114 protein-coding genes (2 of these 114 running past the window's edge) are annotated in these 113,415 nt (G+C 59.2%); 54 read left to right on the plus strand and 60 right to left on the minus strand.

Annotated features, from left to right (window positions below):
- Positions 1-857 carry the end of an ABC transporter ATP-binding protein/permease gene (locus HQL44_01855; GenBank protein ID MBF0267313.1) on the plus strand. Its footprint begins 1,012 nt before the window's first position, so 857 of the gene's 1,869 nt are visible here — the last part of the coding sequence; the start codon falls outside the window, past its left edge; it ends in the stop codon at positions 855-857.
- Between the two features lie 169 nt (positions 858-1,026).
- Positions 1,027-3,111, plus strand: a complete 2,085-nt coding sequence (locus tag HQL44_01860; GenBank protein MBF0267314.1) for a PAS domain-containing protein — start codon at positions 1,027-1,029, stop codon at positions 3,109-3,111.
- A 6-nt stretch (positions 3,112-3,117) separates the two neighbouring features.
- On the opposite strand, the gene HQL44_01865 is transcribed toward HQL44_01860, so the two are convergent.
- From HQL44_01865 to HQL44_01885, 5 genes are all read right to left on the minus strand, one after another.
- Positions 3,118-4,248, minus strand: coding sequence for a PAS domain-containing protein (locus tag HQL44_01865; GenBank protein ID MBF0267315.1), 1,131 nt, complete (start codon positions 4,246-4,248; stop codon positions 3,118-3,120).
- 19 nt (positions 4,249-4,267) lie between these two features.
- A complete protein-coding gene (locus HQL44_01870) occupies positions 4,268-4,876 on the minus strand; it encodes a response regulator (protein MBF0267316.1) in 609 nt (202 codons plus the stop codon).
- 131 nt (positions 4,877-5,007) lie between these two features.
- Positions 5,008-5,943, minus strand: a complete 936-nt coding sequence (locus HQL44_01875) for an alpha/beta hydrolase (GenBank protein ID MBF0267317.1) — start codon at positions 5,941-5,943, stop codon at positions 5,008-5,010.
- 6 nt (positions 5,944-5,949) lie between these two features.
- Positions 5,950-7,512: an autotransporter domain-containing protein gene (locus HQL44_01880; GenBank protein ID MBF0267318.1), complete on the minus strand. Its 1,563-nt coding sequence runs from the start codon at positions 7,510-7,512 to the stop codon at positions 5,950-5,952.
- A gap of 77 nt (positions 7,513-7,589) precedes the next feature.
- Positions 7,590-7,856 carry a hypothetical protein gene (locus HQL44_01885; GenBank protein ID MBF0267319.1) on the minus strand — a complete coding sequence of 89 codons (267 nt, stop codon included), beginning with the start codon at positions 7,854-7,856 and terminating at the stop codon, positions 7,590-7,592.
- A gap of 152 nt (positions 7,857-8,008) precedes the next feature.
- Here HQL44_01885 and HQL44_01890 point away from each other — a divergent pair, with 152 nt between their 5' ends.
- Entirely contained in the window at positions 8,009-10,060 is a 2,052-nt protein-coding gene (locus tag HQL44_01890) for an O-antigen ligase family protein (protein MBF0267320.1), read from the plus strand.
- 35 nt (positions 10,061-10,095) lie between these two features.
- Here HQL44_01890 and HQL44_01895 read toward each other — a convergent pair whose 3' ends face one another.
- Entirely contained in the window at positions 10,096-10,530 is a 435-nt protein-coding gene (locus tag HQL44_01895; GenBank protein ID MBF0267321.1) for a hypothetical protein, read from the minus strand.
- Positions 10,531-10,634: 104 nt separating this feature from the next.
- A complete protein-coding gene (locus HQL44_01900) occupies positions 10,635-11,990 on the minus strand; it encodes a beta-glucosidase (GenBank protein MBF0267322.1) in 1,356 nt (451 codons plus the stop codon).
- Positions 11,991-12,102: 112 nt separating this feature from the next.
- On the opposite strand from HQL44_01900, the gene HQL44_01905 reads away from it, so the two are divergent.
- The 5 genes from HQL44_01905 (at position 12,103) to HQL44_01925 (ending at position 17,110) form a co-directional block, all read left to right on the plus strand.
- Positions 12,103-12,696 (plus strand): DUF1134 domain-containing protein, encoded by a 594-nt coding sequence (locus HQL44_01905; GenBank protein MBF0267323.1) that lies wholly within the window; start codon positions 12,103-12,105, stop codon positions 12,694-12,696.
- Between the two features lie 14 nt (positions 12,697-12,710).
- Positions 12,711-13,268: a UbiX family flavin prenyltransferase gene (locus HQL44_01910; GenBank protein ID MBF0267324.1), complete on the plus strand. Its 558-nt coding sequence runs from the start codon at positions 12,711-12,713 to the stop codon at positions 13,266-13,268.
- Positions 13,261-13,611 carry a hypothetical protein gene (locus tag HQL44_01915; protein ID MBF0267325.1) on the plus strand — a complete coding sequence of 117 codons (351 nt, stop codon included), beginning with the start codon at positions 13,261-13,263 and terminating at the stop codon, positions 13,609-13,611. The genes HQL44_01910 and HQL44_01915 overlap by 8 nt, the downstream gene beginning before the upstream one ends.
- Before the next feature lie 108 nt (positions 13,612-13,719).
- Positions 13,720-16,707, plus strand: a complete 2,988-nt coding sequence (locus tag HQL44_01920) for an HD domain-containing protein (GenBank protein MBF0267326.1) — start codon at positions 13,720-13,722, stop codon at positions 16,705-16,707.
- Between the two features lie 22 nt (positions 16,708-16,729).
- A complete protein-coding gene (locus HQL44_01925; protein MBF0267327.1) occupies positions 16,730-17,110 on the plus strand; it encodes a hemerythrin family protein in 381 nt (126 codons plus the stop codon).
- A 9-nt stretch (positions 17,111-17,119) separates the two neighbouring features.
- On the opposite strand, the gene HQL44_01930 is transcribed toward HQL44_01925, so the two are convergent.
- The 5 genes from HQL44_01930 to yajC form a co-directional block, all read right to left on the minus strand.
- Positions 17,120-17,323 (minus strand): heavy-metal-associated domain-containing protein, encoded by a 204-nt coding sequence (locus tag HQL44_01930; GenBank protein ID MBF0267328.1) that lies wholly within the window; start codon positions 17,321-17,323, stop codon positions 17,120-17,122.
- Positions 17,324-17,334: 11 nt separating this feature from the next.
- On the minus strand, positions 17,335-18,471 hold the full coding sequence (locus tag HQL44_01935) for a divergent polysaccharide deacetylase family protein (GenBank protein ID MBF0267329.1): 1,137 nt from the start codon (positions 18,469-18,471) through the stop codon (positions 17,335-17,337).
- A 65-nt stretch (positions 18,472-18,536) separates the two neighbouring features.
- A complete protein-coding gene (gene secF / locus HQL44_01940; GenBank protein MBF0267330.1) occupies positions 18,537-19,490 on the minus strand; it encodes a protein translocase subunit SecF in 954 nt (317 codons plus the stop codon).
- A gap of 13 nt (positions 19,491-19,503) precedes the next feature.
- A complete protein-coding gene (gene secD, locus HQL44_01945; GenBank protein MBF0267331.1) occupies positions 19,504-21,069 on the minus strand; it encodes a protein translocase subunit SecD in 1,566 nt (521 codons plus the stop codon).
- A gap of 22 nt (positions 21,070-21,091) precedes the next feature.
- Positions 21,092-21,511: a preprotein translocase subunit YajC gene (yajC, locus tag HQL44_01950; GenBank protein MBF0267332.1), complete on the minus strand. Its 420-nt coding sequence runs from the start codon at positions 21,509-21,511 to the stop codon at positions 21,092-21,094.
- Positions 21,512-21,611: 100 nt separating this feature from the next.
- On the opposite strand from yajC, the gene HQL44_01955 reads away from it, so the two are divergent.
- A complete protein-coding gene (locus HQL44_01955; GenBank protein MBF0267333.1) occupies positions 21,612-22,463 on the plus strand; it encodes an ATP-binding protein in 852 nt (283 codons plus the stop codon).
- Between the two features lie 5 nt (positions 22,464-22,468).
- Here HQL44_01955 and HQL44_01960 read toward each other — a convergent pair whose 3' ends face one another.
- The 11 genes from HQL44_01960 to HQL44_02010 all read right to left on the minus strand — a co-directional run bounded on the left by HQL44_01960 (position 22,469) and on the right by HQL44_02010 (position 29,739).
- Entirely contained in the window at positions 22,469-23,065 is a 597-nt protein-coding gene (locus HQL44_01960) for a peptidoglycan DD-metalloendopeptidase family protein (protein ID MBF0267334.1), read from the minus strand.
- A gap of 262 nt (positions 23,066-23,327) precedes the next feature.
- Complete coding sequence (locus tag HQL44_01965) at positions 23,328-23,687, minus strand: DUF86 domain-containing protein (GenBank protein MBF0267335.1); 360 nt, start codon at positions 23,685-23,687, stop codon at positions 23,328-23,330.
- The gene (locus tag HQL44_01970; protein MBF0267336.1) at positions 23,684-23,977 is read right to left on the minus strand and encodes a nucleotidyltransferase family protein; all 294 of its coding nucleotides are present in this window, start codon (positions 23,975-23,977) and stop codon (positions 23,684-23,686) included. The genes HQL44_01965 and HQL44_01970 overlap by 4 nt, the downstream gene beginning before the upstream one ends.
- Positions 23,978-24,023: 46 nt before the next feature.
- A complete protein-coding gene (locus tag HQL44_01975) occupies positions 24,024-24,281 on the minus strand; it encodes a hypothetical protein (GenBank protein MBF0267337.1) in 258 nt (85 codons plus the stop codon).
- Between the two features lie 62 nt (positions 24,282-24,343).
- Entirely contained in the window at positions 24,344-25,132 is a 789-nt protein-coding gene (locus HQL44_01980) for a hypothetical protein (protein MBF0267338.1), read from the minus strand.
- Positions 25,133-25,371: 239 nt separating this feature from the next.
- Complete coding sequence (locus HQL44_01985; protein MBF0267339.1) at positions 25,372-26,013, minus strand: protein-L-isoaspartate(D-aspartate) O-methyltransferase; 642 nt, start codon at positions 26,011-26,013, stop codon at positions 25,372-25,374.
- The gene (gene surE / locus HQL44_01990) at positions 26,013-26,795 is read right to left on the minus strand and encodes a 5'/3'-nucleotidase SurE (protein MBF0267340.1); all 783 of its coding nucleotides are present in this window, start codon (positions 26,793-26,795) and stop codon (positions 26,013-26,015) included. The genes HQL44_01985 and surE overlap by 1 nt, the downstream gene beginning before the upstream one ends.
- Positions 26,792-28,255 (minus strand): serine--tRNA ligase, encoded by a 1,464-nt coding sequence (gene serS / locus HQL44_01995; GenBank protein MBF0267341.1) that lies wholly within the window; start codon positions 28,253-28,255, stop codon positions 26,792-26,794. Before serS ends, surE begins: the two co-directional genes overlap by 4 nt.
- Before the next feature lie 9 nt (positions 28,256-28,264).
- Complete coding sequence (tatC, locus tag HQL44_02000; GenBank protein MBF0267342.1) at positions 28,265-29,056, minus strand: twin-arginine translocase subunit TatC; 792 nt, start codon at positions 29,054-29,056, stop codon at positions 28,265-28,267.
- Between the two features lie 26 nt (positions 29,057-29,082).
- Positions 29,083-29,472 carry a twin-arginine translocase subunit TatB gene (gene tatB, locus HQL44_02005; protein ID MBF0267343.1) on the minus strand — a complete coding sequence of 130 codons (390 nt, stop codon included), beginning with the start codon at positions 29,470-29,472 and terminating at the stop codon, positions 29,083-29,085.
- 30 nt (positions 29,473-29,502) lie between these two features.
- Positions 29,503-29,739, minus strand: a complete 237-nt coding sequence (locus tag HQL44_02010; protein ID MBF0267344.1) for a twin-arginine translocase TatA/TatE family subunit — start codon at positions 29,737-29,739, stop codon at positions 29,503-29,505.
- Positions 29,740-30,031: 292 nt separating this feature from the next.
- Between HQL44_02010 and HQL44_02015 the strand changes: the two genes are divergently transcribed.
- Positions 30,032-31,432 (plus strand): methyl-accepting chemotaxis protein, encoded by a 1,401-nt coding sequence (locus tag HQL44_02015; GenBank protein MBF0267345.1) that lies wholly within the window; start codon positions 30,032-30,034, stop codon positions 31,430-31,432.
- Here the strand turns inward: HQL44_02015 and HQL44_02020 are convergent.
- Entirely contained in the window at positions 31,380-32,084 is a 705-nt protein-coding gene (locus HQL44_02020) for a metalloregulator ArsR/SmtB family transcription factor (protein ID MBF0267346.1), read from the minus strand. The genes HQL44_02015 and HQL44_02020 overlap by 53 nt on opposite strands.
- 257 nt (positions 32,085-32,341) lie before the next feature.
- Between HQL44_02020 and HQL44_02025 the strand changes: the two genes are divergently transcribed.
- Genes HQL44_02025 through HQL44_02050 form a run of 6 tightly spaced genes read left to right on the plus strand, consistent with a single transcriptional unit; the run spans position 32,342 to position 36,605 of the window.
- Positions 32,342-33,136 carry a sulfite exporter TauE/SafE family protein gene (locus tag HQL44_02025; GenBank protein ID MBF0267347.1) on the plus strand — a complete coding sequence of 265 codons (795 nt, stop codon included), beginning with the start codon at positions 32,342-32,344 and terminating at the stop codon, positions 33,134-33,136.
- A gap of 2 nt (positions 33,137-33,138) precedes the next feature.
- Positions 33,139-33,435, plus strand: coding sequence for a hypothetical protein (locus HQL44_02030; protein ID MBF0267348.1), 297 nt, complete (start codon positions 33,139-33,141; stop codon positions 33,433-33,435).
- On the plus strand, positions 33,432-33,785 hold the full coding sequence (locus tag HQL44_02035; GenBank protein MBF0267349.1) for a DsrE family protein: 354 nt from the start codon (positions 33,432-33,434) through the stop codon (positions 33,783-33,785). The genes HQL44_02030 and HQL44_02035 overlap by 4 nt, the downstream gene beginning before the upstream one ends.
- On the plus strand, positions 33,785-34,918 hold the full coding sequence (locus HQL44_02040) for a cysteine desulfurase (GenBank protein MBF0267350.1): 1,134 nt from the start codon (positions 33,785-33,787) through the stop codon (positions 34,916-34,918). Before HQL44_02035 ends, HQL44_02040 begins: the two co-directional genes overlap by 1 nt.
- The gene (locus tag HQL44_02045) at positions 34,869-35,690 is read left to right on the plus strand and encodes a nucleoside phosphorylase (protein MBF0267351.1); all 822 of its coding nucleotides are present in this window, start codon (positions 34,869-34,871) and stop codon (positions 35,688-35,690) included. Before HQL44_02040 ends, HQL44_02045 begins: the two co-directional genes overlap by 50 nt.
- 24 nt (positions 35,691-35,714) lie before the next feature.
- The gene (locus HQL44_02050) at positions 35,715-36,605 is read left to right on the plus strand and encodes an alpha/beta fold hydrolase (GenBank protein MBF0267352.1); all 891 of its coding nucleotides are present in this window, start codon (positions 35,715-35,717) and stop codon (positions 36,603-36,605) included.
- Here HQL44_02050 and scpB read toward each other — a convergent pair.
- Genes scpB through HQL44_02090 form a run of 8 tightly spaced genes read right to left on the minus strand, consistent with a single transcriptional unit; the run spans position 36,602 to position 44,578 of the window.
- Positions 36,602-37,621, minus strand: coding sequence for an SMC-Scp complex subunit ScpB (gene scpB / locus HQL44_02055; protein ID MBF0267353.1), 1,020 nt, complete (start codon positions 37,619-37,621; stop codon positions 36,602-36,604). The two genes, HQL44_02050 and scpB, sit on opposite strands and share 4 nt — an antisense overlap.
- On the minus strand, positions 37,618-38,448 hold the full coding sequence (locus HQL44_02060; GenBank protein MBF0267354.1) for a segregation/condensation protein A: 831 nt from the start codon (positions 38,446-38,448) through the stop codon (positions 37,618-37,620). The genes scpB and HQL44_02060 overlap by 4 nt, the downstream gene beginning before the upstream one ends.
- Positions 38,445-39,155: a site-2 protease family protein gene (locus HQL44_02065; GenBank protein ID MBF0267355.1), complete on the minus strand. Its 711-nt coding sequence runs from the start codon at positions 39,153-39,155 to the stop codon at positions 38,445-38,447. The genes HQL44_02060 and HQL44_02065 overlap by 4 nt, the downstream gene beginning before the upstream one ends.
- A complete protein-coding gene (nagZ, locus tag HQL44_02070; GenBank protein ID MBF0267356.1) occupies positions 39,148-40,164 on the minus strand; it encodes a beta-N-acetylhexosaminidase in 1,017 nt (338 codons plus the stop codon). Before nagZ ends, HQL44_02065 begins: the two co-directional genes overlap by 8 nt.
- Complete coding sequence (locus tag HQL44_02075; GenBank protein ID MBF0267357.1) at positions 40,151-41,077, minus strand: SPOR domain-containing protein; 927 nt, start codon at positions 41,075-41,077, stop codon at positions 40,151-40,153. The genes nagZ and HQL44_02075 overlap by 14 nt, the downstream gene beginning before the upstream one ends.
- Positions 41,077-42,819 carry an arginine--tRNA ligase gene (locus tag HQL44_02080; protein MBF0267358.1) on the minus strand — a complete coding sequence of 581 codons (1,743 nt, stop codon included), beginning with the start codon at positions 42,817-42,819 and terminating at the stop codon, positions 41,077-41,079. The genes HQL44_02075 and HQL44_02080 overlap by 1 nt, the downstream gene beginning before the upstream one ends.
- Entirely contained in the window at positions 42,816-43,979 is a 1,164-nt protein-coding gene (locus HQL44_02085) for a deoxyguanosinetriphosphate triphosphohydrolase (GenBank protein ID MBF0267359.1), read from the minus strand. The genes HQL44_02080 and HQL44_02085 overlap by 4 nt, the downstream gene beginning before the upstream one ends.
- A 47-nt stretch (positions 43,980-44,026) precedes the next feature.
- Entirely contained in the window at positions 44,027-44,578 is a 552-nt protein-coding gene (locus HQL44_02090; protein MBF0267360.1) for an NUDIX hydrolase, read from the minus strand.
- A gap of 52 nt (positions 44,579-44,630) precedes the next feature.
- Here HQL44_02090 and HQL44_02095 point away from each other — a divergent pair, with 52 nt between their 5' ends.
- Positions 44,631-44,876 (plus strand): DUF1178 family protein, encoded by a 246-nt coding sequence (locus HQL44_02095; protein MBF0267361.1) that lies wholly within the window; start codon positions 44,631-44,633, stop codon positions 44,874-44,876.
- Positions 44,877-44,881: 5 nt separating this feature from the next.
- On the opposite strand, the gene HQL44_02100 is transcribed toward HQL44_02095, so the two are convergent.
- From HQL44_02100 to HQL44_02110, 3 genes are all read right to left on the minus strand, one after another.
- On the minus strand, positions 44,882-45,475 hold the full coding sequence (locus HQL44_02100) for an OmpA family protein (protein MBF0267362.1): 594 nt from the start codon (positions 45,473-45,475) through the stop codon (positions 44,882-44,884).
- The gene (locus tag HQL44_02105) at positions 45,468-45,932 is read right to left on the minus strand and encodes a FecR domain-containing protein (GenBank protein ID MBF0267363.1); all 465 of its coding nucleotides are present in this window, start codon (positions 45,930-45,932) and stop codon (positions 45,468-45,470) included. Before HQL44_02105 ends, HQL44_02100 begins: the two co-directional genes overlap by 8 nt.
- 210 nt (positions 45,933-46,142) lie before the next feature.
- Positions 46,143-47,438: a hypothetical protein gene (locus HQL44_02110; protein MBF0267364.1), complete on the minus strand. Its 1,296-nt coding sequence runs from the start codon at positions 47,436-47,438 to the stop codon at positions 46,143-46,145.
- 543 nt (positions 47,439-47,981) lie between these two features.
- Here HQL44_02110 and HQL44_02115 point away from each other — a divergent pair.
- The 4 genes from HQL44_02115 to HQL44_02130 all read left to right on the plus strand — a co-directional run bounded on the left by HQL44_02115 (position 47,982) and on the right by HQL44_02130 (position 52,142).
- Positions 47,982-48,320, plus strand: coding sequence for a P-II family nitrogen regulator (locus HQL44_02115; GenBank protein MBF0267365.1), 339 nt, complete (start codon positions 47,982-47,984; stop codon positions 48,318-48,320).
- 22 nt (positions 48,321-48,342) lie between these two features.
- On the plus strand, positions 48,343-49,707 hold the full coding sequence (locus tag HQL44_02120; GenBank protein ID MBF0267366.1) for an ammonium transporter: 1,365 nt from the start codon (positions 48,343-48,345) through the stop codon (positions 49,705-49,707).
- Positions 49,708-49,985: 278 nt separating this feature from the next.
- Complete coding sequence (locus HQL44_02125; protein ID MBF0267367.1) at positions 49,986-51,227, plus strand: GGDEF domain-containing protein; 1,242 nt, start codon at positions 49,986-49,988, stop codon at positions 51,225-51,227.
- An 18-nt stretch (positions 51,228-51,245) separates the two neighbouring features.
- A complete protein-coding gene (locus HQL44_02130; GenBank protein ID MBF0267368.1) occupies positions 51,246-52,142 on the plus strand; it encodes a hypothetical protein in 897 nt (298 codons plus the stop codon).
- A 30-nt stretch (positions 52,143-52,172) separates the two neighbouring features.
- Here the strand turns inward: HQL44_02130 and infA are convergent, their stop codons facing one another.
- The 4 genes from infA to HQL44_02150 form a co-directional block, all read right to left on the minus strand.
- Positions 52,173-52,448 carry a translation initiation factor IF-1 gene (gene infA / locus HQL44_02135; GenBank protein MBF0267369.1) on the minus strand — a complete coding sequence of 92 codons (276 nt, stop codon included), beginning with the start codon at positions 52,446-52,448 and terminating at the stop codon, positions 52,173-52,175.
- Between the two features lie 62 nt (positions 52,449-52,510).
- Entirely contained in the window at positions 52,511-52,717 is a 207-nt protein-coding gene (locus HQL44_02140) for a cold-shock protein (GenBank protein MBF0267370.1), read from the minus strand.
- 216 nt (positions 52,718-52,933) lie between these two features.
- Positions 52,934-54,118: an acyl-CoA dehydrogenase gene (locus tag HQL44_02145; protein ID MBF0267371.1), complete on the minus strand. Its 1,185-nt coding sequence runs from the start codon at positions 54,116-54,118 to the stop codon at positions 52,934-52,936.
- A gap of 13 nt (positions 54,119-54,131) precedes the next feature.
- Positions 54,132-54,533 (minus strand): RidA family protein, encoded by a 402-nt coding sequence (locus HQL44_02150; GenBank protein MBF0267372.1) that lies wholly within the window; start codon positions 54,531-54,533, stop codon positions 54,132-54,134.
- 147 nt (positions 54,534-54,680) lie between these two features.
- Here HQL44_02150 and had point away from each other — a divergent pair, with 147 nt between their 5' ends.
- The 8 genes from had to HQL44_02190 are packed head-to-tail and all read left to right on the plus strand — an operon-like array spanning position 54,681 to position 62,591.
- Positions 54,681-55,742 carry a 6-hydroxycyclohex-1-ene-1-carbonyl-CoA dehydrogenase gene (gene had / locus HQL44_02155; protein ID MBF0267373.1) on the plus strand — a complete coding sequence of 354 codons (1,062 nt, stop codon included), beginning with the start codon at positions 54,681-54,683 and terminating at the stop codon, positions 55,740-55,742.
- Between the two features lie 20 nt (positions 55,743-55,762).
- Complete coding sequence (oah, locus tag HQL44_02160) at positions 55,763-56,890, plus strand: 6-oxocyclohex-1-ene-1-carbonyl-CoA hydratase (protein ID MBF0267374.1); 1,128 nt, start codon at positions 55,763-55,765, stop codon at positions 56,888-56,890.
- Positions 56,891-56,894: 4 nt separating this feature from the next.
- The gene (locus tag HQL44_02165; protein ID MBF0267375.1) at positions 56,895-57,665 is read left to right on the plus strand and encodes a cyclohexa-1,5-dienecarbonyl-CoA hydratase; all 771 of its coding nucleotides are present in this window, start codon (positions 56,895-56,897) and stop codon (positions 57,663-57,665) included.
- A 2-nt stretch (positions 57,666-57,667) separates the two neighbouring features.
- Positions 57,668-58,828: a benzoyl-CoA reductase subunit C gene (gene bcrC / locus HQL44_02170; protein MBF0267376.1), complete on the plus strand. Its 1,161-nt coding sequence runs from the start codon at positions 57,668-57,670 to the stop codon at positions 58,826-58,828.
- Positions 58,829-58,838: 10 nt separating this feature from the next.
- Positions 58,839-60,128: a benzoyl-CoA reductase subunit B gene (gene bcrB, locus HQL44_02175; protein MBF0267377.1), complete on the plus strand. Its 1,290-nt coding sequence runs from the start codon at positions 58,839-58,841 to the stop codon at positions 60,126-60,128.
- A gap of 13 nt (positions 60,129-60,141) precedes the next feature.
- Positions 60,142-61,446, plus strand: a complete 1,305-nt coding sequence (bcrA, locus tag HQL44_02180) for a benzoyl-CoA reductase subunit A (GenBank protein ID MBF0267378.1) — start codon at positions 60,142-60,144, stop codon at positions 61,444-61,446.
- A 20-nt stretch (positions 61,447-61,466) separates the two neighbouring features.
- The gene (gene bcrD / locus HQL44_02185) at positions 61,467-62,315 is read left to right on the plus strand and encodes a benzoyl-CoA reductase subunit D (protein ID MBF0267379.1); all 849 of its coding nucleotides are present in this window, start codon (positions 61,467-61,469) and stop codon (positions 62,313-62,315) included.
- A 33-nt stretch (positions 62,316-62,348) separates the two neighbouring features.
- Entirely contained in the window at positions 62,349-62,591 is a 243-nt protein-coding gene (locus tag HQL44_02190) for a YfhL family 4Fe-4S dicluster ferredoxin (protein MBF0267380.1), read from the plus strand.
- Positions 62,592-62,602: 11 nt separating this feature from the next.
- Here HQL44_02190 and HQL44_02195 read toward each other — a convergent pair whose 3' ends face one another.
- The 3 genes from HQL44_02195 to HQL44_02205 form a co-directional block, all read right to left on the minus strand.
- Positions 62,603-64,207, minus strand: coding sequence for a diguanylate cyclase (locus tag HQL44_02195; GenBank protein MBF0267381.1), 1,605 nt, complete (start codon positions 64,205-64,207; stop codon positions 62,603-62,605).
- Between the two features lie 137 nt (positions 64,208-64,344).
- Entirely contained in the window at positions 64,345-64,869 is a 525-nt protein-coding gene (locus HQL44_02200; GenBank protein MBF0267382.1) for a GNAT family N-acetyltransferase, read from the minus strand.
- 19 nt (positions 64,870-64,888) lie between these two features.
- Entirely contained in the window at positions 64,889-65,350 is a 462-nt protein-coding gene (locus HQL44_02205; protein ID MBF0267383.1) for a GNAT family N-acetyltransferase, read from the minus strand.
- 125 nt (positions 65,351-65,475) lie between these two features.
- On the opposite strand from HQL44_02205, the gene HQL44_02210 reads away from it, so the two are divergent.
- Both HQL44_02210 and HQL44_02215 read left to right on the plus strand, forming a co-directional pair.
- Complete coding sequence (locus HQL44_02210) at positions 65,476-66,228, plus strand: SDR family oxidoreductase (GenBank protein MBF0267384.1); 753 nt, start codon at positions 65,476-65,478, stop codon at positions 66,226-66,228.
- Between the two features lie 68 nt (positions 66,229-66,296).
- Positions 66,297-67,376, plus strand: coding sequence for a hypothetical protein (locus HQL44_02215; GenBank protein ID MBF0267385.1), 1,080 nt, complete (start codon positions 66,297-66,299; stop codon positions 67,374-67,376).
- 15 nt (positions 67,377-67,391) lie between these two features.
- Here HQL44_02215 and HQL44_02220 read toward each other — a convergent pair whose 3' ends face one another.
- On the minus strand, positions 67,392-67,805 hold the full coding sequence (locus tag HQL44_02220) for an Rrf2 family transcriptional regulator (protein MBF0267386.1): 414 nt from the start codon (positions 67,803-67,805) through the stop codon (positions 67,392-67,394).
- Positions 67,802-68,269: a GNAT family N-acetyltransferase gene (locus HQL44_02225; GenBank protein MBF0267387.1), complete on the minus strand. Its 468-nt coding sequence runs from the start codon at positions 68,267-68,269 to the stop codon at positions 67,802-67,804. Before HQL44_02225 ends, HQL44_02220 begins: the two co-directional genes overlap by 4 nt.
- A gap of 145 nt (positions 68,270-68,414) precedes the next feature.
- Between HQL44_02225 and HQL44_02230 the strand changes: the two genes are divergently transcribed.
- The 8 genes from HQL44_02230 to HQL44_02265 all read left to right on the plus strand — a co-directional run bounded on the left by HQL44_02230 (position 68,415) and on the right by HQL44_02265 (position 76,575).
- On the plus strand, positions 68,415-69,986 hold the full coding sequence (locus HQL44_02230; GenBank protein ID MBF0267388.1) for a benzoate-CoA ligase family protein: 1,572 nt from the start codon (positions 68,415-68,417) through the stop codon (positions 69,984-69,986).
- Positions 69,986-70,909, plus strand: a complete 924-nt coding sequence (locus tag HQL44_02235) for a CoA transferase subunit A (GenBank protein ID MBF0267389.1) — start codon at positions 69,986-69,988, stop codon at positions 70,907-70,909. Before HQL44_02230 ends, HQL44_02235 begins: the two co-directional genes overlap by 1 nt.
- Positions 70,910-70,914: 5 nt before the next feature.
- Positions 70,915-71,679 carry a CoA-transferase gene (locus tag HQL44_02240; protein MBF0267390.1) on the plus strand — a complete coding sequence of 255 codons (765 nt, stop codon included), beginning with the start codon at positions 70,915-70,917 and terminating at the stop codon, positions 71,677-71,679.
- Positions 71,680-71,949: 270 nt separating this feature from the next.
- Entirely contained in the window at positions 71,950-73,152 is a 1,203-nt protein-coding gene (locus HQL44_02245) for an ABC transporter substrate-binding protein (protein MBF0267391.1), read from the plus strand.
- Positions 73,153-73,239: 87 nt separating this feature from the next.
- Entirely contained in the window at positions 73,240-74,106 is an 867-nt protein-coding gene (locus HQL44_02250; GenBank protein MBF0267392.1) for a branched-chain amino acid ABC transporter permease, read from the plus strand.
- A gap of 3 nt (positions 74,107-74,109) precedes the next feature.
- The gene (locus tag HQL44_02255; GenBank protein MBF0267393.1) at positions 74,110-75,099 is read left to right on the plus strand and encodes a branched-chain amino acid ABC transporter permease; all 990 of its coding nucleotides are present in this window, start codon (positions 74,110-74,112) and stop codon (positions 75,097-75,099) included.
- Positions 75,096-75,854: an ABC transporter ATP-binding protein gene (locus HQL44_02260; GenBank protein MBF0267394.1), complete on the plus strand. Its 759-nt coding sequence runs from the start codon at positions 75,096-75,098 to the stop codon at positions 75,852-75,854. The genes HQL44_02255 and HQL44_02260 overlap by 4 nt, the downstream gene beginning before the upstream one ends.
- A 1-nt stretch (position 75,855) precedes the next feature.
- Positions 75,856-76,575, plus strand: a complete 720-nt coding sequence (locus HQL44_02265; protein MBF0267395.1) for an ABC transporter ATP-binding protein — start codon at positions 75,856-75,858, stop codon at positions 76,573-76,575.
- A gap of 243 nt (positions 76,576-76,818) precedes the next feature.
- On the opposite strand, the gene HQL44_02270 is transcribed toward HQL44_02265, so the two are convergent.
- From HQL44_02270 to rmuC, 7 genes are all read right to left on the minus strand, one after another.
- On the minus strand, positions 76,819-78,657 hold the full coding sequence (locus HQL44_02270; protein ID MBF0267396.1) for a PAS domain S-box protein: 1,839 nt from the start codon (positions 78,655-78,657) through the stop codon (positions 76,819-76,821).
- Positions 78,658-78,663: 6 nt separating this feature from the next.
- Positions 78,664-79,668, minus strand: coding sequence for an NrtA/SsuA/CpmA family ABC transporter substrate-binding protein (locus tag HQL44_02275; protein MBF0267397.1), 1,005 nt, complete (start codon positions 79,666-79,668; stop codon positions 78,664-78,666).
- A 271-nt stretch (positions 79,669-79,939) separates the two neighbouring features.
- The gene (locus HQL44_02280) at positions 79,940-80,413 is read right to left on the minus strand and encodes a DUF4863 family protein (protein ID MBF0267398.1); all 474 of its coding nucleotides are present in this window, start codon (positions 80,411-80,413) and stop codon (positions 79,940-79,942) included.
- A gap of 7 nt (positions 80,414-80,420) precedes the next feature.
- The gene (locus HQL44_02285) at positions 80,421-84,857 is read right to left on the minus strand and encodes a PAS domain S-box protein (protein MBF0267399.1); all 4,437 of its coding nucleotides are present in this window, start codon (positions 84,855-84,857) and stop codon (positions 80,421-80,423) included.
- A gap of 153 nt (positions 84,858-85,010) precedes the next feature.
- Positions 85,011-86,288, minus strand: a complete 1,278-nt coding sequence (locus HQL44_02290; protein ID MBF0267400.1) for a diguanylate cyclase — start codon at positions 86,286-86,288, stop codon at positions 85,011-85,013.
- Positions 86,289-86,405: 117 nt separating this feature from the next.
- Complete coding sequence (locus HQL44_02295) at positions 86,406-87,971, minus strand: CBS domain-containing protein (GenBank protein ID MBF0267401.1); 1,566 nt, start codon at positions 87,969-87,971, stop codon at positions 86,406-86,408.
- Between the two features lie 27 nt (positions 87,972-87,998).
- Positions 87,999-89,075: a DNA recombination protein RmuC gene (rmuC, locus tag HQL44_02300; protein MBF0267402.1), complete on the minus strand. Its 1,077-nt coding sequence runs from the start codon at positions 89,073-89,075 to the stop codon at positions 87,999-88,001.
- Positions 89,076-89,158: 83 nt separating this feature from the next.
- On the opposite strand from rmuC, the gene HQL44_02305 reads away from it, so the two are divergent.
- The 4 genes from HQL44_02305 (at position 89,159) to HQL44_02320 (ending at position 91,628) form a co-directional block, all read left to right on the plus strand.
- Entirely contained in the window at positions 89,159-89,677 is a 519-nt protein-coding gene (locus tag HQL44_02305) for a peptide deformylase (protein ID MBF0267403.1), read from the plus strand.
- Positions 89,678-89,682: 5 nt separating this feature from the next.
- Entirely contained in the window at positions 89,683-90,600 is a 918-nt protein-coding gene (locus tag HQL44_02310) for a methionyl-tRNA formyltransferase (GenBank protein MBF0267404.1), read from the plus strand.
- The gene (gene truA / locus HQL44_02315) at positions 90,597-91,337 is read left to right on the plus strand and encodes a tRNA pseudouridine(38-40) synthase TruA (GenBank protein MBF0267405.1); all 741 of its coding nucleotides are present in this window, start codon (positions 90,597-90,599) and stop codon (positions 91,335-91,337) included. The genes HQL44_02310 and truA overlap by 4 nt, the downstream gene beginning before the upstream one ends.
- Before the next feature lie 84 nt (positions 91,338-91,421).
- Positions 91,422-91,628 (plus strand): cold-shock protein, encoded by a 207-nt coding sequence (locus HQL44_02320; GenBank protein ID MBF0267406.1) that lies wholly within the window; start codon positions 91,422-91,424, stop codon positions 91,626-91,628.
- A gap of 75 nt (positions 91,629-91,703) precedes the next feature.
- Here the strand turns inward: HQL44_02320 and secA are convergent, their stop codons facing one another.
- Positions 91,704-94,379 (minus strand): preprotein translocase subunit SecA, encoded by a 2,676-nt coding sequence (secA, locus tag HQL44_02325; GenBank protein ID MBF0267407.1) that lies wholly within the window; start codon positions 94,377-94,379, stop codon positions 91,704-91,706.
- Between the two features lie 194 nt (positions 94,380-94,573).
- Here secA and HQL44_02330 point away from each other — a divergent pair, with 194 nt between their 5' ends.
- From HQL44_02330 to HQL44_02340, 3 genes are read left to right on the plus strand one after another with little or no spacing between them, the layout of a single operon-like run.
- On the plus strand, positions 94,574-95,413 hold the full coding sequence (locus HQL44_02330) for a peptidylprolyl isomerase (GenBank protein MBF0267408.1): 840 nt from the start codon (positions 94,574-94,576) through the stop codon (positions 95,411-95,413).
- Between the two features lie 7 nt (positions 95,414-95,420).
- Positions 95,421-96,653: a bifunctional glutamate N-acetyltransferase/amino-acid acetyltransferase ArgJ gene (gene argJ, locus HQL44_02335; GenBank protein MBF0267409.1), complete on the plus strand. Its 1,233-nt coding sequence runs from the start codon at positions 95,421-95,423 to the stop codon at positions 96,651-96,653.
- Between the two features lie 47 nt (positions 96,654-96,700).
- Positions 96,701-97,663, plus strand: a complete 963-nt coding sequence (locus HQL44_02340) for a GNAT family N-acetyltransferase (protein ID MBF0267410.1) — start codon at positions 96,701-96,703, stop codon at positions 97,661-97,663.
- A 2-nt stretch (positions 97,664-97,665) separates the two neighbouring features.
- Here HQL44_02340 and HQL44_02345 read toward each other — a convergent pair whose 3' ends face one another.
- Together HQL44_02345 and HQL44_02350 are read right to left on the minus strand one after the other, a co-directional pair.
- Positions 97,666-100,185 carry a bacteriohemerythrin gene (locus HQL44_02345; GenBank protein ID MBF0267411.1) on the minus strand — a complete coding sequence of 840 codons (2,520 nt, stop codon included), beginning with the start codon at positions 100,183-100,185 and terminating at the stop codon, positions 97,666-97,668.
- 162 nt (positions 100,186-100,347) lie between these two features.
- Positions 100,348-102,066, minus strand: coding sequence for a peptidoglycan-binding protein (locus tag HQL44_02350; protein MBF0267412.1), 1,719 nt, complete (start codon positions 102,064-102,066; stop codon positions 100,348-100,350).
- Here HQL44_02350 and HQL44_02355 point away from each other — a divergent pair.
- The 3 genes from HQL44_02355 to HQL44_02365 all read left to right on the plus strand — a co-directional run bounded on the left by HQL44_02355 (position 102,065) and on the right by HQL44_02365 (position 104,861).
- Complete coding sequence (locus HQL44_02355) at positions 102,065-102,838, plus strand: competence/damage-inducible protein A (protein ID MBF0267413.1); 774 nt, start codon at positions 102,065-102,067, stop codon at positions 102,836-102,838. The genes HQL44_02350 and HQL44_02355 overlap by 2 nt on opposite strands.
- Complete coding sequence (locus HQL44_02360; GenBank protein ID MBF0267414.1) at positions 102,801-103,067, plus strand: hypothetical protein; 267 nt, start codon at positions 102,801-102,803, stop codon at positions 103,065-103,067. Before HQL44_02355 ends, HQL44_02360 begins: the two co-directional genes overlap by 38 nt.
- 75 nt (positions 103,068-103,142) lie before the next feature.
- Positions 103,143-104,861, plus strand: coding sequence for a hypothetical protein (locus HQL44_02365; GenBank protein ID MBF0267415.1), 1,719 nt, complete (start codon positions 103,143-103,145; stop codon positions 104,859-104,861).
- Here the strand turns inward: HQL44_02365 and HQL44_02370 are convergent.
- Entirely contained in the window at positions 104,836-105,744 is a 909-nt protein-coding gene (locus HQL44_02370) for a zinc ABC transporter substrate-binding protein (GenBank protein MBF0267416.1), read from the minus strand. The two genes, HQL44_02365 and HQL44_02370, sit on opposite strands and share 26 nt — an antisense overlap.
- Before the next feature lie 84 nt (positions 105,745-105,828).
- Between HQL44_02370 and HQL44_02375 the strand changes: the two genes are divergently transcribed.
- From HQL44_02375 to HQL44_02385, 3 genes are read left to right on the plus strand one after another with little or no spacing between them, the layout of a single operon-like run.
- Positions 105,829-106,329, plus strand: a complete 501-nt coding sequence (locus HQL44_02375) for a transcriptional repressor (protein MBF0267417.1) — start codon at positions 105,829-105,831, stop codon at positions 106,327-106,329.
- The gene (znuC, locus tag HQL44_02380) at positions 106,319-107,041 is read left to right on the plus strand and encodes a zinc ABC transporter ATP-binding protein ZnuC (GenBank protein ID MBF0267418.1); all 723 of its coding nucleotides are present in this window, start codon (positions 106,319-106,321) and stop codon (positions 107,039-107,041) included. Before HQL44_02375 ends, znuC begins: the two co-directional genes overlap by 11 nt.
- Complete coding sequence (locus HQL44_02385; protein ID MBF0267419.1) at positions 107,038-107,829, plus strand: metal ABC transporter permease; 792 nt, start codon at positions 107,038-107,040, stop codon at positions 107,827-107,829. Before znuC ends, HQL44_02385 begins: the two co-directional genes overlap by 4 nt.
- Before the next feature lie 77 nt (positions 107,830-107,906).
- Here the strand turns inward: HQL44_02385 and HQL44_02390 are convergent, their stop codons facing one another.
- On the minus strand, positions 107,907-108,398 hold the full coding sequence (locus HQL44_02390; protein ID MBF0267420.1) for a hypothetical protein: 492 nt from the start codon (positions 108,396-108,398) through the stop codon (positions 107,907-107,909).
- A gap of 88 nt (positions 108,399-108,486) precedes the next feature.
- Here HQL44_02390 and HQL44_02395 point away from each other — a divergent pair, with 88 nt between their 5' ends.
- Complete coding sequence (locus HQL44_02395; protein MBF0267421.1) at positions 108,487-108,774, plus strand: GIY-YIG nuclease family protein; 288 nt, start codon at positions 108,487-108,489, stop codon at positions 108,772-108,774.
- An 83-nt stretch (positions 108,775-108,857) separates the two neighbouring features.
- Here the strand turns inward: HQL44_02395 and metC are convergent, their stop codons facing one another.
- From metC to HQL44_02410, 3 genes are all read right to left on the minus strand, one after another.
- Positions 108,858-110,036 (minus strand): cystathionine beta-lyase, encoded by a 1,179-nt coding sequence (gene metC, locus HQL44_02400; protein ID MBF0267422.1) that lies wholly within the window; start codon positions 110,034-110,036, stop codon positions 108,858-108,860.
- Positions 110,036-110,914, minus strand: a complete 879-nt coding sequence (gene sseA, locus HQL44_02405) for a 3-mercaptopyruvate sulfurtransferase (protein MBF0267423.1) — start codon at positions 110,912-110,914, stop codon at positions 110,036-110,038. Before sseA ends, metC begins: the two co-directional genes overlap by 1 nt.
- A 123-nt stretch (positions 110,915-111,037) precedes the next feature.
- Positions 111,038-112,018 carry a cysteine synthase A gene (locus HQL44_02410; protein MBF0267424.1) on the minus strand — a complete coding sequence of 327 codons (981 nt, stop codon included), beginning with the start codon at positions 112,016-112,018 and terminating at the stop codon, positions 111,038-111,040.
- A gap of 301 nt (positions 112,019-112,319) precedes the next feature.
- On the opposite strand from HQL44_02410, the gene HQL44_02415 reads away from it, so the two are divergent.
- Positions 112,320-113,159, plus strand: coding sequence for a hypothetical protein (locus HQL44_02415; GenBank protein MBF0267425.1), 840 nt, complete (start codon positions 112,320-112,322; stop codon positions 113,157-113,159).
- Positions 113,160-113,289: 130 nt separating this feature from the next.
- On the opposite strand, the gene nudF is transcribed toward HQL44_02415, so the two are convergent.
- On the minus strand, positions 113,290-113,415 hold the 3' end of the coding sequence (gene nudF / locus HQL44_02420; GenBank protein MBF0267426.1) for an ADP-ribose diphosphatase. It continues 492 nt past the right edge of the window; only the last 126 of its 618 coding nucleotides appear in the window; its start codon lies off the right edge, out of view; it ends in the stop codon at positions 113,290-113,292.

The following is a 113,415-nucleotide window of genomic DNA, read 5'->3' on the forward strand; positions in this document are numbered from 1 at the left end:
GCGTTCTGATGCAGACGGCGCAGGCTTTCCAGCAGATGGTGGCCGCCCTGTCCTGGCCGATCGACAATTTCGCCAACATGGCCGCTTGGCGCGCCTCGGTGGAGCGCGTCCAGAATCTGCACCACGCGCTTGACCATCTGGCCGACCGCGTCGATGCGCCGGGATGGGAACGCATCGACGTCGCAAGCGGCGACTTGCCCGTCCTTTCCTTCAAGAATTTCGAACTTGCCAGCGCCGACGGCGACATGGTGATCAGCAAATTCACCGCGGACATCGCCCTGGGCGAGAAGATTCTCGTCGATGGCGAACCCGGCGCGTCGGTCAATCTGTTCAAGGCGGTGGCTGGTCTTTGGCCATGGGGGAGCGGAAAGATCGAACTGCCTAAGGACGGGCGCATTTTCATCATGTTGCAGCACCCATTCCTGCCCGAGGGCAAGCTGAAATCATGCATCTGCTATCCGGCGGAAGAGTTCACCTATGAAGAGGACGTCGCACGCCACGCCTTGGTTCGCGTCGGCCTGACACATTTGGTCGACCGTCTGGAAGAACATGACAAATGGGATCAGATTCTGTCGTCGGCAGAACAGCAAAGGCTGAGTTTCGCTAGGCTTCTCATCCAGCGCCCCGACTGGATTTTCATCCAGGAAGCCCTGGACGCCTTGGACCCGATCGGCGAGGCCGACATGATGGAACTGCTGAAATCGGAATTCGCCGGCTCCACCGTGATCACCATCGGCCACCATGCCGGGTCGGTCGGCTATTATCAGCGCGTGCTGACGCTTTACCGCAAAAACGGTTACGCCGTCATCGAGGATTCGAAAGACGAGCAATCCGGCCAGATCGACGAAAGACGGTAGATTCCGCGCAACCAAGCGGATCATTCAAAGAGAAGACGTCCAAAAAAACCCAATATTTCACAAGAGTAGATTAAAAATATATTTTCGACGGGCAGTTGAATTTAGGCTAAAATACCCCCACGATATCTAAGACCAATCGATCCGCCTAGAGAATCGAAACCCTAATCCTATGCTCAAGACGCCAAGCATTTCCTCCTACACTGCGCAGTGGCTTCTTCTGGGGGGCGCACTTTTTCTCCTGTGCTTGAATGGCGGCTACAACATTTTGCTCGACCACCATCATGTGACGGATTCCGAGCGCCAACGGCTTCAGACCCAAGCCCAGGTGATCCACAAGAACCTGGAACAGGAAATCAGGGCCACCAACGCCGCCCTTCAGGAACTCGTCAACGATCTCCCCCGCTGGCGCGGCAAGGACGGTTGGGGAGACGGCGCAACCGTGCGTCTTAGGGCGCTCGCCAACGCCATGCCCGGCATTCGAACCTTTTCCATCGTCGACAAGAACGGGATCGTGAGCGCCGCCAACCGACCGGAAATTTTGGGAGCGAACGTTTCCAGTCGCGATTACTTCAAGGATGCGCAGCGAGCGCCTTCCCCCGACATGCTGTATCTCTCGCCGCCCTTCACCAGCCTTCTCAACGTCTTCATCATCGGGGCCACCCGGATGATCCCCGGCCCCAACGGCGGGTTCGACGGCGTGGTGAACGCCAGCCTCGACCCCGATTATTTTGCCACCCTTCTGTCCTCGGTCAATTATGCGCCGGACATGTGGTCTGCCCTGGCGCACAGCAGCGGCATCCATTTCATGCTGCGCCCCGATCGCGAGGGAACGGCGGGCATGAACGTCTTAAAGCCTAATTCGTTTTTCACAAGACACATGGAAAGCGGAAAAGACGTAAGTATTTTCAGCGGAACGGTTTATGGAACCGGCGAGAACCGCATCATGGCCATGATCAACATCCGCCCCGAGAATCTGCAAACCAACCACTTCTTCGTGGCCTCGGTCAGCCGCGACATCGACAGCGTCTATGCCGTCTGGACCAGAAGCGCCATTACGCAGGCCGCCATTCTCGCCGTGATTGCGTTGGCCTCGATCCTGGCGCTGGCCCATTACCAAAAACGCGCCCGTCATTTCGAGGCCGCGCGCAAGGATTCCGAGGCCGCCCTTCAGAAAAGCCTGGCTGACTTCAACGATCTGGTGAATCAGATTCCGGTCGGCATCTACAAACTGCGCATGCAGAGCAATGGCAGCCAGCGTTTCGAATATGTCAGTCCTCGCTGGTGCAGCGATCTGGGCGTTTCCAGGGAAACCGCCATGGAGAGCGTCGAAGCGACTTTCTCGAAATTCCATCCCGAGGATATGGAGAAGTTCTTCAAGTTCAACACCGAGGCGCGCCTGAAGCTGAAACCATTCGAGTGGGAAGGCCGCCTAATCAATGAGAACGGCGAAACGCGCTGGCTGCACATTGAATCGCGCCCCAACCTGCAGGCGAATGGCGACATTATCTGGAGCGGCATCCAATACGACATCACCGAGCGCGTGGCGTTGCTGGACAACCTGAAACGCTCGAACGCCGATCTCGAACAGTTCGCCTATGTCGCCTCGCACGATCTGCGCGAACCTTTGCGCATGATCAGCGGTTTCGTCTCGCTGCTGGCCAAGAGGAATATCGACAAGTTCGACGAAGATTCGAAGGAATTCATCGCTTTCGCCGTCGATGGCGCCAAACGCATGGACGGCATGATTCAAGACCTGCTGGAATATTCCCGCATCGGACGGGGCGACCGGGCCTTCACCCTGGTCGATCTGAAGGAAGCGGTGGATGAAGCCGTTTTGAATCTAAAGCCAACCATCGAGGGATCGAACGGAACGATCGAATTCACCTCCCCCCTGCCCGCTGTGCGCGGCGATTACGGCATGCTGATGAGTCTGTTCCAGAACCTGATCGGCAACGCCCTGAAATATCGCGATCCGGATCGCAAGCCGGTGATTCGCATATCCGCCGCCAAGGCCTTTGGACAATGGGTCATCACCGTGGCCGACAACGGCATCGGCATGGCGCCAGAGAATCTCGACCGCATCTTCGGCGTGTTCCAGCGCCTGCACAGCCGACAGCAATACGGGGGAAGCGGCATCGGCTTGGCCATCTGCAAGAAGGTCGCCGAGCGGCATCAGGGACGGATTTGGGTCGAATCGACACTCGGAGAGGGCAGCGCTTTTCACGTCAGCCTGCCCGACAAACATCTGTCGTAAGGACGATTACACCCGGCTGAGAGCGCCCACGAAGCCCAGCAGTTCCTCGCGCGCATCCGTGATCGGCGCCAACGTCAGCAAGACCATTTCATCCAACAGGATTTCAAGCGAAACAGTTTCGCCATCCAACAGCTTGTCCATCGCCCCGGTCAGAACTCCGCCGATGGCAACCGGCAGACTGTCCGGCGCATGCTGGCCCAGCATGGCGAAGGGAGCCTTGTCGACCAATTTCCCGAAAGCCAGATTGCAGCCCAAAATGACGCATTCCGTGTCGAGATAGAACAAGGGCAGCGCCACGGCATCGATCATGCGTTGATGAAAGTCCAATTGGCGGCGCAGCACATCGAAGGCTTGCTGACGGTCGCTGACGTCGCGATAGGCCACCACGGCGCCCTCAATCCCATCCGCTTGGCCTCGCATCGGATTGACGATGTAATCGACGGGAATCGGCGTTCCATCCTGGCTGGTCAGGAAAACATCCGAAACATGACGGACCTGACCATCCGCCAGCGTCTTGGCGATCTGGCTGCCTTCGAACAGGCACAGCCTGCCGTCGGCATCGATTTCCCTGAAGGCCGTCTGCGGGAATCGTCCCATCACGTCGTCACTGGCAAGCCCCGTCATGCGCAGAATTTCAGGATTGAGAAAGACGGTTTTGCCCGACGCGTCAAGCCCCACAACCCCCTCGCCCAGCGAGCTTAGAATCTGATCGTGGCGGTGATGCAGCCGCTCGATGGTCAGTTGGCTGGCTTTGCGATATTCGGCATAAAGAATGGCGCGCCTTAGTTGATCGCCATCGGCATGGCCCTTGACCAGATAATCCTGAGCGCCCTCTTTGACGGAATCATAGCCTACCTTGGCGTCGTCAAGACCGGTCAGGACCACGATGGGAACCGCAGGCGCCGCCTCCATGACAGCACGCACCGTGTTCATGCCAAACGAGTCGGGCAAGGACAGGTCCAACAGCACAGCATCAATGCCGCCCGCGGCAAGTCGCTCCTTGGCGACTGCCAAGCAATCGGCATGGACGACGTCGAATTCGACCAGAGTTTCCGAGGCCAAGGCAAGCTGAACCAACCTGGCGTCTCCGGCATTGTCCTCGACAAGAAGTACGCGCATGTGACGAAGTTCGCTCATGATGGATGCTTTCCGTTTGTCATGTTCCAGTGGGCCTTCTTTCCGCATCTCTGTTCTTGTCGCCCAGCGACCAGATTTTAGGCATGATCATTTCCGGCTGGACCCGACGGTGGTCCGGCCCCTTCAAGCTCTTCATTTCATGGCGACGCCGATCCGGCCCCATGAAGGACTTTGCCTTGACGAACGGCCTGGGATGGAAAACCGCGCTGATGATGCGGACATACAAAGCCTCGGCGGAAATCGGCTTGGCCAAGAATTCGTTGACGCCGACGTCCCTGGCCCTGGAAACGATGTAGCGCTCGGTATGACCGGTCAGCATGATGATCGGCATCAAAGGATTATGGCTGTCGCTGCCTGTTCGAATCAGGCGGGTCAGATCGATGCCATCCAGCAAATCCAACGCGTATTCCGTAATCAGAAGATCGTAGGGACTGACCTTCAACTCGTTGATGGCGCTTGGCCCATCGTTTGTTTCTTGCACGTTGCGCATGCCAAACGCGCGCAGCACGCCCTTCAGCAAGGTGCGCATATGCCTGTTTCCATCGACGATCAGACAACTGACGCGCTCCAGCGCGTGCACGGTCTGATCGACGGAGGCTTGAATGCTGACGCCATTCGTCAAAGTCATGAAAACAGACTCGAATCAAGATGATCGAACAATGAAAACTAGCACGACCCAGCCGTTCTTACGAACGGCTAAATAGTGGTCATATAACCGCCAAGCGACTGGCAGGCCACCACCGCTTCGTTTTTGTCCATTTATCGAAGTCCAAAATGGTCATTAAGTCGTTGGCTCCATCTGCGCCATTCTAAGTCCCATGCGCCGTCATGGTCTATCCCCTGCACAGTCACCAATTTGAAGGAAGGGGCATACTTTCCTTTCCACTGACATGATTTTGCTTTGCTCTGTCTTTCCTCGACAGAAGTCTGCAATTTCGCAAGATAGCTCTCGACCACGCGAGGGGGAACGACATCGTCATCCTCACCGGCTAGATGCAATTGCGGCACGCAAAGAAGAAAGGACGTAAAATCGACCGGACTTAGTGACTCTCGCAGCGGGCCAATCTTATTGATAGCGGTCCAAAGGTCGATATCGAGGGGGGCCGCTACCGTTGCCAACAATGCAATGTCTTGCCGCCTTGCAGCAATCAGAGCCGCCATCACGCCCCCGCCCGAATAACCGACCAGTTGAATGCCGTTATGCTCTTTGCCAAATGCGATTTCGTCGATAGCGGAATCGACGGCTTGCACCAACTCAGGCGAGAAACGGGCATAAGTCCAATGACGCGTCTCGCAGCCAGAAGAATGCCTGCCCGCGAACTGGCAAGGTCGCGCCAGATAATGTGTCGCCAGCGGATCAGCCAGGGCCATTCTGAGCGCCACCGGGTTTCGCGGCGAAGGATCAGAAGACGGCGTGGACGGCGACGTCCATGAATAACCGTCTCCTTCGATATAGATGCGCAAGAATGTCCCGTTTTGCCGCGCTGGCGCGCGAAATCCCTGCAAGGAAAACCTTGCCGCGTCATTGGCGACAAAAGGAGACCAGCCGCCACTCTTCGCCAGCCCCTCGGCATGGCTGTAGCGCGACTCGAATGGAAGGGGCGTAGCGCAGCCGTTCAAGACAAGCGCCAGAAGGCATACACAAGAAAAAACGGCCAGTCCGATGGGACTGGCCGTTTGATATTTTGATTTCACTCAGGTTTAGAAGTTCAGGCGGATCGCACCGACGACCGACCATTGGTTGGTGTGGTCGCGCATCACCGGGGCCGAAGCCTCGATTGAACCGACTGACACGTCGCCCATATAGAACCTCGTGCCTGCCTTAAGCAGAACGTCGTCGCTATCAGGCGAATTGCCGTCCGAGAAATCATAGCGATAGGCAGCGCCTGCATATGGTTCGAACACATTGGCGAACAAATATCCAACGCGACCGCCCAGCGAGGCCCGACCAAGACGGGCATCATGCGAAAGAACTTTGTTGGAGTTGCTTTCGGTGAAGGCATCCTTCTTTTCCCAGGCGTACAGAGTGCCAAGGGTAGCGCCAAGACGCCAGTTGTTGATGTTCTTGTCCGCATTTAGGTTCAACTGTCCGAAATAGCGGGCACCATCAGTTTTGCCCGTGATTGTGGAGTTGTCGCCCGGATCAATGCGGTCCATGTCATAAGACAGGTTGCTGTAACCGGCAGTCAAATCTGCGCTGAACATCTCATCAATGATGAGGGCAGCATAGGGAGCAACCGTCCAGCCGCTACCATCAAAGTTGCCGCGATTGAACTTCGTATCGAGGCTGACATCTTCCCAAGCACCGCTAAGGCCGATGAATAGTCTCTGGGTAACACGGTAATCGATGCCCGCAGCACCCGTCCAAACGCGACCGTCAAAGTTGTTGTCGCTGCGGTTATAATTGATGTGGCTATAACCACCGCTCAACCAAATGCCCCACTTGGCGGGCGCATTGCCGGCAGCAAGACCGCCATCCTCGTCGAAGTTCAATTCGACACCCTTGGCGCTAAGCCCAGGCATAACCGTCGACGAGTTCGCGCTCATCAGCGCCACGACGTCGGAAACCGTTCCAGTGCGTGACTGCGACTCGACGGATTGAGGAGTCAGCCACCTTTCGCTGGCGCTGGACTCTCCGGAAGCCAAGATAGGACGCGCACGCGAGGCGGAAGTCGAAGCGTTCTCGGCGGTTGCGCTAGAGACGACCTGCGCCTCTTGCGGGGCAGCGCCCTCAAACTTCTCGAACTCGTAGCCGTTCAGGAACTGGTCGCGCTGCAGCTTGGCCAGACGCAGACGCTCTTCCTCAGCCTTCTTGGTGCGCAGACCATCCAACAACGTCACATTCTCGGCCTTCTTCTGGGCCGCCATCTGACGACTGACAGAACGAGTGATGTTGTTGACGCGATCCGAGATCAGGCCGACGGTCTGCGTCGTCGCAGCCTTCAACACTTCGTTCGACACCACTGCAACGCTGTTCTTTGCCGCATTCGTGCCGCATTCGGCACTGTAGGTGCTCGAACCTGAGCCGTAAGTGTCGGAGTAGCCGCCACCGCAAGGGGCGCCGCTGGTTTGCTGACCGGCAATTGCTTGCCCCGTAACAAGCAGCATCACAGCGCCGCTAAAAAGTGCTGAACGCAAGTAAACGTTCTTCATGAGACAACCCCGCGTCAAAATATCGATCATCAAACCCCAGAGGGGCGATACCCCTCTCAGAACTAATTGATCTTGTCCCATATTTGGTTTGGCAATGACAGGGCTTTTCACTATTACAGACATTTTCCGCCCCCCTGTTGCACCACCGCAACAGACCGCGACTAATTAGCAACCAATCTCTTTTGCTCTTATTGATTTTTCATTTGATCAATATTTGGGCGTTCATCTTGCGCAGGGGACAGTATTTCCTTGTCTTCAACCTTGCTCTCACCCTGGCGAGGTGAGCCAACCGGCTCTGTTCGCACGGTTTCAGACTTGGGGCGGACGGGAAGCGTTTCCATCCTTTCCTTCAATAACTGGGGACTTACCTGGCGCACTGCATCGACAGCCAAGACGGGGGCAATCCCACCCATCGTCAAAAGTGACAACGCGGCAAGAAAGAAGGTTGTTTTCATGGCGGGCCTCCAGAGTGTAGCTTTCGAGATAGTGTAACCGTTAAAGATGCGCTTTCTGTCAAGGAAATATATATGTACCCTCCTGCCTGCAGGCAATTGGCTTACCGCCTTTATTTTTTTCGGAAATGACTGGACCGGACATGCCCCTCTCAATGACGCCTAAACAAAAAATGGGGGCTGCCTACGATGAAGGCAGAACACTACTTGCCAGAGCGACTTTTTTTCTACCCGCCTTGGCTACATTGTTGGTTTGTTCTGGACAGTTCATTTTTCTAATGGCCATAGAACCTATCGGTTCTACGGGGATTTGGTATCAGTCAGAACCAGTCATCATCTCCTTCCTCATTATGGGATTCCTGTCATGGCTTCTTCTAACGGCAGGGCTTCTGCATCGTCCCAAACAAGCATCCAGCCTCATAGCGAATCCCGCATTTTTTCTGCCATTGGCTGCTGGGCTTTGGGGTGGAGTCGTCGCCATCTTGTCCCCCTCACCGGGGCTGGCATTACTAGGGTCACCACAACTCGGGCAAGGCCCGATGACATTTTTGGCAGCTGCGGGCGCTTCGGGAGCCACCCTACTGTTTATCGCCCCCAACCCTAGATCGCGAATGTTGGTTTGCTGGGCAACGGCATTATCCACCGCTTTGCTCGTCATGCTGATGTTCTTGGGCGACAGGTCGTGGCAGCCCTATTTCTTTAAAGATTTTCTCGTCTTTCACGCCCTGTTCGGATGGCTTGTTCTCATGCTGTGGGGGCCGCGCAACCTTGTTGTCAAACTTATAATCTCCCTCATTGGCATCGGAATCGTCTACCTGTCGGACAATCGAACCGCTCTGGGCGCGCTGGCAATCGTGGCATCGGTCACCTTCCTTGCATTTCGCTTTCAACGCAGCGTTCCTGGCTGGGTCCTGAAAACGGCCATGGTCGCCATGCCGACCGGCCTGGTTTTGATCAGCTTGATCCTTTCATTGCTGTTGCCGCTGAAGATCGTCAGCCTGCAGGGCTATTCCGATACATCGGCGCTGGCCTCCCGCGCGATGCTGATAGAAGTCGTCAAGAAGGAAGTCAAAGAAAATCCATGGCGACTGATCGTCGGCCAGGGTTGGGGGCATTATACGCAGCAACTTCTTTCGCACCTTCGCCTGCACACGATCAAAACGTATTTCGACTTATCGAACGAAGACCGGCTTCACCACTGGGACGCCACGATCAGAGTGGACTTTCACAGCCATAACGAGGTGGTCGAAGCGCTGTCGGCTGGCGGAATGCCTGCGGCGGCACTGGCGATTCTTCCCCTGGCTTTCCTTGGCTGGCGAACGAGATCAAGACGCTGGCCGGTCGTGGCAGCCGCGATGGCCGGTTGGGCGTTCTTGCAGGGCTTCTGGTTCATGCTCCCCATTTCGCTGCCGTTGATGGCCGTGGCGACAGCCTCAGCTGGACGCCCGCTTTTCCATCCACCGGCCTTAAGCAAGCACGCGAAGCCCTGGCCAATCATCTGCCTGACAATCGCCGCCTTGCTGCTCGGGGCCATCATGGTTCTGAAGAATGACGCTAACAACGGCAGGGAGGTCCTCAACCATCGTCTCGACGCCTCGATCGACAAAGAGGTTGCCGCTTGCGATTCGCCGCTTGCCAACCACGCCAGAGGCCATCTTCACCACGCAAACATTCTGCGCCGCCTAGGAAGCGATGTTGTATCGATACTGTCCGCAGGTCGGAATTTGCGCGAAGGCGTCGTTGAGCGACTGGACCGAACACTTTGCCATGCTCGAGACGCTGCGCAATATCCAAGCGGCTTGGTGCTGGGAGTGGCCGCAATCGGCGTCTATTCGGATATTGCCTACAGCGACGCATCCGAAGGGTTCGAGCCAATTCGAATCAAGCTGCTATCCGGTTGGCAAACGACATTGGAAAGAGTGCTTGCCCAAGCACCTGAAAGAACGGATCTGGCCGTTCCATATTTTTCCTGGCTTCTAGCGAAAGGCGACGAGGCGACTCTCGCCAAGTTTGCCCAATCGCTTCTGTCGCGCAAGGGGGACGACCCTGTTGGCCTGTGGTTCTCCGGCATCGTTATGCTCGCTTATCCGGAAACGTCTTCCCAGGGAATCGAGCGCATGCTGCGCGCAATCGACCTGGGAATCGAGGAAGTCATGCCGCTCGACAACCACATCCGAACGCAGATCAAGGAATGGCGCGTACAATAGAAAAGCCGCACATCAAAACGACACGCTCATGCCGACTAATCCTTGCCAACTTTGTGCAAGGCGGCGTGAATGCCCATAAGCAAGGCCTGACCGACGGCGCCGCCATCGCCGGACAATTTCTTGGCAAGCACCAATTCCATGGATTCCGTCAGCACATGCAGCACATCCATGTCCCTGGCGTCTTTGGGCAGGCCCGATTCCAAGAAGCGCACGGCCAGAAGGCCGATCTCAGAGACCAAGGGATATCCGAAAGTCGACCCCATATCCTGAAGCGCTTGAAAAGACATGGACAAATTGCGCGCCGCCGCGACATCTTGCGATTGGCGGAAGCTGCGATAAGCCGCCATCATGGCCTTCAGGTCCTCTGTGACCCAATCGGCGTAACTCCCCTCGCCCGTCTCACTTAAGAAAAGATTCGCTTGGGCGACCGGATCGCCATGCGAAGTTGCTGAACTCGTTTGTTCGCTCATGGCAGACCTCCATTAGCGATTTCTCCACTCTTACAGTGTAAAATTAGCAGATATCAAGCGGTTTCACGCATGCCCATTGCTGGAACATGCCATGCCGTAAAAGCTTAACCGATCAGTTTGGCGTACCAGCCGGCCGAAGATTTCGGCGTGCGTTTCTGGCTTTCGAAATCGACGTGAACCAGGCCGAACCGGTTGCCGTAGCCTGATCCCCATTCGAAATTGTCCAGGAAAGACCAGACGAAATAGCCACGCACGTCGGCCCCTTTCTCCATCGCCTCATACATGGCGCCGATGAAAAGTTTTAGGTAGGTGATGCGCCTGGGATCGTCCACCTCGCCATTGGCGTCCACCTTGTCCTCGCCGCCGCAGCCATTCTCGGTGACATAGATGGGCAACTTGTAGCGGCTGGTCAGGCGCAGCAACAGATCGCGAAAGGCTTCGGGATAGATGGCCCAGCCCACTTCGTCGTTTTTGTCCTTTTCGGGCGAATCGCCCCAACCGAACCCCCAGATGCCTTTGGGATCGGCTTTGGCGAAGATGGGGCCATAGTGATTGAGGCCCAGCCAATCGACGGGGCGCGAAATTCTGGCCATGTCGCCGGGCTGTATATATGGCTCGATGGCCTTGCCGATCTGGGGCGGGTAGTAGCCCAGCAATTGAGGGTCGGGAAAGGCCAGATTCCAATGTTCGTCAAGTAGGCTGGCGGCGGCGCGGTTCTCGGGCGTGTCGGTCTCGGGCCAGACATCCTGGATATTGTAGATCATGCCCAGCTTGGCATCCGGCACTAGATCGCGCAGCACGTCGATCCCCGCCCCATGCGCCAGATTGACGTGATGAATGGCCTTCAGATGCTGTTCGCGGTCGACGATGCCGGGCGCCGCCCAGGGAATGGAATAGCCGAACAGCGTAAAGACGCAGAATTCGTTGAAGGTGGCGAAATGTTTTACCCGATCGCCATAGCGTCTGGCGATCAGGGCCGCGTAATCGGCAAACCAGCCCACGCTGTCGCGGTTGGCCCAGCCACCCAGATCGTGCAACGCCTGGGGCAGATCCCAATGATACAGACACAGCCAAGGCTGGATGCCATTTTCCAGCGTCTTGTCGATCACACGATCATAGAAATCGAGTCCCTTCTCGTTGAGCTGGCTGATCTTGCCCTTGGGCAGCACGCGCGGCCATGACACCGAGAAGCGATAAGCCTTGGCGTTCAAGCGTTTCAGAAGATCGATATCCTCGGCGTAGCGGTGATAATGGTCGCAGGCCACGTCGCCGGTATCGCCGTTCGCCACCTTGCCGGGAATGCGGCAATATGTATCCCAGATGCTGGGGCCGCGCCCGTCTTCGGCCACGGCGCCTTCGACCTGATAGGCCGAGGTCGAAAATCCCCACAGAAAGTCCTTGGGCCAGGAAGCCTTGGCTGGATCGATGCTCATGCTTACCCCCCGATTGATCGAACTCATTGGAAACCTAGCATTTTCTCAAGCAGCCCGCCATGGGGCGAAACAGGGTAAACGCTTCCTTAAGAAGGTGATAACATGATGGTGCTGTCCAATTCACAGTCAGGAAGACGCCATGCCCCGCTCTGAGCTTTCGCGCCGTGACATTCTGACCGGCGCCGCCGCCGCCGCCACCTTGGCCGCCCTGCCTGCAAAGGTGTTCGCGGCAGGTAAAGACGACGATGGAAAGACCTTTTCCAAAAACGAGATCATGCAAAAGGCCGAAGGATTTTTCGGAGCCACCACCAAGGGGCTGGCCGAAGTGATCGAAAAGGCCTTCGCCGATCACGGGCGGCCCAATGCGCTGATCTTGGGATCGGAGGCAGGCGGCGCTTTCGTGGTGGGCGTTCGGTTTGGCGAGGGCCAATTGGAGCGCAAGCAAGGCGCTGGTCGCAAGCTGTACTGGCAAGGTCCCTCGGCGGGCTTCGATTTCGGCGGCAACGCCTCGAAGGTCTTCACGCTGATCTATCATCTGAACAGCGCCGACGAATTGTTCCAGCGATTCCCTGGCGTCGATGGCAGTCTTTATGTGGTGGCCGGAGCCAGCCTGAACTATCAGCAAAGCGGCAGGATCATCCTGGCCCCCATCCGCACCGGCGTGGGCTTGCGCGCAGGGGCCAATGTCGGCTACGTCCATTACACCCGCGAGCATTCCTGGATACCGCTGTGAACCAAACCCTACCGCTGGTCGTCGCCATTACCGGGGCCAGCGGCGCCGTCTATGGCATCGAAGCCCTGAAAGCGCTTAGGTCAGCCAAAATCCCCACGCATCTGGTCTTGAGCCAGGCTGCGACGCAGACCATCAAGCTGGAAACCAAAACCAACGACCAGGCAGTGCGCGACCTGGCCGATCAGGTTTACGACGAAGGCGACATCGCGGCCGCCATCTCTTCCGGCTCCTTCAAGACCAGGGGCATGCTGGTTGCCCCCTGTTCGATAAAAACCCTGTCGGGCATCGCCAATTCATATGCCGACGGGTTGATCGTGCGGGCCGCCGACGTCACCTTGAAAGAGCGCCGTCCGCTGGTGCTGATGGTGCGCGAAACGCCGCTGCACAGGGGACATCTGGATCTGATGCTGCGCGCCGCCGATATGGGGGCCATCATCCTGCCCCCCCTGCCCGCCTTCTATCACCAGCCGAAATCGGTGCTCGACATCGTGCATCAATCGGTGGGCAAGGCGCTTGATCTACTGGGGATCGAGCACAATCTGTTCAAACCATGGAACGGCCCCCATGGATAGGGTTCAGGTCATCAGCACCCGCCAATTCGCCGCCATCATCCTCGCAACCGCCTCCATGGTCTGGCTGATGGGCGGCATCTCGGTCTTTTTCGCCATTCACGTCTCGGACAATCCCCTTTTGGTTCCCGGCGGCGACGGTTTGGTCGGGCGGAGCCTGCGCGGTCTGGTTGATATCTTGCCCTTCTCCTGCGCCGTCGCCCTGATTGGCGGCTGGATTGGCTTTGCCAGGAACCAACTGCCGCTTGCCTTCAAGTTGCAAGCCGTTCCCTTTCTGCACCTGATCTTGATCGCATTGGCGATCATTCCGGTCATTTTTCTGTGTGGCGCCGATAATTGTTTCTAAGAAAAGACTTTTTATACAAAATTCCTCGATATGTTATATGTCTATTACTTGATTGCCCTCTCTGAAGAATAGACAATGACCGCCTGATAAATGCTTGAGGATGGGCGCATGCCGGTCATTGGATTTCGTTTTGCCGTCCTTGGCGCTTTGCTGGGCATCGTGAACATTGCCCTGGCGGTTGTCCTTGTCATCGTGCATCAGGCCAATGTCGAAGCTGCTCGCCAGACCGCCGTCGATCTCTTCGGCCAAATCGGCGCGAAGATCGAAGAGCAGATTCAAAGCAGCATGAATCTGGCCATGACGACGGCCGACGTGGTCAGCAACTTGCGCGACCTGTCCGAACCGCAATCGGGAAGCCCGCTCGAACATCCCGCCTTCGGGCAATTGCGCGCCATACAGAAGATCAATCCCAGCCTCTATTCGCTTTATGTCGGCTATGAAGATGGCGGCTTCTTGCAATTGATCGCCGTGCGCAACAAGGAAACCGTCATCAAAACGATCAACGCGCCCGAGGGCACGCAGGAAGCCAGACGCATCATCCAAGGTCAAGGGGCCGCCCGGGTCGAATTATGGGCCTTCACGGACGATGCGGGAAAGGTATTGGGTGTGCGCCGCAACGAGGCGCCCGCCTACGATCCCCGCCAACGTCCATGGTTCGCGACCGCCAAGACGGCGGACGATACGTTTCTGTCCGACCCCTATATTTTCAATTCACAACCCAAACCCGGAATCACGGTTTCCAGGCGCATGAAAAGCGGACAGGGCGTTGCGGGCGTGGACATCGCGCTTGACGGCCTAAGCCAGCTTGCCGCCAGCCAGAAGATTTCCGCAAACGGTCGGGTCATCCTGACCGATGCGCAGAACCACGTGCTGGGCGCCTCGGATGACGTGCTGGGAACCTCCCCGCCCCTGACCGGCTTGGCCGACATCTCGCACCCGCTGGCCAAGCTGGCCAGCAAACATGCGTCCCAAAAAGACGAAGGCATCGTATCGGACGGCAAGTCGGAATTCCTGTCGCGCCATTTCCGCTGGCAGGGCAGCGGCAAGGAAATCAACATTCACGTCCTGGCTCCCTTTGACGATTTCGCCGGGCACATTCGCCGCATCGACAGCTTCATTCTTCTTTTCTCGCTGCTGGTTGTGGGAGCCACGATCCCGGCAGGCATTTGGGTTGCGCGCCAATTGAGCAAAAGCATCGTCGAACTGGCGGGCGACGCCGAAAGAATCCGCGAGTTGGACTTTACCGGAGAGGTTCCGCCGCCGACGCCCATTCGCGAAATCCAAACGCTGACGGCTGCCTTCGCCGTCATGAAAAAGCAGATATTGGAACGTACCCGTCTTCTGGGCGCCTCGCAGGAAACCTTGCGCCGCCTGATCGAGCTTGGCATTTCGTTGGGGGCGGAGAGCAGTTCCGGGCAATTGTCAGAAACGGCCTTGGCCGAAGCCATGCGCCTGACCGGAGCCGAGGGCGGCACGCTTTACATCCGCCATAACGAAAAACGGCTGCAGTTGGCCATCATCCGCAACAGCCCGCTCGAACTGTCGGTTGGCGGACGCGACGGCGACGACATGGAATTGCCCGAGCTTGACCTTTGGAACCCGGACGACGACACGCCCATCCGCGACAATTTCATCGCCGACGCCGTGCATGGCGGCCAGGTGATCGCCATCGACGACGTTCGTAGTTGGACAAAGCACGACATGCAGGGCGTGATCGAGTTCGATGAGGTGACGGGATACGAAACAAAATCCATGTTGATCATCCCCCTAACCACGCCGAACGGCGACGTCATCGGCGTTCTTCAATTGATCAACATGAAGGCTGAAGGCGGAAACTTTTCCTCGCACCGAAGCGCTTCGCAGCGTCACGTCATGGCCCTGGCCAGCCAGGTGGCTGTGGCCCTGCAAAACAGGGTTCTGATCAAAGCCCAGGAAAACCTGATCGACGGCATGGTCGATATCATTTCATCGGCCATCGACACCAAAAGCCCCTATACGGCCGGGCATGCCAGCAGGCTGATGGAAATCGCCGTCATGCTGGCCGACGAGGCCGGCAAGTCGCAAGAGGACGCCTTCTCGGATTACGAAGTGCCATCAAGGGACGCAAGGCGCGAGTTGCGCACCGCCGCCCTGTTGCACGATTGCGGCAAAGTGACGACGCCGGAATATGTGGTCGACAAGGCCACGAAGCTGGAGACCATCCACAACCGCCTGCATGAAATAAGAACCCGTTTCGAGGTGCTGCTGCGCGACGCTGAAATAGACAGATTGAGGGCACTGGCCGATGGCGAGGACGAGGATGCCGCCAACCAAGCGTTCGCAGAACGCCGCGACGAGTTGCAAGACGATTTCGCCTTTGTCGCGCAATGCAATGTCGGTGCCGAACAGATGCATGGCGACGACATCGAACGCTTGAAGCGGATTGGCACGACGACTTGGCTTCGCTATTTCGACGATCGGCTTGGCCTGTCGGTCGAGGAACTTCGCCGCTTAAAGGATGCGCCAGCTCCACCCATTCCAGCGGTAGAGCCGTTGCTTTCCGACCGACCCGAGCACCGCATCCCCTGGACGGGCCGCGAAAAGTTTCACGACCCAAGCTGGAAGTTCGCGCTTTCGATTCCGAGAGTCATGTATGACCGGGGCGAAATCTACAACCTGTCGATTTCTCGCGGCACGCTGACGGCCGAAGAAAGGTTCAAGATCAACGAGCACGCCATCCAGGGCGTCGTCATGTTGAACAGCATGTCCTTCCCTGCCCAGTTACGCAACGTGCCCGAGATCGCAGGCGCTCACCACGAAGCCATCAACGGCAAGGGCTATCCGCGCGGCATCAAGAAGGACGACATGTCGGTCTCGGCGCGCATTCTGGCCATCGCCGACATTTTCGAAGCCCTGACCGCCGCCGACCGCCCTTACAAGAAACCGAAGTCGTTGTCGGAATCCATCGACATTCTGGCCGGTTTCAGGGACCGCCAACATATTGATCCCGATTTATTCGCGCTTTTCCTTCGCACGGGTGTATACCGGCGCTATGCGGAATCGTTCCTGCAACCGGAACAAATCGATGCCGTCGACATTGAAAAGCATCTGAACTGACGGCAGCCAAGGAGACGTTGACATGGTAATTCACGCCATCAGGTGGTCGGACGAAATGACCGTCGGCATGCCTGCCTTGGACGAAGATCATCGCAGGCTGGTCGTCTTGATGAACAAGGTCATCGCGGCCTGCTATGCGGGCGTCGGCAACGCCATGATCAATACGGCCATGAACGAGCTTGAAGCCTATACCAAGGAACATTTCGTGCGCGAGGAAACCTTGCTGGAAGCTAAGAACGATCCGAATCTGGCGGCGCACAAGCAGCAGCACCAGGAACTTATATCCCAGCTTGCCGAAATGAAGTCGCAAAAGCACGGAACGGAGATCATCCCCATTCTTTACCGCTGGCTGGTCGTCCATATCATGGAAACCGACCGCGGCTACAGCCACCTGTTTCGCTAACTCGGACAGCTACGCCTTGCCGAGACAGGTGAAACCGGCATCCTCAATGGCGTTCGAGATCAAGACCTCATCGTCGCAGCCCGCCACGGCAACCGTCTTGGCTTCCAGGTCAACCGCGACCTGGGCCGTGGGCGCCGACGACTTGATGGACTTCTCGACCGAGGCCGCGCATTTGCCGCAGGACATGCCGTCGACGCGATAGGTTATGGCCATGTGTATCTCCTCTATGGTTTCTTGCCAGCCAGCATCGACTGGCGCTTGACGATGGCGCTGACGGGAACCAGGACGAATCCCTTCGCCTCCAGCGTCGCAAGCCATGTCGCCAGCGCCTCTATGGTGGCGTCGTGCGGATGCCCGATGGCGATGGCATGTCCATATTGGCGGGCGAAGTCTTCCAGCTTGGCCAATTGCGCATCCACCGCCGACCGGCTGATTTCATTATCCAGGAACACATTGCGCTCGGCAAAGGGAATGCCGATCTCGCGGGCCACTTCGCCTCCCGCCGACTGGGCCGAGGTGCGGGAGTCGAGAAACAGCAATCCTCTGGCCTGCAGGTCCGACAACACCACGCGCATGCTGGCGCGATCGGCGGTGAACTTGCTGCCCATGTGATTGTTGACGCCGACAAAGTTGGAAAATTGCGACAGATCGCGCTCTAGCCTGTTGCGGATTTCCTCGACCGACAAGCCCAGCTTCAAGAGATTGCTTTCCGGCCCCGGATCGTAATTGGCCCCCACCGGCTCCATCGGAACGTGAACCAGCAATTCATGGCCCTTGGCGCGCCCTGACGCCGTTTGGGCTTGCAATTCCTGGGCATAGGGCAAGAAGGCCAGAGTCAGGGGGGCCGCCAAATCGATCACGCGCGCGGTGCGCCTGCGGTCCAGCCCCAGATCGTCGATCACCACGGCGATCACCGGCTTGCCGCTGCCGGCGCCGGGCGGCACGGGCACCGCATGGGCCAGCCAGGGCGGCGGCGCGCCGGTCCCGCTGACCAAAGGCGGCGGCGCCACGATCCTGGCGTCGGGAATGGCGGTGGCGACATAGGGACCGCTTTCTGGCGGCACGGTCAACTTGCTAGGCGCCGGGGGAACGGGCTTGGCCGCTGGCGAAGGCCCAGAGGGTTTCGCTTGTTGAATCTGCGTCGCTTCCGCTGGCGCCTGAGGCGTTGCTTGAGGCTGAATCTGCGTCTGAATCTGCGGCTGTGGCGGCGGCGTCACCAGAACCGATCCAGGCATCTGGGACGCCACTTCGAGCGGCAGGTCATTGCGCTTATTGTCGCCAACCCAACTTCCGAAACCAACGCCCAGGAAGATGCCGATCGCCAGAAGCAACAGCAGGGCCACGGGCTTTTGGCCACGCATCAACCAGCCCGAAACGACGCTTGAATATCCCTGGCTTGACGATGGACGGCTGCGGCTTCGCTTGGTCAAGGAGCCTCGGCGGCCTGTTCGTCATCGGCGCCGCCGGATTGCTTGCCTTTGACGATCTGGCGCAAGTTGAAATGATAAAGTACCGGCATGGCGACATAGATCGAGGAATAGGTGCCGACGATCACGCCCCACAACATGGCCGCCGAAAAGCCGCGGATCACCTCGCCGCCGAACAGGAACAAGGATAGGACAGAGACGAAGACCGTGCCGTTGGTCAAATAGGTGCGGGCCAGCGTTTCGTTGATGCTGAGATTGATGATGTCGTAGGCGGGCATCGTTTTGAACTTGCGCAAATTCTCGCGCGCCCGGTCGTAGGACACCACCGTATCGTTGATGGAAAAACCGATGATGGTCAGGATGGCGGCAACGCTGGTCAGGTTGAATTCAAGCCCCGTGACCGAGAAAACGCCCAGCGTGGTGATGGCGTCGTGGAATGTGGCGATCATGGCGCCCAGGCCGAACTGCCATTCGAAACGAAACCAGACATAGACGCTGATGGCCAGAACAGACAGGACAACGGCCAGGATGCCGCCCTGGATCAGTTCCTCACCCACCTTGGGACCAACGAATTCGGTGCGACGGTAATCATAGCCTTCGCCCAAGGCCGTCTTTACCTTGGCGACAGCCAACTGCTGCTCGGCCTCGCCTCCGGCCTGTCGTTGCAGGCGCACCAGAACCAAGTCGGGTGCGCCGAATTCCTGCAACGCCACTTCGCCCAATTGAAGGCCTGATACGGTGGATCGCATATGGGCCAGATCTGCCGGTCCATTCTGATGTTTGACCTCCATCAGAATGCCGCCAGCGAAATCGACGCCCAGATTAAGCCCCTGCGTGGCCAATGAGACGATGGACCCCAGAACCAACACGGTCGTAAAGGCATAGGCGATCAAGCGCTTCGAAACGAAGTCGTACTTGGTGTCCTGCGGCAGGAAACGGCGAACCAGCTTCATGGCGTTTCCACTTTCAAATCGGCAAGGCTTTGGGCCGGGCGTATTTCAGCCACAGCGAGATCATCAGTTGCACGACCAGAATGGCCGTGAACATCGAGGTGAACAATCCAATCGCCAGGGTAACGGCAAAGCCGCGCACCGGGCCGGTTCCGAACTGGAACAGCAGAACGGCGGCGATCAGGGTGGTCAGCTGGGAATCGACGATGGTCACCAAAGCGCGCTTGAAACCCGCCGTGCAGGCGGAAACGATGCCGCGCCCAAGGCGGAATTCTTCCCGCATGCGCTCGTAGATCAGCACGTTGGCGTCCACCGCCATGCCCATGGTGAGAACGATGCCCGCGATGCCCGGCAGGGTCAGCGTCGCCCCCATCATCGACAACAGACCCAGCAGCAAGATCAGGTTGACGACCAGGGCGATATTGGCGAAAACGCCGAACAGGCCATAGATCAGCAGCATGAAGATGGCGACTAACATCAGACCGATCGCGCTGGCGACCTTGCCAGCATAGATCGAGTCGGCGCCCAGATCGGGTCCGACCGTGCGTTCTTCCAAAATGGTGAGCGGAGCAGGCAGCGCGCCAGCGCGCAGCAACAAGGCCAGATCGTTGGCCGTCTGCGCGGTGAAGCTGCCGGAAATCTGCCCCGACCCGCCCAGAATGGGTTCGCGGATCACGGGTGCGCTGATCACCTTGCCGTCGAGCACGATGGCGAACTGCTTGCCCGCGTTTTCGGTGGTGATCGCGCCGAACTTCTTGGCGCCCTGGCCGTTGAAGCGGAAATTGACCACCGCTTGGCCTTCCGTAAAGCCGGCACTGGCGTCGACCAGCGCTTCGCCGCCCAACTCCACCTTGCGACGGATCACGACGATCCTGGCCCCTTCGCCATTGCGGCCTTCGGTTTCATGCAGGACTTCGGACCCCGGCGGCACGCGACCGGCATAGGCGTCTTGCGGGCTGACGCCATGATCGACCAGATGGAAAGTGAGTTTGGCGGTCTTGCCCAAAAGGCTTTTCACATGTTCCGGATTCTCGACGCCCGGCAATTGCAGCAAGATGCGATCCTCGCCCTGGCGGACGATGGTGGGTTCGCGCGTGCCCATTTCGTCGATTCGCCTGCGTACGATCTCGATCGACTGGCCCAGAACGGCGCGCCGTTTTTCGTTGATGGCGAATTCCTGATAGCGCAGCGACATGGCGCCGTTCTCGGCCTCGGCGATCTCGGTCCCGGCATCCAGCTTGCGCAAAAGGTCGCGGGCCTTTTCACGCTGATCCGCTTCGGGAATGGTGACGCGCAAGCCGTCGGCGTCGGCGCCTAGGCCGATATAGCGGATATTCTCCTTGCGAAGCGCCGTGCGGGCCGATTCAACCAGCGACACCGCCTGTTCCTTGAACACCGCCTTCAGATCGACTTCCAGCAGCAGATGCGACCCGCCCTGAAGATCAAGCCCCAGATTGACCGGCTTCAGCCAAGCGGGCATCATCGCAAGCGCGCTGGCCGGAAGCGCGTTCGGCAAGGCGAAAAGCGCCCCTCCCAAACAAACCAGGGCAACCAGAATCAGCTTCCAGCTTTCGATGCGCATCCGCTTTATCCAGACCTGACGATCAGTCTTTCTTGCCGGACAGCAACTTGCCCAGCATCGAGCCGCCCTTGCCTTCATTGGCGGGCTTGGCCGCGTCGCCGTCGCCAGCGTCCTTGCCCACCGGCTCGGACTTCGACAACACCGCGGTGATCGTGTCTTGAATGACCTTGACCTTCACATTCTCGGCGATCTCGACGATGACTTCGCCGTCTTGCACCTTGACGATCTGGCCGATGATGCCGCCGCCGGTCACCACCTTGTCGCCGCGTCGCAACGCGCTCAGCTTGGCCTTGTGTTCCTTCATCTTCTTTTGCTGCGGACGGATCAGCAGGAAATAGAAGAGGATGAAAATCAGAACCAGCGGCAGCAGCGATTGCAGCGAATCCATTCCACCGCCGGGGGCAGCGGTTGCGGTCTGGGCGAGCGCCTCGGAAATCAGCATCGGATACTCCTTCAGAATTTGGGGCGACTATACAGACAGCGCACGGCTTTGCAAACCTTGACTATTGGCTTTTTTGTCCTATGTGGGTAGGGTCGTTTCCATGAACGAAATGGACCTACTGCGCCGCATCGCCGAAGCCCTGGAGCGCCTCGCCCCGGGTCTTAAGCCATTGAACGACCTTCATAAGGCCGACGCCTTCGTCTGGCATGCGCAAACGCAAGCCTTGCAGCCCGTGCCCAAGGTCAACCGGGTGCCGCTAGCGCTTCTGAAGGGCATTGATGGACAGTGCGGCAAATTGCTGGACAACACGCGCCGCTTTTCCTTGGGATTGCCCGCCAACAACGCCCTGCTGTGGGGGGCCAGGGGAACCGGCAAAAGCTCGTTGGTAAAGGCCGTGCATGCGGCAATCAACCAAGACTCCCCGGGGGCCTTGGCGCTGGTGGAAATCCACCGCGAGGATATCCCCTCGCTGCCTCGCCTGCTTGGCGTGCTGAAACAAAGCGGGCGGCGCTGCGTGCTGTTTTGCGACGACCTGTCCTTCGACGCCCAGGACGACGCCTACAAATCGCTGAAGGCCGTGCTGGAAGGCGGCATCGAGGGCAGGCCCGCCAATGTCTTGTTTTACGCCACCTCGAACCGTCGCCATCTGATGGCCCGCGACATGATCGAAAACGAGCGCTCGACGGCGATCAATCCCGGAGAGGCGGTCGAGGAAAAGGTCTCGCTCTCCGACCGTTTCGGGCTGTGGCTTGGCTTTCACAATGCCGACCAGGACACTTATCTGTCCATGGTCAACGGCTATGCCAAGGAATATGGGCTGAAAATCGCCCCCGACGCCCTGAAGCGCCAAGCGCTGGAATGGTCGGTCACCCGCGGATCGCGCTCGGGCCGCGTGGCTTGGCAATTCATCCAGGATCTGGCTGGCCAACTGGGCCAAAAAATCGAAGAGTAACCGCCCTATCCATCCACCAATTGCGTCACCGGATCGACCGGTCTGGAATTGTGGCGCAATTCGAAATGCAATTGCGGGCTTGTCACCAGCCCAGTGGCGCCGACCCTGGCGATGGCCTGGCCACGATCCACCCGGTCGCCCTTGCCGACCAGCAGCAGATCGTTATGGGCATAGGCCGACACCCAGCCATCTTGATGCTTGACCAGCAGCAGATTGCCAAACCCCTTCAACTCGCTGCCCGCAAAGACCACCACGCCATTCTCGCTGGCCCGCACATAAGCGCCGCGCTTGGCGCCGATATTGATGCCGTCATTGTTCTGGCCCTTGCCAGTCACGCCGAAACCTTCGACCAGCGGCCCTTTCACCGGCCACAAAAAGCCCTTGCCCGCCTTGGGCCGGGGTTCGGGAAAAACCAGCGCAGCCGGTTCAGGCCCAGGCCTTGCCGCCGGGGTTGGTTCGGGGTCAGAGCGGGTCATGGGCGGCCTGGATGGCATGAAGGCCGCACTTTGAACGGGGGGCTGGGAAACGGGCAATTTCAAACGCTGGCCGACCAGCAGCTTGAAGGGGGCGGACAATCCGTTCAGATCGATGATACTTCGCATGTCCACCTGATGGCGGCGCGACAGGGCGTAAACCGTGTCGCCTTTGGCGACCTCGATCATGCCGGGGGGCAAGGGCTGGCGCTGGGCGGACTGCTGCGGCGCCGATGGCTGCTGGCGGCCTGAGGGCTGGTTCCACCAAGGATCGGGCACATGGGAATAGCAGCCGGACAGCGCCGCCGCCAAAACCAATCCCAACCATAATTTGCCCAATTTACCCATATTATCTATTTGGGCGAAAAGAATTGAGAAAGGGTTAAGCCCCCTACCCTTCTCCGGCCAAAGTCTCTACTTCATCAATCAAGCGGGGCAGCTTCGCCAACAATTCGGGAATAAAGACGCGCACTGTTTCATAGATGCGGTCCAGCTTCAGGCCGAGATAGTCGTGCGCCAAAACATTTCGCATGCCGATAATCTGCCGCCAGGGAATCTCAGGATGTCGGTCGACAATCTCTTTGGGGACACGACGCGAAGCCTCGGCCAACATTTCCAGCGCATGGAAAACCGCGAATTTCGTTTTGGTATCCTGCGTGAAATCTTCAAAGGTAACGTGATCGAGAAACTGACGCGCCGCCTCGGCGAATTCCTGCATGTCGGCAAGATAGAGGACGGGGTCACGCTTCATACCATCACGGCTTCCTTGAGAATGTAAGGCGCAATGCGCGGCTTGAGCGCCTCTTTCTCGGCCAGATCGACATTGATCCCTACGGCATCGCCGATTTCCTGTTGCAGGCGAACGAAATCGATCAAGGTCATCCCGTCGCCCAATTCGACCAACAGGTCAAGATCGCTTTCCTCACTCTGCTCGCCGCGAGCGTAAGAGCCGAAAACCCCCATCGAGCGCAAGGGATAGCGCAGTTCAAGCATCGGCTTGATCTGGCGAAGTGTCGTCAATATCTGATCCAGGCTGCGCATAGGGGCATTCTAGCGCAAGTAATGGAGGCAAGGAAGTCCCCTACCCCTACCCTTCTCCGGCCACGCCGGGCAATAGGGGCACGAAGCGAACGCCGAACAGGCTTTCGATTTCGAAGTCGGTTTCGGTGCGGGTGTATTTCACCAGATGCTGCTCGCCATTCTCGTCGCCCAAAGGGGCGACCAGAATGCCGCCGACATCCAACTGATCTAGCAAAACCTTGGGCACGTCGAAGGGAGCGGCAGTCAGAATGATGCGATCGAAGGGCGCTTGTTCGGGCCAGCCCTTGAAGCCGTCGCCGCACAGGGGGCAAGCCTGCCACTTATCGACCTGTCAGAAATACCGGGGTCCGCATTTTGGAACTCTAACTACCTGAAGAAGCCTTGGTCAGTCCCGATCCGCCCCATCGCTTCAGACCAATCAAAATCACTGACTGCCCTGGGATTGAAGCTATTGTCCACGAGAACCGCAAGAAGCCCTTGATGATGGCGCTTCAACATTTTCCAAGTATTCAGGTACTTCCGCCTGACCTTAGTCGCGAGCAGCATATCGTTCATGTGGTGGTGTATACTTTCTAGGTAATGGATATCGTAGGCGATAAGATAAAGCAGGTCTGTCTCAATGATCCATTCAGGCGGGATCGGATATTCTCGCCGCATCAAACTGATGTCCTTTAAGTTTTGCATAATGTGGACGAACTGGTATTGCTTATTAAACGGGGTCAGCTGAAAAATATTGCTGTATGGACATACGATGTTGTCCATAAACAGACCGGTGCATTGAATCTCTTTCTCAGCTTCGTGGGCACGGATTAGCCCCTCTCCGTAGTACGCCTCTATATTCTTCATGGGCTGATGATTGAAGTCGCCGTAGGTGATGTATCCCCGAAAGTGGATGTCCATGCTGATACAGCGATAGAACAGGTCTTGGGCGAACTCGCAGAGGTACATTACGCCGTACTGGACATCGAAAAGAGATGTTGGTTCAGGCATGTTGTAGACAAGAATCGTATCCGAGAAGACAATGACCTTGAAATCTGGATGCCGGTGCGCGTTCAGAGCGTCAATGATCTCATAGAGGCGATCAACGTTGCCACGCTTCACAACCGGATCGCTGAAGCCAAGGATGTCAATATAAAGCAAGAACTTTTCGGGCATTGGCGGCAACCGCAGCGTTGTCTATTTTACTGCCGAGCAGTTTGCCTTCATTTACCCAACCCTACAATCACCACACGCACTTATTTTATCAAATGAGGGGGTTTGCACTGTAAACGTATTGGCAGAAGGTGGGGTGTCCGCTCAAGACCTTGCGAATGTATTGTCCGCTTTGCCGATACGGCGCACTACGTCCGCGCCGTCATTATTCTTGGGAATAGATTGTCTTTGGGGGAAGCCCCCTACCCTTCTCCCGCCACGCCGGGCAGCAGGGGCACGAAGCGAACGCCGAACAGGCTTTCGATTTCGAAGTCGGTTTCGGTGCGGGTGTATTTCACCAGATGCTGCTCGCCATTCTCGTCGCCCAAAGGAGCGACCAGAATGCCGCCGACATCCAACTGATCCAGCAAAACCTTGGGCACGTCGAAGGGAGCGGCGGTCAGAATGATGCGATCGAAGGGCGCTTGTTCGGGCCAGCCCTTGAAGCCGTCGCCGCACAGGGTGGTGATGTTGTGCAAACGCAGTTCCTTGAACCGTTCCTCGGCCTGCTTCATCAAGGGCCGGTGGCGCTCGATGGTGTAAACGCGCCTGGCCAGCTTGGACAAAATCGCCGTCTGATAGCCCGAACCGGTGCCGATCTCCAGCACCTTCATGCGGTCGCCCAGATTCAGCGCCTGGGTCATCAAGCCCACCACCAAGGGCTGGCTGATCGTCTGGCCGCAGCCGATGGGCAGGGCGTTGTTGTCATAGGCCTGATCGAGAAAGCTGTATTCGACGAACTTCTCGCGCGGCGTCAGCTCGATGGCCGACAGAACCTTGGTGTCGATCACCCCTCCGGCGCGCAAATCCATCAGCAGGCGGATCTTGCGCGACGAGACGATCATCAGAACAAGCCGTCTAGTTTGGCCAAGGTGGGGCCATGCGTCAGGTCGACGCATAAAGGGGTGACCGTCACGAAGCCCTCGAAGATGGCGAACAGATCGGTGCCCGCTTCGGACCTGTCTTCGGTGCGCTGGCCGCCGATCCAGATATAGGGAAGACCACGCGGATCGATGCGCTCGGAAATCTGGTCGCCGATCTTACGCTTGCCCTGGCGAGCCAACACGACGCCCTTCACCTTCTTGGCCGGAACGTCTGGGAAATTCAGGTTCATCAGCACATTGTTAGGGCAAGGCTGACCGCACAGCTTCTTGATCACCTTGGCCGCCCAGGCTTCGGTGGTGGCCCATTTCACCGGCTGGTCGGGCGACACCACCTGCGAGAGCGCGAACGAGCGAATGCCCATCAGCGTGCCTTCCATGGCGGCGGCCACGGTGCCGGAATAGGTGATGTCCTCTCCCAGATTGCCGCCCCGGTTGACGCCCGACAAAACGATGTCGGGGCGGATTTCCTTCATGATCTTGTTGACGGCCAGCAGCACGCTGTCGGTCGGCGTGCCGTCCACCGCATAACGCTGCTTGGCCAGCTTGCGGATGCGAAGCGGGCGACGCAGCGTCAGCGAATGACCGGCCGCACTTTGCTCGGACTCTGGCGCCACCACCCAGACATCGTCGGAAATCGCATGCGCGATGCGCTCTAGCGCCTTGATGCCCGACGCCTCGATCCCATCGTCGTTGGAAATCAGGATGCGGGCCTTCTTCAAGGATTTGATGGGAGCGTGGGTCACGGCGATATGACCTCAAGCCCGCCCATGTAATGTTTGAGCGCTTCCGGCACCACAATGCTGCCATCAGCCTGCTGATAATTCTCCAGCACCGCCACCAGCGTGCGCCCCACCGCCAGGCCGGAACCGTTCAGCGTATGCACGGGCCTTGTCGCCTTGTCGCCGCTCTTTCGGCAACGCGCCTTCATGCGCAGCGCTTGGAAATCGCCGCAGTTCGAGCAAGACGAAATCTCGCGATAGGCGTTCTGGGCGGGCAGCCAAACTTCGATGTCATAGGTCTTCCTGGCCGAGAAACCCATGTCGCCGGTGCAAAGCGTAATCACGCGGTAGGCAAGGCCCAGGCGCTTCAACACTTCCTCGGCGCAAGTCAGCATGCGGTTATGTTCTTCTTCCGATTGCTCGGGCGAAGTGATGCTGACCAGTTCCACCTTCTGGAACTGATGCTGGCGGATCATGCCACGCGTATCCTTGCCCGCCGCCCCGGCTTCGGAACGGAAACAATTGGTCAGCGCCGTCATGCGGATCGGCAGTTTGGCGTCGTCCAGAATCTCGCCCGCCACCAGATTGGTCAGAGGCACTTCGGCGGTGGGGATAAGCCACTTAGACTCATAAAATTCGCTATTGGGATTCTTAAGTTTTGAATTTAGCTCTTTTCCAAATGTATCCAGAGAAATGCTTACAATCCCTGAGAAAATGTGTGGATTAAAATCTTGGGGCAGGGTTTCTCCCATTTGACTTTTTAGCCACTCGACCTTTTCCTTCAAAAATTGATCGATAGCGCCCTCTTTCATAGCTTTCGCAGAAAACAGATCCTCGCCGAATTTCGGCAACTGGCCGGTGCCGTATAGGGCGGTGTCCTTGACCAGCACCGGCGGATTCACTTCCAGATAACCATTCGTGCCGGTATGCAGATTCAGCATGAAGGCGCCCAGAGCGCGTTCAAGCCGCGCCAAAGCACCTTTCAGCACCACGAAACGCGCTCCCGACAATTTGGCAGCCGCATCGAAATCCATCAATCCCAGGGCCACGCCCAATTCATCATGAGCCTTGGGCTTGAAATCGAAGACGGGCGGCGTGCCCACCTTGCGCAATTCGACATTGGCGGATTCATCGGCCCCATCCGGCACATCGGCAGCGGGCAGGTTTGGGATGGCGGATAGTGCTGAATCAATCCACTCACCAAGCGCTTTTTCATGCCCCTCTAGCGCCGGGATCAACTCGTTATTCTTTGCCGCTTCCGCCATAACGGCTTCTGCCAAGGCCGCTTCGCCTTGCTTCTTATGCATGCCGATTTTCTTCGCTAACTCATTGCGAAGCGCCAACCGTTGTTGAAGGTCGGTTTGCGCGCGGCGGCGTTCCCCGTCCTTTTCAAGGATATCGGCGGAACGCGCTTCCAGGCCGCGCCGCTTCAGCCCCGCATCGAAGGCCTCGGGGTTTTCGCGAATGAATTTAATGTCATGCATGGCGGCTACTCAACTCTCGTTGAAATCGGTTTCCGGCAAAGCGCCGTCGTCATCCTCGCCTTCGGCTTCGCGCTTCTTCTTCTCGACCAGCTTGCAAGAATAGATCGAGATTTCGTAAAGCAGCATCATCGGCACGGCCAGCCCGATCTGGCTGATCACGTCGGGCGGAGTCAAGATGGCGGCGGCCACGAAGATCAAGACGATGGCGTAGCGGCGCTTTTCGGCCAAGCCCTTCGACGTCACCAGCCCCACGCGGGCCATCAAGGTCAGCAGCACCGGAAGCTGGAAGGCGATGCCAAAAGCGAAGATCAGCTTCATCACCAGCGTCAGATATTCGCCGACCTTGGCTTCCAACTGAATGGGCAATCCACCGTCAAGTGGTTGGGCTTCGAAAGACAGCAGGAACTGCCAGGCCATGGGGATGATGAAGTAATAGACCAACGCCGCACCCATCAGGAACAGCAGCGGAGTGGCGAACAAGAACGGCAGGAAGGCCTGGCGTTCGTGCTTGTACAGGCCGGGGGCTACGAAAGCCCAAAGCTGTCCGGCGAAAACCGGAAACGAGAAGAACAGCGCCGTGAACATGGCGACGCGCACATAGGTAAAGAAGGCTTCGGTCAGCGCGGTGTAAATCATGCGCCGGTTGCCGCCCATGCTTTCGAAAATATCGGTCAGCGGCTGCACCAGGAAGCCATAGACGTGATTGGCGAAGTAATAGCTGACGAAGAAGGCGACCACAAAAAAGGCCATCGACCACATCAGACGATTGCGCAGCTCGATCAGATGCTCGAGCAACGGCATCTTCTTTTCGTCGCTGGATTCCTCGGTCACGACTTGGCCTCAGGCTGTGTCTCTGGCTGGGCGGTAGGTGGTTCGTCCGCCGGGGCATCGCTGGGCGGGGGCAGGACGGCAGCCGCATTGGTTTGATGGTTTTCGATGGAAAGGGCGCTGGCGACCTCGCCCTTGGGATCGACGGCGCGCTCGATCTCGGCTTGCACATTGACGGTGTTGAAGGCCTGCGCCTGTTTGCGCAGATCGTCCAATTCCGATTCGCGCATCATGTCGTCGACGCTTTTTTGGAACTCGCCCGCCATCGCGCGCGCTTTGCGGGTCCATTGGCCCATCACGCGCAGCACTTTGGGCAGATCCTTGGGGCCGATGACCACGAGCGCGATCACGGCAATCACCGCCACTTCTGAGATATCAACGTCTAACACGCTTTGGCCCGTCCGGTTGGGACCAGGGGATCAGTGCTTGGCCGCTTCGTCCTTTTGAACGGGCGCGGCATTGGCCTGGGCCTGATTGTCGATCGTCTTGGGGGACTCTTCGGCCTTCGCCTCGTCTTCGTCCTTCAGGCCCGACTTGAACGCCTTGACGCCCTTGGCCATGTCGCCCATCAGGCGCGGCAGCTTGCCCGCTCCGAACAGGAGCAGAACGATGATCAGAACGATAACCCAATGCCAAATGCTTCCAAAGCCACCCATGATACGCCCTCTTGCTAGCCCTTTTTGGTTAGGACGCGGATCATCGCAGATGCAGCCCGCAGCCGCAACGGTTTGAAGCGCCCTTGTTTTTACAGAAAATCGGTGCGCTGACCGCCCCTTGATTTCACACTACGCTTATGGGTAAGAAAAAACTACCCAGAGGAATTGGATTCGGCTTGAAAATCACCATCTACTCAGCGTAAATAAACACAAAACGACCTCAATCGACAATTATAGAACAATAACAAACAATAAAACTGCGGCAAAGTCCGCAGGCGCGCTGGAGATGGAGATGAATTTTACACAAGAAGCCGCAAGCGTCCCGCAGGACGTCGCCGAGAAAATGGCCCGCCATGTCAGTCAGTTGTGGGGGCAACTGACCGAGGTGGCGGGCGACATCGCTACCGTAACCCAGGAATTCAAGCATCAGGCCGACCGTTTCGGCGGCCTTAAATCGGCGGCCGAGGATCTGTCGCGCACCAACGCGCTGATCGGCGCGTCGGCTGGCGAGGCGCATCAGGTCTCGGAAAACGCGGCCCGCATGACCCAACAATCCACCCAAACCCTGAAAACGGCGGAATCCGACATCAGGGCCTTGGTCGAAAGCGTCAATCATATCGAGGAAAGGCTGAAGGGGCTTAGCGCCTCGCTGGCCCGAGTGGACAAGGTGTCGACCGAAATCGAAACCATCGCCCGCCAAACCCGTCTGCTGGCGCTGAACGCCACCATCGAGGCCGCCCGGGCCGGAGAAATGGGCAAGGGATTCGCCGTCGTGGCCAGCGAGGTCAAGACCTTGGCCGCCCAGACCAGCCAAGCCACCTCATTGATCGCCGAAACGCTGACCGACCTGTCCAGCTTAAGCGCGCAATTGACCGAGGAAAGCATCACCAGCCGCGAGAGGGCCACTCGCGTTTTGGCCTCGACCGAGGCGCTGGTCAGCACGGTGGGCGGGGTCAGCGACAAATTCGCCGAAGTCGACAAGCATGTTTCAGGCATCGCCGACACGACCCAGCATTGCGACCAGGACCGGGCCGTCATGAGCCAGGCGATCTTGGACATTTCCCAGGACATGGGGCAGGAAAGCCATCATCTGGCCAGCGCCAGCCAGCGCCTGGACAGCCTGTTGTCCAGCGGCGAGGAGTTGATGTCGCTGGTGGTGGGCCAAGGATTGCCGACGCCGGAAACGCCCTATGTCCAAATCGTCAGGGCGACGGCGGAACTGATCTCGCAGCGTTTCGAAAAAGCGGTCGCCGACCGGGAAATTTCGCTTGGCGATCTGTTCGACGACAATTACCAGGAAGTTCCGGGCACCAATCCCAAGCAGGTGAAAACCCGCTTTACCGATTTTACCGACCGCGTGTTGCCAGAATTCCAAGAACCCATCATCGCGAAGGATGCAAAAATCCTGTTTTCCGCAGCCGTCGACCGCAACGGCTATCTGCCCACCCACAACAAGAAATATTCGCAGCCCCAGGGCAACGATCCGGTCTGGAATACCGCCAACTGCCGCAACCGCAGAATTTTCAACGATCCGACCGGTCTGGCCTCGGCCAAGAACACCAAGCCCTTCTTTCTGAAAACCTACAAGCGCGACATGGGCGGCGGCAAGCTGGTGATGTGCAAGGAATGCTCGGCTCCGATCATGGTTCAGGGCCGTCATTGGGGCGGCTTGAGACTGGCTTTTCTGCTGTAGAAACTTCTACGGGAAGACCAGAAGCCCGCCATTCCGGCATGCCGTCTTGCAGTCGGCTGGCAGGCAGGCCCTGCTCGCGAAGGAACGCCACCGCCTCATAGGCCAGGACGCAATACGGTCCCCGGCAATAAGCGACGATTTGGCTGCCTTTCGGCAGATCCTTCAGCCTTCTTTTCAGGTCCTTCAGCGGAACGTTCAAACTGCCGGGAATGTGCCCGGCGGCAAATTCCTGTTCAGGCCGAACGTCAAGGACGGTCACCAACCCATCCTTCATGCGCTGGACGAGATCGCTCCTGGTAACAGGTTCCAGCCGATCCTTTTCCTTGAAATAACCTTGGACGACCAGCCCGACCTCGGCCACATGCCGCTCGGCGGTCTGGCGCAGGGCCGCCAGCAAAGCCAGAACGTCGTCGCCGGACAGATAATAAAGCACCTGTTGCCCCGACTTCCTGGATAGGACCAAACCAGAACGCCTGAGCGCGTGAAGATGCTGCGACGCGTTGGCGATGGCAAGTCCTGCCGCCTTGGCCAATTCATCGACGCTGCGCTCGCCTTGGGCGATCAGCTCCAGCAGATCAAGCCGGTGCGGGTTCGACAAGGCCTTGCCCAACACGGCGAACTGTTCAAGCAGCTTCAGCTTCGGGCTAACCATGCCATCTCTCTTTGTTGATTTGACATTATCTTCCGCTTTCAGAGCGAGCTTCAAGAAGCGTCTTTGGTTCCGCACCTTGATTTAGGCCTAAAGGCATGCGCTTGACGTCATTCATGGTCGATCGCATTGCGACAAAGGCAAGTCTGCCTCCCCTACCATCTTCGTAAAAGCACAGAGGCAACGACCTCGCTTGACAGTCTCGCGCCTAAATTATAGTATTCAATTGAATTGTAGAATATCAGCAAAGGTGCTGGATCATGTCGCCATTAGCCATTCTAGCCGGACTCGCAACCGGCCTTATGCTGGGCCTGTTCGGAAGCGGCGGTTCGATCATCACACTGCCTGCCCTGCTCTATCTGCTGGACGTGCCGACGAAATCGGCCATTGCCATGAGTTTGGGGATCGTTGGCGTTACGGCGGCCATCTCCGCCGTCACCCACTGGCGGCGCGGCAACGTCGACATGCCCGTTGCCGCCGTCTTCGGCTTGTTCGGCGTGGTGGGAACCTATGGAGGCGCAAAATTGGGCGTAATCACGCCCGATTTGGTACAGCTCTTGTTGTTCGCCGCCATCATGTACGCGGCCTCCTGGCGCATGTTCAAACCAGGGCATGTGGAACCGAAAACAGCCAACCTGATCAGGCTCGACTGTCAAGGAACTGCCTCCTTGATCTGCTTCGATTACACGCGGGTTGGGCATGTGGCCTTGCATGGCATCGTCGTTGGCGTCCTAACCGGCATGGTGGGCGTGGGGGGTGGATTCCTGATCGTGCCAGCCTTGGTTTTGTTGTCCGGCTTGCCGATGAAGCAAGCCACGGGAACCTCTTTGGTCATTGTGTCCGCAAAATCATTTGCCGGTTTCGCGGGTTATTTGGGAGCCATCGAGATCGACTACAACCTGATGGCCATCTTTACGGCCATCGCCATCGCCGGAAGTTTCGCCGGAACCGCCATCTCGAAACATCTGTCGGCGGAAAAGCTGAAAAAAGGATTTGCCGTCTTTTTGGTCGTGGTGGCCAGTTATATCGTCATCAAGGAAACGATGCTGGGGTAAGCATGAAAATCACCATTGTCTCGAAGAAGCCGCCCGGTGGTCGCTGCACGCTGTATGGCTATTACGCCCAGGTCGTCGCAGATGCCTTGGGCGGAGCCATAGAAACGACCTTTCCGGGGCCAGAGGATGAGGTCCAGCCCCCAGGATTCATGCTTGAAGACCGTCTGATCATACCCGCAGACGGCTTGATCCTATCGCCATCCGACGTGCATGATGGGCTTGGCAAGGACGGTTCGCCAAGTCTGCTGGCGCGACTGGAAGAGGCCGAAGCGCGTTTCATGGAGGAATGCGACAAATGAAAGCCGTCATCATTCTCAACGAAGGCCCCTATGGTTCGGAACGCAGCTACAACGGCATGCGGCTGGCCAATTCGCTGCGCAAGCACGATCCGCAAGGCGTCGTCATGGTTTTTCTGATGGGCGACGCCGTCAGTTGCGCCCATGCCGGACAGAAGCCGCCGGAGGGATTTTACAACATCGGCAAAATGATCCATCGCTTGATCGACAGCGGCGGGCAGGTTTTGCTGTGCGGCACTTGCATGGATGCGCGCGGCCTTGCTGAAAGCGAACTCGTGGCAAACGCCAAGCGCAGCACCTTGGACGAGCTTACCATCATTACCCTCGCCGCCGACAAGGTCTTGACGTTCTGATGGACGATCCGGTTTATCTCGACTTCAACGCCACCACGCCGGTCGATCCGGATGTCGTGGAAGCGATGCAGCCCTTCTTTCACGCCCATTTCGGCAACCCTTCCAGTGGCCATGTCTTCGGACTGAGAGCCAGGAATGCCGTTGATAGGGCGCGTGAGGAGGTGGCCGCCCTGCTCAATGCCGATGCGCAAGAAATCTTCTTCACCAGCGGCGGCACCGAAGCCAACAACATCACCATCTTGGGAACCGCTTGCGCAAATGAGGTCAAGGGGCGGATGCTGCACTCCGCCATCGAGCATCCATCCGTGACCAATCCCTGCCGCTTTCTGGCCCTCAAGGGCTGGGCGATCCAAACGCTTCCCGTCGATGAACATGGCATCGTCTCCCTTGCCGCCGCCGAGAATGCGCTTGATGCTGGCATCGCCTTGCTGTCGGTCATGCACGCCAACAACGAGACCGGCTCCTTGCAGCCGATCCGTGAACTGACGCGGCTGGCCCATGCGAAAGGGATCATGACGCATTGCGACGCCGCGCAATCCATCGCCAAATTGCCGATTGACGTCAAGGAACTGGGCATCGACGCCCTGTCTTTGGCGGGTCACAAAATGTACGCCCCCAAGGGAATCGGCGCATTGTACATCAGCAAAGGCGCGCCCATCGCGCCGATCAATTTCGGTGGCGGACAGGAACGCGGCATCAGGCCCGGCACGGAAAACGTGGCCCTGATCGTGGGGCTGGGCAAGGCCTGCGCCTTGGCTGCGGGCAGGCAGGCCGAGGATGCCAAGCGCCTGTGGAATCTGAAAGATCGCCTGTGGTCGCGCTTGCTGTCCGGCGTTCCAGGATTGTCGCTCAACGGAAGCCTGGAAATATCATTGCCCAATACGCTGAACGTGAGCTTTCCTGCTGTGGCTGGCAACGCCTTGCTGAACGCCGCCCCTGCCATCGCCGCCTCAACCGGATCGGCTTGCCATGACGGCAAAGAAGCTCCATCCTCGGTCCTGACCGCCATGGGATTAAACCGGGACAGAGCTTTGGGCGCCGTCCGGTTGACGCTGGGGCGAACGACCACCGAAAAGGACATCGATGCCGCTGCGAACGCCCTCGTCAAAGCCTGGAGGCAACTTGCCGGATAAGGAAAGCCAAGCGCCCATCCTGGCGCTCAAGAATTCGCAAGCGCCTTCCGTCTTTGAACCGGCCAATCTGTTGCGCGAAGCTAGGCGTCAGCGCGAGCTTGACCATGCCGAAGTGCCCGAGCTTTGCCTGCTCGATCCCGACGGCGACATCGTGCGTTTCCTGAAACGAACGGGACAGGCCGAAGCGGTTTCCCATTGGGCCTGCTACCATTCGCAAATGTGGCGCTTTACCTGGGAAGGCCAAGAGTTCGGCATTGTCGGCTGCGCCGTCGGGGCGCCCTATGCCGTCCTGGTGGCCGAACAAATGTTCGCCAGCGGCTGCCGCTTTCTGATCAGCATCACTTCTTCGGGACGAATTGCGCCCCTGCCCCACTCCCCTTGCTTCATCTTGATCGAGCAAGCGCTTAGGGATGAAGGAACCAGCTACCATTATCTGCCGCCATCACGCCATGTCGAGGCGGACGCGCTTGTTTTGGAACGGCTTGCTTCCTTGAAAGAAGTGCGCAGGGGAACCACCTGGACCACCGACGCCCCCTATAGGGAAACCGAAGAAGCCATCGCCGCCCACAGGAAGGATGGCATCCTCGCCGTCGAGATGGAGGCGGCGGCGCTCTACGCCTTTTCAAAGGCGCGGAACTGTCCCCTGGTCTGCTTTGCCCATGTCACCAACCAGATGGCGCAATCGGGCGACGACTTCGAAAAGGGAGACGACGGAGGAGCCATTGAGGCGTTGTCTCTGGCGTCAGCCGCAGCCAAGGCATGGATGAACTGAAATTTCAATGAAGGGATGTCGATCATGAAACAGTTTCTTATTCTGTCGGCCCTCTTCCTCTTCGCGGGCATGTCTCCAACAATGGCCCTGGCCGACGGCAAGAACGTGCAGATCGTCCATCAGGGACTTCAACTCAACGCCAATCTGACCATGGCGTCCGGCAAGTCGCTCAAAGACGGCGCGGTGCTGATCACGCATGGCACGCTGGCCCACAACGGCATGCAGATCATCGCCGCCATGCAAAAGGAGCTGGCCGGACACGGCCTTAATTCGCTGGCCATCTCGCTGGGCTATGGGCTTTCCAACCGGACGGGGATGTATGAATGCGCAACCCCGCATCGCCACATCTACACCGACGCCCTGGACGAAATCGGCGCCTGGATGGCTTGGCTGAAAACGCAGGGCGTTTCCAAGCTAGCCTTGATGGGTCATTCCAGGGGTGGCGCGCAAACCGCTTGGTTCGCCGCCGAAAGGTTTGATCCCATCATATCGAAAGTGGTCCTGCTGGCTCCCATGGTCTGGAGCGAAAGCGCCTTGAACGAGCAGTATCGCAGCCGCTTCGGCAAGGAACTAAGCGAGCCGTTGGCCAAGGCCCGCAAGATGAAAATGGGCGAGATGATGACGGCGGACTTTCTGGCCTGCCCCGACGCCCAGGTCAGCGCCGGAAGTTTTCTCAGCTATTACGCCAGCGAACCTCGTTTCGACAGCCCCGCCCTGTTGGCCCGCATCAAAGCGCCGGTGCTGGTGATAGCCGCCGACAACGACCAACTGATCAAGGGCTTGGCCGAGCGCGTCAAGCCGCTGGCCGACGGCAAGAAGATATTGCTGACGGTGATCTCTGACGCCGACCATTTCTTCAACAATTTCGCCGCCGAAGACGCCGCCGAAGCGGCGGCTAAATTCCTGAAGGATTAGGTCGGCTCGTCCTCGTCTTCGTCCTTGCCGGGTGCTGGATTGTTGAAGGGGACGGGTTCGTCGTCGTCTTCATCATCCTCATCATCGTCGTCGTCATCATCGTCGAAGACATCTTCATCTTCGTCGTCTTCTTCATCGTCGCCATCAGCGGCATCGCTATCGTCAGATTCCTGAACGGGCGCCTCGCTTGCGGCGGGCGACGATGGAGCGTTGTCCTCGGCAATCGCTTCGGGCAATCCCTCGTCGACGCTGCTTTCAACCGCCACGCTGGGCGAGGCGTCGGGAAGCGCCGCGTCTTCATGGGCCGAAGCGCCATACATCATCGGGCGCGCATCCAGCAGGCCGGAAGCCTTCAACTCTTCGACGCCCGGCAAATCTTCGGTGCTTTCCAGTCCGAAATGATCAAGGAAGGAGGGCGTCGTCACCCACATCACCGGGCGGCCCGGCACCTTCTTGCGGCCCCTGGGCTTGACCCAACCCGCTTCGAACAAAGTGTCCAGCGTTCCCTTAGACAGAGCCACGCCGCGGATTTCCTCGATCTCGGCCCTGGTCACCGGCTGGTGATAGGCGATGATGGCCAGCGTTTCCACAGCGGCGCGCGACAGTCTGCGGGTTTCCGTGCCCTCGATGCGCAAGGACGATCCCAAATCGGGCGCCGTGCGCAGCACATAGGTTTCGCCGGTCTTGAACAAATTGACGCCGCGATTGGCGTATTGGGCGCGCAGGGTTTCCAGAAGCTCTGGAATGTCGGCCTCGGGCGGCAAACGGGTGGCGATGGCCGGAATGGTCAAGGGGGCCGCCGAAGCGAACAGCAATGCTTCCACGATGCGCAAGGCCCTGAAGGAATCATAGGGCTGGTCGATATTCGGCTCGTACACCGCCTCGACATGTTGCGAAACGGCGGCGTCATCGCCAGCTTCCTCATCGCCCTCCAGGACGTCCAGGTCATCCAGCCCGTCATCGGGCGATCCGGAATCGACAATCTGTTTCAGGTCTTCGTCTTCGCTCTGGGTCATATCGGCTCTTTTGAGCTAGAAGGTTCGGGCGCAGCGCCGCCCGGACGGATGAAGATGGGTTCGAACACGCCTTCCTGGCGCAGTTCCAGCTTGCCCTGGCGGGTCAATTCCAAGGTGGCGACAAAGGACGAGGCCAGGATCGAACGGGCCAGCAGGCCGTTCTTGCCCGCCAGCAATTCCTGGGGCAGATAACTGGCCAGCGTGTGCCAGCCCGGCACCCGGCCAACCAGACGTTCCAGCCGCACCAAGGCCTCGTCGATGGCGTAAAGTTCCATCGCCTCGATGGTCATGGTCGAGGTTTGGCTGCGCCGCTTGAAATCGGAATAGGATTTCAAAAGCTCGTAAAGCGTCAGGTCGTAAACGATCAGCCGTTCCGGCGTCAGATCTTCCGGCGATCCGCGGTGAAACACGTCGATGCCGACGCGCGGCAAAGCCATCAGCCTGCGCCCGGCCTCCTGCATCGCTTCCAGGCGCTGCAATTGATAGGTCAGGGCGGCGGCCATGTCGGCAGCAGAAGGTTCCTCACCCGCCGATGGCGGTTCGGGCAGCAACAGGCGCGATTTCAGATAGGCCAGCCAAGCCGCCATCACCAGATAATCGGCGGCCAGTTCCAAATGGGTATGGCTGACCCTGGCGATGAAGGCCAGATACTGGTCGGCCAATTGCAAAATGGAAATGCGGGTCAGATCGACCTTCTGCTCGCGGGCCAGGGCCAGCAGCATGTCGATCGGTCCTTCGTAACCGGCGATGTCGATCACAAGGGTGGTGCCGTCAGCCTGCGGCTGGCGTTCGCCATCCTCTTCGAACAAACTTTCGCTCTGGTTCATTGAAGTCCCGTCAAACCGACCAATTGCTCCACCAGCCACGCGGCAGGCTCTCCCACCAAGGGTCCCAGGATGTTCACATGAAAGCCCAGGACCTGGCCAAGAAGCGGCAGGATGAACAAAACGCCCAGCAGGATCAATAAGCCTGCGCGTTCCGTGCGCGCAAATCTTATCCCCAGGGCTGTGGGCAAAAGTCCGGCCAGGATGCGCCCGCCATCCAAAGGCAGCAAGGGCAACAGGTTGAACACAGCAAGCAACACATTGATTTCGATGGAGTTATATAGATTCGCCCCCAGCCAGCGGACAGGCAGAACCCAATCTTCCGACACCTCGACATCGACCAGACGGCCCAGAAAAAGAACCGAAAACAGGGCCAGGGCCAAGTTGATTCCGGGGCCTGCGGCGGCCACCAGCACCATGCCCAGGCGGGGTTTTCGCAAATTATGGGGGTTGACGGGCACCGGCTTGGCATAGCCGAACAGCACGGGCGCGCTGGTCAGCAGAAGAATGCCCGGCAGCAAAACCGTGCCGAATGGATCGACATGGCGAAGCGGGTTGAAGGTGACGCGCCCCAGCCGCACGGCCGTTTCGTCGCCCAGTTTCCAGGCGGCGTAGCCATGCGCCGCCTCGTGCAGCGTCACAGCCAAAAGAACGGGAATGATCCAGGCCGTCACGGCCAGGACCTGAAGCCAGGAAAAATCCTCAGGCATCGGCCAGCAGCCGTTCCAGCTCCGCCACGGTGGCATCCTCATCGCTGGGCGAGAGCATGTCATAGGCCCGCTCCAGCCGATCCTGCGACGCCCTAGACAGGGGGGCGGCATGGGCCAGAACTTCTTCCATCTCGTCCATATGGCCGTTGCAATGCAAGACGGCGTCGCAACCCGCCGACAGGGCGGCCTGGGTGCGTTCGCCATAGCTGCCCGAAAGCGCCTTCATCGATAGGTCGTCGGACACCAGGACCCCCTTGAAGCCCATCGACCTGCGGATCAGTTGCGTGATGATCAAGGACGATGAGGTGGCGGGATGCTTGGCGTCGATGGCCGCATAGACGATGTGGGCCGTCATGGCCATGGGGGCGTCGGCCAGTTCCCGGAAGGGAACGAAATCGCTTTGCTCAAGGATGTCCGCTGGCGTATCGACCACCGGCAGGCGCTCGTGGCTGTCCACTCTGGCCCGGCCATGCCCTGGGATATGCTTGATCATGGGGATCACCCCGGCATCCAGGAAGCCAGCAATGGCGGCGCGGCCCAGATCGGCCACCAGCGAGGGCGAACGCCCGAAGGCGCGGTCGCCGATCACGTCATGGGCGTCGAAGGATGGAACGTCGATGACCGGGGCGCAATCGACGTCGATCCCCAGTTCGGCCAGTTCCCGCCCGATCAGCAGCGCGTTCAGACGCACGGCGGCGCGGGCCGCTTCGACATTCCGATTGGCCAACTCACCGAATACCCGGGCTGGCGGCGCTTGGCGCCAGTGAGGCGGCTTGAGGCGCTGCACCCGACCGCCTTCCTGATCAATCAGCACAGGCGCATTTCGTCCAACCGATCTGCGAAGATCGTCAACCAACGCCTTGACTTGACTTTTTGTTTCGACGTTGCGGGCAAAAAGAATAAAGCCCAAGGGCTGGGCCTTGGCAAAGAGGCGGCGTTCGGCGGCGCCCAGTTCCGCACCGGCCAAACCGACGATGGCGGCTTTGGGATCGCCGTTATTTGCGGACAACGATGCACCCCTGTTTGCGGGCGGCCAACTGATCGCACAGCGCCTTGGCGGCCTCCTTGCTGTCCAGCGACCCGGCTCGCAGACGATAGAAGATCCCCTTGGCGCCCAGGTCGGCCTTTTGCACATCCAGGCTTAAACCGCCCAACAGATCGGCATTCGCCTTCTGGATCGCCTGCCATTGGCGGGGGGCGGCGGATTCTTCCTTGATGGCGCCAAGCTGAACCAGCCAAGCTCCACCGGGCGAGGATTTGACGGCAGCGGCCTTGGCGGCGGCGTCATCGACCTTGACCGACGGCTTGGGCGGCAGGGCCGCCTTGGGCAGGGTGGGCTTTGCGCCCGGCTTCTCGTCGTCAAGCAGGGCGGGCGGCTCGACCGGCGGCGGTTCCGGCGGCGCCATATCGCGCATGCTGGGCGGGGTGGCCTTGGGCGTTTCGGTTGCCGTCACCTTGGGCAGATCGGGCAAAACAGGGGGCGGCGCAACCACCGGGGCGGGCGGCGCTTGGGGCGCTTCGGGCATCGGCAGCAGGCGTTCGACGGCGGGCTTGCCCGCCTCCTGGGCGTTGCCCATACGGTCATAGACCATCTTGTCCTGGTCGGGCACATCCATGCCGCCGGGCTGGCTGGGTTTGCTTTTGTAGGACCGTTCATCGGCCTTGACCAAGGGCACCTCGACCGAGGCCCCGCCAGAGGTTTTTGGCCCCTTGGCCATCACCCACCAAGTGGCGACGGCAGCCCCCGAGGCCAGGAAGAACAGCAAGAACCACAACAGGAAGCCCCGGCGCTTCTTGCGAGGCAGCGGGCGGGCGGACAAGGTTTCACGGTCAGACCGGCCCAGCCCGCGATCGGGCAGGATGTCCAACAGGTCCTGTCCCAATTCGGGTTCCAGGCGCTCGCGGTCGAGTTTGTCGCTCATCAGCGCATCTCCAACACAGGTTCCACCCCGAATACCTTAAGACCCGAGGCGGCCACAAGAGCCACGGCGCGCACCAAGGCTAGACGGGCCAAGGACAAATCGGGCTTTTCGCCAATCAAAAAGCGCAGTTGAGCCTCATCGCGACCCCGATTCCACAGGCCATGAAAAGCCGCCGCCAGATCGGCCAAATAGTAGGCGACACGGTGTGGTTCGTGCGACTCGGCAGCCGATTCGACCAGCCTGGGCCAGGCGGCCATCAGGCGGATCAAGGCCATCTCGTCGGCGTCTTGCAGGCTAGACAGATCGACGCCGGAAAGGGCCGCATCCGACAGATCGCGGTCCGGAAACATTTCGGCCCCGTGCCTCGCCACCGAACAGGCCCTGGCATGGGCGTATTGGACGTAAAAAACCGGGTTGTCTCGGCTTTGTTCCAGCGCCTTGTCCAGATCGAAATCAAGTTGCGCGTCGTTCTTGCGGGTCAGCATGATGAAACGCACCACGTCCTTGCCCACTTCGTCGATCAGGTCGCGAAGCGTCACGAAGGTCCCTGCCCGCTTGCTCATCTTGTAGGGTTCGCCGTTTTTCAGCAGACTCACCATCTGGCACAATTTCACGTCCAGCGAACCTTGGCCTTCGGTGATGGCTTTCACGGCGGCCTGCAAACGTTTGACGTAACCGCCATGGTCAGCGCCCCAGACGTCGATCATGACAGGAAAGCCGCGCTCGAACTTGCCCTTGTGATAGGCGATGTCGGAGGCGAAATAGGTCCAGGACCCATCCGATTTCTTGAGCGGACGATCCACGTCGTCGCCGAAGTCGGTGGCCTTGAACAAGGTCTGCGGCCTGGGTTCCCAATCGTCGGGCGTTTTTCCCTTGGGCGGTTCCAGCACGCCGGTATAGATCAGGCCGCGCTCTTCCAGATTTTTCAGCGCCGCGTCCACCGCGCCTGAATCCACCATGGCGCGTTCCGACGTGAAGACGTCGTGCTTGACGCCCAGCGCCGCCAGATCGTCGCGGATCATGTCCATCATGGCGTCGACGGCGAAAAGGCGGAAAGCCGCCAGCCATTCGGCCTCGGGCGCATTTCGCCATTTGTCGCCATGCGCCTTGGCCAGCGCTTGGCCCGCCCCTATCAGATATTCGCCTGGGTAAAGCCCCTCCGGGATCGGGCCGATATTTTCGCCCAGGGCCTCGCGGTAACGCAGATGCGCCGAGCGGGCCAACACATCGACCTGGGCGCCCGCGTCGTTGATGTAATATTCGCGGGCCACGTCATGGCCCGCCTTTTCCAAAAGCGCCGCCAGCGCGTCGCCGACCACGGCGCCGCGGGCATGCCCGATATGCATGGGGCCGGTGGGATTGGCCGAGACATATTCGACATTCACCTTCTGGCCCTTGCCGATGTCGGAATCACCCCAACTGGTCCCCGCTTTCAGAATGGCCGACAGTTGGGCGCGCCAGAAAGCATCGGAAAGACGCCAATTGATAAAGCCGGGACCCGCCACCTCGACCGACACGATATCGGGATGCTGACGCAGTTTCTCGGCCAATTGCAGGGCCAGCGCCTTGGGATTCATCTTGGCCTGCTTGGACAGCACCATGGCGGCGTTGGTCGCCATGTCGCCGTGCGCGCTGTCGCGGGGCGGCTCGACGGCAATGCGCGCCGGATCGATGTCCTTGGGAAGGATGGAAGACAGCGCATCCTTGACGACGCGCTCGAACAGTCGAAAACAATTGCTCATGGGGTAACCTGAAGATCGAATAAACGGCGATGCTCTTCCAGCGCGAAACGGTCGGTCATGCCGGCCACATAGTCGCAAACCAGAAGGGCTGTTTCGGGGGAATTCTTGACGCTGGCCCTGACCCGCCATTCCTCGGGCAGGCATTCCGGCTCGGCCAGGAACAAGGCGAACAGATCGCGCACCACGCGCCTGGCCTTGCTGGTCATGCGGTTGACCTTGTAATGCCGATACATGTGGGCGAACAGGAATTTCTTAAGCTCGCGGTCGGCTTGTTGCATCTGAACCGAAAAGCCCGCCAACGGGCGGCCCAGGGCGCGCACCTCGGCAGCGCTTCGCGGTCCAAATTCGCCGATCCTTCTTTGCGTTTCGGCCACCAAGTCTTCCACCATGGCGCCGATCAGCTCACGCACCACCGTATGGATAAGGCGGGCTTGGTCCAAGCCGGGATGCCTTGCCGCAATGTCTTCGACCATCGGCCCCACGATGGAGATCGGTTTCAGATCGTCCAGCGAGAACAATCCGGCCCTGAGGCCGTCTTCCACATCGTGATTGTTGTAGGCGATGTCGTCGGACAAGGCCGCCACCTGCGCCTCGGCCGAGGGCCAAGTCGCCAGTTCCAGATCGTGCCGCGCCTGATATTCGCCGATATAGGCCGACATCGCCCCGGTCAGCGGGCCGTTGTGCTTGACCAGCCCTTCCAACGTCTCCCAGGCCAGATTGAGGCCGTCGAAGCCGGGATAGCGGGTTTCCAGCGAGGTGACCACGCGCAGGCTTTGCGCATTGTGATCGAAGCCGCCGAAGGGCAGCATGGCTTCCTTCAGCGCATCCTCGCCCGCATGGCCGAAGGGCGGATGGCCCAGATCATGGGCCAGGGCCAGGGCCTCGGCCAGATCCTCGTCCAACTTCAACTGGCGGCTGATCGAGCGGGCGATCTGCGCCACTTCCAGCGAATGGGTCAGGCGGGTGCGGAAATTATCGCCTTCGTGATAGACGAAAACCTGGGTCTTGTATTGCAGGCGGCGGAAGGCCGCCGAATGAATGATGCGGTCGCGGTCGCGCTGAAAGGCCGATCGGGTACGGCTTTCCGCCTCGGGATAGAGACGTCCCCGGCTGTCGGCGGCCTTGCTGGCGAAGATGGCTAAATCGGATGCGTTGGGCATGGGGGGAAAGTACGCTGGCAAAGCGTGTTAGGCAACGGAATTGCCTTTCATTCCTCCAGCAGCGCCATGGCCAGGGTGGCGGCGCAAGACAGAACGGCGATTTCCCCATTTTTCAAGGCGGCGACGGCCTGTTCGCGACTAAAGAAAACCAGCTCGGTATCTTCTAAATCGCCCGAATCGGGCTGGGCGATCTGCACGGCCCCCTCAGCCATGAACAAATGGGCCTTGCAGAAGCGCCCATTGGCCCCCAGCACGAAGTCGCCCAGCTTGCGCCAGTTCTCGGCCAGATATCCTGTTTCCTCCAGCAATTCTCGCTTCGCCGCCGCCAAAGGCTCTTCGCCCGGCTCCAGCCCGCCCGCAGGCAGGGTCAGGGTGACGTCGCCCACCCCATGGCGGTAATGGCGCTCCAGGAGCAGGCGGCCATCATGGGTCCAGACGGCCATCATGGCGAAATCGGGCACTTCGATGCGCCAGAAATCCTTGACCTCACGCCCATCGGGCAGGGCGATCTCGTGGCGCCAGACGCGCAGCCTGGGATGCGCATCCAATTCCAACTGGCGGTTGGTGACCCGCCAGGGCGCATGCCTCTTGCCGCTCATCGCCGTCTCCCTATATAAAACCGCAAGACTTTTCGCATCGTTGGAGTTCCCCATGATCCGCTACAGCCTGTCTTGCAGCAAGGGCCACCTTTTCGAGGATTGGTTTGACAATATGGCCGATTACGACGCCAAGGCGGCCAAGAAGAAGCTGGTCTGCCCGGAATGCGGCGACAAGAAAGTGGCCAAGGCCCTGATGGCGCCCAGCATCGGTTCCAGCGCCGCCCAGGCCCCCGCCCCTTCCTGCGGCGTTGGCGGCGGCGGATGCGGCGGTTGCCCCATGGCGGGCATGCACGGGTAAGGGGTTTACTGGACCGTCACCGTCACCCGCCGGTTCCTGGGTTCTGAAACGCCATCCGGCGTTTTGACCAGCGGGTTGCGCTTGCCATGCGAGGACACTTCGAAGACCGAAGGCGGCGCTCCGGCCTTGATCAACAGATCGCGCACGACGCGAGCACGGTCGCGCGAGACGGCGATATTGGCCTCGTCCGATCCCACGGCGTCGGCATGTCCGGCCACCACGATATGCAAAACCGGTCGCTGCTTCATCTTGGCGATGATGCCGGGCAGCGCTTGCTCGGACGCAACCGTCAGGTCCGACGTGCCCGACATGAAATAGAGGATGAAGGTTTCGGGCGGCGGCGGCATCACGGCCAGCGCCTTGCCCCAGCCTGATTGGATTTCCTTGTCCGAAATCGCTTCGGGCGCATCGGGTTTCGAGGTGGCGCTGGAGACCGAGGTGACGGTCTGCGGCCTGTCCATCACTTGCGATCCGCCCTTGGTGACGATTTCCACCTTGCCGACTTTGCCGTCAGGATCGGGCAGCAAGACGATGCGATCGCCTGAACAGGCGCTGAGCAGCAGCAAGGCCAGCAGAGAGAAGACAAAGCGCTTATTCATCGCTGCCTCCCTCGACTTCGACCAGGAAACGCGTGCCGCGAATGCCGATGGTGGCGACCGGCGTTCGGATACTGGTACGTTCCGGCGCCAGCTTGGCGATCTGGCCGGTCAGCACCGAAAACGTGCCCTTCGCCATTCTCATGTTCAGCCCCAGCTTGTCGGCAGCCGGATCGAAGACGAAATCGTCCAGCACCAGTTTGGAATTGGGTCCCAGCGACAAGGTGGTGTCGTCCCTGAGGACCAGCCCCAGCGCCCCCTGCCCATCGGTGGCAAGCTGATCGTTCTTGAACAGATCGTCGCCCGCCTTCAGCGGCGTGCTTTTGCCGTCCCGGAACGCCGTGGCCTTGCCCTCGGCCGACTTGACCAAACCAATCGGTTCGGCGGCCTGGGCAAGCGGCCCCCAAAGGCACAAGCAGGCTGCAACAGTCAGGGTTAGGCTAAGGCAGATGGAACGCATAGAGCTTCTCCTTGCCGCATGAGCCGCGCGATGCGCGGCCTCTTTCTTTCCGGACCTATCTAACGACCGCCGCAGAGTTATTACAACCATCATTGCGAAGATGCTATAAAAACCGCCTAACAGGTAACGCTATATAATGAATTCATGGGATAAACAGGAAATTGTCAACATAAACATTTACCAAAGCGAAACAACAGCAAAATAAAAAAATCACGCACACTCAAGAAAGTCTTTTATTGAGTCTATATGCGTGTTTTCTCTCCACAAAATGTATCCCTTATCAACGCACCTAACAACTTTATCCTGTCTATCATAATCGAAAAGTGTATTCATCATATTCTTATTCTGTGCAGACTGAATAAATAGCAATATTCTTTCAATTTGATTTGCTGTTGGATGGTATTGACGCGGATGATATTTTTGGATATTAGCTCTTAGAGTATTTAATGGAATGCCTCTTCTTAGTTCAGAGTGACCGCAGAAAACTAAAGAACGAATAACCCATTTTAACAAGTCCTCTTTCTCCTCTTGTTCATGAAGTCGCGCACCATCAATACCCATCAAGCTAATGAGTTGAGCTTGATAGTCAGCACCATCCCTTGATACTTCACTTAACAAGGTTGGAATAGATATTGTCTTCTTAATTTTTCTTAATGAATTTTCCGTATTAAAAACATTATTAATCTCACAGGCACGGTAACAAACTTCACGAACTATATAAACGCTACCACAGGCCATTTTAACAAGTTTCTCTGCAAAGCCAGGGGGGAACTCAATATTTAGCTTTAGCTCTCCTTCCCGAATAACCTTTAGAAGATCATCCTCACCCCACTCATCAGCATTGATTGGCGCAACCCTACCGGTAAGATCGCGGTTCAAGTGTGCTAATCTATTTTTCTCAAGCCAAACACCAACAATTATAAATAAAAATTCTGAAAGCTCATGCAATGCCTTCAATTTAATCGCAAAGCTCTTTTGAACATCCTCTGGCAAATAGTGAAATTCTTCAATTACAACATACTTACCAATAAAAACTCGCTTCAATATCTTAACAATCTCAGCCATATCACTCAAATCAACAGGGAGGGACTCATAGGAAATCTCAGAAGCCTCCCCCGAATCAGCCCCACTACCAAAACTCCCTGCCACCTCACCAAACAAAGGTATTTTAACCTTAACACCAACCCCAGCATTTAAACCAACCTTGCCACTATTTACATCTTTGCTTGTTGTCTCAATTTTACAGTTTGCAGCCTTTAACACGGAAGCGATCAAGCTGTTAGCGGTCCATTCCGGATCGCAAACAATTACAATCTCTTCACCTGAAGAAATATGCCTCTTTCGCAAAGCCGTCTTTCCCTGCTTCGACGAACCATAAATACACAAATGCTTATCCCTAGAAAGATTCCTAATAAATTCATAATCAACAGATCTCTCTACATAGTGCAAATCATCCCCCTTCTGCCCAATACCAAAGACCGTATTTATATTCCACATTTTAGTCATTCAACACCCCGAGCCATAAATATGCGCCACCGTGAGATGCATTCCTTTTAGTGCAAAAAGAAATACGAGCCGACATGACGAAAATCCAACACAGAAAACCACACACATAACTCTAAACACTTACTCAAATGCACGCAATGCTAATGCGTCTCGCGGAGGCTGTCCTCCAGTAGAAACCACTCATTTTTTGCAAACCAATGAACCGCAGCGAGAAACCTTCACTCGCCATAAGATGCAATAATTATGAGGTGGGGGCACTTTCTTACCTCCGCCTAATATGCATATAATTTAATCACTGCCTATTTTATATTCATATCTAGCCAATAAGGTCTGTGGATTATTCCTGGCCGTCAAAGGCATTTCCCACGATTTCAATGTCTTTACGGCAACGCAGCAAACTGGCACGGCTTTTGAAATGAACTTGGCATCGCCCGGCCCGGAGCGGCTTCGACCAACCCAGGCAGGTTTTTAACAACCCGAGCGAGCCCTTCACCCAGGATGTTCCGATGGTGGATAGGCCGCCGCAAAAGTGGGGACCTAACGATGAAGTTCGTAATGGCCATCATCAAGCCCTTCAAGCTCGACGAGGTTCGCGAAGCTCTGATGCCTTTGGGCATCCAGGGCCTGACCGTCAGCGAAGTGAAGGGCTTCGGACGTCAAAAAGGGCAAACCGAAATCTACCGTGGCGCCGAGTACATGGTGAATTTCCTGCCCAAGGTGAAAATCGAAGTCGCGGTCAACGACGAAATGGCTGATCGCGTGGTAGAGGCCATTCAAGGCGCTGCCAACACCGGCAAGATCGGCGACGGCAAAGTGTTCGTCTTCGACCTCAAGTCCGCCGTGCGCATCCGCACCGGCGAGACCGACGCCAGCGCTCTTTAGGAGAATCGAAATGAGCTTCAAGATGCCCCGTACCCTTACCAGCGCAGCGGTTGCCGTTCCGGCCCTGCTGGCCTCGGCGCTCGCCTGGGCCGAGGAAGCCGCTCCCGCAGCCGCCCCCGCCGCCGAAGCCGCAGTTGAAGCCGTGGCCGAAGCCGCAGCGGCCGCCGCTCCCACCCTCAATTCGGGCGACACTGCCTGGATGCTGGTTTCCAGCATTCTGGTTCTCATGATGCTGATCCCCGGCCTCGCCCTCTTCTACGGCGGCATGGTGCGCAAGAAGAACGTGCTGGCCATGCTGATGCAGAACTTCATGGCGGCTTCGCTGCTGTCGGTGGTCTGGTTCGTCATCGGCTATTCGCTGGCCTTCACCGAAGGCAACGCCTTCATCGGCGGTTTCGGTCGCCTGATGCTGGGCGGCGTCGATCCCAGCACGCTGTCGGGCACCATTCCCGAGACCGTGTTCGCCATGTTCCAGGGCACCTTCGCCATCATCACCCCGGCCCTCATCATCGGCGGCTTCGCCGACCGCATGAAGTTCGGCCCGATGCTGGCATTCCTGGTTTTGTGGATGCTGGGCGTCTACATCCCCGTCGCCCACATGGTTTGGGGTCCGGGCGGCTTGATGCTGGGCATGGGCACGATGGACTTCGCTGGCGGCACGGTGGTGCACATCAATGCCGGCGTGGCTGGCTTGGTGGCCGCCATCGTCATCGGCAAGCGCAAGGGCTACGGCACCGAACATCTGGCTCCGCACAACTTGGTGCTGTCGATGATCGGCGCCTCGATGCTGTGGGTCGGCTGGTTCGGCTTCAACGCCGGTTCGGCTCTCTCGGCGGGCGGTCTGGCTGGCTATGTCATGGCCAACACCCACCTTGCCACCGCGGCTGCGGCCGTGGCCTGGACCTTCGGCGAGTGGATCTTGAAGGGCAAGCCCAGCCTGCTGGGCGCCGTGTCGGGCGCGGTGGCCGGTCTGGTCGCCATTACCCCGGCCTGCGGCTTCGTCGATCTCAAGGGCGCTTTGATCATCGGTCTGCTGGCCGGTCTGATCTGCCTTTGGGGCGTCACTGGCCTGAAGCACATGTTCGGCTATGACGATGCGCTGGATTGCTTCGGCGTCCATGGCGTCGGCGGCATCCTGGGCGCCATCCTGACCGGCGTGTTCGCGGTGTCGACCATTGGCGGCGAAGGCAAGAGCGGCCTGATCGACGGCAATGCCGGACAGGTGGTGACGCAGCTGATCAGCGTCGCGATCACCATCGCCTGGACCGCCATCGGCAGCTTCGTGATCTTGAAGGTTCTCGATCTGACCGTGGGCCTCAGGGTTTCGGAAGAAGCCGAACGCGAAGGTCTCGACTTGGCTTGCCACGGCGAAACCATCCACAGCTAAGCCATTACTCCCTCCAACTCAGAACGGGGAGGCCCAAAAGGCCTCCCCACTTTTTTTAGCATTTGATTATCGACGGGCGGTTGAATTGCCCCTCTGGTCTTAGAGACATTCCAAAGGTAACCTGGACAGGAAAATGCGGGCGATATATCGATCCGCAAACATAAAGACTTGGACGGGATATGTTTGACACAGATAGTGGCTCACTCAGGGCCGGGGGTGACTCCTCCGCCTCCAAGGGGCGTTTGCGCCGATCCTTGAGGCTGTCGATTTCCAAAACCATGCTGCTGATCTTTCTGGCGATCATCTGCCTGTCTGGCGCCGCCGTCGTGATCGTCGGGAATTGGGTTCAGGACCGTTCGGTCCATGAGATCGCCGCAGCGGAATCCAAGCGCACGGCGGGACTGATCTTTCAGCATCTCTATTCCGTCATGCGCAAGGGATGGACGAGCGAGGAAGTCAGGGATGTCATCACGCGCATCAACGCCACCTTGCCAGATGTCCATGTCTTGGTGGTGCGCTCGGAACAGGTCGCCCGGCAATTTGGGGAAGACGACGAAAACCGCAAGCTGCGCCTGCAAGACGCCATCGTCGCCCAGTCTCTGGCCGATGGCCAGGAACGGCTGATTTCAGAGGGCGAAACGCTTAGGTTCGTTTACCCCCTGCCGGTCCAGGACGAATGCGTCGGCTGCCACAGCAACGCCATGCCAGGATCGATCAACGGCGTGATCGACATTCATTTTCCAGTCAGCAAGCTGCGCGTTCCCCTGGAATTCACCATGCATACGGTGATCAGCGTTTTTGTCGTCGTCTTCCTGGTGCTTTTCGTTCTCGTGCTGGCCAATGTCCGCTTTCTGATCGCCAAGCCGATCATCAAACTGACGCAGGATATCGACGCCATCGTCAAGAGCCACGATCTGACCAAGCGCGCCCAGGGGCGCTCATTTCTGTGGCTGCACGAAGTTCGTTCGCTGGCGGGCAACTTCAACCGGATGATGGCGAAGCTGCAGCACAGCCATGAAGAACTGTCGAGACTGTCGATTACCGACCCGCTGACCGGGCTGAAGAACCGTCGCCACTTCGAGGAACTGTTTGCCGAGGAGCTTCTGCGGGCCGAAAGATATCGCCATCAGGTGGCGTTGATCATGATCGATCTGGACGGATTCAAGGCCGTCAACGACACATGGGGCCATGCGGTGGGTGACGAGATACTAAGACGCGTCGCTCATGTCATGTCCTCGCATGTGCGCACAGTCGATATCGTGACGCGCCTGGGCGGCGACGAATTCGCCGTGCTGGTGCCTGAAACCGGACGCGAGGGAGCCGCCAATCTGGCGGCCAAGCTGTCCGAACTGATTTCGGCGCAACGAATCGAAATGGACGGCGGCAAATTCGCGTCCGTGGGCGCCAGCGCCGGTATAGCCACCTATCCCGAAGACGGGGCCAGCCAGGAAGATGTAAAGAAATGCGCCGACGACGCCATGTATGAGGAAAAGAAGTTACGCAAGGCCAAGCACCAATAAAAACAGGAGCGCAGAGTAATGTCTGAGAATACAGAGGAAAGCCCAGTCGCAAATAGCGTTCAAGGCCCCACGGACGAAGCCGGGCGTGCCTTTGCCGGCCTGTGTTGGTCCCAGGTGGCGCAGCGTCTAGCCGTTCTTCAGGGAGGAATTGATGACGAACAGGAATCCAGCGGCACACTGCCCTTTTTTCTTTCGAAAGCCTTCATGGCTCGATTCAAGAATGTCGTACTGAATTTCGTTGTCCCCGCGATGATTGAAAAGAGCCAGGCTTTCGTCGTGCGGGCGGCCAGCCAGCGTCCAGGACTTTGCGAAGCCTATCTCATCAATGTCTTTGAGGATCCAAAGAATCAGCTTGTTCTGAACGATATGTGGCTTGCCGCTTGGGCGGTCGTTACCGTTCCAAAGAAAATACCACCCAAGCCGGAAGAGAAAAGCCTTAAGGACAAATTTAGAATCGGACAGAAGACGACCGCCGTTCAGGGCAAGTCTTTGCCGACCATGACGTTGGAACAATGGCAGGCGACCTCCAAAAGAATTCAGGCTTCGAACGCGCGAGTTAAAGCCTTTCTGCAGGAGGTGTTGGCCGAAAGGCCAGGGTATCAAGCCCCCCGCGAAGAAGACCTCCCTACGCTTTGCAGCCTTTTCGTCCGCAGCAACGAGGAACTGCAAAAGCAGATAACCGCCTTGCGTCAAATCGTTGAACAAGGCGGAAATATCGGCACGGCATATGATCTATATCAGAAGAACAAGAATATCGATTTGGCTCTGGTTTCTGCCTGTTACCAGTATCCACATCATTTCTTCGACATGGAAAAGAAATACCTCAAGATCATGCTGGCAGGCACGCCAGAACGCGAACGCAAGGATCGACTGCCTTTGACGATTCGTTATTTGTCCGATTTGTTGACGCCATAGCCATGGCGCCGCCACAGAGTCCCGCCTAGCCTACCAGCGCTTCTGCGGCGGACGGCGCGCCGGGCCCGTGGAAGCCGAGGCCTTTTCGTCCTTGTGACGGAAGTTGATGCGGGCCTTGGTCAGGTCGTAGGGGGTCATTTCCACGGTCACGCGATCACCCGCCAGAATGCGGATGCGGTTCTTCTTCATGCGGCCCGACATATAGGCCATCACTTCATGGCCGGTATCCAGCTTTACCCGAAAATGAGCGTCGGGCAGTACTTCGTCGACGATGCCGTCGAACTCGATCAGGTCTTCCTTTGCCATTTAGGCACCTTTCAAACCGAAAGGGGCGGCCTTTCAGCCGCCCCTTGGTTTATGCGTCGCTCTTAGAGCGCCTTCAGATTGGCAGCAGCCATCTTTCCGGTCTTGCCGCGCTCGAGGTCGAAGGAAACCTTCTGACCTTCGTTCAGGCCGCGCAGACCAGCGCGCTCAACCGCCGAGATGTGCACGAAAACATCGGCCCCACCTTCGTCAGGCTGAATGAAACCAAAACCCTTAGTGCCATTGAACCACTTAACAGTACCAGTCGCCATAATTGCCTCCAATACAGGCGTTACCTACGCACGACATGTGCGTAGACATCAAACTCAGTCTTGGAGAAGTCAGGTAGGTAGCCTTGAAGGCACTGCCGGAAAAACGCCAACGAATTCGATTGACGGTAATATATGGCGGCTGTCGGCTTTTCACAAGCAAAAAAAGGCCGGGTAGATTTACCTACCCGGCCCAAATCAATGGCTTGCACTCTGATTTCAGGCGGAAAAGGCCTGAATGCCAGTCTGCGCCCGGCCCAGGATCAGGGCATGGACGTCATGCGTGCCTTCATAAGTGTTCACAGCTTCCAGATTCATCACATGGCGGATGACGTGGAATTCGTCAGCCACGCCATTGCCGCCATGCATGTCGCGGGCAACGCGGGCGATTTCCAGCGACTTTCCGCAACTATTGCGCTTTATCAGAGAGATCATCTCGGGGGCCATGCGGTTCTCATCGAACAGACGTCCCACCCGCAGGCAACTTTGCAGCCCCAGCGTGATCTCGGTCTGCATATTGGCCAGCTTCCACTGGATCAACTGATTGGCCGCCAGGGGGCGACCGAATTGCTTTCTGTCCATCGTATATTGGCGTGCCGCCATCCAGCAGAATTCGGCGGCGCCCAAGGCACCCCAGGCAATGCCGTAGCGGGCACGGTTCAAACAGCCGAAGGGACCCTTCAAGCCTTCCACATTGGGCAGCAAGCTGTCTTCCGGCACTTCGACATTGTCCATGACGATTTCGCCGGTGATCGAGGCGCGAAGTGAGAACTTGCCCTCGATCTTGGGCGCGCTCAATCCCTTCATGCCACGCTCCAGCACGAATCCGCGGATGACGCCGTCCAGTTTCGCCCAAACCACGAAAACATCGGCGATCGGCGAATTGGTGATCCACATCTTCGAGCCGTTCAGCACATAGCCGCTGGCTGTCTTGACGGCGCGCGTCTTCATGCTGCCGGGGTCGGACCCGTGATCGGGTTCGGTCAGACCGAAACAGCCCACCCATTCGCCGGTCGCCAATTTGGGCAGATACTTCATGCGCTGCTCTTCGGTGCCGTAGGCGTAGATCGGATACATCACGAGGCTGGACTGCACGCTCATGGCCGAACGATAGCCCGAATCGACGCGCTCGACCTCGCGGGCCACAAGGCCGTAGGCGACGTAATTGGTGGCGGCGCAGCCGTATTTTTCGGGCAGGGTCGATCCCAGAAAGCCCAACTCGCCCATTTCATTCATGATGGCGCGGTCGAACTTCTCGTGGCGATTCGCCTCGATGATGCGCGGCATCAGCTTGTCCTGGCAGTAGGCGCGGGCCGCGTCCTGAATCAGCCGTTCGTCCTCGGTCAACTGATCCTCGAACAGGAAGGGATCCTCCCACTTGAAGCCGGACTTGGGTGCAGACATTGTTCTTCTCTCCTTAATCGGGAATGACGGCGGTGGCTTCCAACTCGATCTTGCCGGGATGATCCAGCAGATCGGACACGAAAATCATGCTCATGCAAGGGTAATGATGCCCCATCTGCGCTTTCCAGATGCGCCCCAGATCGGGCCTGGCGGCCAGATAGGCGTCCCGGTCGCAGCAAAATGCGGTTATCTTGCAAATGTCTTCCGGCTTTCCACCGGCGGTCCTGACCAGCGACAGGATGTTCTTCAGCGCCTGTTCGAATTGCGGCGCGATCTGGTCCGAGGCGAAGGTCTCGGTTGCGCTGTCCCAGCCCACCTGCCCAGCCAGGAACAGCACCCGGCCCTTGGCGGCCAGGATGGCGTTTGAATAGCCTTTGGGCTTCGGCCAGCCCTCAGGAAGAATCGTCTCATGCATCTTACGCTCCCCTGCCCTGTCCAATTTCCGTTGTTTCCTGCCTTGACGGCTAATTCGGTATTGTGGTACGTCTTTGCATAATATTACGGGGGACAACGCCTCCCGTCAAGGCAGACATGACGCAGATAATAAGGGAGAGAGAAAAGAATGAGCGGCGCCTTTCGTTGGATAATGACCGGAACAGGCCAGCCCATGGTCAAGGAAGCCTTCACGCCCGAACCGAAAGACGGCGAAGTCGTCGTCGAGGTGGCGGGCTGCGGCGTCTGCCATACGGACCTTGGCTATTATTATGACGGCGTGCGCCTGAACCATCCCCTGCCCCTGGCCCTGGGCCACGAGATCAGCGGCTATGTGAGGGCGGCGGGCAAAGGTGCTGAACATTGGATCGGCAAGCCGGTGCTGGTTCCCGCCGTCACGCCTTGCGGCACTTGCGACCTGTGCAAGAGCGGCAAAGGCACCATCTGCCGCGCCCAGAAAATGCCGGGCAACGACATTCAGGGCGGCTTCGCCAGCCATATCGTCGTCCATTCGCATGGCCTGTGCCCGGTCGATCTCGACAAACTGAAGAAAGCCGGTCTGGAACTGGCCGACATTTCCGTGGTGGCCGATGCCGTCACCACCCCCTATCAGGCTGTGCTGCAGGCCGACATCAAGCCGGGTTCTCTGGCGGTGGTGATCGGAGTCGGCGGCGTCGGCGGCTATTGCGTCCAGATGGCGGCCGCCTTCGGCGCCACGGTGGTGGCACTTGATGTTGACGCGAAGAAGCTGGAAGCCATTTCCAAGCATGGTGCGGCCAAGACCATCAATGTCCGCGAGGTCGAGGCCAAGGACTTAAAGAAGATCATCGGCGCTTTCGCCAAGGAACAGGGCCTGCCCAGCACCTGCTGGACCATCTTGGAATGTTCGGGCACCGCCGCCGGTCAAGGAACCGCCTGGAACCTTCTGGTGCATGGCGCCACGCTGTGCGTGGTGGGTTTCACCATGGACAAGGTGGAAGTGCGACTTTCCAACCTGATGGCCTTCCACGCCCGCGTGCTGGGCAATTGGGGCTGTCTGGTCGAAAACTATCCGGCGGCGCTGGATATGGTGCTGAGCGGCAAGGTGCAGGTGAAGCCCTTCGTCGAGCATCACCCGCTTGCCCAAATCAACGAAATCTTCGACGCCGTGCACAGCCACAAGCTGTCGCGCCGCGCCATTCTCATTCCTTAAGAATCAGGGGAAACGTTAAGATGACCGCCACCACCGCCGCCATCGTCAAAGCCACCGCTCCGGCCGAACTCAAGGACCATAATCTGGCCCCCTTGAACAAGGCGCCCGGCGTGATCTTCGAAAAGCGCCCGGCCAAGAATCACGACGGATCGGTCGTTCCCGGGCTGTACAACGCCTGGATCATTCTGGACAACCAGAAGCAGTTCAATTCCTACACCACCGACATGGTCAAGAACGTCATTCTGGCGTTCCGCGAGGCATCCAACATGCGCGACGTCGGCGCCGTGGTTTTCACGGGCGCAGGCGACAAGGCCTTCTGCACCGGCGGCAACACCAAGGAATATGCCGAATATTATGCCGGCAATCCGCAGGAATACCGCCAGTACATGCGCCTATTCAACGACATGGTCTCGTCGATCCTGGGCTGCGACAAGCCGGTGATTTGCCGCGTCAACGGCATGCGCATCGGCGGCGGCCAAGAAATCGGCATGGCCTGCGACTTCTCGGTGGCCCAGGATCTGGCCCGCTTCGGCCAGGCCGGTCCCAAGCACGGTTCGGCCCCCATCGGCGGCGCCACCGACTTCCTGCCGGTCATGATCGGCTGCGAGCAGGCGATGGTTTCCGGATCTCTGTGCGTGCCCTGGTCGGCCCACAAGGCCTATCGCACCGGCATCATCATGGACGTCGTGCCCGGCCTGAAGGTGGACGGCAATTACGTGCCCAATCCGCTGGTCGTCACCGACCGTTATCTCGACGAATTCGGCCGCATCATCCTGGGCGAACCCAAGACCGGCGACGACCTGAAAAAGGGCAAGGAAATCCTGTCCAAGGGCGTGGTCGACCTGTCGGCCCTGGACGCCAAGGTCGATGAGCTGTGCGGCATGATCCTGCACACTTTCCCCGATTGCTTCACCAAGACCATCGTGGAATTGCGCAAGCCCAAGATCAATGCCTGGAACGCCAACAAGGAAAACAGCCGCGACTGGCTGGGCCTGAACATGATGACCGAAGCGCGCACGGGTTTCCGCGCCTTCAACGAAGGCCCCAAGGACAACCGCGAAATCGATTTCGTGGCCCTGCGCCAAGCCCTGGCTGCCGGCGTGCCCTGGACGGCCGAACTGGTCGAAAGCCTGATGCCGAAGGCATGAAAAAATGAGCGACACCCCTTTGAAGGTTACGCTGGACCGCGACGGAAGGCTGCTTCGGCTGCGCTTGAATCAGCCGAAGGCCAACATCGTGGATGCGGCCATGATCGCGGCCCTGTCCAAGGCGCTGGCCGATCATGCGGGCCACAAGCATTTGCGCGCCGTTCTTCTTGAACATGAAGGGCCGCATTTCAGCTTCGGGGCCAGCGTGGCCGAACATATGCCCGATCAGTGCGCCCAGATGCTGAAATCGCTGCACGCCCTGATCTTGCAGATGGTCGCCTATCCGGCTCCGATCCTGGTCGCCATCAAGGGGCAATGTCTGGGCGGCGGGTTGGAAGTGGCGCTGGCCGGACATCTGATGTTCGTGGCCAACGACGCCAAGCTGGGACAGCCGGAAGTTCAATTGGCGGTGTTCGCGCCAGCCGCCTCCTGCCTGCTGCCCGAGCGCATGCCCAGGGCCATCGCCGAAGACATGCTCTATTCCGGTCGTTCGATCAGCGGCGCCGAGGCGGCGGCCTTTGGCTTGGCCAACAGCGCATCCGATGATCCCGAGGCGGCGGCGCTGGCCTATTTCGACGCCACGCTGGCCAAGCATTCGGCATCCACCCTGCGCTTTGCCGTTCTGGCCGCCCGCCAAGACATGATCCAGCGCGTCGCCGCCAAGATCGCCTATGTCGAAGATCTGTATCTGAAAGGTTTGATGGCGACCAAGGATGCCGTCGAAGGTCTCACCGCTTTTGTCGAAAAACGTCCCGCCCGCTGGGAGGATCAGTAATCATGGGAACGCAAGAAATCGTCGCCAAGTGCCAGGCCATTTTCGAGGACTTGAACTTCACGCATGCCCGCGAATGGAAAAAGGCCGCACCCAACCGCAAGGTGATCGGCTTCATGCCGGTCTATGTGCCGCTTGAACTCATCCATGCCGCCAACGCCCTGCCGCTCGGCATCATGGGCGGCGGCGACCAGATGGAAGTGATCCATGGCGACGCCTACTATCAGTCCTATATTTGCCGTATTCCCAGGTCCACCATCGAACTGGGCGTTACGGGCCGCCTCGACTTCGTCGACATGATGCTGTTCCCCTTCGTTTGCGACGTCATTCGCAATCTGTCGGGCATCTGGAAGATGATGTTCCCGAACGTGGTGTCGCGCTTCTTCGACACGCCGCAGAATTTCGAAGAGAAGATCGGCGGCACCTATTACGAACACGAGCTGCTGGAGCTGAAGGAAGCCATCGAGCAGACGACCGGCAACAAGATCACCGACGACGCGCTTAGGAACTCGATCAAGCTGTACAACGAGAACCGCAAGCTGATCTGGGGCCTGTACGACGCCCGCGCCAAGGAACCTTGGAAGTTCCCGACCTGGGAGCTGTACGTGATCATGCGCGCCGGAATCATGATGCCGGTCGAGGAGCACAACCAGCTTTTGAAGGATTATGCCGCCGCCGCCCATCAGGAAGACCGCCCCAAGCGCGACAATTCCAGAATCGTGCTGAACGGCTCCTTCTGCGAACAGCCCCCCCTGAACCTGATCAAGTCGATCGAAATGGCGGGCTGCTACGTGGTCGATGACGACTATGTGCTGGTCAACCGCTTCTTGACCTCAGACGTGCCGGTGGAAGGCGATCCGCTCAAGAACCTGTCGCTGACCTACATCAAGCATTCGGTGGAAACCGCCTGCAAATACGTGCCGAAGGAAGAGGACAAGGGACAGTATCTGGTGGAGCGCATCAAGAAGTGCGGCGCCGAAGGCGTGATCTTCGCCGCCCCCAGCTTCTGCGACCCCGCCCTTCTCGACCGTCCGATGCTGTCGCACCGCGTGACCGAGCACAATATCCCCTCGATCTCGTTCAAGTACGCAGAAAATTCCGGCCAGATGCAGCCCATTCGCGAACAGGCCGGAACCTTCGCCGATTCGATCAAGTTGTGGAACTAGGGAGGCCGCCATGAGCGCCGACAAGAACGTCATCAAAGAAGAATCGATGATCATCCAAAAAGAGATGATCTCCAGAAACTACGACGCCATCACCAGCAAGATGGAAACCGGCCGGAAAATGGCCAGCACCTTCGTGCCCGGCAACTTGAACGAACTGGTGCGTTGTTTTGACATGTTGAACAACCTGCCGGAAATCAACGCCATTCAGGCAGGCATGCGCAAACTGACGGGCGGCTACATCATGGAAGCCGAAAAGGGCGGCCATTCCGAAGACGTCTGCACCTATGTGAAGGCCGACATCGGACAGTTGGGCAAGGGCAACATCGCGCCCAACGGCAAGCCCTACCCCGACCCCGACGTGCTGCTGCTGTCCTACACTGGCTGCTACACGTTCATGAAGTGGTTCGAACTGCTGCGTGAGCAGTACAAGTGCCCGACCGTCATGATCCACGTCCCCTATCAGGGCGACGGCAATTGGACCATGAACATGCGCGATTACATCGTCAAGCAGTTGAAGGACGAGGTCATCCCCACCTTCGAGAAGATTTCGGGCGTCAAGTTCGACATCGATAGGCTTCGCGAGATGATGGCCCTGTCGGCCAAGGCGGAAGACGATCTGGTCTGGGTGATCGAGACCGCCAAGCACAAGCCCTCGCCCATCGACGCCTATTTCGGCGCTGTGTATTACGTGGGGCCGATCTTCTCGGCCTTCCGCGGCACGCAGGAAGCCGTCGATTACTACAAGGTGCTGAAGAAGGAAATTCAGTACCGCATCGACAACAAGATGGGTCCCATCACGCCGGAAGGCGAGATGAAGGAGCAGAAGTACCGCATCGTCGTCGAAGGCCCGCCCAACTGGACCAACTTCCGCGAATTCTGGAAGATGTTCTACGACGAGGGCGCGGTGGTGGTCGCCAGTTCCTATTCCAAGGTCGGCGGCACCTACGACATGGGCTTCCGCCACGATCCCAAGAACCCCTTGGAAAGCCTGGCCGAATACTGCCTGGGTTGCTACACCAACCGCAACCTGCCCACGCGCGTGGAAATTCTCGAGAAATACATCAACGACTATGAAGCCGACGGCTTGCTGACCAACTCGATCAAGAGCTGCAACAGCTTCTCGGCCGGTCAGTTGATGATGATGCGCGAAGTCGAGAAACGCACCGGCAAGCCCGGCGCCTTCATCGAAACCGATCTGGTCGATCCCCGCTATTTCTCGGCGGCCAACGTCAAGAATCGCCTGGAAAGCTATTTCCAGATGATCGAGCAAAAGCGTCGCGGCGTGAAGTCGGCCGCCTGAGGAGGAAACTGAAATGCGTTGCTTTATCGGAATCGACTTAGGCTCGACCACGACCAAGTCCGTGCTGATGGACGAGAATATGAAGGTCCTGGGCCGCGGCATCACGGGATCGCGCTCGAACTACGACATCGCCGCCGCCGTGACCAAGCAGGAGGCCAAGATCGGCACCCGCTTCACGCTGTTTCGCGACAAGCTGGCCAGCAACGGCAAGGCCCAGGACGCCGAACATCTGATCGGCGACCTGGAACGGACCTTCCGCATGGAGCAGTTCCTGTACATGTTGTCGGAACTTGAATCCACCTGCGACGGTTTCGTTTCCGGCCCCCGCGTGGTGGGCAAGGAAAGCGTCATCCGCGAGGCCTTGGACGCCGTGTTCAAGAGCTTGCGCCAGGAGGCCATCGGCATCTACGGCCCCAACGCGGCGCGCAAGTCCGACTTCTTTCGCGATATCGCCGGTTCGCGCTACATGGCGCTGGCCGAGGACATCGCCAAGAAGGCCGATCTCAACTTCGATCTTCTGGTCAACATCTACGACAAGTCGATCAACGAGATCGAAAACCGCATGTCGTCGGACGATGACGTTTCCAAATGGTTCGTCAAAGCCCTGGACCGCGTTCTGGCCGACGGCAGCACGCTGAACAAGGAAAACATCACCTCGGCGATGAACGACACTTTGTCGATCCCGCTCGACGAAACCTATGTCGTCGGCACCGGCTATGGCCGCGTGCGCCTGCCCTTCCCCAAAGAGCATATCCGCTCGGAAATTCTGTGCCACGGCTTGGGCGCCCACATGATGTATCCGGGTACCCGCACCGTGCTGGACATCGGCGGCCAGGACACCAAGGGCATCCAGGTCGATGACCAGGGCATCGTCGAGAACTTCCAGATGAACGACCGTTGCGCCGCCGGCTGCGGACGTTATCTCGGCTACATCGCCAACGAAATGAACATGGGCCTGCACGAATTGGGGCCGATGGCGATGAAGGCCAACAAAGTGTCTCGCATCAATTCGACCTGCACAGTGTTCGCGGGCGCCGAATTGCGCGATCGCCTGTCGCTGGGCGAAAAGCGCGAAGACATCCTGGCCGGTCTGCACCGCGCCATCATCCTGCGCGCCATGTCGATCCTGTCTCGCGCGGGCGGCATTCGCGACGAATTCACCTTCACCGGCGGCGTGGCCAAGAACGACGCCGCCGTGCGCGAACTGCACAAGCTGGTCGAAGAGAATTACGGCAAGCTGAAAATCAACATCGACCCCGATTCGATCTATACCGGGGCCTTGGGCGGCGCCACCTTCGCGCACCGCGCCTGTAATTGAGCTGAAAGGAAACCGCCAAGATGAGCACGCTATACACTGCGGGTATCGACATCGGCTCGGGCGCCGTGAAGGCCGTCGTTTTCAAGCATGAAAACGGCAAGGAAACCTGGATCTCCAAGCGGGTCGAGCGCATCCGCACCCGCGATCCCCTGCTTCTCGCCCGTGAAATCTACGAGGGCGTGCTGGCCGATGCGGGCGTCTCGGAATCGGACATCGCCTATATGGCGACCACGGGCGACGCCGAGAATCTGAAATTCTCGACCGGGCATTTCTATTCCATGACCACCCATGGGCGCGGCGGCCTCTATCTGGTTCCGGAAGCCCGCGCCGTGCTGGATGTCGGGGCCTTGAACGGCCGCGCCATCCGGGTCGATCAACGCGGCAAAGTCGAGAATTACCGCATGACCAGCCAGTGCGCCTCGGGTTCCGGCCAGTTTCTGGAGAATATTGCCCGTTACTTAGGCATCGCCCAGGACGAAATCGGATCGCTGTCAAAACAGGCAGACAATCCCGAGAAAGTGTCGTCGATCTGCGCCGTGTTGGCGGAAACCGACGTCATCAACATGGTGTCGCGCGGCATTAGCGCTCCTAACATCTTGAAAGGCATCCATCTTTCGATGGCAACCCGCTTGGCCAAGCTCTTGAAGACCATCGGCACCAAGGATGGCGTGGCGGTCATGACCGGCGGCCTTGCAATTGACGAAGGGCTGATCGGCGCTTTGAACGAAGCTCTGGTCGAGGAAAAGATGAACATAGTTGTCAAAGGCCACTCAGATTCGATATATGCAGGCGCAGTCGGCGCCGCGCTCTGGGGTGCCTTCCGTCATGAAAAGCTGGCCCGCTTGGGGCAGTTGGCCACGGCGGCCTGATAATCGTTCGCACTAACGCAAGGACCAAGAAACATGGCTCTGTTGATTAACGAAGATTGCACCTGCTGCGACGCCTGCGTGCCTGTCTGCCCGAACAAGGCGATTTCGGCTGGCGACACCATCTATCTCATCGATCCGGCCAAGTGCACGGAATGTGTGGGCGCTGAAGACAGCCCGCAGTGCCAGTTGGTCTGCCCGGCTGATTCCATCGTCCAAGACCCCAAGCATGTCGAGACGAAGGACCAGTTGGAAGCCAAGTACAAGTCGCTGCACTGAGCTTTCAGCCGTCAGCTTTCAGCTTGCGAAGGGGCCGGAGAATTCTCCGGCCCTTTTTCGTGCCTGCATTCCAGGCTTTCGGCATGGCAACGCCATGTATTGCCGCCCGATGACTTCGCCCGGTACATGGCGATGTCGGCCATCCGCAACAGGTCGTCCAGCGTTTGGGCGTCATTGGGAAAAATGGCGATGCCGATGCTGCAGCCGCGGCTATGGCGGATATCCTCGGCGATCAGCGGCTGTTTGAAAATATCCAGAATGCGCCGGGCCAGATCGGCGGCGCCGGTGACGGCGGGAAGATTCTCGGCCATGATCAGAAATTCGTCGCCCCCGAAACGGGCCAGACTGTCGCTTTCACGCAGAACCCCCTTCAATCGCTCGGAAACAGCCATAAGCAACCGGTCTCCGGCCTCGTGGCCCAAGGTCTCGTTGACTTCCTTGAACCCGTCCAGATCCAAAAGAAGGACCGCCGATTGCGTTTCGTGCCGCCGGGCCAAGGCCAAGGCATGCGACGCATGCAAATTGAACGACGCCCGATTGGGCAGGCCGGTCAGGCTGTCGGTGTGCGACAGATAGGCGATGCGGTCCAGCATGCCCTTGACTTCCTGCTTGACGGCGGCCACCTCGCCCAGGCCGTCGGAAACGACCTCTCTGGCTTCAGGGCTGGCCTTTCCCAGATATTTGATGTCATGGGCCAAATGTTTGAGCGGGCGTGAAACATAGACATGGAGCATGACATAGACCACCCCCATCAATGCCGCTCCGCTGATCGCCAGAACCAGCAAGGCCACATTCAGCGTTTCCCGACCCAGCTTGACATGCTGACGGCCGAAGGCGGTTTTCAGAAGCATCACGGGGCGCCCGCTCAGATCGTACAGCGATGCCGTGGCGAACAGTTTGCCGCCCGCTGAATCCAAGCCAAGGCGAATGTCGCCAGGCGTCAAAACGGACAAGAGATGCGCGTCTTCGGAATCCTTGTTCATCAGCGCGGCGGGAAGCCCATAGACCTGACTGCCGGTTCTTTTGCCCAAGGCCGCGAAATGACGGTCATCTAGCAATTTCCCAACGATCAGATAACCGCGCAGTGGCCCTTGGAAATGGCTGGTCACGATGGGCCTGGCGGCGATCAGCATCAGGCCCAAGGGCGTCTCGACAAAGCCGGTCAGGCCGATGTCGATTTCCTTCAAGGCCAGAACGGGACTGTCCAGCGGCAATTGCTGACCGGGAAAAAGCGGATGCGGCTTGGGCGTCGAATTGTTCGGATCAAGGGCGCGTCCCCAAATCGTGCGGCCTTCGGTATCGACGAACCACAGCAGCGCCAGACGCTGTTCGAACATCACCTTCGTTTCAAGATTGCCCGCAATGAACGCGTTGTTGCGGTCATGGGCAAAGGCGTAGGCGTCGTCCCAGGAGGCCCAATCGGTGGCGAAACGATCCAGCAGAACAAGGTCGTTTTCCAACTCGGCCTGCACGCGACGCATGTCCTCGCGGGCATGCAGGTCGTCCAAGCCCTCAAAGCTGGGCAAGACGACACGGTGCAAAACGAAAGCGTCGATGGCCAGAAAAACGATCAGGGCCGCAGCAACCAAAGCACCGACACGGTTGGCGATCGTCATATGCGGCCCCAGACCCGTTGATTTATTGTCTTGAAAAGGTACCCCCGTTCGGCCGTCAACTCAAGGTCGCGGGCAAAAAAAAGGAAGCGCGGAGGAAGACCTCCGCGCTTCTAGGTTATCCGCATCCAGCGGCCAGGTCAGACGACCCGGCGGGAGAAGGAGAGACGCTGGGAGGGATAGAAGCCGCAACGCTTCAGGAAAGCGAGTAACTGGAAATTGTCCCACTGGACGGTGGTCGTCACCTGCTCGACCTTCAGCGACGACAGGTTGGACAGAAGTTGGCTGAGCAGCGCCCGACCCACGTCGCGCCCGGAAAAGGCTGGAGACACGCCCATGGTTTCGATAACCGCCGTGGCCTCGGTGCGGCCGAATTCGCCGTAATCGACGCGCGCCATGAGAAAACCGGCGAATCCGCCTTCCAACTCGGCTGCCAGCGACACCCGCACGCCGGATTCCCGGATCACTTCGGCCATCTTGCGCTTGTAAAAGGCGGTGCGGTCGCGCCCGGTGATCTTCTTGTCGATCGCGATGACGCCCGCCAGATCGGCGTCGGTCATCGAACGAACCGGGATGCGGTCGCGCGACAGCGCTTCGAAATCGTCGCCTGACGGATCGGACAGATTGAGTTCCGGGGAAACGGGGGGGACTTGATTGCGGGGCATGCTGTCGTCTCCTTGGAACTTAGAAGTCGGCGGGCAGGCTGACCGAACGCTCGAGCGTCAGTCGGGGAGCCAGTTGGAAACCCGAAGCGATGAAGAAGCTGATCAGATCCTGTTCAGCAATCGCCGCCTGGGTCTGCAATTCCATGACGCCCTTGCTTTTCAAGACGGCGTCCAGGCTGGCCACCAGGGTCTTGGCAAGACCGGCGCCCCTGGAGCGGGGATCGACGCCCAAAGCGTCCATCACGGCGACGGGAGCGTTGCCGCCGAATTCGCCGTCCAGGATGTAGCCCATCAGAAAACCCTTCATCTGGCCGCCGATTTCAGCGCCCAGGGCAATGAAGGAAGAGGCGTCGCTCGCCATCGCCTTCATGCGCTTCTCATAGAAGCCGCGCCGGGAATGGCCGGTGATCTTCTGGTCCAGCGCCACGATGGCGTCCAGATCGCCAGCCGTTAATGGCCGTACTTTGGCTTGGTCTGCCATGCCGTTGACTCCCCTGATGCAAGACCGCCCGGCCCGGCTTGACTTGGCCATCGGCTCGGGCTAGCCTTGGAAAGCAATAATTCGGTACCCTAATGCCTATTTAAAAGCGAGTCAAGGGGGCTTCTATGGCAGCGCAACAAAATACAAACGCACCCGCATGCGTCTATCGGGGCTTCGGCTTTGAAGGCCGTTTGGCCGTCGTCACCGGCGGCGTGCGGGGCCTGGGGCGGGCCATTTCCGACGCCTTGGCGGCAGCCGGGGCCGAAGTTCACGCCTTCGACTGGGACGTGTCCGGAGCCGAAGACGCCCCCTTCCAGGTGCATAAGGTAGACGTTTCAAGCTCGGCCAGCGTCAATGCCGCCATGGCCGCCCTGCCCCGCCCCCCCGACCTGCTGGTCAACAATGCGGGCATCACCAGGGACAAGCGCATCGTGAACATGAGCGACGAGGATTGGAACGCCGTGATCGGCGTCAACCTGACGGGCGCGTTCAACATGATCCGCGCGGCGGCGCCCGGCATGAGCGAAAAGAAATTCGGGCGCATCGTCAACATCGCCTCGATCAACGGCATACGCGGCAAATTCGGCCAAGCCAATTACACGGCAGCCAAAGCGGGCCTGATCGGACTGACCAAGACGGCCGCCCGCGAACTGGGCGCCAAGGGCATCACCGTCAACGCCATTGCGCCGGGCATGATCCTGACCGACATGACGCTGGCCTTGGATGAACAGTTCCGCCAGAAGGCCCTGGACGAAACTGTTCTGAAGGCTCTGCCCGCGGCTGCCGATCTGGCCAACGCCGTCATGTTTTTCCTGTCGGACGCAGCGACATTCGTGACCGGCCAAGTGATGAAGGTCGATTCCGGACAGTATATTTAATCGCGAAATCGGCTATAATTTCCCCGTCACGTCCCCGTTTGAAGGGACGGCAATGAGAGGGGCGGTTCTTGCGGCGAGCGTTTTTGATTCTGGCGGCCCTGTTCGCCCTGTTTCCTGACTGCCCCGCCAGGGCGGCCAGCGACATCCAGCTTCCCGAAATGCTGCTGGCCGCCATGCCGCAAACAAGCGACATTCGGAAAACCAGCGGCCACGATGGCTGGTGGCAGGAGCCGCCGGAATTCCTGGGCCGCCTTGATCCCGCCACCGGCTTGCGCACGCTGGTTTTGCAATCCTTCCGCCTGCCCGAACAAGGAACGCGCGAACGGATCATGATGGCGATCTCGGCCTATGTCTCGCCAGAAGCCGCGCATGCCCGCTTCAACGACATGGAGCCGCAAGACAACCGCGCTTATGGGCAGACGCAAACGCTGGCGCAGACGCATAAGTCCGAGCAGATGCGCCTGCATTCGACGACCAGGCCCCGCGGCCAAACCTTGCGCGTCCAGGAAGGGCGCTACATCCTGCGCGTGACCCATTGGACCGACGGATTGCCGCTGACGCCAGCGCAGATGGCGCAACTGGCCCATCTGTCGATCGACCGCCTGTCCGAGTTGGATCGTGAGAAACGCCCCTTGCCAGCGCCGCCGCCGCTGGCCAAGCACCTGCCCCAGGAAACGCCGAAACTTGCCAAGCCTTTGGGAACGGCGGCGGGTCCCATCGAATGGGCGGCCTTCGATCGCGCCCTGGGCGAGAACGTGCCCGACCCCAGCTTGAAGGATTTTCTGGACAAAACCGCAACTCCGCCAATGATCGCGCTTCGCCGCTGGCCGTTGACCACGGCGCCGCCCGGCCAGGTGGTGGATGCGATGCTTTTCAGACTGGCCGACGCCAAATCGGCCTTGCGCTATCTGGTGTTGGAACGCGAAAACCGCTTGCCCGAGCGCTTGCAACTTTCGCCAATGGCCAAACTGCCGTCCTACATGGAACTGAGTTCGGGCGAGCGCGGCACCAAAATTTCGCTGGTCTTCGCCAAAGAGCGAACAGTCGGGATTCTTACTTGCGGCGCGCCCTACTTTTTCGCGTCGGAAGAATGCAAGCCAGCCCTGCTGGAACTGGCCGATATCATCGCCGCCTCGCTAACGCAATAAAGCGAACGAGCGAAATCACTTCCGGTGACGCCCCACCAGTTTCATCATGGTGTCCAGGGTGATGGAATGGAAGGTGGCGCGTTCGATGGCTTCGACCTCTTCGATCACCTGCGTCAACGCCAAGCCTTCCGGCGTGTCATCTCCTGGCTCACGCTCGCCCGAGGAAACGGTCTCGACCGTTTCAAACAGGCGGATCACGTCCAGCAAAGTCGTGCGCTTGGCGTTGCCCGAGAAACGATAGCCGCCGCCAGCTCCGCGCACGGCCTCCACCAGTCCCTCGCGCCCCAGGCTGCGCAGCACCTTGGCCAAATGGTTGGTGGAAATGTCGTATTTTTCCGCGATTTCGTTGGCGGACAACTGGCGCTTGGGATCGCTGGCCAATTCCAAGATGGCGTAAAGGGCGCAACGCGTCGCTTTCTGAAGCCTCATGATTCAAGTTCCGTCTCAAGCTGGATGTAATGGCTGGCCATCATGCCCTGGCTGCGGAAAAAGCTCATGACAAGTTCATTCTTGTGCGAAACCGTGGTGCGCACCGTATGCACGCCGAATTTGCGAAACCCATCGCAAATGGCTTGGTAGAGTGCCGTGCCGACGCCGGTTTGACGGCCTTCGGAATCGACATTGATGCCGAAAATCCAGCCGCAGGGGGGGGAATCGAATTCCCAGGCCCGCACCTCGCCCATGATATAGCCCAGGAGCTTCTTGTTGGCGTCTTCGGCCAGCAGGAAATACCGACCTTTTCGCCGACCGCCATAGCGTTCGAAAACGTCCTGCCAGTAATCGGGCTTGGCGATGCCCGAAATCCGCTCGTCCAGGGCGGCCACGGCGGGAAGATCTTCGCCGGTCACCGTCCGAATGTCGTAGGCGCGGTCATCCGAAGATGAGAGCTTCATAATAAACGTTTTCCCCCTCGACGAATCGCACACAGGTTGACAGCATGGCCTCAAGGCGACAAACTGTAAATAGGTAACTCAGTACCGAATTGCGCACTGAGATTCAGCCAGCCGGAAGCGGCACATGAAACGGGGAGCCAAGACAATGGAAGACCACAGCATCCGAATCGAGAAGCAGAACGCGCCAAGTCAGCTTCATTTCGCGCCGGTCTTCAATGTGGCCATCCACTTCATCGACCGGCACTTGAAGGAAGGGCGAGCCGACAAGCTGGCCATCCGTTCCGATGCGGGCGACGTCACCTACGGCCAACTGGCCGCCAACGTGAACCGGGCGGCCAATGTGTTGCGCTCGCTTGACATGGCGCCCGGCCAGCGGATGCTGATGGTGGTCAAGGATTGCGCGGAATTCTTCTATCTTTTTTGGGGCGCCATCAAGGCTGGCGTGGTGCCCGTTCCCCTGAACACGCTGCTGCGCGCCAGCGACTACGCCTATATGATCGAGGATTCGGGATGCGCCGCCTTTGTTTATTCGCAGGAATTCGCAGCCGAATCGGAGGCCGCCCTGGCTGCCGCCAAATCCAAGCCCCAGCATGTCTTTAAAACTTCCGGCTTCAGCGATTTGATGGCCAAGGCGTCGGACCAATTCACCGCCCATCCGGCCACTGCGACCAGCGAATGTTTCTGGAACTATTCCTCCGGCTCGACGGGGCGTCCCAAGGGCACCGTGCATTGCCACCGCGACATGCCCATCACCGCGCAATGCTATGCCGTGGACGTGCTGGGCGCCAAGGAAAGCGACGTCTTCTTCTCGGCCGCCAAACTGTTCTTCGCCTATGGCATGGGCAATGGAATGGTCTTTCCCTTGTGGACGGGCGGCACCGCCGTGCTGTTGGAGCCGCGCCCGACGCCGGAAAGCACCTTCGCCGTCATCGAGAAATTCAAGCCGACCCTGTATTTCGGCGTTCCCACGCTGTATGCCGCCCAGTTGGCGACGATGGAAAACGCCAAGCCCGATCTGTCGTCGATCCGCTATTGCGTTTCGGCGGGTGAGGCCCTGCCCGCCGACATATTCCGCCGCTGGAAGGAAGCCACGGGCCTGGACATTCTGGACGGCATCGGATCGACCGAGGCCCTGCATATTTTCATCTCGAACCGCCCGGGCGACATCAAGCCCGGCACGTCGGGGCGCGTCGTCCCCGGCTATGAGGCGAGAATCGTTTCCGAAGACGGCAAAATCCAGCCGCCGGGCGAATCGGGCAAGCTGCATATTCGCGGCCTGTCGACCGCCGTCTATTACTGGAACCAGCCGGAAAAGACCAAGGACACCATGCTAGGCGACAATTGGCTGAATACCGGCGACACCTACATCATGACAGAGGACGGGCATTTCCAATATTGCGGGCGTTCGGACGACATGATGAAAGTGGGCGGCATCTGGTGTTCGCCCTTCGAAATCGAAGCCAAGCTGGTCGAACATACCAAGGTCTTGGAAGCGGCCATCGTCGGGCGCGGTGACGATGACGGCTTGGTCAAGCCCGAAGCCTGGATCGTGCTGAAGGACCAGCGCGACGCCTCGGAAAATACTGAGGCCGAGTTGCGTGAACATTGCAAGAAGGGGCTTGCGCCTTACAAATATCCGCGCTGGTTCCACTTCGTCGAGGAACTGCCTAAGACGGCGACCGGCAAGATTCAGCGTTTCAAGCTGCGCCAGCATTGATGCAAAGCAAGCTCGTTTCCTTAAAAGAGGCGGTGGCCGGATTCATCAAGGACGGCGACCGCCTAGTGATCGGAGCCAGTCTCGAGGCCGCCATTCCCTTTGCAGCCACCTTCGAGCTGATCCGCCAGAACAAGCGCCAACTAGACCTGATCGCCCCCATCTCCGACGCTTCTGCCGACATGCTGATCGGTGCCGGATGTGCTGGCAGCATTACCGGGGCCTGGGTGGGCAATGTATCCGGCGGGCTTGGCCATAATTACCGGCGCGCCATGGAACAGGGCCTCCCGCACCCCCTGAAGGTCAACGATTTCTCGAACTTCTCGCTGGCCATGGCCTTGATGGCGGGTGCCTACGGCATGCCTTTCGTGCCTGTGCGCTCGCTGTTGGGATCAGACATCACGCAGTCGAACCCCGACCATAAGATTTTGCAAAATCCGTTAAGCGAAGCCCCCGATCCCGTGGTTCTGGTCAAGCCCTTGGTCCCCGACGTCGCCATCTTTTCCGTGCCGCGCTCGGATGTTTTCGGCAACGCTCATTTCTGGGGCAGCCTTGGCGTGGTGCAGGAAGCGGCGCTGGCCGCCAAAAGCGTGATCCTGCTGGCCGATGAAATCGTGGAACCGGCGGTGATCGCCTCGGACCCCAACCGGGTGATCTTTCCCGGCTTCAAGGTCAAGGCGGTGGCCCATGAACCGGCAAGCCAATATCCATCCCCGATGACGGGATGCTGGAAGCGAGACAACGCCTTTTTCAACGATTATCACCAACGGTCCAGAGATCGCGAAGGCTATCTGGCTTGGCTTGAGGAATGGGTGCTGTCGCTTCCCGACCACGCATCCTTGCGCGCCAAACTGGGCACGCGCCTGGACGACTTGCGCATCAAGGGCACGGCCCTTGCCGCCCCCGCCAACTTTGCGTCGGAGTAAGCGGCATGTCTTCAAAATATTCCACGCAGGAACTGATGATTATCGCCAGCGCCCGCGAGATCAAGGACGGCGAAGTGGTGTTCGTCGGCATGCGCCTGCCGATTACCGCCTTTGGCGTGGCGCGCCTGACCCACGCCCCCAACGCGGTCGGCTTGTTCGAAGTGGGGATCGCCCGCTATGAACCGGCCAAGGACATGCTTTACACCATGAGCGATCCACCCAATCAGCAGAACGCCGCTTGGTGTACCGGCACTATGCAAGTGATGGGTTTGCTGCAAGGCGGCCAGGTGGATGCCGGATTCATCGGCGGCGCCGAGATCGACCGTTTCGGCAACATCAACACCAGCTATATCGGCGGCCACAAACAGATGAAGACCAAGCTGCCCGGATCGGGCGGCGCCGCCGACATCGCCGCCATGTCCAAGCGTCTGCTCGCCATCATGAATCACGAGCCGCACCGGCTGGTTAGGCGCGTCGGCTACGTCACCTCGCCAGGGGGGCTGGATGGCGGGAATGCGCGCCGGAAGGCCGGTCTGCGCTGGGGCGGCACCGGCGCCGTGATCACCGACCGCGCCATCTTGAAGCCTTATGGCGAGGACGGGGAATTGCATCTGTTCAGCATCCATCCCGGCCACACGGCCCTGGAAGTCAAAAATCATACGGGATGGGAGTTGAAGGACCATCCCGACCAGATGCAAACGCCCGAACCCACGCGCATCGAGATGGATGCGCTGCACGCCATCGACCGCGACGGCTTCTGGCGCGGCTGATCAGCCTATCATCCTGAATTTTCTCTGCGGATCTGTAGCCTTACGGCTGGACCCGGCCTTCGGATTCGGGCAGGCTTCAAAGGTCGGTCCGATTAAATGGGAACGCAAAGCCGCTTTTGCAAATCCCCTTGCATCTGCCCGGGAGTTGTTTATAACCTTAATGACGCATTTCGGTATTAAAATACTGCTTTAGACTGGGCGCGCCCCAAAACTGTATCACGTCCGAACCAACGGACAGATTCAAACGGTCACTTTTCGGGAGGACTCCATATGACGTTTCTGACTACGCCCGTATCCCGCCGACGCCTGTTGGCTGGCACTGCCGCCGGTGCCGCGGCTGTTTCCACTTTCACCCCCACCCGCTTCGCGATTGGCCAGACGGCCAAGCTGAAGATCGGTCTGATGCTGCCCTACAGCGGCACCTACGCATCGCTTGGCAACAACATCACCGACGCCTTCAAACTGCGTTTGGCCGAAGTTGGCGGCAAGCTGGGCGGCCGCGAGGTCGAGTTCGTGCAGCTCGATGACGAATCCGCTCCGCCCAAGGGCAAGGACAACGCCGCCCGCCTCGTCACCAAGGACAAGGTCGATGTGCTGGTCGGCACCGTGCATTCCGGCGTCGCCATGGGTATGGCCGCCGTGGCGCGCGAAGAAAACGTGCTGTTGGTGGTGCCCAACGCGGGCGCTGGCGACATCACGGGCAAGATGTGCGCGCCCAATATCTTCCGCACCTCGTTCTCGAACTGGCAGCCCGGCTATGCCTGCGGCCCGGCCATGATGAAGGACGGCAAGAAGAACGTCGTGACCATGACCTGGAACTATCCGGCGGGCCATGAGCAGATCGGCGGTTTCAAGGAATCCTACACCGCCGCCGGCGGCAAGGTCGTCAAGGAAATCCTGCTCGACTTCCCCAAGGTCGAGTTCCAGGCCTACCTGACCGAAATCGCCGCCCTGAAGCCCGACGCCGTGTTCGTCTTCTTCTCGGGCGACGGCGCCGTCAAGTTCATCAAGGATTATGCGGGCGCTGGCCTTAAGGGCAAGATTCCGCTTTACGCCACCGGTTTCCTGACCGACGGCGTTCTGCAGGCCGTGGGCAACGATGCCGAAGGCATCCGCAACACGCTGCACTACGCCGACTCGCTCGACAACCCGGTGAACAAGAAGTTCGTGGCCGCCTTCAAAGCGATGACCAAGCGTGATGCCGACGTCTTCGCCGTGCAGGGCTACGACACCTGCTCGCTGCTGGCGACCGGTCTTGAGGCCGTCAAGGGCGACATCAAGGCAGGTGCCACGCTGTATTCCACGATGCGCAACACCATCGTTGACAGCCCGCGCGGCAAGTTCACCTTCTCGGCATCTCACAACCCGGTCCAAGACTTCTACATGCGCGAAGTCAGGGGCGGCAGGGATGTCGTGCTGGGCGTGGCCGTCAAGGCGCTCGCCGATCCCGCCAAGGGATGCACGATGGTCTGAGTCCATAACGGATCGAGATCCGCCGTCCCGTCAGGGGCGGCGGGTCCCCTTCCCGCCTGTTAGCGCTTCTGGATTCAAGTCCGGCCCATGGATACCAGCTATTATCTCATTCAAGCTCTGAACGGCATTCAGTACGGCTTCCTGCTATTCCTGGTGGCAAGCGGGCTGACGCTGATTTTCGGCATCATGGGCATCATCAATCTGGCCCATGGCTCGTTTTTCATGATCGGCGCTTATCTGTGCTGGTGGCTGACGTCGCTGACCGGCAACCTGTTTCTGGGCATTCTAGCGGGCGTTCCGCTGGCGGTGGTGCTGGGCCTGCTGATCGAGCGTTTCGGCATCGTCCATCTTTACAAGCGCGACCATCTTTATCAGGTGCTGTTCACCTATGGCCTGATTCTCATCTTTGGTGAAATGCGCAGCATCTTGTGGGGCAACGAAGTTCAATCGGTGCAGATCCCCGAAATTCTTTCGACCGCGATCCCCTTGACCGAGGTGCAGTCCTATCCGGTTTACCGCCTGTTCATCTCGCTGGTCTGCATGGCCTTGGCCGCCATGCTGTATTTGGTGGTTCAGCGCACGCGCCTGGGCATGACCATTCGCGCTGGCGCATCGAACCGCGAAATGGTGCAGGCGCTTGGCCTGGACATCGCCAAGCTGTTTGCCATCGTCTTTGCCTTGGGCGCCGCCCTTGCCGCCTTCGCTGGCATGGTGGCCGCCCCCGTGCAATCGGTTTTCCCCGGCATGGGCGATGAAATCCTGATCGTTTCGCTGGTCGTCGTCGTGGTCGGCGGCGTCGGTTCGATCAAGGGCGCCTTCCTGGGCGCCATGCTGATCGGACTGGCCGACACTTTCGGCGCCGTCTTCTTGCCCCATGGCGCGGGAACGGTGATCTATACCGTGATGGCGATCGTTCTTTTGTGGCGCCCTCAGGGCCTGTTCGGACGGGCTTGACCGATGTACGCGCTTTCTCGTCCCGCCCTGGTTCTGCTGCTGCTGATGGCGATCTGCCTGGGCCTTTATCCCCTGATTGGCGACAGTTATTACATCCGCCTGCTGACCAAGATCATGGTGCTGGGCATCTTCGCCATGAGCCTCGACCTGTTGATCGGCTTTACCGGCTTGATCAGCCTTGGCCATGCCGCTTTCTTCGGCGTGGCCAGCTATGCCGTGGCTTGGTACATCGTCAAGGCGGGCGTAACCAGCCTGCTCCTCATCTTGCCGACCGCCGTCGGCGTCTCCGCCGCCTGCGCGCTGGTCATCGGCTGGCTGTCCATCCGAACGGCGGGCATCTATTTCATCATGATCACGCTGGCCTTCGCCCAGATGCTGCACGCCTTCTTCAAGGATCAGAAATACTGGGGCGGCACCGACGGCTTCAATTTCTACGACAAGCCCAAGCTGGCCTTCGGCGATACGGTCGTGCTGGATCTTTCGAACCGTTTGACCCTGTACTATTTCACCTTCGTCTTGCTGCTCAGCGCCTTCATCTTCCTGGTCGTGTTGCTGCGCTCGCCCTTCGGGCGCGCCATTCAGGGCGTCAAGGTCAATGAGGGGCGCATGCGCGCCATGGGCTACAACATCCGCCATTTGAAATTGATGAGCTTCATCATCGCCGGTTCACTGGCGGGTGTCGCCGGTTTCCTGGAAGCCACCCGCACGGCCTATGTGAATCCGGAACTCATGTCCTGGCACATGTCGGGCAACGTCATGATCATGGTGATCCTGGGCGGCATGGGCACTTTGTACGGCCCCTTGCTGGGCGCGCTGGCGCTGACGCTGCTGGGCGACAACATCTCGAGCATGTGGGATCACTGGCTGCTTATCATGGGCCTGTTCGTGATCGCCGTCGTCATGTTCCTGCCCGAAGGCATCGCTGGCCTGATCGAGAAGGCGGCCGACCGCTTCAAGCGAAAACCTCCCCCCAAGGAGGAGACCGAGCCATGAGCGGCATCATCCTGGAAACGCAAAATCTGTCGCGCCATTTCGGCGCCTTGATGGCGGTCGATGACGTGACGCTCAGCTTCGAGCGCGGGTTGGTGCATGCCGTGCTCGGCCCCAATGGGGCAGGCAAGACGACGCTGATCAATCTGCTTTCGGGTGAAATCCTGCCCTCGTCGGGCAGCATTCGCTTCAAGGATCACGACATCACCAACCTGCCCGCCAACGACGTCAGCCATTTGGGAATCGGACGCAGCTTCCAGAAGACGAACATCTTCCCCAATTTCACCTGCTTCGAAAATTGCCGTTTGGCCGCCCAGTCGCGCATGAAGGGGATTTTCCATTTTTTCAGACCGGCCCTTTCCTACAAGCGGATCAACGAACTGGCCGAGAAGGGCCTTGAGATGTGCGGCCTGACCAAGCGCCGCGACACCTTGGCCCAGGCCATGAGCTATGGCGAGCAGCGCCAGTTGGAAATCGGCATGATGTTGGCCACCGAGCCGGAACTGCTGCTGCTCGACGAGCCGCTGGCGGGCATGGGCGCCGAGGAATCGCTGCGCGTGATTGAGCTGTTGCGCAGGCTGGCCAAGGAACATACGCTGATCCTGATCGAACATGACATGGACGCCGTGTTCGCCGTCGCCGACCGTTTGGCGGTGATGGTCAACGGCCGTCTGCTGGAAACCGGCACGGTGGCCGAGGTGCGGGCCAGCAAGGCCGTGCAGGAAGCCTATCTGGGCAGCGAAGACGAGGGGCACTGACATGAACGCCGTCACCCCCATGATCGAAGTCGAGAATCTGCAAACCTATTACGGCGCCTCGCATGTGCTGCATGGCGTGTCGTTCCACGTCAATCCCGGCGAAACCGTTTGCCTGATGGGCCGCAACGGCATGGGCAAGACGACGACGCTGCGCTCGATCATCGGCCTGACCCCGCCCCGCCACGGCACGGTGAAAGTCGAGGGAACCAACGTCACCGGCTGGCCCGCGCATCGCGTGGTCAAAAAGGGCATCGCCTTCGTTCCGGAAAACCGCGGCATCTTTCCCAACCTGTCGGTGCGCGAGAATTTGATCATGGCGTCCAGGCCCAACCGCCAAGGCCGCGTCGATTGGAGCTTCGAGCGCGTGGTGGAAACCTTCCCGCGCCTGGGCGAGCGGCTGGACAATATGGGCAATCAGCTTTCCGGCGGCGAACAGCAGATGCTGACCATCGGTCGGGCGCTGATGACCAACCCCGACCTTCTGATTCTCGACGAGGCGACGGAAGGCCTGGCCCCTTTGATCCGCAAGGAAATCTGGTCGGTGATCAAAACCATCAAGGCGACCGGCATCGCCTCGATCGTAGTCGACAAGGACGTGAAGTCGCTGCTGGAAATCAGCGATCGCGGACTGATCATGGTCAAGGGCCGCATCGTGCATGACGGACCCGCCGCAGAACTGGCCGCCAATCCCGAACTGCATGTGCGTTATCTGGGTGTTTGACCTTGTCTGATTGTTCGCCAGACGGTCTTGTTTACGAATCCACCCTCACCTGTCCATCTTGCCAACATCGCTGGGTGGAGGTCATGCCCGCCAACGCCTGCATCCAGTGGAGCGACTGCCCCGCCTGCGGCGTCAGGCTCAAGCCGAAGCCGGGCGATTGCTGCGTCTATTGCAGTTTTGGCTCCATTCCATGCCCGCCCATTCAGAAAGCCGGGCGCAGCTGCTGTTCAGGCGGATAACGCATTATTTCGCTAAGGCGATGTAAAAGGACGTCCCTTCGCCCGGCGTCGAATCAAGCCAGATGCGCCCCCCCATATGTTCGACGATCTTCTTGCAGATCGCCAGTCCGATGCCGGTTCCCTCATAGTCGTCTTTCGAAACCAGGCGCTGGAAGATGCGAAACACCTTGTCGAAATATTGCGATTCGATGCCGATCCCATTGTCTGAAAGACAAAGCAGCCATTCGTCTTGTTTTTCTTCGCATGTCAACGTCACGTTGGGCGGACGGTGCGGGTGGCGGAATTTGACGGCATTGCCGATCAGATTCTGAAACAAGCGCACCAGATCGCCGCGCGCCCCGGTAACGTAGGGCAGACGATCCGGCAAGACGACGGTCGCTTGGGATTCTTGTACCGCCACCTTCAAGTTGAGCAGGCATTCCTGAAGGACGTCTTTCAATGAGACGGACTCGCAGGCACCGCCCCCCTGGCCGATCCGCGAATAATCGAGCAGGCTTAGGATAAGGCTGTCCATGCGTTTTGCGCCGTCGATGGCATAGCCGATGTAGGCCCGCATGTCTTCTTCAATGTCCGGCCCCAGACGTTTCTTGATCAAGCCGATATAGCTGCTGACCATGCGCAATGGTTCGCGCAAATCGTGCGAGGCCACCCAGGCGAAACTTTCAAGATCGGCGTTGATGCGCCGAAGGTCCCTGGCCTGTTCTTCACGCTGACGGTTGATTTCGCCGATGCGCGATTCGTCGGCCTTTCGCTTGCTGATGTCCTCGGTCACGGTCACGAAATAAAGGGGCGTGTCGTCGCTGTCGCGCGTTAGCGCCGTGGTGATGCGCGCCCAGATCGCCTGGCCATCCTTGCGGATATAGCGCGTTTCCCACGCGTCATGCTGCCTTTCGCCAGCCAAGATCGCCTTGACCCGCTTGATGTCCGTTTCCAGAAATTCCGGGTCCGAATAGCGTCGATAGTTCGAGGACAGCAATTCCCCCCTGGGATAGCCAAGGATGGCGCATAGGCATTCGTTCACCTCCAGCCAATCGCCCGTCGTCGAAACGATCGACATGCCAACCGCGGCCTGTTCGAAAATATTGCGAAAACGCTCGGCCATCGCCCGGATTTCCCGCTGGCTATGCTCGTGTTCGTCCAGCAGTTGGTTGAAGGTCTGGCAGATGACGCCGATTTCATCATCGCGCCGGTTTGGCGCCCTGGCCCGCTTTCCATCGCGGATGGCGTGAATGGTGCTTTCAAGATCGCCCAGCGGCTTTAGGATGACGCCGCGAAACAACAGCATGGCGGCAAGGCCGTACAACAGGAACAGGACGCCGAACAAGGTGAAGATGGCTATTTGGCGCTGTTTCGAGGCTTTGTAGGCGGCTTCGAGCGATCCGTCGGCCACGTCCTTGAGATCGCGCAGGCTGGCCTGTAACTGCGTCGCGTCTTGGAACAACTGCGACGCCAGAACATCGATCACGTCCGCCGATTGACGACTGTCTTGTCTGGCCTCAATCAATTTCTCCAGCAAGGGCGACAAATCGGAATAGCGAATCAGCAAAGCGCCATTGATCACGCTTAAATCGGGATCGGCAAGGAAAAGCGGATCGTTGATCAGGCGCCCCATTTCCTTATATTGGCTTTGCCACTGGGAAATTGCCCTGGGTTCGCCGTACAGCAACACTTCCTGCGTCAGTTGGACAAGCCGCATGCCCTGGCTGGCGACAAGATCCCGTCTTTCGTTGCGGCTTGTGTCTTCGACAAAGGCGTATTGGCTGTAGCCAACGGACATCAGTGCCGTGCCGGTCAGAACAGCGCCAACTGTCAGAACGGCACGAAACCCTGTCTTGATGTCCATGCCGTCCTACTTGGTGAAAACACCGACGGCAGCAGGCTTGACCGCACGCAATTCCGCAGCACGGATCGTTTCGGCGTAGTTGGGAATCTGCTCTTTGTTGTTGGCCTTGGCGATCCAGCGCGACACGCTGTCCATGGCTTCCAGGATTTCCTGGGGCAGGCTGACCGCCAATTGCATGCGCGGCCAGAGCTTGTCGATATAGATGGCGTCCAGGGCAAAGCGCTTGACCAAATAGGCCTTGGCCTCTTCGGGATTGGCGCGCACCCAATCCTCGGCCAGAATCAGTCCCTTCAGAAGTTTCTGAATGGCTTGCGACTGAGCGTCCAAATGTTCCTGGCGTCCCACGAGCAACAGATTGGCTTCGGTTCCGCGTTCCATCAGCTTGACGGCATTGTCGCCCAAAGCGTCCTCAATGGCCGAGACATGGGGTTCCCAGACCAGCGCGGCATCGACCTCGCCCGAGATAGTTTTCTCGACGATTTGCTTGGGGGCCAAATTGACCGGCTCCACATCCTCAAGCGTCAATCCCTGCAAGGCTAGGAAAACGACCAGATTGTGCTCGGCGCTGGAAGTGGCGGGAAAGGCGATCTTCTTGCCCTTCAAATCGAAATGAGTGGTTATGCCGTGATCCTTGCGCCCGATGAAGCCCTTGTTCCAATAGCGGCAGATGCCAGCCAGGATGCGCAGATTCTTCTCGTCGAATGAGCGCTTGGCGACCACCAGTTCAGCCGCCGTGGCAATATCGACCTCGCCGGCATGCATCGCCTTGACGGCGGCATCGCCCGAGGGATAGCCCTTGATGTCCACATTCAAGCGAACTTGATCGAAGAAGCCCTTGTCCTTGGCGATCCATTCCAAGGCCCCGACATCGCCTTCGTAGGCTCCCAGGCGGATCGTATGAACCGGACCCGGCATCAGGAAATAGATGGCGGCACCTGCAAAGACAACCCCCAAGACCAATAGGGCGATCAGACTCCCGCTTCGGCTCTTTTGAGCCTTGATTACGTCCATTGTCGCCGTCCTGTGACAAAAGGAGGAACAAATTAACCCATTCAGGCATGCGGCGCCTCTTATCGAAGCGTACGCGAATCCTAGCCAAACAGGACTTCACTTTCATCAAGATTCTGCATACAGAGAGAATTCACAACGATTAATTACAGAAATTACTAGGGTATCAATTACTTGATTAAGGGGCTGACCAGTGAATTAAGGGGAAAATATTCAGAAACGATACTGCAAGGCGCGATATGAATGTCTGCGAATTACCATATTCGATTTACGGCTATCTGGTAAAAGCGATCTTGCCTTTGGGCAGCAAGTAAAGAACCAGGGCAGGTCCGCCGGTAACCGTGGGGTAATGGCCGGACCCTGGTGGATAGACCAGCCATCCGGCGTCGCAAGAATCAAAGCGCGCCGCCGGGGTTTGCGGCATCGTCATGACGATCTCTCCCAGCGGATGGGAATGATGGGGGCCGAAACCATGCGCCATCGACACCACATCGACGGAAAAATCATGCAATTCAGAGGACGGCTCGCTCACGCGGCCCCAACGCATATCGCCCCGCCCTTCCTTGCACATCCAACCCTCGGCGATGGCCTGGCGGCACAATGATTCAATGTCAGCGAAGGCCGCAGACGAGGCCGGGCATTTCTGATTCAGAAAGGTTTCCATGGCCTTGTCCAGCGGCATGTCGGCAATGGCCGCCGAAATGTCGGCCATATGCGCATCAAAACGTTCACGCGTGGTCTGGATCATGGGGCGCCTACCATTTCGGATCGCGAGACATCAGGGACTGGGCGTCGGCCTCGGGGATCGGACGCGAGAAATAATAGCCTTGCGCATAATGGCAGCCAAGCTCTCTCAGCACCTCGTATTGCTCGACCGTCTCGACGCCTTCGGCGATGATCTGCATGCCAAGGTTGGTGCCCAGCGCAATGATGGCGCGCACGATTTCCATGTTCTCGCGCTTTTCGAACATGGTGGCCACGAACGAGCGGTCGACCTTCAGGTAATCGAAGGGGAAGCGGTGCAGATAGCTGAGGCTGGAATAACCGGTTCCGAAATCGTCGATCGACAGCGACACGCCCAACGCCTTCAGATTGGACAGCCATTCGGTCGCCACCTCCGGATTGTCCATCAGCAGGCTTTCCGTGATCTCCAACTTGATGTGGAAGGGATTGAACGCGTTCTCCTCGATCAGGTCGGCGATGCGGTCGATCAAGCCCGGCTCTTTGAACTGGCGCGCCGAAATATTGATGCTCATCATCATTTGCTTGTCTTGGGCGCGCTCGGCGTTCCAGGCATGCATGCGGCGAGCCGATTCTTCGATCACCCACCAGCCGATAGGCACGATCAGTCCGGTTTCCTCGGCCAGAGGGATGAAATCGCCCGGCGGCACAATGCCGCGCGTGGGATGGCGCCAGCGGATCAAAGCCTCGAACCCGGCGATGCGGCCTTCTTGCATGCCGACGATGGGTTGATAAAACATGACCAGTTCGTTGCGCTCGAAGGCGCGCCTGAGATCGGACCCCAATTCAAGCTGCTTTGAGGAATGCACGCGCATTTCAGGGCTAAACAAGGCGATGCGGTCGCGCCCCACCGACTTGGCTTCGTACATCGCCAGATCGGCATCGATCAACATGTCTTCCGGGCGCTCATATCCTTCATGGACAAGGGCGATGCCCATGCTGGCCGTGGGATATATCTCTTGGCCAAGCAGGCTGACCGGCTTGCTCATGCTCTGGCGCAAGCGCTCAGCGATATCCAAGGCGCTGTCACGGCTTGCCACATCCTCGATCAGCAGGGCGAATTCGTCGCCGCCCAGTCGAGCGACCGTATCGGAAGCGCGCCTCGAATTGTCCAGACGCCTGGCGATGGACACAATCAGGCTGTCGCCCGCCGAATGTCCCAAACTGTCATTGACGTATTTGAAATGGTCGAGATCGAGGAACATGACGGCGAACAAGCGGTTTGAATCGCGTTTCGATCTGGTCAGCGCCTGACCAAGGCGATCCATGAACAACGCCCGGTTGGGCAGTCCGGTCAAGCCGTCATGGAAGGCGTCGTGCAGCAATTGCTGTTCGGTGCGCTTGCGCTCGGTAATGTCGGTTTGCGATCCCGCCATGCGCGCAGGCCGCCCCGACATCGGATCGGCCACCGAAGAACCGCGCAACAGCATCCAGCGGTAACGGCCGTCATTGTGGCGGATGCGGTATTCAACCTCGACATGGGTCGTCGCCCCCACCAGATGCGCATCGAGCGCCGCCTTCAACTCGTCGATATCGTCGGAATGCACGCGCGAGAACCAGTCGTCGACGCCGCCGCCGATCTCGTCTTCCCGGCATCCCAACATGTTCTTCCAGCGCTGGGAATAGTAAACCCGGTTGTTTTTGATGTCCCAGTCCCACAAGCCGTCGTTCGCACCTTGCGCGGCCAGGGCATAGCGCTCCTCGCTTTGCTTGAGCGCCGCCTCGCGCCGCTTTAAGTCGGTGACGTCGGTATAGGTCAACAGCACCTTGCCGTCGCCCAAACGGCGCGCCGACACCTGAACGACGGCGCCGCTGGCCAGTTGCCGCTCGACCTTGGACAGGGCCAATTCGCCGCCCTGGGCGACCTGCCAATCCGGATCATCCTCGCCGATGGCGTCGCCGCGCTCGCTCATGAAACGCATGATGGTGACGACATGCGTGCCGCTGGTGGTCAAACGTCCTGGCAGATTCAGCATCTTGCCGAACAGATCGTTGACGTCGAGCAGCCGCAGATCGAAATCGAAAATGGCGACCGCCTGGGTGATGTTGTCGAGCGTGGCTTCGAGAAGCGACTGCTTTTCGACGGCCTCATGCTCGGCCAGCTTGCGCTCGGTGATGTCCTCGACCGTGCCTTCGTAATACAGCACCTTGCCGGCGGCGTCCCTGACGGCGCGGCTGTTCTCCGAAACCCACAAGGCGACGCCATCGCGGCGCAAGACCTGATACTCGAACCCCCTGACCTCGCCCGCCTCGCTCATCAGCGAAAGATAGCGGTCGCGGTCATTCGAGTTCAGATAGATCTGACAGGAAATATCGACCACATTGCTCATCAGCTCTTCGACGCTGGCATAGCCGTACAGCTTGGCCAAGGACGGGCTGGCTTCGATATAGCGTCCGTCCGGCGTCGATTGGAAAATGCCCTCGGCGGCTTGTTCGAAGATGGAGCGGTAGCGTCTTTCGCTGTGGCGCAAGGCCTCCTCGGCAGCCTTGCGGTCGGAAACATCGCGCAGCACCACGGTATACAGCTTGCGGCCGGGCAGATGCAGTTCGCTGATAGACGCCTCAAGCGGAACTTCGCTTGCGTCCTTGCGCCGTCCCTCCACCTCGAATGTCTCTTGCTCGACCAGATCCTCAAGGCATTCGCTTTCCTTCACGCAGCCCGCTTGGCAATGCATGAAAAGATTGGGCATCAGCAAGGCCGCCCTTTGCCCCAGCACTTCGTGCGCCGAATAGCCGAAGACGCGCTCGGCGGCAGGATTGAAGGACTCAACCAAGCCATCGCCGTCGATGGTCAGAATGCCGTCGGCCACGGTGTAAAGAATGCCGTGCAGCCGGTCTTCGCGGGCCTTCAAAGCGCTCGTGGTCTGGCGCAGTTCCTCTGTTCGCTCGGCTACGCGTTGTTCAAGCGTGGCGTTGGCGGCTTCCAGCGCCGCCTGGGCGCGCTTAAGTTCGGTGACGTCGCCCACCGATCCGACCAGACGGACGGCGCGTCCCATCTTGTTGCGCTGACAGACAGAGCGCTCGCGTATCCAGATGATCTCGCCATTCATCGAGGAAATGCGGTATTCGGCATCCATCGACGGCGTGTGGCCCTTGAAATGCCCCGTCGCGGCCTGCCGGTAGCGGGGCATGTCTTCGGGTAGAATGCGCGACAGCCAGTCCTTGGCCGTGCGCAAACCATGCGACGGAATGCCGAAAATCGCCTCGATGCGCGGCGAAACGAACAGCATGCCGCTTTCAAGATCAAGGTCGTAAATGCCTTCCCGCGAGGCTTCCATGGCCAGGGCGTAACGTTCCTGGCTGCTTTTAAGATCGTTGGTGCGCTGAGCCAGATGCTCCCTGGCCTCGCGCTCGGTGGAAATGTCGTACAGTGTCGACAGAACGGCTTCCGTCTTGGCGAAGGTGACCAGCCGGGACGAAGCCCTGGCCCAGAAAGCGCGACCATGATCCCCGACCAGACTGACGTCGAAGCCGTTGACCTCGCCGTCGCGCTTCAGTCTGTTGGTCAGCTCGCGCCGTTGCGCCTTGTCGGTGTAGATGTCGGTGACGGGGCGGCCCAGAAGTTTCGCGGGCGGCATGCCGATGACACGGCCCATCATGGGATTGGCGTGCATGATGACGCCGTCGCTTAAGCGGGTGACCAGCACCGCGATCGGCATTCCCTCGACGATTTCCTTCAGCGTGACGCCTTCGGCCGCTTCTTCCAACTCGCGCTTGCGCCTTTGAGAGAAATCGCGAAAGGAGGCGAACACGAATTCGTGTTCGCCATGGCTGACATATGCCGCGCTGATCTCGGCGGCAAAGGTCTTGCCATCCTTGCGCCGATACAGCGCTTCGAAATTGCTGTGTAGTTTTGATTCGCGCATGTGGCGCCACAAGCCTGGCCACTTTGCTCCGATCAGATGCAGATCGATGTCGAAAATGCAGAGCTTCAGCAATTCCCGACTTGAATAGCCCAGAAGCGCGCAGGCGGCTTTGTTGACCGACAAGATCGCGCCATCTGGGCCAATCTTCAGCATGCCGTCGCTGGTTTCATCGAAGGACAATTTCGACAATTCCAGCGCCGCCTCGAGCGCTAGGCTTTCATTGGTGTCTTGAACCAGAATGATGAAAACGATTCCGTCATGGTCCTGATAGGAAGCGACCAGACATTCCACATCGAGAAGATCGCCGCCGGAACGGCGCATCTTCTTGGCGATGGCATAGCTGCCGTCGCCTTTGCTCTTCAAGGTGTGGAACAGGGCGGCTTCGCGCGGCTGGTCGGCGTCTGCGGTCAGGTCGAAGTAGGAAGGAAGCGTTTCCTCAGGCCCCCGAAGATCGAGCATCTGGCGCAAACGATCATTAATGGCAAGCAAATCGCCTGCCTCGCCGACCAGGGCGACGCCCAAAGTCGGCAGGCCCGAATAACGGCCCAATACAGCCTCGCGGCTGCCGTTTTCCGGCTTCCCCACGCAACCTCTCGCAAACAGAGGAACGGCCCCTGACGCTCCCCCCACCTCCGCTTCCCCAAGCGGATAAGAGCGAGCGACGACTTTGTCTTGCGGCATTCTACATGACCTTATGTGTCGCACCAGCGATAAATGTGCGCCGATACTTTACTTATTCTAGCATTGGGGCGTTTTGTAAAAACCGTAACCGTTCTTGCCTTTCTGCTTGATGGCGTACATGGCCGCGTCGGCGGCGATCAGAAGCTTGTCGCTGTCGGTCGCATCGTCGGGATAAAGCGCTATTCCCACGCTGGCGGAAACGCTGGCTTCGCATTCCTTGAGTTTGAAGGGCTTCGACAAGGTTTCGACAACCTTTTCGGCGACGATCCTGGCATCTTGCGATTTAATGACGCCCGACAAGATCAGGGTGAATTCGTCGCCAGCCAGACGGGCCACGGTATCGGAAGCGCGCACCAACGCCTGAAGGCGCTGTGCGGCTTCTATCAGAAGCTGATCGCCTGCCGCATGGCCATAACAGTCGTTGACCTCTTTGAAGCCATCCAGATCGACGAACAGAAGGGCGGCCTTCTGCGTGGCGCGATCCGCCTGCGCCAGGGCATGCAGCAAGCGGTCGGTGAAGAGATAGCGGTTGGGAAGACCGGTCAGCGTGTCATGCGTGGCTTGAAGACGCAGCTGGTTCTCGATCTCTTTGCGGAAAGTGATGTCGGTGAAGGTGGCGACGTAATTGGTCAAGCGCCCGGCGGCATCTTGCACGGCGTCGATGCGCAGCCATTCCGGATAGATGTTGCCGGTCTTGCGGCGGTTCCATATCTCGCCTTCCCAATGCCCAACGCTGCGCAGCCGATCCCACATTTCGTCGTAGAAATTATCGTCCTGCACGCCCGACTTCAGAATGCCCGACGTTTGTCCGATGATTTCATCGTTCTCGTAGCCGGTGATTCTGGTGAAGGCAGGATTGATCCTGACGATCACGCCGTTGGAATCGGTGACGAAAATTCCGGTATCGACGTTCTTGAACACCGCCTCGGCAAGCCGCATCGCTTCTTCGATGCGTTGACGCTCGATGGCGTAGCGAATGGCGCGGCGCAACACATCGCCGTCGGAACGGCCCTTGACCAGATAATCCTGGGCGCCCTGCTTGACCGCCTCAAGCGCCAGTTCCTCGTCGTCCAGGCCCGACAGAACCACCACCGCCGCCTTAGGGGGGGCAGATTCCAAAATCTTTTTAACCGTTTCCAGGCCGAAAGAATCAGGGAGGGACAGATCGAGCAAGATGACGTCGGGCGAGACTTCCGCCAACAATTCAACCGCTTCCGCCAGCGAAGGCGCATGGGCAATATCAAATTTTCCCGGGCCGGACTCGGCCAGCGAATAGCGGATCAGCGCCGCATCGCCAGGATTGTCTTCAACCACCAAAACGCGAATTTCGCCCACCCATTCCCCCAATGAATATTCACGCTGCTGCGTCTTCGTTTATATTGGCCCTTGGACAAAATAATCCAAGACTGGCTCTGCCGCTTTACACTGGCGTACAGCCATTAACATTCAGGGTCAAGATGAACTAACAGAAGCAGACTGTGCTTCCGCATCGGAAAGTGTAAATCGCACCACCGAACCTTGTCCGGGTTGCGATTCAAGCCAGATACGCCCGCCATGGCGCTCGACGATCCGCCTAGCCAGGGCAAGACCGACCCCGGCGCCCGCCCCCTCCCCCTCGGCCTGGAACAGCCTGAACAACCGCTCGGCCTGACTGGGATCAAGCCCTCGCCCTTTGTCGACGATGCTGACGATCCATCGGTTGCTCTGGCGCTCGGCCATGATCTGGATCAAGGGCGCACGCTCGGGCGACCGGAAACGAAGGGCGTTATTGACGATCACCTGAAGCAGCAGCTTTAACTGAACCGGATCGCCCTTGACCCTGGGTAGGGCGGGAGAAAGATCGACCTTGGCCTGCACATCTTGAAGCGCTTGGCTTTCTTCCTTCGCGACCTGGGAAGCCAGGGACAGCAGATCGATGGACTGCAAGGAATTGGGGGCATGTCCCAACTGAGCGAACCGCGAAATGCCGTTCAGCATCGCCTGCAGCGTTGTGAACTGATCCCTGGCGCAGGCCAATGCTTGGGGGTCAGGATGTTCCAAACATTCGGCCATCCTATCCAGCGGCGACTTGAAGCCATGGATGACGGCATGGACGAATTCCTCCAACTCTTCGTTGGTGCGATTCAATTCGTCCAGGGCGCCGCGCAGGCGATTCTGGGTTTGGTTCAGCGCGCGCGAGCGTTCGGCCAGCATATCCTCGACATAGCGCATGATCGAGAATTCGACGCTGGCCAGAATGTCGGCATAGGAGAGCAGGCCTATCGGCGTTCCTTCGCCGTCTGTGACGCCCAGGTGCCGGATTCCCTTGCGCTCCATGGTTTCGCGGGCTTCCAGCACGCTGACCGACTGCGGAACAGAAATGATCGGCGAGGTCGACACGTCAGCCACCTTCAACCCGCCCCGGCGACTGGCCACGGCTTTCAACAGATCGCGCTCGGTCACGATGCCGCGCCGTCCATCGCCGAAGATGACGACGGCGCAATCCGTTCCATGATTGTGCAGCCGGACGGCAGCCTGCGACAGACTGGACGAAGCCTGCAGGATCAGCGTGGGGCGGCGAACCGCCGTGCTGACCGAACGCATCGACAGGAAATGCCGCACATCTTGCTGGCGCACGACGTCGCTTTGGCTGACCACGCCGACCAGTAGATCCTTGTCATCCACCACCACGTAATGGCGCAGCCCCTCGTCGCGAAAGCGCAAGGTGGCCGCCTCGATGGTCACGCTTTGATTGATCGTGCGAACGGGCTTGCTCATGACGTCGCCAACCGGCTGATCCAGGGCGGCGGTGTCGTCGGGATTGACCAGCAGCGCGTCGTGTTCGGTCCAGATGCCTTCAGGGCGTCCGCGATCCAGCACCACGATCGAGCTGCAACGGGTCGTCACCATCTGATTGGCCGCTTCGGAAACGGTCATCGATGGCCCGCAGGTCAAAATATTGCGCCGCATGATCTGGGACAGATTCTGCGCCTGTCCCTTCAGCAACTGATCCAAAGCGTCGTGCGTGGTGTCGATCATTTATTCAAGCCAAATTTTTCATCGCGATTAAACCATATCCTCTTGCTTCCCACCATCACCTAACTGAACCGCCTCGACCTGTTCTGAACGCCTGATCACCTTGTCGACCGACAGTTTAAGCAGCCGCAAATCCTCGCCCGCCTGACCGAAATGCGTGTCCAGCTTGGCCGCCCGCTCGGCCAGTCGTTTCATGTCGTCCAGCAAATGCCTGACCTCGGCCTGGATCACGTCGGCCTGTTCGCGCATGCGGGCATCCTTCAAAACCGCCCTAATCGTGGTCAGGGTCGCCATCAATGTGGTTGGCGAAACGATCCACACCCTGGCCCGGTAAGACTTTTCAATGACTTCTGGAAAATTGGCATATAGTTCCGCATATACGGCTTCCGACGGCAAAAACATCAGCGCCGATTCCGCCGTTTCGCCGGGAACGATGTATTTTTCCGAAATGTCGCGCACATGGCCCAGGACCGCCGTCGCGAAGGCGCGGCCCGCTTGCGTGCGCTCGGCATCGTCCTTGGCGGCCCGCAACTGATGAAAGCTCTCCAAGGGGAACTTGGCGTCGATGGCGATCGACCCCGGCGGCTTGGGCAGGTGAATCAGGCAATCGACGCGCCGCCGGTCGCCGATTGGCGCTTGGAATTCATAGACTTGCGGCGGCAGAACCTGACTGATCAGATCGTTTAGCTGGATTTCGCCAAAGGCCCCGCGCGTCTGTTTGTTGGACAGGATGTCTTGCAAACTGACCATGCGCTCGGACAATTGCGAGATATTGGCCTGGGCGGAATCGATCACGGCCAGGCGCTCGCGCAGCTCGGCCAGGCTGGCCCCGGTGCGCAGGCTCGACTGATCCAACCCCTCGTTCAGGCGTTTCCCCAATTCGACCAGCCGTTCGTCAAGCAGGCGGGAAATTTGGCGCTCCTGGGCCTGCAGCCGTTCGGCCATCAAGGACTGCTGGGAAGCCTGACTGTCGGCCATTTGGGCCAAACGACCGGTCAGTTCGCCCAAAGGGGCGGAATCCGGGCGTTTGAGCAGCCAAGCGGCCAGAAAACCGGTGGCCAGGGCCAAGGCCAGTCCCCCGGCCAGTATGAGAACGCTTGTATCCATGACCTGCTTTTACAGCCCCGTGGCGGCTTGTGCCACCGTCATCATTTCTTGACGATCCGCCCTTGAACTCTTATGTCACCCGCATGAGCCTGCTGAACATCCTTGTCGCCCCCGACCCGCGCCTGAAAGCCAAAGCCCTGCCCGTCGAAAAGGTGGATCAGGCGCTTTCCCGCCTGATCGACGACATGTTCGAAACCATGTATCAGGCGCCGGGCATCGGCCTAGCCGCCCCGCAGGTGGGCGTCGCCAAGCGGGTGATCGTGGTCGATACCGCCAAAAAGGGCGAGGAAGCCCAGCCCCTGGCCCTGATCAATCCCGAAATCCTGTGGCTGTCGGAGGAAACCAGCAGCTACGAGGAAGGCTGCCTGTCGGTCCCCGAACATTACGCCGAGGTCATCCGCCCCGCCCGCGTGCGCGTGCGCTATCAGGACCGCCAGGGCGAAATCCGCGAAATCGAGGCGGATGGGCTGCTGGCCACCGTGTTGCAGCATGAAATCGACCACCTGTCGGGCAAGCTGTTCGTCGATTATCTTTCCGCTTTGAAACGGGGCATGATCCTGCGCAAGCTGGAGAAGGCGAAAAAGCAGGCTGTCCGGGGATAGGTTCAATGCGCATCGTCTTCATGGGCACCCCCGATTTTGCGGCAACGGTGCTGGAATGCCTGATCGCGGCCCAGCACGAGGTTGTTTGCGTCTATTCGCAGCCGCCCAGGCCTTCCGGGCGCGGCCACAAGCAAATGCCCTCGCCCGTTCACAGACTGGCCCTGGAACGGGGCATTCCCGTGCGTTGCCCCACGTCCCTGAAGTCGCCTGAGGAACAGGCCGCCTTCGCCGACCTGAATGCCGATGTGGCGGTGGTGGCGGCCTATGGGCTGATCCTGCCCAAAGCCATTCTGGACGCGCCCAAAAAGGGATGCCTGAACGTGCATGGATCACTGCTGCCGCGCTGGCGGGGTGCCGCCCCCATCCAACGAGCCATCATGGCGGGCGATGAGCAGACCGGCATCTGCATCATGCGCATGGATGAGGGGCTGGACACCGGCCCGGTTCTGTTGCGAGACAGCATCCCCATCGGCCCCGAAACAACGGCGGGCGAGTTGCACGACCAGTTGGCCGAGTTGGGGGCGCGCCTGATGCTGGTCACCCTGGGCATGATGGCCTTGGGCGACACCTTGATTCCGATGACGCAGCCCGAAAGAGGCGTGACCTACGCCAAGAAGATCGAACGCGAGGAAAGCCGCATCGATTGGGGAAAGCCCACCCTTGAGGTCGAACGCCTGATCCGTGCCATGTCGCCGCATCCCGGCGCTTGGTTCGAGCATGCAAGCGAGCGTTTCAAAGTGCTGAAAGCCCACCCGCTCGACCGGTGCGGCGAACCGGGACGCGTGCTTGAAGGTGGGCTGATCATCGCCTGCAAGGAAGGGGCGATTGACGTTCAAACCATCCAGCGCCAGGGCAAGGCGCCAATGGATGCCGACGCCTTCCTGCGTGGCTATGCCTTGCCGCCGGGCACGGTTTTGTCGTGACCGTCAGATACAAATTGCTCATCGAATATGACGGCTCCGGCTTCATCGGCTGGCAGCGCCAGGGCAGCGGCGTTTCCGTGCAAAGCGTTTTGGAAGACGCGGCTAGGCTTTTCACCGGCGTCGAGGCCGCGACCGGCGCCGCCGGTCGCACCGATACCGGCGTACATGCGCTGGGCATGGTGGCGCATGTCGATCTTGCGCGCGCCTACGATCCTGAAACCGTGCGCCGCGCCCTGAACTTTTACATGAAGCCGCATCCGGTGGCGGTGCTGGAAGCCAGCGAAGCGCCCGAGGGTTTCCATGCGCGTTTCTCCGCCCTGGAACGGCGCTATCTGTACCGAATCTCGAACCGCCCCTCGCCGCCCGTCCTCGACCGGCACCGCGTCTGGTGGATATCCAATCCGCTTGATGAGAAGGCCATGGCCGAAGGAGCCGCTCACCTAGTCGGGCATCACGATTTCTCGACCTTCAGGGCCGGCGACTGCCAGGCCAGATCGCCCTTCAAGACGCTGGACGAACTTTCGGTCGAACGCCAAGGCGACGAGGTTCACATCAAGGCCCGCTCTCGTTCCTTCCTGCATCGCCAGGTTCGCAACATGGTGGGAACCTTGAAAATGGTCGGCGAGGGCCGATGGCATCCAGACGACGTCAAGAAGGCGCTGGAGGCGCGCGCGCGGGCGGCGGGTGGCCCCACCGCGCAGCCACAAGGCCTTTATTTTCTTGGGGTTACTTACTAGGGCCGATATTTTCCCCCTTGCCCGACCACTAAAACGCCTTCATAACTTTTGCGCATTTTCATCATGAAGGAAAGGACGTGCCAAATGGCTACAGGCACCGTGAAGTGGTTCAATACGACCAAGGGTTTTGGCTTCATTGCTCCGGAAGACGGCGGCAAGGACGTGTTCGTGCATATCTCGGCGCTGGAACGTTCGGGGCTTCAGGGCCTGAACGAAGGCCAGAAGGTTGAGTTCGAACTGCGCCAGGACCCCAAGGGCGCCAAGGCCGTTGACCTCAGAACGCTTGATTGAGGACCCGTCCGCCTGAAATGGAAACGGCCGGTGGGAAACCACCGGCCGTTTTTTGTCGGCGCCTTGCAAGGCGGATTATTCCATCCGACCGTGGCAGTGTTTGTACTTCTTGCCCGAGCCGCAGGGGCAAGGCGCGTTCCTGGGCGTGGCGCGCCAGGAATTGGGATCGTTGGGGTCGCGCGCCTCGTCGTCCGCCATCGCCCCGAAGGCGGGATCGTGGCGGGTTTCGAACATCTGGCGCGGCTTGGGCGGCGCCATCAGTTCCTCGGGCGGTTCTTCGAAGCGCAGCTCGACATGCGCCAGCAGCGACACCACGCGCTCCTTCAGACCTTCCAGCATCACGCTGAACAGATTGAAGGCCTCGCGCTTATACTCGTTCAAGGGATCGCGTTGCCCATAGGCGCGCAACCCGATGCCTTGGCGTAGATGATCCAGCGCCAGAAGGTGATCCTTCCAGCTTTGATCCAGGATCTGAACCAGAATGCTGTGCTCGACCTGGCGCATCAGATCGGGGCCGTAATTGCCCACCTTCTCGGCCATCTTGCGATTGACGGCGTCCGAGACGCGCTCATGGATTTCCGCTTCCGCGATGCCCTCTTCCTTGGCCCAGTCGGCCACCGGCAGATCGAGATTGAAGACCCGCAGAACCTCTTCATGCAGGCCCGACACGTCCCATTCCTCGGCAAACGCCTTTTCGGGAATGCAGCGCTCCACCATGCGGTCCAGGATCTCGCGGCGGAATTCCGCAACCATGGCCGAAACGTCGGCGGTGGCCATCAGTTCCTTGCGCTGTTCGTAGATCACTTTGCGCTGATCGTTCATCACATCGTCGAACTTCAGCAGATTCTTGCGAATCTCGAAGTTCCTGGCTTCGACCTTCTGCTGCGCCTTCTCAAGCGCCTTGTTGATCCAGGGATGGACGATGGCCTCGCCATCCTTCAGGCCCAACTTTTGCAGCATGCCGTCCAGGCGGTTGGTGCCGAAGATGCGCATCAGGTCGTCTTCCAGCGACAAGAAGAACTTGGAGCCGCCGGGATCGCCCTGGCGGCCCGATCGACCGCGCAGCTGATTGTCGATGCGCCTGCTTTCGTGGCGCTCGGTGCCGATGACGTAAAGCCCACCGGCGGCCAGCGCGATTTCCTTGCCCTTGGCGACTTCGGCGCGGATTTCGTCGGCCTTCTTGGCGGCGGCGGCCGGTTCAAGCCCGACCAGTTCCTGCTTCAAGCGCATATCCAAATTGCCGCCCATCTGGATGTCGGTGCCGCGACCGGCCATGTTGGTGGCGATGGTGACGGCGCCCGGCGATCCCGCCTGGGCCACGATATAGGCTTCCTGCTCGTGATAACGGGCATTCAGCACCTTATGGGGTATCTTCTTCTTTTTCAGAAGCTCGGCCAGTTGCTCGCTCTTTTCGATCGATACCGTGCCCACCAGCACCGGCTGCTTGCGCTTGATGCATTCCTCGATCAGGGTGGCGATGGCCTCGTTCTTTTCAGCCGCGGTGCGGTACACTTCGTCATCGGCGTCGATGCGCACGCAAGTCACGTTGGTCGGCATCTCGACCACGTCGAGATTGTAGATCTCCGAGAACTCGCCCGCCTCGGTCAGCGCCGTGCCGGTCATGCCCGACAATTTCGGATACATGCGAAAGAGATTCTGGAAGGTGATCGAGGCCAGGGTCTGGTTCTCGTTTTGGATGTCCACCCCTTCCTTGGCCTCCAAGGCCTGATGCAGGCCCTCGGAATAGCGCCGTCCTTCCATCATGCGTCCGGTGAACTCATCAATGATGACGACCTTGTTGTCCTTGACGATGTAATCGACGTCGCGCGTGAACAAGACATGCGCCCGCAACGCCGAATTGGCGTGATGGACCAGCGAGATATTGGCCAAGTCGTACAGGTTGGTGCCCTTCATCAGGCCCGCCTCGACCAGCAGCTTTTCGATCTTCTCGACGCCTGCCTCGGTAAAGGTGACGGCGCGCTGCTTTTCGTCCTTTTCGTAATGCGAGGCGTCAAGCAGCGGCATCAGCTTGTTGACCTGCTTGTACAGTTCGGAATTGTCCTCGGTCGGACCCGAGATGATCAGCGGCGTTCTGGCCTCGTCGATCAGGATCGAATCCACTTCGTCGACGATGGCGTAATTGAAGGGGCGCTGCGCCATCTCGGTCTGGCGGAACTTCATGTTGTCGCGCAGATAGTCGAAGCCCAATTCGTTGTTGGTGCCATAGGTCACGTCGCAGGCATAGGCCTGCTGGCGTTCGACGTCGTCCAAGCCATGCACGATCACGCCGACCGTAAGGCCCAGGAAACGATAGACCTGCCCCATCCATTCGGCGTCGCGTCTGGCTAGATAGTCGTTGACCGTCACCACATGCACGCCCTTGCCGGACAGGGCATTCAAATAGACCGCCAGCGTGGCGACCAGGGTCTTGCCTTCACCCGTCTTCATTTCGGCGATTTTGCCGCGATGAAGCACGATGCCGCCCATCATCTGCACGTCGAAATGGCGCTGACCCAGCGTGCGCTTGGCCGCTTCGCGCACGGTGGCGAAGGCCTCGGGCAGCAGATCGTCCAGGGTCTCGCCCTTTTCCAAGCGCTCCTTGAACCAGACCGTGCGGGCCGCCAGTTCCTCGTTGGACAGCTTCTCAAGCTCAGGCTCGAGTGCATTGATGGCCGCCACCTCGGACTTCAGGGTCTTGATGTAGCGGTCGTTAGCGGACCCGAAGAGCCGCTTTACTAAAGCACCGAGCATGGAGAATCCTTAAAGAAGTGCGGAAATTTTGCTGCAAAGAGATAGTCCCCGCTGGCCCACCTGTCAATGTCGGCAGCCATCCTGGAAAATACGCAAGCAACCGGAACAAATAGGGTACATTCACGTCAGCCACTTGCCGGAACGGGCGCGATATGCCACAAGCACAAACCATTTTTCCAACAAGGATAACGAAGATGTCCCGCATGTCAGCAGCCCTTGCCGCGTCGCTTTTGGGCTTTGCCCTGGTCTCTCCGGTCCAGGCTTTGGGCGAGGATTCGGTTGCCGCCACCGTCAACGGGGCGGAAATCCGCATGTCGGACGTCATGCGTCTGAAGAACGGCGCGCCGCAACTGGCCCAGGCCCCGATGGGGGTCGTTTATCCGGTTATCCTGAACAAGCTGATCCGCGACCAACTGTTGGCCGAGGCGGGACGCAAGGACGGCTTGGCCAAGGACGCCGATGTCGTGCAGGCCTTGAAGAACGCCGAAACGCAGATTATCGCCCAGACCTACGCCATGCGCGCCGCCACCAAGGGTGTCACCGATCAGGCCGTGCAGGCCCGCTATAGCGAGATGAAGAAGAAGTTCAAGCCTGCCGAGGAAGTGCGGGCGCGCCACATCCTGGTCAACACTTCCGACGAGGCCAACGGCGTGCTGGCCGACATCAAGAACGGCAAGAAGTTCGAGGAAGTGGCCGCTGAAAAATCGAAGGACGGCAACGCCCAGAGCGGCGGCGACCTTGGCTTTTTCCGCAAGGACGAAATGGTCCCCGAATTCGCCGAAACCGCTTTCAAGCTGAAGCCCGGCCAAGTCTCGGCCCCCGTTAAAACCCAATTCGGCTGGCATGTCATCAAAATGGAAGAAAAGCGGATGAGCCAGCCCCCGCAACTGGATGAGGTCAAGGAAGACCTGCAGGCTCAGTTGGCCGAAGAGGCCCTGTCCAAGATCATCAAGAATCTGGAAGCAGGCGCCAAGATTTCCCGCTTCGACGCCGAGGGCAAGCCGATGCAAGCCCCCGCCGCTCCGCACAAGTAAGTCGGCCATGGCCCCGCCCGTCTCGCCGCTGGCGCCAGCCACCTATCCGCACCTGCCGCCCCTGGCAGGCGTGCGGCTGGCGACCTTCGCTTCGGGTCTGCGCTACAAGGGGCGCACCGACCTGCTGCTGGCCGAATTGGCGCCCGGCACCACCATGGCCGGGGTCTATACCAAATCGCTGTCCAGTTCGGCGCCGGTCGATTGGTGCCGCAAGGCGGGCGCCAAGGGCAAGGCTCGCGCCCTGGTGGTCAATTCCGGCAACGCCAACGCCTTTACCGGCCGGGCGGGCATGGTTTCTGTTGCCGCCACGGTCAAGGCCATGGCCCAACTAGCCGCCTGCAAGGAAACCGAGGTGTTCGTCTCCTCGACCGGCACCATCGGCGTTCCGCTGCCCCATGAAAAAATCGTCGCTGCCCTGCCCAAGGCCATGCATGCCCTGAAGGCCGATGCCTGGATGGATGCCGCCCGGGCCATCATGACCACCGACACCTATCCGAAACTGGCCACCCGCCATGTCCGCATCGGCGACGATTTGGTCACCATCAACGGCATCGCCAAGGGATCGGGCATGATCGCGCCCGACATGGCCACCATGCTGGCCTATGTCTTCACCGATGCCGCCCTGCCCGCCAAGCTGCTGCAGGAATTGCTGACCAAAGGTGCGGATAAAAGTTTCAACGCGATCACGGTGGACAGCGACACATCGACCAGCGACACGCTGATCCTGTTCGCCACCGGCCAGACCAAACATCCGCGCATCAGCCAAACGAACGATCCGCGCTTGAAGGAATTCAAGGCCGGTCTCAATGCCGTGTTGCTGGAACTGGCGCATCTGGTGGTCAAGGACGGCGAAGGGGCCACCAAATTCGTGGAAATCCGCGTTGCGGGCGCCGCTTCGGCCAAGGCCGCCAAGCGCATCGGCATGGCGGTCGCCAACTCGCCGCTGATCAAAACGGCCATCGCGGGCGAAGACGCCAATTGGGGACGCATCGTCATGGCCGTCGGCAAGGCGGGCGAAAAGGCCGACCGCGACCGGTTGACGATCCGCATCGGCGGTTTCGACGTGGCCTGCAATGGCGGCGCGGTGCCGGACTATGACGAAGCGCCTGTAGCCGCCCATATGAAGGGCAGCAATATTCTGATCGAAATCGATGTCGGCGTCGGCAAGGGCAAAGCCACGGTCTGGACTTGCGACCTGACTCACGGCTATATCGACATCAACGGGTCGTACAGAACCTGATTCGCCCTTAACCGACGGGGCCGCGCATGACTTCAAAAACTGGTTGCATGTCGGCAGGAAGAAGTTGGCGGGGCGAGCATCTGCTGACTGCTGACTTGCGCTTGCGCCCCCCCGTCGAAGCCGACATTCCCGCCCTGGTCGAGATCGCCAACGACCCGGAAATCGCCCGCTGGACGGCGCAATTGCCCAATCCCTACGATGCGGGCCACGCCATGGAGTTCATCGCCCAGGCGAACAGCGACCGTCTGCAAAACAAGGATGTCGTCCTGCTCATCGAGCGGCTGGCCGACGGGAAGCTGGCGGGCGTCATCCATCTGTCTTTCGAAGACGGCACCGGCAGACTGGGTTATTGGATCGCCAGACGCCAATGGAAATTGGGTTACGCCACCCAAGCCGTGCGCCGCATAGCCAGGCTGGCTTTCCGGCAACTAGGCCTTGCCCGGCTGGTCGCCGATGTCATGGCGGACAACAGGCCATCGTGCCGTGTCTTGGAAAAAGCGGGCTTCACAGCCAGCCAAGTGGAATCCCGCCAGCTTCAAGGCCGCTGCCGGGATGTTCCTGTCACGCGCTTCCGCCTTGATCTTGACGGATGGAACAAGTTGCAAGCGGACAAGCCCCTGCTGCTGGTCAGCGCCGCCGCCTTGATCGACGTCGACAACAGGGTGCTGCTGGCATGCCGCCCCGAAGGCAAGGCGATGGCGGGCTTATGGGAATTTCCCGGCGGAAAGATCCATGCCGGCGAAAGCCCCGAAGCGGCCCTGATCCGCGAATTGAAGGAAGAACTGGGAATCGACGCCAGCGAAAGCTGTCTGGCGCCGCTGGCCTTCGCATCGCACGATTACGACAGTTTCCATCTATTGATGCCGCTGTTCGTGCTGCGCCAATGGCAAGGCGAGCCGCACCCTCATGAAGGCCAGAAACTGGCCTGGGTGCGCAAAGACCGGCTGGACGCCTATCCGATGCCGCCCGCAGACCTGCCCCTGACGCCGATCTTAAAGGACTGGCTGTAGCGTCACACCGCCTTCACTTCGGCCAGGAAGGTCTTGACCTCGGTGCGGATGTTGCTGGCCTGCCTGCTCATCTGTTCGGATTCGGAACGCACCAGTTCGGATGCCTGCCCGGTTTCAGCCGCCGCCGCGCTGACGCGACCGATCGAGTTGGACACTTCCGCCGCCGCCATCGCCGTATCATGGACATTGCGGCTGATTTCCTCGGTGGCGCTGCTTTGCTCCTCGATCGCCGCCGCCACCGAAGCCGACACCTGATCGATCTCGGAAATGCTGTTTGAAATCTGGCGCAGGGCCGCCACTGTTTCATCCGTCGCCAATTGCATCGCCTTGATCTGGCCGCCGATTTCCTCGGTGGCCTTGGCGGTCTGGTTGGCCAGGCTTTTCACTTCGCCCGCCACGACGGCAAATCCCTTGCCCGCCTCGCCCGCCCTGGCCGCTTCGATAGTAGCGTTCAAGGCCAGCAGATTGGTCTGTGACGCGATGTCGTTGATCAGATGCACCACCTCGCCGATGCGCTGGGCTGCCGTCAGCAACGATTCCACCTTGGCGTCCGTGGCCTTGGCCTGCTGAGAGGCGTCGCGGGTCGCCCTGGCCGCGCCATCGACCTGACGACCGATTTCCGCAATCGAAGCCCGCAATTCCTCGGCCGCCGCTGCCGCCGCCTCCACCCGCTCGCTGGCCTGATGCGATGCGGCGCTCACCACCTCGCTTTCGCTGGCGGTATTGTGGGCGTTTTCGCTCATGCGGACCGCCGTGCTCGACAAACCATCGGCCCCGGCCGCCATCTGTTCAAGGAACTGCGACACCTTGACCTCGAAGGTTTCGATCATGCGCTGCTTATGCGCCAGCTTTTCGATCTGGGCCGTATTCTCAACCCAGTTCTCGGAAGACACGACCGAGGCGCGGATCAAGGATTCCTTGAAATGCTGAAGGCTTCTGGCCATGTCGCCGATCTCGTCCTTGCGGAACTGACCATAGACATCAACGCCCAAATCTCCCTGGGCCATCATCTGCATGGTGCCGGTCAGCGAGATCAAGGGCGGCGTGATGCTGGCCACGATGGCGAAGGCGAACAAGCCGATCAGCGACAGCAAGACCAAGGAAACTACGATCAGGAAGACGAAATTGGCGTTGGCCGCCTCCATGGTTTCGCGGGCCAAGGTTCCCAAACGATTGGCGATCTCGTCCTCGACCTTCTTCATCATGTCGATGCGCGCCGTCGAGGCGGCAAACCATTTCGGCGCTTCGACGCCGCCGGTATCGCCAGTTTCGATGCTGTCATGGGCGATCTTGCGCAGGCGCGTCACCTCGTCGACCGCTTCGCCCGCCACCGTCTTTTTCGCCAACTCCTTCAACTCTGAAGTGGCGAAGGCGTTGAAGACGTTTTCATAGGCGCTTTGCTGGCCGAAATTGCCCACCACCCGGCGATAGGCTTCGGGCGCGAATTTTCCCGCCGCGAAACCGCCCGAGATCATGGCGCGCTCAAGACCGGCCTGTTCCTTCATCTTGATCCAGCCGGAATAGGCGCCGATCAGACGGGCCACCGCGCTGTCGCTGGTTTTCAAGGCCATGGCGTCGATCATGCCGATCAATTGGCCGATGTTGCGGGTGTAGAAGCCTTGCATCTCGGGAATCGGCACATCCAGCGCGTCGGCCTTGGCGCGCACGCCTGCCAAGCCGTCCAGACCGGTCAGCGCCGCCTTGCCCATGTCGCCATATTCGGGCATGTCGGCCATGATCCGTTGCAGGCTGGTTTTGAAGGGTGCTAGGCGGCCATCGCTGTCCTTGCGGATGGCGTCCACCTGATCCTTGAATTTCGTTCCCTTGCTGCCCATGAACAGCGAGGTCGAACCGCGTTCCTTTTGCAACTCGTGAATCAGGGCGCTGGCCGATTGCGAGAAACCTGTCAACACGCCCAGCTTTTCCATTTCGGCGGCGGTGGTGCGCTTTTCCTCGACCGCCACCCCGGCATAGATCAACAAGGCCAAGGTCGGCAACAAACCTAGCATGATGATGCGTTGCTTGACCTTGAAGGCGTCAAACACCCCCATCACCGCGCCAAGGAAACCATGACGCTGGGAACCTCGCTGCTGCGATTCGGGCAATGGAACGTCCGAGACGCCCTTCTCGCGGAAATATTCGCGCATGCGCAAATCTTCCGAGGTGACATGCCCGATGAAGAAATTTTTCATGAAATCGATCAGCAGCTTCTGATCGATGGTTTCGCCGTATGTTTTGCGCCGCTCGGTCAATTCGTTCAACTTGGCCAGCGTCAGATCGTGCGACGCCTTGTGCTTGGTGAAGCCGGGATATCCCGACTTGTTCATCAATGCTTCTTCGCGTCCGAAATGCTCTTTCGTATGAGCCAGCAGGGCGTCGATATTCGCCTCGATGACCTGGGCGGCGTCGCCGCGCTCCTGCGCATCGTGGAACTTGTTGATCAGCTCGACCCAATGACGATGATCATCATCAAGGGCGCGCACGCCGATGCTGTAGGAATCGTGCCAAGGAAGCAAGGCCATGCTCGTCACTCCTAACGGGCAGAAGGGAAGATCAGGCTATCCGATTATCAAGAAGGCAAACTTGATGAATGTTAAGTCTTGGAAAAAGAGTTAAACAACATCAGGCACATGTTTAATTTGGCAAGACCCTGTTATCAAATGACATATTTCTTAGGGCATTGATTATTGGCGACTGACTTCGGCCAAGGCGCCGGCCAAGGCCGCCAAGGCCCGTGAACGGCTCCAAGCATCTGTGATCACTTCGGCCACCGAGACTCCCCTGAACAGATGGCCGAGCGCGCTGGCGCGGTCGCCCTTGCGGCTGTTCTCACGCGCCAACTCGGCATACATCCAGACGCGCCCGAAAGGATCGGCATAGGCCTGTGTGGCGGCTTCGGCCTCTGCCGACAACGAACTTCTGAACTGGCCGCTGCTTTGATCGGCCAGTCGCCACAGCGTTTGCGCCTTGATCGCCTCGTCATCGATGATCATCGCTTGCGATTGGGCGGTTTGCGTGTCGTTCAGCATCTGCCAACCCATCGCGATCTGGCTTTCGCCGTATGACCTGGCGAAAGGCAAATCGATGGCCTGCACCAGAACGGCGGCGGTTCTAAGCTGACGTCTGGCTTCATCGGGCTTATTCAAGAAGAAGGCGGCATCGGCCAAACGCACATGAGCCAGAACGCGGTAGCGCGGCAATTCGATCCGCTGGGCCAGCACTTCCGCCTCGACGCCCCGCCCGTCTCTGGCCATGGCCTCGATCAGCTTCAGTTCGGCGGGAACGCGCAGCAAACCGTCATTGACCTGAACCAGCCATTGGCGGCTGGCTTCGAAACGCTTCAGCGTCGTTTCGATCATCGACAGATTGGCGATGGCGCTTTGGCGGGCTTCGAAGGGCAGCGTCAACAAGCGCTTTTCCGCATCGATCCGCCAGCGCATCGCCGCCCCCTCCTCACCCAAGCGCAAGGCGATTTCCGCCAACTTCAGGCGGGCCGACAAGGTTTCCTCGGGCTGTTTCAGGCTGTCCAGAAGGCGCTCGGCCACCGCCCTGGCCGCCCGCGCCGATTCGACATGCCCCATCTCGGCTTGGCGCAAGGACAAAAGCAGGGCCGCCTCGCAACGGCGCGCCGCGTCGGGAATGACGTCCAACGCCTCAAGCGCCGCCTGAAAATATCCGCCCGCCGCCAAGGAGCGGGCTACGGATTCCAGGGCCGAGATCAGGGTGCGCGGATCGTCGATGCGCGACGCCACTTCCCAGGCCATCTGGTGAACCCCCGCCTCGGCTGCCTCGCTGGCGACTTCGGACAGCGCCCAATCGCGCATCGACCCGGCAGGGGCGGCCAGCGCCGCCTGACGGGCCAGAACGGACAAACATTCCGGTTGCGGGTTTCTAAAGCAGTCCTTGGGATCGCCGACCAAAGGCAGAGGGCGCGCCGAAGCCTCGATCAGCAGACGGCGGGTGGCTGGCGATTCCTCGATCAGGCGCTTGGCCCCCGTAATCTGTTCGGCCCGCGTTTGCTTCAAGCGCCTCTCGATCCGGCGCATGCCGGCCACCATTTCCAGATGCTGCAACAAATCCTCGCCGGGCTGGCCAGTCTGTTTCAGCCCCCAAGCCTTTTGATGCAGTCGGATGGCCTCGACGGTGGCGGGCGACAAGCGCCCGTCCAATTCCCCATGATAAAGCCCCATTTCCCCGAGAAGGCTTTGAATGGCCAGCAGCAAAGCGTCGGTTTGCAGGGGCGCTTGCTGCTTTGACGACGGAATGACCGGGTCTTTCAGGGCGGCGGGCGAAGAGGCGCTCCAGGGCATGACCAGCAATAGCGTCGCCCCCAGCAACAAGACCCATTGGCCCCAGCCGGGCCGAATGCTAATCTGTCTTGTTTTTCCAGCGGATACGCGCATGTCTCAAATGGTCCCCAGCGCCGCGGTCCTGATCATCGGCAATGAAATCCTATCTGGCCGCACGCGCGATGCCAATCTTGGCTTCTTGTCCAGCGCCTTGGCCCTGCTTGGCATTCAGGTCAGGCACGCGCGCGTGATTCCCGACGAGTTGTCCGTCATAGCCGATAACGTAAACGCTCTGCGGCACAATTACGATAGCCTCTTCACCACCGGAGGCATCGGCCCGACGCATGACGACATCACGGCCGAGGCGGTCGCCCTGGCTTTCGGCCTTCCCCTGACCCGCCATCCCGAGGCGCTGCGCCGCCTGGAAAGCCATTACGGCCCCGACAATTTGAACGATATGCGAAAACGCATGGCCGACATGCCCGAAGGAGCGCTTCTCATCGACAATCCGATCAGTTCTGCTCCTGGCTTCAGTATTGGCAACGTCCATGTGCTGGCCGGGGTGCCCATGATCGCAAGCGCCATGTTCGAACAGATGAAACATCGCCTGATCCAGGGGCCGCCCCTGCTGGCCCGCACGGTGCGGGCCTTCGTGGCGGAAGGCCTGCTGGCCAAGGGGCTGAAGGCCATCCAAGACGCCAACCCGGATGTCAGCCTGGGCAGCTACCCCTTCATGGCGGACCAAAGGCTGGGCGCCAGCATCGTGGCGCGGGGGCGCGACGCCCGTCGGCTGGACGAAGTTGCCGGTCTGGTTGCCACCCTTATGAGATCCCTGAATGGAGACCCCCATGTTGAAACCGGCGAAGGCAACGCTAAAGCCCCATGAGCGGCACGCCGTGCTTTTCATGCTGCGGCACATGTTTTTCGGCGTGGTGGGCGGCTTCTTTTTCGGCATCATGCTGCTTGTTCTGGACGTAGGCGGGCTGCGGACCCTGATCTTTGCGTCCAACGACATGGGGATCGCCCTTTTTCTATTGTTCTTTGGCCTGTTCATTACTTTTGGTAGTGTCGGCATGGGGGTCGGCATCATGACCATAAACAGCCAGGATCATTAACTTCTTCTCGCCATCTTGCTTGGCCCATGTCAGTATCGGGATAGTTCTATGGGGACCTGCGCGCAGGACTAAAAAGTGTCAACCGATCTCAGGCGCCATCTTCGCGGCCCACGCGGCTTCTTGTTCGCCATGATGGGTTTCTATGCCCTTGTCGTCGGGGGATATGGCGCGTTTGCCACCATGGCGGACTATTCCGAGACCATCAATTCTTCCGAAAAAGTCACCCGCGACTATGTGCGCCTGCTGGAAGAACATTCCAAACGCACCATCGATTCCACCGATCTTCTGATCCTGCGCCTGATCGACCGCATCGTTTCCAAGGGCCAACTGCCCCAGCCTGGCGACTATGACACCGAGCGGCGCCTGATGGCCGCCATGGCCAATGGCTCGCCGCAAACCGAAACCATGTATCTGGTCGACCCCTCGGGCAGGCTGTTTCTGGCCTCGCGCCCCATTCCGCAACATGCGGTCGATGTGACCGGCATGGACTATTTCAACATCTTGAAAAACGGTCGCGAGAACCTGTTCATCGGCAAGGTGACCCGCGATCCCTTCACCACCAATTTCACCTTCCCGGTGGCAAGACGCATCACCGACGCCCAGGGCCGCTTCATGGGCATTGCCGTCGCCACCATTCCCAACCTGTATTTCAAAGAATTTTACCACAATCTGGCCGTCGGCTCGTCGCCCGCCATGGGCGTCTTCAAGTTGGACGGGGCGATCCTGGTCCGAGAGCCGATCACCCGCGACGACGACGTCATCAATCGCAACATGGCGAACAGCCCGATCTATACGCAGCAGCTTCCGCTGTCGTCGATCGGCACCTATCACGGCAAGTTCGACTATGACAATGTGCAGCGGGTGATTTCCTACCGCAAAATTGAAAATCCTCCGCTTCTGGTTTGGATGAGCATCGGCGAATCCGACGCGCTTTCCGATTGGTACTGGCGCGCATGGCGCAATGCGGGGATCGCCTTTTTCACCCTTCTGGTCATGGGCGGCCTTTCTTGGCTGGTCTTGCGGGCCGTTGGGCATGAGGAAATCGCTCGCGGGGACCTGGAGCGCGCCAACGACAGCCTAAGACGCTCGAACGCCGATCTTGAGCAATTCGCCTATATCGCCTCGCACGACCTGCAAGAACCGCTGCGCCAGATCGGCAGCTACGTGCAATTGCTGGAACGGCGCTACAAGGACAAGCTGGACAGCGACGCCGTCACCTTCATCGATTACACGGTCGAAGGGGTCAAGCGCCTGCAAAGCCTGATCCACGAATTGCTGGCATATTCCAGCGTCGGCACCCGCCGCTCGCCCTTTGCCCAAACCAACCTGACCGATTTGGCGCGCCGCGCGGTGCTGCATCTTTCCGGAGACGTCAAGGCTTCGGGCGCCGAAGTCCTGGTCGAAACGCTGCCCACGCTGTCCGTCGACGCGCCGCAGATCGAGGCCGTCTTTCAGCAACTGGTCTCGAACGGACTGCGCTTCCAGGCGAAGGGCGCTGTGCCGCGCCTTCGCATCTGGGCCGAGGAACATAAGGACGAGTGGGTGATCTCGGTCAAGGACAACGGCATCGGCATCGACGCCCAGTATTTCGACCGCATTTTCCTGATCTTCAAGCGCCTGCACTCGCGCACCGACTATCCCGGCGACGGCATCGGCCTGGCGCTATGCCAGCGCGTGATCGAACGCCATGGCGGACGCATCTGGGTGGAAAGTGAACCCGGCCAAGGTGCGGTCTTCCGGTTCATGCTGCCCAAGGTCATTCATCAGATCAGTCTGCCGTCAGGCAGCCCTTGAAGCTGGCGGCCAAACCTTTCAGAAGTCTTTCATACAGTTCGGCTCCTGGCGCCAGCCCGGCCCCCAGATCGTCAAGCACGCCCAGTCGCAGATGCATCTCGCCCGCCAGCGCCTCGGTCAGACGGGCTTGTGATTGCGGTTCCTTGAATAGGCATCGCACTTTCAAATCCGAGATCTTGCGGCGCAGGGCGGCAACCGATTTCGCCGAAGGTTGTTTCTCGTTCAACGTGACCGAACCGGCGCCATTCAGGCCATAGCGGCGCTCGAAATACTGGGTAGCGTCGTGATGAACCATGAAGGGCTTGCCAGCCAGCGGAGCCAGATCGCGCTTCAAATCCGCGTCCAATTGGTCCAGCCTGACGGACAGCGCCGCCGCATTTTCAAGATACAGCGTCGCCCTGGCCGGATCGATGGTGGCCAGCTTGACGGCCAAAGCCTCACCCAATTTCTTGGCGTTGCCGATATCCAGCCATAAATGGCCGTCCATCTCGTCATGCGCGTCATGCCCATGATCATGTCCGCCCCATGGGCCGCCTTCGCGCAGTTGATGGCGGGTCATGCCCTCGATGCCGGACATTCGCAAAACCTTCTCCTTGGCGGCAAGTCCGACCAGCGGTTTGACCAGGAAGCCTTCCAACTCCGGCCCCACCCACAGCACAAGATCGGCCTGCCCCAGGCGCTTGGCGTCCGACGGTTTCAGGCTGAAATCATGGGGCGAGGCAAAAGCGGGCATCAGCAATTCGGGGCTTCCCGCCCCCGCCATCACTTGGGCCGCCAGGGAATGCAGGGGTGGTATCGAGGCCAGGACCTTGGGTGCATCGCTCGCCGCCATGGCTTGAAATGGGCAAAGTAGCAGCCAAAAGACCGCCATGGACAAACGCATCAATTCCTCCCCGATTGGCTGGACTTGGCTGGCGCATGTGATATCATGCCGGGAATGTTATAATATAACATAGCGATTTCGTCCATGCCCCATCGCCAAGCCTTTCCAAAGCCTCGCCACGATCATGACCGCTGCATCGCCAAGGCGATGGAGGCCGCGCGCCAAGTCTGCGCCATCCACGGCGCGCAATTCACCGAATTGCGCCGCCAGGTGCTTGAAATCGTATGGGGCAGCCATGCGCCCATCGGCGCTTATGAAATTCTTTCTGCCCTGACCAAAAACGGACGGCGCCCGGCCCCGCCCACCGTTTACCGCGCCCTTGAATTTCTGCTGGCCCATGGCTTGGCGCATCGCATCGAAAGCAAGAACGCCTATGTCGGTTGCTCGCACCTGCATGACGATGATCGCCACAGCCAATTCCTGATCTGCCGCGCCTGCGGCCAAGCCGTGGAAGCCTGCGACCCCAACCTGTCCCAGGCCATTCAGCGCTTGGCCGAGGAGAGCGGCTTCACGCTGGAAGGCCAAACGGTGGAGTTGGCGGGTCTGTGCCCGGCCTGCAAGGACAAGGACACCCATGCCAGCTAGCCCCACCTTGATCGAGGGACGCGACCTTGTCCTAACCTATGGCGCGCAGCTTATCTTGGACCGGGTTTCGCTGAAAGTGTCGCCCGGCGAAATCGTGACAGTGGTGGGGCCGAATGGTGCGGGCAAAACCACCTTGCTGAAGATTCTGCTGGGTCTGGCATTGCCCGATAGCGGGCATGTTCACAGCAGACCGGGGCTTCGCATCGGCTATGTGCCGCAAAAACTCGACATCGCGCCGACCTTGCCGCTTTCCGCCAAGCGCTTTCTTCAAATGGCGGCACCGCAAGGCATCGGCGCCATCGAAGCCGCGCTGGAGCGCGTGGGCGCCCCCAAGATTTTGGAAACGCCGCTGCTTGGCCTTTCCGGCGGCGAATTGCAGCGGGTTCTATTGGCCCGCGCCTTGTTGCGAAACCCCGAATTGCTGGTGTTGGACGAACCGGTGCGCGGCGTCGATCTGGCGGGCCAAGCCGATCTGTACGATCTGATCGCGCAACTTCGCACGCAAATGGGGCTTGGCGTGATTCTGGTTTCACACGATCTGCATTTGGTCATGCGGGCCACCGACGAGGTGCTGTGCCTGAACGGGCATGTTTGTTGCCACGGCCATCCGGAAGCGGTCAGCCGTCATCCCGAATTCGTGGCCCTGTTCGGACCCCGGGTGGCCGAGACCATGGCGCTCTATCCCCACCATCACGATCACGTTCACAAATGACCGGCGAACTCGACTTTCTTTGGCGCGCTGCATTGGCCGCCCTGGCCGTGGCCCTGATCGCAGGCCCGCTGGGTTGTTTCGTGGTCTGGCGGCGCATGGCCTATTTCGGCGACGCCTTGGCCCATGCCTCGATCCTGGGCCTCGCCCTGGGATTCATGCTGAAGATCGACTTGATGGCGGGCGTTCTGGCGGGCGGCATTCTGTTTGCCGTTCTGCTGTTTGCCTTGGAAAAACAAAAGCGCCTGCAAAGCGACACGCTGCTGGGCATTCTGGCCCATGGCTCGCTGGCTTTCGGCCTGTGCGCGCTGGCCTTGGCGCCTGCCCTGAACGTGGATCTGCAAAGCCTTCTGTTCGGCGACGTGCTGGCGGTGACGACCGGAGACATTCTGTGGGCATGGGGCGGCGGCGTGGTCGTTCTGGCGGGCTTGGCCATTCTGTGGCGGCCCTTGCTGTCGATGACGACGCATGCGGAACTGGCCCGGGTCGAAGGCATTGCCGTCGAACGCACGCGCCTTTTGTTCCTGATCTTGATGGCGTTGACGGTGGCGGTGGCGATGAAAGTGCTGGGCGTGCTGCTGATCACCGCCCTGCTGGTGATCCCACCCGCCAGCGCGCGGCCCTTCGCCCGTTCGCCCGAACAGATGGCCGTGATCGCTTCGGCCATTGGAAGCGCTTCGGTGCTGGCCGGTCTTTACGCCTCGCTGATGATCGACCTGCCGGCCGGCCCCGCCATCGTCGCTGCCGCTACTCTATTCTTCGCGGCGTCGATGGCTTTCAAGCGGTCGTAACACTCCGCACATCTGGCCTTTTCTCTCCTTCGTCATGGCCGGGCTTGACCCGGCCATCCAAATGGATTTTGTGGATGCTACCCATCAAGTTTCGCTGCCAGTAAATCCCAACGATTTCGATATTGCTCTATGCTCCAACCACTAAAGTTTGAGTGCGGCGGCAAATGAACAGTCCGCACTGTATTTTCCTTGTGCTTTTGATTCATTTTTCCAGGCGTCTTCAACCAAAGTTCGTTAGCCTCTACGACATTCTCGGCCATGACTTTGCTTGGAATAACGTAGAATTCAAAATTATCATTTGAATCGGTGTGGGGGATGCCTGCAAGAACCCAGAAGAAATTTGGACCGAAGTCGCGCTCGGCTTTGACGCCGACACTACAGGTTCGATTGCCTGGAACGAATGTCTTGACCTGGATATGTACAAACCTCGTACCCTCACGGTTGCTACATAATATGTCCGTATTGGGCGTATTCCCAAGCGTCACAACGGCATAGAAACCACGCCTACATAGTTCACCTGCGACGAAGAACTGGCTGGCGTTCCCCCGAGCAACTTTATCTTTGCTCATGCATCCCCCTATTTTTGTCATGGCCGGGCTTGACCCGGCCATCCACGCAACAGTAGCGAACCCAGAGGCTTCAGGCTACGCTCTCGGAATGGCAGGCGGCTGGATTTACATCATGACGAACAAGCCGAACGGAACGCTCTATGTCGGAGTTACGAACAATCTTGCTCGTAGAGCTTGGGAACACAGGGAAGGCGTAGCTGACAGCTTTACGAAACGCTACAGCCTAAGAAGGCTTGTCTATGCCGAAAGGCATGACGATATCCGCACGGCCTTGCAGCGAGAAAAGAATATCAAGCACTGGCCGCGAGCATGGAAAGTCAAATTGATTCTGGATGTCAATCCTGATTGGAAAGATCTGCACGACGAACTAGCTTGATGGCGTGGATGGCCGGGTCAAGCCCGGCCATGACTTGGGGACAGAGGAAGATGGCCGGGATATTTCCGGCCATGACGTTGTGATCAAATCCTTCCGAACGCCTGTTCCAGATCGGCGATCAAGTCGTCGGCGTCTTCCAGTCCGGCATGCAGGCGAATGGTCAGCCCGCCCGGATCCCAACCGGTGACCGTGCGCTTGATGCCCGGATCGGCGGGAATGGCCAGACTTTCGAAACCGCCCCAGGAATAGCCAAGCCCGAACAGTTGAAGCGCGTCCAGAAAGGCGTCGACGTCTTTTTTGTCCTTCGTCTTCATCACGAAAGCGAACAGGCCGCAACTGCCTGAAAAATCGCGCCGCCACAATTTGTGGCCGGGATCGTCCTGCAGGGCGGGATGCAGCACGCGCAGAACCTCGGGCCTGCGCTTCAGCCAGGTCGCCAACAAGATCGCCGTTTCCTGATGGCGTTCAAGGCGCACGGGCAAGGTGCGCAGGCCGCGCAGGGCCAGATAAGCCTCTTCCGCCCCTACGCCCAACCCAAGTGCTGCGGCGCGCATCTTGATGATCTGCCACAAATCGGCATTGGCGCAGGTGACCATTCCCATCATGGCGTCGGCATGACCCACGATATATTTCGTCGCCGCCTGCACCGACAAATCGACGCCCTTCTCGAAGGGCTTGAAGAACAATGGCGTGGCCCAGGTATTGTCCATTGCCACCACGACGCCCCTTTTGTGGGCGGCCGCCGAGATGGCCGGAATGTCCTGGATTTCGAAGGTGAGCGAACCCGGCGCCTCCACGAACACCAGTTTGGTGTTGGGACGGATGAGATCGGCGATGCCCGCCCCGATCAGGGGATCGTAATAAGTGGTCTCGATGCCGTTCGCCTTTAAATGCCCGTCGCAATAGCGCCGCGTCGGATGGTAAATGGAATCGGTCACCAACACATGGTCGCCATGTTTCAGGAAACTTTCCAACACCAGCGTGATGGCGGCCAGACCTGAAGGCGCTGCGACAGAACGATAGCCGCCTTCCAAGGCGCAAACAGCCTCTTCCAGGGCGAAGGTGGTGGGGGTACCGAAACGCCCGTAGGTCATGCCTTCGAAGGGACGGGTTCCCCGTTCCTCCATGGTGGCGACATCGGGATAGAGAATGGTCGAGACGTGATAGACCGGCGGATTGACGGCCCCCTGATGCGCTTCGACCGCGCGACCGGCGTGAACGGCAATGGTCGCTGGCTTTTTCTTTCTCACAAGATCGCTCATCAGCCCAGCTCCGCCGGCGCGTCCGCCAGATTGCCCCATTCGGCCCACGAGCCGTCATAGACGGAAACCTGATCATAGCCCAACAGGAAGGCGGCCAACGCTGGCAGGCAGGCGGTCACGCCCGAGCCGCAGGTGGAAATGACTGGCCTGGACAGATCGATCCCGGCTTCGGCGAAAATCTGCTTCAAGCCGTCGGCGGGAAGCATGGTCATCGTTTTCTTGTCAAAGAAGATCGAAAACGGCATGGGCTTGCTGCCCGGAATATGGCCTTGCTTCAATACCGGACGCGGCTCGGGCGTTTCGCCCTTGAAGCGGGCCAGCGGCCTGGCATCCACCATCTGCTCTTCCTTGCTTTGCAGATTGGCCTTCATCTCCTGAAGCCCCTTCACCAGATGGGGGCGAAAGAACGGCTTGAACGAGCGGCGTTCATGGGCGGGCGGCGGCGCCTCTTCCTCGACCGAGCGGCCTTCGCGCAGCCATTTGGGAAATCCGCCGTCCAACACCGACACTTTGTCGTGGCCGAAGACGCGAAACATCCACCAGACGCGAGCGGCGGCGCTGGTCATGCCGGTGGCGTCATAAACCACCACATGGCAATCATTGCCGATTCCCATCTTGCCCACGATATCGGCGAAGCGCTCGGGGCTGGGCAGCATATGGGGAAGCGAACTGTCAGGATCGCACACGTCATCGATCTCGAACAATTGCGCGCCGGTGATGTGGCAATCGTGATATTCCTCCTTGGCGTTGCGCTTCTGGATGGCCAGGAAGAAGGTGGCGTCGATCACGCGCAGATTGGGATCGGCCAGATGGGCTTCCAGCCAAGCGGTGGAAACCAGGGCTTCGGGATGCGAATAACCGTGCTGCGCGTGATCCATGATTAATTCCTTGCAAGATACAAACATGAGCATGGCCGGGCATGACCCGGCCATCCACGTCATCGACGCGCCATCATAGCAGCGCCGGGACGCATGGCTCAAGGAGGGCGTGACGAATTAATCTCACAGCCATCCGGGAACCGGCAATCCGCGCTCTTTCAAGAAAACGGGATTGTATAGCTTGCTTTGATAGCGCTGGCCGCCGTCGCACAGAACAGTCACGACCCGATGTCCTGGCCCCAGCTTTTTCGCCACCCGAATGGCGCCCGCCACGTTGATGGCCGTCGAGCCGCCCAGCAGCAGCCCTTCGTCGGTCACCAGATCGAACAGAACCGGCAGCGCTTCCGCGTCTTGTATTTGCACCCAATCGTCGATCGGAGCGCCTTCCAGATTTTTGGTGATGCGGCCCTGGCCGATTCCCTCGGTGATCGAACCGCCCTCGGCCTTCATCTCGCCCTTGGCATACCAGTTATACAGGGCGGCCCCCATCGGATCGGCCAGCACGATGCGAATTTTCGGATTGCGCTCCTTAAGGGCCAAACCGACGCCCGCCAGCGTGCCGCCGGTGCCGACAGCCGCCACGAAAGCGTCCAACTTTCCTTCTGTCTGTTCCCATATCTCAGGCCCGGTGGTCAGCCGATGGCCTTCCCGGTTGGCGACATTGTCGAATTGATTGGCCCAGAAACCGCCAAGCTCCTGGGCCAGACGGCCCGAGACATGGACGTAATTTTCAGGGTTGCTGTAGGGCACCGCCGGAACCAAACGCAAATCGGCGCCGCACAGGCGCAGCATGTCCTTTTTCTCCTGGCTTTGCGTTTCCGGCATCACGATCACGGTGCGATATCCCAAGGCGTTGCCGACCAGAGCCAGACCGATGCCGGTATTGCCCGCCGTTCCTTCCACGATGGTTCCGCCGGGCTTCAACAGTCCCTTGGCCTCGGCATCGCGCACCAGCGCCAGAGCCGCCCGATCCTTGACCGAACCGCCGGGATTCAGAAATTCCGCCTTGCCCAAAATGTCGCAGCCGGTGGCTTCGCTGATCTTCCGAAGGCGGATGAGCGGCGTATTGCCAATGGCCGCAATCAGACCGTCTCTAATTTCCATACCACACCTGTTGTTTCATTCATTTTAACATCGTTCAGTGTAGTTACCTTTGGGCAGGCTTTCAACCCCACATCTAAGACCAAACAAAAGCACGACAAAGCAAAGGGTGTTAACCAATTGCTAACCACTTTTCGTTCAAGATATGTCGATTCATTCCTAGCCATCTGTGGACAAAAAATCCGTCTTTTTTGCCGTACAGAGAGTTAGGAGGCGGAATTATCCACATGCGATCTTGCGTAATGTGGATAAGTTGGGGCAGAGTAGGAATAATCCTTAATCCTAAGAGTGATGTCAGGGGAATATGGCTTCGGTCAGCATCACGCTCTTTAGAGAGAAAACAGTCATAGTTGCGCGTTCGCAGGGGCACGAAGAAGTCCTGGCAACGGTCAAGAGCAACCGCATCCTGCTGCCCTTGGGAAACAAGCTGCGCCGCGAAACCATGATCGTTCGCGGTCGAAATCTTTCCGATACGCTGCGTTACGCCAGCTTGGTCATCGCCGAAGCCAGACGCAGCTCAAGCCTGTTGGATCGCGATCATCCCGTCGATTGGAGACGCCTGTGGCACAGTTCCACCCTTTTGCAGGGCGCCAAGCCGGAAGCTGACAGCTGGGGCGCCGTGTTCGGCAATGGCAGCGCCCTGTTTCTGCCCTCGCCCTGCCCGCATATTGAGATTCTGGAACGCCACGCCGCCGCCAATGACGGCTATATCGACGAGCTTGTCTTGAAATCGGCGGCAGCCGAATTGGGCGGCCATGAGTGCGACGTGAAGATTCTGCACGCCAGCAAGGCCGCCGTGGTCACCACGCTGGATGACACCGGCTTTCGCTGCGCCGTTCAAATTCGCACCAAGGGGGCGGAAAGCGCCTTCAGCTTCTCGGTTCCCGCCAAGGAAAAGGGCGTGCATTTCGGCACCGTCTTGGAACTGGCGGCCCATTACGTCGAAGGCCACAACACGTCGGTCTTCTTGGAAAAGGTGCGCGGCATGGTCGAGGCCAAACAAGTGGTCGGATCGAACATCACCGCCCGCGACATCGAGAGCGCCATCGAAAGACGCCGCGCCTTGAAGCGGCTGATCGTCAATTTCGAACAAGACACGTCAATCCGCTATCGCCCGGACCGGCCCAAGTTTCTTGTGGCTTGATATATGCCCCTCAAGCGCCGGGCGGCGCACTCCGTGCGCCTTGGCTTTCGCGCCATCAGGCGCGCGGCCCTTTGGGCCTAGTCGCTTCGCTCCAATATATCTGCCCCTCAAACGCCTTTTCCACGAAAGGTTAGCAACCGCAACTAAGCCAACGCCTGCGCAGTTCGGGACGTTTCAAGGCCAGCCATTGCAGGCCGATGACGGCGGCGGCATTGACGACCTGCCCGCCTTCCAGTTTTGCGATCGCCTCGTCGGC

The organism is Alphaproteobacteria bacterium (genome assembly GCA_015231795.1).
Taxonomy (GTDB): domain Bacteria; phylum Pseudomonadota; class Alphaproteobacteria; order Rhodospirillales; family WMHbin7; genus WMHbin7.

What these genes read in the sequence shown, in the direction of transcription:
- HQL44_02390 (MBF0267420.1), bottom strand. Translation starts at nt 108,398, where the DNA reads ATGAGCAAAGATAAAGTTGCTCGGGGGAACGCCAGCCAGTTCTTCGTC.
- rmuC (MBF0267402.1), bottom strand. Translation starts at nt 89,075, where the DNA reads ATGGATACAAGCGTTCTCATACTGGCCGGGGGACTGGCCTTGGCCCTG.
- HQL44_01955 (MBF0267333.1), top strand. Translation starts at nt 21,612, where the DNA reads ATGAACGAAATGGACCTACTGCGCCGCATCGCCGAAGCCCTGGAGCGC.
- HQL44_02270 (MBF0267396.1), bottom strand. Translation starts at nt 78,657, where the DNA reads ATGGACATCAAGACAGGGTTTCGTGCCGTTCTGACAGTTGGCGCTGTT.
- HQL44_02165 (MBF0267375.1), top strand. Translation starts at nt 56,895, where the DNA reads ATGAGCGACACCCCTTTGAAGGTTACGCTGGACCGCGACGGAAGGCTG.
- HQL44_02350 (MBF0267412.1), bottom strand. Translation starts at nt 102,066, where the DNA reads ATGCGCGTATCCGCTGGAAAAACAAGACAGATTAGCATTCGGCCCGGC.
- HQL44_02050 (MBF0267352.1), top strand. Translation starts at nt 35,715, where the DNA reads ATGAAACAGTTTCTTATTCTGTCGGCCCTCTTCCTCTTCGCGGGCATG.
- HQL44_01885 (MBF0267319.1), bottom strand. Translation starts at nt 7,856, where the DNA reads ATGAAAACAACCTTCTTTCTTGCCGCGTTGTCACTTTTGACGATGGGT.
- HQL44_02125 (MBF0267367.1), top strand. Translation starts at nt 49,986, where the DNA reads ATGCTGCTGATCTTTCTGGCGATCATCTGCCTGTCTGGCGCCGCCGTC.
- HQL44_02275 (MBF0267397.1), bottom strand. Translation starts at nt 79,668, where the DNA reads ATGGACGTAATCAAGGCTCAAAAGAGCCGAAGCGGGAGTCTGATCGCC.
- HQL44_02235 (MBF0267389.1), top strand. Translation starts at nt 69,986, where the DNA reads ATGCAAAGCAAGCTCGTTTCCTTAAAAGAGGCGGTGGCCGGATTCATC.
- HQL44_02240 (MBF0267390.1), top strand. Translation starts at nt 70,915, where the DNA reads ATGTCTTCAAAATATTCCACGCAGGAACTGATGATTATCGCCAGCGCC.
- znuC (MBF0267418.1), top strand. Translation starts at nt 106,319, where the DNA reads ATGCCAGCTAGCCCCACCTTGATCGAGGGACGCGACCTTGTCCTAACC.
- HQL44_02220 (MBF0267386.1), bottom strand. Translation starts at nt 67,805, where the DNA reads ATGAGGCTTCAGAAAGCGACGCGTTGCGCCCTTTACGCCATCTTGGAA.
- HQL44_02355 (MBF0267413.1), top strand. Translation starts at nt 102,065, where the DNA reads ATGTCTCAAATGGTCCCCAGCGCCGCGGTCCTGATCATCGGCAATGAA.
- HQL44_02225 (MBF0267387.1), bottom strand. Translation starts at nt 68,269, where the DNA reads ATGAAGCTCTCATCTTCGGATGACCGCGCCTACGACATTCGGACGGTG.
- HQL44_02150 (MBF0267372.1), bottom strand. Translation starts at nt 54,533, where the DNA reads ATGCATGAGACGATTCTTCCTGAGGGCTGGCCGAAGCCCAAAGGCTAT.
- HQL44_02245 (MBF0267391.1), top strand. Translation starts at nt 71,950, where the DNA reads ATGACGTTTCTGACTACGCCCGTATCCCGCCGACGCCTGTTGGCTGGC.
- HQL44_02120 (MBF0267366.1), top strand. Translation starts at nt 48,343, where the DNA reads ATGCCCCGTACCCTTACCAGCGCAGCGGTTGCCGTTCCGGCCCTGCTG.
- infA (MBF0267369.1), bottom strand. Translation starts at nt 52,448, where the DNA reads ATGGCAAAGGAAGACCTGATCGAGTTCGACGGCATCGTCGACGAAGTA.
- bcrD (MBF0267379.1), top strand. Translation starts at nt 61,467, where the DNA reads ATGAGCACGCTATACACTGCGGGTATCGACATCGGCTCGGGCGCCGTG.
- HQL44_02340 (MBF0267410.1), top strand. Translation starts at nt 96,701, where the DNA reads ATGTCGGCAGGAAGAAGTTGGCGGGGCGAGCATCTGCTGACTGCTGAC.
- HQL44_01900 (MBF0267322.1), bottom strand. Translation starts at nt 11,990, where the DNA reads ATGAGTTCGATCAATCGGGGGGTAAGCATGAGCATCGATCCAGCCAAG.
- HQL44_02090 (MBF0267360.1), bottom strand. Translation starts at nt 44,578, where the DNA reads ATGAGCGGCAAGAGGCATGCGCCCTGGCGGGTCACCAACCGCCAGTTG.
- HQL44_02200 (MBF0267382.1), bottom strand. Translation starts at nt 64,869, where the DNA reads ATGCCCCGCAATCAAGTCCCCCCCGTTTCCCCGGAACTCAATCTGTCC.
- HQL44_02195 (MBF0267381.1), bottom strand. Translation starts at nt 64,207, where the DNA reads ATGACGATCGCCAACCGTGTCGGTGCTTTGGTTGCTGCGGCCCTGATC.
- HQL44_02330 (MBF0267408.1), top strand. Translation starts at nt 94,574, where the DNA reads ATGTCCCGCATGTCAGCAGCCCTTGCCGCGTCGCTTTTGGGCTTTGCC.
- HQL44_01930 (MBF0267328.1), bottom strand. Translation starts at nt 17,323, where the DNA reads ATGGCCATAACCTATCGCGTCGACGGCATGTCCTGCGGCAAATGCGCG.
- HQL44_02415 (MBF0267425.1), top strand. Translation starts at nt 112,320, where the DNA reads ATGGCTTCGGTCAGCATCACGCTCTTTAGAGAGAAAACAGTCATAGTT.
- HQL44_02370 (MBF0267416.1), bottom strand. Translation starts at nt 105,744, where the DNA reads ATGCGTTTGTCCATGGCGGTCTTTTGGCTGCTACTTTGCCCATTTCAA.
- HQL44_02040 (MBF0267350.1), top strand. Translation starts at nt 33,785, where the DNA reads ATGGACGATCCGGTTTATCTCGACTTCAACGCCACCACGCCGGTCGAT.
- HQL44_02145 (MBF0267371.1), bottom strand. Translation starts at nt 54,118, where the DNA reads ATGTCTGCACCCAAGTCCGGCTTCAAGTGGGAGGATCCCTTCCTGTTC.
- serS (MBF0267341.1), bottom strand. Translation starts at nt 28,255, where the DNA reads ATGCATGACATTAAATTCATTCGCGAAAACCCCGAGGCCTTCGATGCG.
- HQL44_01960 (MBF0267334.1), bottom strand. Translation starts at nt 23,065, where the DNA reads ATGCGAAGTATCATCGATCTGAACGGATTGTCCGCCCCCTTCAAGCTG.
- HQL44_02010 (MBF0267344.1), bottom strand. Translation starts at nt 29,739, where the DNA reads ATGGGTGGCTTTGGAAGCATTTGGCATTGGGTTATCGTTCTGATCATC.
- HQL44_02295 (MBF0267401.1), bottom strand. Translation starts at nt 87,971, where the DNA reads ATGATCGACACCACGCACGACGCTTTGGATCAGTTGCTGAAGGGACAG.
- metC (MBF0267422.1), bottom strand. Translation starts at nt 110,036, where the DNA reads ATGAGCGATCTTGTGAGAAAGAAAAAGCCAGCGACCATTGCCGTTCAC.
- HQL44_02320 (MBF0267406.1), top strand. Translation starts at nt 91,422, where the DNA reads ATGGCTACAGGCACCGTGAAGTGGTTCAATACGACCAAGGGTTTTGGC.
- HQL44_02280 (MBF0267398.1), bottom strand. Translation starts at nt 80,413, where the DNA reads ATGATCCAGACCACGCGTGAACGTTTTGATGCGCATATGGCCGACATT.
- scpB (MBF0267353.1), bottom strand. Translation starts at nt 37,621, where the DNA reads ATGACCCAGAGCGAAGACGAAGACCTGAAACAGATTGTCGATTCCGGA.
- HQL44_02130 (MBF0267368.1), top strand. Translation starts at nt 51,246, where the DNA reads ATGTCTGAGAATACAGAGGAAAGCCCAGTCGCAAATAGCGTTCAAGGC.
- HQL44_02060 (MBF0267354.1), bottom strand. Translation starts at nt 38,448, where the DNA reads ATGAACCAGAGCGAAAGTTTGTTCGAAGAGGATGGCGAACGCCAGCCG.
- bcrB (MBF0267377.1), top strand. Translation starts at nt 58,839, where the DNA reads ATGAGCGCCGACAAGAACGTCATCAAAGAAGAATCGATGATCATCCAA.
- HQL44_02385 (MBF0267419.1), top strand. Translation starts at nt 107,038, where the DNA reads ATGACCGGCGAACTCGACTTTCTTTGGCGCGCTGCATTGGCCGCCCTG.
- oah (MBF0267374.1), top strand. Translation starts at nt 55,763, where the DNA reads ATGACCGCCACCACCGCCGCCATCGTCAAAGCCACCGCTCCGGCCGAA.
- HQL44_02255 (MBF0267393.1), top strand. Translation starts at nt 74,110, where the DNA reads ATGTACGCGCTTTCTCGTCCCGCCCTGGTTCTGCTGCTGCTGATGGCG.
- HQL44_01870 (MBF0267316.1), bottom strand. Translation starts at nt 4,876, where the DNA reads ATGACTTTGACGAATGGCGTCAGCATTCAAGCCTCCGTCGATCAGACC.
- HQL44_01965 (MBF0267335.1), bottom strand. Translation starts at nt 23,687, where the DNA reads ATGAAGCGTGACCCCGTCCTCTATCTTGCCGACATGCAGGAATTCGCC.
- HQL44_02075 (MBF0267357.1), bottom strand. Translation starts at nt 41,077, where the DNA reads ATGAGCGACAAACTCGACCGCGAGCGCCTGGAACCCGAATTGGGACAG.
- HQL44_02265 (MBF0267395.1), top strand. Translation starts at nt 75,856, where the DNA reads ATGAACGCCGTCACCCCCATGATCGAAGTCGAGAATCTGCAAACCTAT.
- HQL44_01985 (MBF0267339.1), bottom strand. Translation starts at nt 26,013, where the DNA reads ATGATCGTCTCGTCGCGCAAGATCCGCCTGCTGATGGATTTGCGCGCC.
- HQL44_02030 (MBF0267348.1), top strand. Translation starts at nt 33,139, where the DNA reads ATGAAAATCACCATTGTCTCGAAGAAGCCGCCCGGTGGTCGCTGCACG.
- HQL44_02190 (MBF0267380.1), top strand. Translation starts at nt 62,349, where the DNA reads ATGGCTCTGTTGATTAACGAAGATTGCACCTGCTGCGACGCCTGCGTG.
- argJ (MBF0267409.1), top strand. Translation starts at nt 95,421, where the DNA reads ATGGCCCCGCCCGTCTCGCCGCTGGCGCCAGCCACCTATCCGCACCTG.
- HQL44_01920 (MBF0267326.1), top strand. Translation starts at nt 13,720, where the DNA reads ATGCCGGTCATTGGATTTCGTTTTGCCGTCCTTGGCGCTTTGCTGGGC.
- HQL44_02250 (MBF0267392.1), top strand. Translation starts at nt 73,240, where the DNA reads ATGGATACCAGCTATTATCTCATTCAAGCTCTGAACGGCATTCAGTAC.
- HQL44_01905 (MBF0267323.1), top strand. Translation starts at nt 12,103, where the DNA reads ATGCCCCGCTCTGAGCTTTCGCGCCGTGACATTCTGACCGGCGCCGCC.
- HQL44_02395 (MBF0267421.1), top strand. Translation starts at nt 108,487, where the DNA reads ATGGCAGGCGGCTGGATTTACATCATGACGAACAAGCCGAACGGAACG.
- HQL44_01980 (MBF0267338.1), bottom strand. Translation starts at nt 25,132, where the DNA reads ATGCCCGAAAAGTTCTTGCTTTATATTGACATCCTTGGCTTCAGCGAT.
- HQL44_01895 (MBF0267321.1), bottom strand. Translation starts at nt 10,530, where the DNA reads ATGAGCGAACAAACGAGTTCAGCAACTTCGCATGGCGATCCGGTCGCC.
- HQL44_02035 (MBF0267349.1), top strand. Translation starts at nt 33,432, where the DNA reads ATGAAAGCCGTCATCATTCTCAACGAAGGCCCCTATGGTTCGGAACGC.
- HQL44_02115 (MBF0267365.1), top strand. Translation starts at nt 47,982, where the DNA reads ATGAAGTTCGTAATGGCCATCATCAAGCCCTTCAAGCTCGACGAGGTT.
- HQL44_02360 (MBF0267414.1), top strand. Translation starts at nt 102,801, where the DNA reads ATGTTGAAACCGGCGAAGGCAACGCTAAAGCCCCATGAGCGGCACGCC.
- HQL44_01890 (MBF0267320.1), top strand. Translation starts at nt 8,009, where the DNA reads ATGACGCCTAAACAAAAAATGGGGGCTGCCTACGATGAAGGCAGAACA.
- had (MBF0267373.1), top strand. Translation starts at nt 54,681, where the DNA reads ATGAGCGGCGCCTTTCGTTGGATAATGACCGGAACAGGCCAGCCCATG.
- HQL44_02110 (MBF0267364.1), bottom strand. Translation starts at nt 47,438, where the DNA reads ATGACTAAAATGTGGAATATAAATACGGTCTTTGGTATTGGGCAGAAG.
- HQL44_01915 (MBF0267325.1), top strand. Translation starts at nt 13,261, where the DNA reads ATGGATAGGGTTCAGGTCATCAGCACCCGCCAATTCGCCGCCATCATC.
- HQL44_02305 (MBF0267403.1), top strand. Translation starts at nt 89,159, where the DNA reads ATGAGCCTGCTGAACATCCTTGTCGCCCCCGACCCGCGCCTGAAAGCC.
- HQL44_02020 (MBF0267346.1), bottom strand. Translation starts at nt 32,084, where the DNA reads ATGGTTAGCCCGAAGCTGAAGCTGCTTGAACAGTTCGCCGTGTTGGGC.
- HQL44_02045 (MBF0267351.1), top strand. Translation starts at nt 34,869, where the DNA reads ATGCCGCTGCGAACGCCCTCGTCAAAGCCTGGAGGCAACTTGCCGGAT.
- HQL44_02345 (MBF0267411.1), bottom strand. Translation starts at nt 100,185, where the DNA reads ATGGCCTTGCTTCCTTGGCACGATTCCTACAGCATCGGCGTGCGCGCC.
- HQL44_02410 (MBF0267424.1), bottom strand. Translation starts at nt 112,018, where the DNA reads ATGGAAATTAGAGACGGTCTGATTGCGGCCATTGGCAATACGCCGCTC.
- secA (MBF0267407.1), bottom strand. Translation starts at nt 94,379, where the DNA reads ATGCTCGGTGCTTTAGTAAAGCGGCTCTTCGGGTCCGCTAACGACCGC.
- HQL44_02205 (MBF0267383.1), bottom strand. Translation starts at nt 65,350, where the DNA reads ATGGCAGACCAAGCCAAAGTACGGCCATTAACGGCTGGCGATCTGGAC.
- HQL44_01860 (MBF0267314.1), top strand. Translation starts at nt 1,027, where the DNA reads ATGCTCAAGACGCCAAGCATTTCCTCCTACACTGCGCAGTGGCTTCTT.
- HQL44_02080 (MBF0267358.1), bottom strand. Translation starts at nt 42,819, where the DNA reads ATGAGCAATTGTTTTCGACTGTTCGAGCGCGTCGTCAAGGATGCGCTG.
- HQL44_02260 (MBF0267394.1), top strand. Translation starts at nt 75,096, where the DNA reads ATGAGCGGCATCATCCTGGAAACGCAAAATCTGTCGCGCCATTTCGGC.
- HQL44_02085 (MBF0267359.1), bottom strand. Translation starts at nt 43,979, where the DNA reads ATGCCCAACGCATCCGATTTAGCCATCTTCGCCAGCAAGGCCGCCGAC.
- HQL44_02100 (MBF0267362.1), bottom strand. Translation starts at nt 45,475, where the DNA reads ATGAATAAGCGCTTTGTCTTCTCTCTGCTGGCCTTGCTGCTGCTCAGC.
- HQL44_02065 (MBF0267355.1), bottom strand. Translation starts at nt 39,155, where the DNA reads ATGCCTGAGGATTTTTCCTGGCTTCAGGTCCTGGCCGTGACGGCCTGG.
- HQL44_02210 (MBF0267384.1), top strand. Translation starts at nt 65,476, where the DNA reads ATGGCAGCGCAACAAAATACAAACGCACCCGCATGCGTCTATCGGGGC.
- HQL44_02025 (MBF0267347.1), top strand. Translation starts at nt 32,342, where the DNA reads ATGTCGCCATTAGCCATTCTAGCCGGACTCGCAACCGGCCTTATGCTG.
- HQL44_02310 (MBF0267404.1), top strand. Translation starts at nt 89,683, where the DNA reads ATGCGCATCGTCTTCATGGGCACCCCCGATTTTGCGGCAACGGTGCTG.
- bcrA (MBF0267378.1), top strand. Translation starts at nt 60,142, where the DNA reads ATGCGTTGCTTTATCGGAATCGACTTAGGCTCGACCACGACCAAGTCC.
- HQL44_01935 (MBF0267329.1), bottom strand. Translation starts at nt 18,471, where the DNA reads ATGCGTGGCCAAAAGCCCGTGGCCCTGCTGTTGCTTCTGGCGATCGGC.
- bcrC (MBF0267376.1), top strand. Translation starts at nt 57,668, where the DNA reads ATGGGAACGCAAGAAATCGTCGCCAAGTGCCAGGCCATTTTCGAGGAC.
- tatC (MBF0267342.1), bottom strand. Translation starts at nt 29,056, where the DNA reads ATGCCGTTGCTCGAGCATCTGATCGAGCTGCGCAATCGTCTGATGTGG.
- HQL44_01865 (MBF0267315.1), bottom strand. Translation starts at nt 4,248, where the DNA reads ATGAGCGAACTTCGTCACATGCGCGTACTTCTTGTCGAGGACAATGCC.
- secD (MBF0267331.1), bottom strand. Translation starts at nt 21,069, where the DNA reads ATGCGCATCGAAAGCTGGAAGCTGATTCTGGTTGCCCTGGTTTGTTTG.
- sseA (MBF0267423.1), bottom strand. Translation starts at nt 110,914, where the DNA reads ATGGATCACGCGCAGCACGGTTATTCGCATCCCGAAGCCCTGGTTTCC.
- yajC (MBF0267332.1), bottom strand. Translation starts at nt 21,511, where the DNA reads ATGCTGATTTCCGAGGCGCTCGCCCAGACCGCAACCGCTGCCCCCGGC.
- HQL44_02140 (MBF0267370.1), bottom strand. Translation starts at nt 52,717, where the DNA reads ATGGCGACTGGTACTGTTAAGTGGTTCAATGGCACTAAGGGTTTTGGT.
- HQL44_01925 (MBF0267327.1), top strand. Translation starts at nt 16,730, where the DNA reads ATGGTAATTCACGCCATCAGGTGGTCGGACGAAATGACCGTCGGCATG.
- HQL44_02375 (MBF0267417.1), top strand. Translation starts at nt 105,829, where the DNA reads ATGCCCCATCGCCAAGCCTTTCCAAAGCCTCGCCACGATCATGACCGC.
- HQL44_02015 (MBF0267345.1), top strand. Translation starts at nt 30,032, where the DNA reads ATGAATTTTACACAAGAAGCCGCAAGCGTCCCGCAGGACGTCGCCGAG.
- HQL44_02230 (MBF0267388.1), top strand. Translation starts at nt 68,415, where the DNA reads ATGGAAGACCACAGCATCCGAATCGAGAAGCAGAACGCGCCAAGTCAG.
- HQL44_01970 (MBF0267336.1), bottom strand. Translation starts at nt 23,977, where the DNA reads ATGCGCAGCCTGGATCAGATATTGACGACACTTCGCCAGATCAAGCCG.
- HQL44_02095 (MBF0267361.1), top strand. Translation starts at nt 44,631, where the DNA reads ATGATCCGCTACAGCCTGTCTTGCAGCAAGGGCCACCTTTTCGAGGAT.
- HQL44_02105 (MBF0267363.1), bottom strand. Translation starts at nt 45,932, where the DNA reads ATGCGTTCCATCTGCCTTAGCCTAACCCTGACTGTTGCAGCCTGCTTG.
- secF (MBF0267330.1), bottom strand. Translation starts at nt 19,490, where the DNA reads ATGAAGCTGGTTCGCCGTTTCCTGCCGCAGGACACCAAGTACGACTTC.